The organism is Pseudoalteromonas sp. 1181_04, assembly GCF_052850545.1.
Genome location: NZ_VXCS01000014.1, coordinates 1 through 115,343 on the forward strand (window position 1 = coordinate 1; position 115,343 = coordinate 115,343).

General features: G+C 40.6%; 108 protein-coding genes, 30 tRNA genes and 2 pseudogenes (1 of these 140 running past the window's edge). 66 read left to right on the forward strand and 74 right to left on the reverse strand.

What is annotated here, in order from left to right; genetic code table 11:
* The 3 genes from FW757_RS12650 to FW757_RS12660 all read right to left on the reverse strand — a co-directional run.
* Positions 1-109, reverse strand: a 109-nt coding sequence (locus tag FW757_RS12650; protein WP_446441329.1) for a pentapeptide repeat-containing protein, incomplete at its 3' end; no start/stop codon positions are given.
* 55 nt (positions 110-164) lie between these two features.
* A tRNA-Tyr gene (locus FW757_RS12655) sits at positions 165-249 on the reverse strand.
* Positions 250-298: 49 nt separating this feature from the next.
* Positions 299-383: transfer RNA gene (locus tag FW757_RS12660), tRNA-Tyr, on the reverse strand.
* Between the two features lie 112 nt (positions 384-495).
* Between FW757_RS12660 and FW757_RS12665 the strand changes: the two genes are divergently transcribed.
* The 3 genes from FW757_RS12665 to FW757_RS12675 all read left to right on the forward strand — a co-directional run bounded on the left by FW757_RS12665 (position 496) and on the right by FW757_RS12675 (position 2,630).
* Positions 496-1,017, forward strand: coding sequence for a VC2046/SO_2500 family protein (locus FW757_RS12665; protein WP_404687992.1), 522 nt, complete (start codon positions 496-498; stop codon positions 1,015-1,017).
* Positions 1,018-1,176: 159 nt separating this feature from the next.
* Complete coding sequence (locus FW757_RS12670; protein WP_145241408.1) at positions 1,177-1,479, forward strand: DUF6172 family protein; 303 nt, start codon at positions 1,177-1,179, stop codon at positions 1,477-1,479.
* A 206-nt stretch (positions 1,480-1,685) separates the two neighbouring features.
* Complete coding sequence (locus FW757_RS12675) at positions 1,686-2,630, forward strand: general glycosylation pathway protein (protein WP_145241406.1); 945 nt, start codon at positions 1,686-1,688, stop codon at positions 2,628-2,630.
* A gap of 45 nt (positions 2,631-2,675) precedes the next feature.
* Here the strand turns inward: FW757_RS12675 and FW757_RS12680 are convergent, their stop codons facing one another.
* On the reverse strand, positions 2,676-4,295 hold the full coding sequence (locus FW757_RS12680) for a M28 family metallopeptidase (protein ID WP_182718132.1): 1,620 nt from the start codon (positions 4,293-4,295) through the stop codon (positions 2,676-2,678).
* A 233-nt stretch (positions 4,296-4,528) separates the two neighbouring features.
* A complete protein-coding gene (locus FW757_RS12685) occupies positions 4,529-4,768 on the reverse strand; it encodes an RNA recognition motif domain-containing protein (protein WP_145241401.1) in 240 nt (79 codons plus the stop codon).
* Between the two features lie 200 nt (positions 4,769-4,968).
* Here FW757_RS12685 and FW757_RS12690 point away from each other — a divergent pair, with 200 nt between their 5' ends.
* Positions 4,969-5,679, forward strand: coding sequence for a hypothetical protein (locus FW757_RS12690; RefSeq protein WP_182761447.1), 711 nt, complete (start codon positions 4,969-4,971; stop codon positions 5,677-5,679).
* 162 nt (positions 5,680-5,841) lie between these two features.
* Here the strand turns inward: FW757_RS12690 and lipA are convergent, their stop codons facing one another.
* From lipA to leuS, 13 genes are all read right to left on the reverse strand, one after another.
* Positions 5,842-6,807 carry a lipoyl synthase gene (lipA, locus tag FW757_RS12695; protein ID WP_145240533.1) on the reverse strand — a complete coding sequence of 322 codons (966 nt, stop codon included), beginning with the start codon at positions 6,805-6,807 and terminating at the stop codon, positions 5,842-5,844.
* Positions 6,804-7,457 (reverse strand): lipoyl(octanoyl) transferase LipB, encoded by a 654-nt coding sequence (lipB, locus tag FW757_RS12700; RefSeq protein WP_145240535.1) that lies wholly within the window; start codon positions 7,455-7,457, stop codon positions 6,804-6,806. Before lipB ends, lipA begins: the two co-directional genes overlap by 4 nt.
* A 19-nt stretch (positions 7,458-7,476) precedes the next feature.
* The gene (ybeD, locus tag FW757_RS12705; RefSeq protein WP_145240537.1) at positions 7,477-7,755 is read right to left on the reverse strand and encodes a DUF493 family protein YbeD; all 279 of its coding nucleotides are present in this window, start codon (positions 7,753-7,755) and stop codon (positions 7,477-7,479) included.
* Positions 7,756-7,977: 222 nt separating this feature from the next.
* Positions 7,978-9,138, reverse strand: a complete 1,161-nt coding sequence (locus tag FW757_RS12710) for a serine hydrolase (protein WP_149980736.1) — start codon at positions 9,136-9,138, stop codon at positions 7,978-7,980.
* A gap of 54 nt (positions 9,139-9,192) precedes the next feature.
* On the reverse strand, positions 9,193-9,966 hold the full coding sequence (locus FW757_RS12715; protein ID WP_182718130.1) for a septal ring lytic transglycosylase RlpA family protein: 774 nt from the start codon (positions 9,964-9,966) through the stop codon (positions 9,193-9,195).
* Positions 9,966-11,072: a rod shape-determining protein RodA gene (gene rodA, locus FW757_RS12720; RefSeq protein ID WP_446441278.1), complete on the reverse strand. Its 1,107-nt coding sequence runs from the start codon at positions 11,070-11,072 to the stop codon at positions 9,966-9,968. The genes FW757_RS12715 and rodA overlap by 1 nt, the downstream gene beginning before the upstream one ends.
* Positions 11,069-12,937, reverse strand: coding sequence for a penicillin-binding protein 2 (gene mrdA, locus FW757_RS12725; RefSeq protein WP_149980733.1), 1,869 nt, complete (start codon positions 12,935-12,937; stop codon positions 11,069-11,071). Before mrdA ends, rodA begins: the two co-directional genes overlap by 4 nt.
* 9 nt (positions 12,938-12,946) lie before the next feature.
* The gene (gene rlmH / locus FW757_RS12730) at positions 12,947-13,417 is read right to left on the reverse strand and encodes a 23S rRNA (pseudouridine(1915)-N(3))-methyltransferase RlmH (RefSeq protein WP_145240546.1); all 471 of its coding nucleotides are present in this window, start codon (positions 13,415-13,417) and stop codon (positions 12,947-12,949) included.
* A gap of 47 nt (positions 13,418-13,464) precedes the next feature.
* Entirely contained in the window at positions 13,465-13,782 is a 318-nt protein-coding gene (gene rsfS, locus FW757_RS12735) for a ribosome silencing factor (protein ID WP_169019778.1), read from the reverse strand.
* Positions 13,783-13,835: 53 nt separating this feature from the next.
* Positions 13,836-14,471, reverse strand: a complete 636-nt coding sequence (nadD, locus tag FW757_RS12740; protein ID WP_182740492.1) for a nicotinate-nucleotide adenylyltransferase — start codon at positions 14,469-14,471, stop codon at positions 13,836-13,838.
* 16 nt (positions 14,472-14,487) lie between these two features.
* On the reverse strand, positions 14,488-15,525 hold the full coding sequence (holA, locus tag FW757_RS12745) for a DNA polymerase III subunit delta (protein WP_182740488.1): 1,038 nt from the start codon (positions 15,523-15,525) through the stop codon (positions 14,488-14,490).
* On the reverse strand, positions 15,525-16,019 hold the full coding sequence (locus FW757_RS12750; protein WP_145240554.1) for an LPS-assembly lipoprotein LptE: 495 nt from the start codon (positions 16,017-16,019) through the stop codon (positions 15,525-15,527). Before FW757_RS12750 ends, holA begins: the two co-directional genes overlap by 1 nt.
* 2 nt (positions 16,020-16,021) lie before the next feature.
* On the reverse strand, positions 16,022-18,610 hold the full coding sequence (gene leuS, locus FW757_RS12755; RefSeq protein ID WP_145240556.1) for a leucine--tRNA ligase: 2,589 nt from the start codon (positions 18,608-18,610) through the stop codon (positions 16,022-16,024).
* Positions 18,611-18,785: 175 nt separating this feature from the next.
* Between leuS and FW757_RS12760 the strand changes: the two genes are divergently transcribed.
* The 3 genes from FW757_RS12760 to FW757_RS12770 all read left to right on the forward strand — a co-directional run bounded on the left by FW757_RS12760 (position 18,786) and on the right by FW757_RS12770 (position 22,213).
* On the forward strand, positions 18,786-19,244 hold the full coding sequence (locus tag FW757_RS12760; protein WP_145240558.1) for a zinc ribbon-containing protein: 459 nt from the start codon (positions 18,786-18,788) through the stop codon (positions 19,242-19,244).
* An 81-nt stretch (positions 19,245-19,325) separates the two neighbouring features.
* A complete protein-coding gene (locus FW757_RS12765; RefSeq protein ID WP_145240561.1) occupies positions 19,326-21,734 on the forward strand; it encodes a Lon protease family protein in 2,409 nt (802 codons plus the stop codon).
* A 2-nt stretch (positions 21,735-21,736) separates the two neighbouring features.
* On the forward strand, positions 21,737-22,213 hold the full coding sequence (locus FW757_RS12770; protein ID WP_149980730.1) for an FKBP-type peptidyl-prolyl cis-trans isomerase: 477 nt from the start codon (positions 21,737-21,739) through the stop codon (positions 22,211-22,213).
* Positions 22,214-22,258: 45 nt separating this feature from the next.
* Here the strand turns inward: FW757_RS12770 and FW757_RS12775 are convergent, their stop codons facing one another.
* The gene (locus FW757_RS12775) at positions 22,259-23,698 is read right to left on the reverse strand and encodes a sugar porter family MFS transporter (RefSeq protein WP_220491345.1); all 1,440 of its coding nucleotides are present in this window, start codon (positions 23,696-23,698) and stop codon (positions 22,259-22,261) included.
* 382 nt (positions 23,699-24,080) lie between these two features.
* On the opposite strand from FW757_RS12775, the gene FW757_RS12780 reads away from it, so the two are divergent.
* Positions 24,081-24,608 carry a hypothetical protein gene (locus FW757_RS12780; RefSeq protein ID WP_145240584.1) on the forward strand — a complete coding sequence of 176 codons (528 nt, stop codon included), beginning with the start codon at positions 24,081-24,083 and terminating at the stop codon, positions 24,606-24,608.
* Between the two features lie 34 nt (positions 24,609-24,642).
* Here the strand turns inward: FW757_RS12780 and FW757_RS12785 are convergent, their stop codons facing one another.
* Complete coding sequence (locus FW757_RS12785; RefSeq protein WP_145240586.1) at positions 24,643-25,155, reverse strand: CIA30 family protein; 513 nt, start codon at positions 25,153-25,155, stop codon at positions 24,643-24,645.
* Between the two features lie 87 nt (positions 25,156-25,242).
* Here FW757_RS12785 and FW757_RS12790 point away from each other — a divergent pair, with 87 nt between their 5' ends.
* Entirely contained in the window at positions 25,243-25,980 is a 738-nt protein-coding gene (locus FW757_RS12790; protein WP_446441279.1) for a hypothetical protein, read from the forward strand.
* Positions 25,981-26,145: 165 nt separating this feature from the next.
* Positions 26,146-29,391, forward strand: coding sequence for a S41 family peptidase (locus tag FW757_RS12795; protein WP_446441280.1), 3,246 nt, complete (start codon positions 26,146-26,148; stop codon positions 29,389-29,391).
* A gap of 132 nt (positions 29,392-29,523) precedes the next feature.
* Here FW757_RS12795 and FW757_RS12800 read toward each other — a convergent pair whose 3' ends face one another.
* The 4 genes from FW757_RS12800 to FW757_RS12815 all read right to left on the reverse strand — a co-directional run bounded on the left by FW757_RS12800 (position 29,524) and on the right by FW757_RS12815 (position 32,311).
* The gene (locus FW757_RS12800; protein WP_404699167.1) at positions 29,524-30,177 is read right to left on the reverse strand and encodes an NAD-dependent epimerase/dehydratase family protein; all 654 of its coding nucleotides are present in this window, start codon (positions 30,175-30,177) and stop codon (positions 29,524-29,526) included.
* A gap of 111 nt (positions 30,178-30,288) precedes the next feature.
* Positions 30,289-30,975 (reverse strand): hypothetical protein, encoded by a 687-nt coding sequence (locus FW757_RS12805; RefSeq protein WP_446441281.1) that lies wholly within the window; start codon positions 30,973-30,975, stop codon positions 30,289-30,291.
* Complete coding sequence (locus FW757_RS12810) at positions 30,957-31,700, reverse strand: hypothetical protein (RefSeq protein ID WP_259398484.1); 744 nt, start codon at positions 31,698-31,700, stop codon at positions 30,957-30,959. Before FW757_RS12810 ends, FW757_RS12805 begins: the two co-directional genes overlap by 19 nt.
* Positions 31,701-31,726: 26 nt before the next feature.
* Positions 31,727-32,311 (reverse strand): hypothetical protein, encoded by a 585-nt coding sequence (locus FW757_RS12815; RefSeq protein ID WP_182718113.1) that lies wholly within the window; start codon positions 32,309-32,311, stop codon positions 31,727-31,729.
* Between the two features lie 227 nt (positions 32,312-32,538).
* On the opposite strand from FW757_RS12815, the gene FW757_RS12820 reads away from it, so the two are divergent.
* Complete coding sequence (locus tag FW757_RS12820; protein WP_182732192.1) at positions 32,539-33,255, forward strand: enoyl-CoA hydratase/isomerase family protein; 717 nt, start codon at positions 32,539-32,541, stop codon at positions 33,253-33,255.
* A gap of 67 nt (positions 33,256-33,322) precedes the next feature.
* Positions 33,323-34,309 carry an RDD family protein gene (locus tag FW757_RS12825; RefSeq protein ID WP_149980720.1) on the forward strand — a complete coding sequence of 329 codons (987 nt, stop codon included), beginning with the start codon at positions 33,323-33,325 and terminating at the stop codon, positions 34,307-34,309.
* Between the two features lie 85 nt (positions 34,310-34,394).
* Here the strand turns inward: FW757_RS12825 and FW757_RS12830 are convergent, their stop codons facing one another.
* The 6 genes from FW757_RS12830 to miaB form a co-directional block, all read right to left on the reverse strand.
* Positions 34,395-35,621 carry a hypothetical protein gene (locus FW757_RS12830; protein WP_446441282.1) on the reverse strand — a complete coding sequence of 409 codons (1,227 nt, stop codon included), beginning with the start codon at positions 35,619-35,621 and terminating at the stop codon, positions 34,395-34,397.
* A gap of 80 nt (positions 35,622-35,701) precedes the next feature.
* Entirely contained in the window at positions 35,702-37,282 is a 1,581-nt protein-coding gene (gene lnt / locus FW757_RS12835; RefSeq protein ID WP_182761456.1) for an apolipoprotein N-acyltransferase, read from the reverse strand.
* Positions 37,263-38,144 carry a CNNM family magnesium/cobalt transport protein CorC gene (corC, locus tag FW757_RS12840; RefSeq protein WP_149980717.1) on the reverse strand — a complete coding sequence of 294 codons (882 nt, stop codon included), beginning with the start codon at positions 38,142-38,144 and terminating at the stop codon, positions 37,263-37,265. Before corC ends, lnt begins: the two co-directional genes overlap by 20 nt.
* Before the next feature lie 22 nt (positions 38,145-38,166).
* Positions 38,167-38,625 carry an rRNA maturation RNase YbeY gene (gene ybeY / locus FW757_RS12845; protein ID WP_145240621.1) on the reverse strand — a complete coding sequence of 153 codons (459 nt, stop codon included), beginning with the start codon at positions 38,623-38,625 and terminating at the stop codon, positions 38,167-38,169.
* Between the two features lie 4 nt (positions 38,626-38,629).
* Positions 38,630-39,691 carry a PhoH family protein gene (locus tag FW757_RS12850; RefSeq protein WP_145240623.1) on the reverse strand — a complete coding sequence of 354 codons (1,062 nt, stop codon included), beginning with the start codon at positions 39,689-39,691 and terminating at the stop codon, positions 38,630-38,632.
* 50 nt (positions 39,692-39,741) lie between these two features.
* Positions 39,742-41,187 (reverse strand): tRNA (N6-isopentenyl adenosine(37)-C2)-methylthiotransferase MiaB, encoded by a 1,446-nt coding sequence (gene miaB, locus FW757_RS12855; protein ID WP_145240625.1) that lies wholly within the window; start codon positions 41,185-41,187, stop codon positions 39,742-39,744.
* A 253-nt stretch (positions 41,188-41,440) separates the two neighbouring features.
* Between miaB and FW757_RS12860 the strand changes: the two genes are divergently transcribed.
* Positions 41,441-42,610: an FAD-dependent oxidoreductase gene (locus FW757_RS12860; protein WP_145240627.1), complete on the forward strand. Its 1,170-nt coding sequence runs from the start codon at positions 41,441-41,443 to the stop codon at positions 42,608-42,610.
* Between the two features lie 368 nt (positions 42,611-42,978).
* On the opposite strand, the gene FW757_RS12865 is transcribed toward FW757_RS12860, so the two are convergent.
* The 16 genes from FW757_RS12865 to lolB form a co-directional block, all read right to left on the reverse strand.
* Positions 42,979-43,053: transfer RNA gene (locus FW757_RS12865), tRNA-Gln, on the reverse strand.
* A 38-nt stretch (positions 43,054-43,091) separates the two neighbouring features.
* A tRNA-Leu gene (locus FW757_RS12870) sits at positions 43,092-43,176 on the reverse strand.
* Between the two features lie 166 nt (positions 43,177-43,342).
* Positions 43,343-43,417 (reverse strand) — tRNA-Gln (locus tag FW757_RS12875).
* Positions 43,418-43,457: 40 nt separating this feature from the next.
* Positions 43,458-43,542 (reverse strand) — tRNA-Leu (locus FW757_RS12880).
* Positions 43,543-43,707: 165 nt separating this feature from the next.
* A tRNA-Gln gene (locus FW757_RS12885) sits at positions 43,708-43,782 on the reverse strand.
* Between the two features lie 40 nt (positions 43,783-43,822).
* Positions 43,823-43,907, reverse strand: a tRNA-Leu gene (locus FW757_RS12890).
* A 95-nt stretch (positions 43,908-44,002) separates the two neighbouring features.
* A tRNA-Met gene (locus FW757_RS12895) sits at positions 44,003-44,079 on the reverse strand.
* A gap of 5 nt (positions 44,080-44,084) precedes the next feature.
* Positions 44,085-44,159 (reverse strand) — tRNA-Gln (locus FW757_RS12900).
* A gap of 38 nt (positions 44,160-44,197) precedes the next feature.
* Positions 44,198-44,282, reverse strand: a tRNA-Leu gene (locus FW757_RS12905).
* Between the two features lie 63 nt (positions 44,283-44,345).
* A tRNA-Met gene (locus FW757_RS12910) sits at positions 44,346-44,422 on the reverse strand.
* A 278-nt stretch (positions 44,423-44,700) separates the two neighbouring features.
* Positions 44,701-45,792 (reverse strand): redox-regulated ATPase YchF, encoded by a 1,092-nt coding sequence (ychF, locus tag FW757_RS12915; protein ID WP_145240629.1) that lies wholly within the window; start codon positions 45,790-45,792, stop codon positions 44,701-44,703.
* 34 nt (positions 45,793-45,826) lie between these two features.
* Positions 45,827-46,411, reverse strand: a complete 585-nt coding sequence (gene pth, locus FW757_RS12920) for an aminoacyl-tRNA hydrolase (protein WP_145240631.1) — start codon at positions 46,409-46,411, stop codon at positions 45,827-45,829.
* Between the two features lie 17 nt (positions 46,412-46,428).
* Positions 46,429-47,034: a 50S ribosomal protein L25/general stress protein Ctc gene (locus tag FW757_RS12925; protein WP_145240633.1), complete on the reverse strand. Its 606-nt coding sequence runs from the start codon at positions 47,032-47,034 to the stop codon at positions 46,429-46,431.
* 160 nt (positions 47,035-47,194) lie between these two features.
* Positions 47,195-48,142 carry a ribose-phosphate pyrophosphokinase gene (locus tag FW757_RS12930; protein WP_145240635.1) on the reverse strand — a complete coding sequence of 316 codons (948 nt, stop codon included), beginning with the start codon at positions 48,140-48,142 and terminating at the stop codon, positions 47,195-47,197.
* 100 nt (positions 48,143-48,242) lie between these two features.
* The gene (gene ispE, locus FW757_RS12935; RefSeq protein WP_257325560.1) at positions 48,243-49,100 is read right to left on the reverse strand and encodes a 4-(cytidine 5'-diphospho)-2-C-methyl-D-erythritol kinase; all 858 of its coding nucleotides are present in this window, start codon (positions 49,098-49,100) and stop codon (positions 48,243-48,245) included.
* A 1-nt stretch (position 49,101) separates the two neighbouring features.
* Complete coding sequence (lolB, locus tag FW757_RS12940) at positions 49,102-49,689, reverse strand: lipoprotein insertase outer membrane protein LolB (RefSeq protein WP_149980714.1); 588 nt, start codon at positions 49,687-49,689, stop codon at positions 49,102-49,104.
* Positions 49,690-49,772: 83 nt separating this feature from the next.
* On the opposite strand from lolB, the gene hemA reads away from it, so the two are divergent.
* The 13 genes from hemA to FW757_RS13005 all read left to right on the forward strand — a co-directional run bounded on the left by hemA (position 49,773) and on the right by FW757_RS13005 (position 61,706).
* A complete protein-coding gene (gene hemA, locus FW757_RS12945; protein WP_182719176.1) occupies positions 49,773-51,029 on the forward strand; it encodes a glutamyl-tRNA reductase in 1,257 nt (418 codons plus the stop codon).
* A 7-nt stretch (positions 51,030-51,036) separates the two neighbouring features.
* The gene (prfA, locus tag FW757_RS12950; protein WP_446441283.1) at positions 51,037-52,122 is read left to right on the forward strand and encodes a peptide chain release factor 1; all 1,086 of its coding nucleotides are present in this window, start codon (positions 51,037-51,039) and stop codon (positions 52,120-52,122) included.
* Positions 52,123-52,124: 2 nt separating this feature from the next.
* Positions 52,125-52,967, forward strand: a complete 843-nt coding sequence (gene prmC, locus FW757_RS12955; protein WP_182719177.1) for a peptide chain release factor N(5)-glutamine methyltransferase — start codon at positions 52,125-52,127, stop codon at positions 52,965-52,967.
* Positions 52,968-53,017: 50 nt separating this feature from the next.
* Positions 53,018-54,559 (forward strand): DUF3369 domain-containing protein, encoded by a 1,542-nt coding sequence (locus tag FW757_RS12960; RefSeq protein ID WP_446441284.1) that lies wholly within the window; start codon positions 53,018-53,020, stop codon positions 54,557-54,559.
* Between the two features lie 111 nt (positions 54,560-54,670).
* The gene (locus FW757_RS12965) at positions 54,671-55,045 is read left to right on the forward strand and encodes a SirB2 family protein (RefSeq protein WP_182740343.1); all 375 of its coding nucleotides are present in this window, start codon (positions 54,671-54,673) and stop codon (positions 55,043-55,045) included.
* A gap of 124 nt (positions 55,046-55,169) precedes the next feature.
* Complete coding sequence (locus FW757_RS12970; RefSeq protein WP_145240647.1) at positions 55,170-55,997, forward strand: tetratricopeptide repeat protein; 828 nt, start codon at positions 55,170-55,172, stop codon at positions 55,995-55,997.
* A gap of 16 nt (positions 55,998-56,013) precedes the next feature.
* A complete protein-coding gene (locus tag FW757_RS12975; RefSeq protein WP_182794762.1) occupies positions 56,014-57,267 on the forward strand; it encodes a DUF819 family protein in 1,254 nt (417 codons plus the stop codon).
* 9 nt (positions 57,268-57,276) lie between these two features.
* Complete coding sequence (gene kdsA / locus FW757_RS12980; protein WP_145240651.1) at positions 57,277-58,131, forward strand: 3-deoxy-8-phosphooctulonate synthase; 855 nt, start codon at positions 57,277-57,279, stop codon at positions 58,129-58,131.
* 119 nt (positions 58,132-58,250) lie between these two features.
* Complete coding sequence (locus tag FW757_RS12985; RefSeq protein ID WP_145240653.1) at positions 58,251-59,147, forward strand: transcriptional regulator GcvA; 897 nt, start codon at positions 58,251-58,253, stop codon at positions 59,145-59,147.
* Between the two features lies 1 nt (position 59,148).
* A complete protein-coding gene (locus FW757_RS12990) occupies positions 59,149-59,787 on the forward strand; it encodes an alpha/beta family hydrolase (RefSeq protein ID WP_182784626.1) in 639 nt (212 codons plus the stop codon).
* A gap of 25 nt (positions 59,788-59,812) precedes the next feature.
* Positions 59,813-60,181, forward strand: coding sequence for a DUF423 domain-containing protein (locus FW757_RS12995; protein WP_182768075.1), 369 nt, complete (start codon positions 59,813-59,815; stop codon positions 60,179-60,181).
* A 38-nt stretch (positions 60,182-60,219) separates the two neighbouring features.
* Entirely contained in the window at positions 60,220-61,305 is a 1,086-nt protein-coding gene (gene rlmM / locus FW757_RS13000) for a 23S rRNA (cytidine(2498)-2'-O)-methyltransferase RlmM (protein WP_182740340.1), read from the forward strand.
* A 47-nt stretch (positions 61,306-61,352) separates the two neighbouring features.
* A complete protein-coding gene (locus FW757_RS13005) occupies positions 61,353-61,706 on the forward strand; it encodes a YkgJ family cysteine cluster protein (protein WP_145240659.1) in 354 nt (117 codons plus the stop codon).
* 58 nt (positions 61,707-61,764) lie between these two features.
* On the opposite strand, the gene cysZ is transcribed toward FW757_RS13005, so the two are convergent.
* Complete coding sequence (cysZ, locus tag FW757_RS13010; RefSeq protein ID WP_220493291.1) at positions 61,765-62,475, reverse strand: sulfate transporter CysZ; 711 nt, start codon at positions 62,473-62,475, stop codon at positions 61,765-61,767.
* 275 nt (positions 62,476-62,750) lie between these two features.
* On the opposite strand from cysZ, the gene FW757_RS13015 reads away from it, so the two are divergent.
* Together FW757_RS13015 and FW757_RS13020 are read left to right on the forward strand one after the other, a co-directional pair.
* A complete protein-coding gene (locus FW757_RS13015; protein ID WP_259398179.1) occupies positions 62,751-63,224 on the forward strand; it encodes a nuclear transport factor 2 family protein in 474 nt (157 codons plus the stop codon).
* 102 nt (positions 63,225-63,326) lie between these two features.
* Positions 63,327-63,947: a sulfotransferase gene (locus FW757_RS13020; protein WP_182761978.1), complete on the forward strand. Its 621-nt coding sequence runs from the start codon at positions 63,327-63,329 to the stop codon at positions 63,945-63,947.
* Here the strand turns inward: FW757_RS13020 and FW757_RS13025 are convergent.
* Positions 63,938-65,329 carry a hypothetical protein gene (locus FW757_RS13025; RefSeq protein ID WP_446441285.1) on the reverse strand — a complete coding sequence of 464 codons (1,392 nt, stop codon included), beginning with the start codon at positions 65,327-65,329 and terminating at the stop codon, positions 63,938-63,940. The genes FW757_RS13020 and FW757_RS13025 overlap by 10 nt on opposite strands.
* A gap of 252 nt (positions 65,330-65,581) precedes the next feature.
* Here FW757_RS13025 and FW757_RS13030 point away from each other — a divergent pair, with 252 nt between their 5' ends.
* From FW757_RS13030 to msrB, 14 genes are all read left to right on the forward strand, one after another.
* Positions 65,582-66,043 carry a GNAT family N-acetyltransferase gene (locus FW757_RS13030; RefSeq protein ID WP_182719186.1) on the forward strand — a complete coding sequence of 154 codons (462 nt, stop codon included), beginning with the start codon at positions 65,582-65,584 and terminating at the stop codon, positions 66,041-66,043.
* A gap of 357 nt (positions 66,044-66,400) precedes the next feature.
* A complete protein-coding gene (gene speA / locus FW757_RS13035) occupies positions 66,401-68,314 on the forward strand; it encodes a biosynthetic arginine decarboxylase (RefSeq protein WP_145240667.1) in 1,914 nt (637 codons plus the stop codon).
* 1 nt (position 68,315) lies between these two features.
* Complete coding sequence (gene speB / locus FW757_RS13040; RefSeq protein WP_182740335.1) at positions 68,316-69,239, forward strand: agmatinase; 924 nt, start codon at positions 68,316-68,318, stop codon at positions 69,237-69,239.
* A 277-nt stretch (positions 69,240-69,516) separates the two neighbouring features.
* Complete coding sequence (locus FW757_RS13045; RefSeq protein ID WP_149980705.1) at positions 69,517-69,720, forward strand: DUF1656 domain-containing protein; 204 nt, start codon at positions 69,517-69,519, stop codon at positions 69,718-69,720.
* 5 nt (positions 69,721-69,725) lie between these two features.
* The gene (locus FW757_RS13050; protein WP_182798019.1) at positions 69,726-70,586 is read left to right on the forward strand and encodes an efflux RND transporter periplasmic adaptor subunit; all 861 of its coding nucleotides are present in this window, start codon (positions 69,726-69,728) and stop codon (positions 70,584-70,586) included.
* A 9-nt stretch (positions 70,587-70,595) separates the two neighbouring features.
* Positions 70,596-72,632 carry an FUSC family protein gene (locus FW757_RS13055; protein WP_182784628.1) on the forward strand — a complete coding sequence of 679 codons (2,037 nt, stop codon included), beginning with the start codon at positions 70,596-70,598 and terminating at the stop codon, positions 72,630-72,632.
* Positions 72,633-72,707: 75 nt separating this feature from the next.
* The gene (locus FW757_RS13060) at positions 72,708-73,439 is read left to right on the forward strand and encodes an RNA methyltransferase (RefSeq protein ID WP_149980702.1); all 732 of its coding nucleotides are present in this window, start codon (positions 72,708-72,710) and stop codon (positions 73,437-73,439) included.
* Between the two features lie 80 nt (positions 73,440-73,519).
* Positions 73,520-76,915, forward strand: coding sequence for a chromosome segregation SMC family protein (locus FW757_RS13065; RefSeq protein ID WP_446441286.1), 3,396 nt, complete (start codon positions 73,520-73,522; stop codon positions 76,913-76,915).
* Positions 76,916-76,955: 40 nt separating this feature from the next.
* Positions 76,956-77,708, forward strand: coding sequence for a cell division protein ZipA (gene zipA / locus FW757_RS13070; protein ID WP_149980700.1), 753 nt, complete (start codon positions 76,956-76,958; stop codon positions 77,706-77,708).
* A gap of 93 nt (positions 77,709-77,801) precedes the next feature.
* Positions 77,802-79,823: an NAD-dependent DNA ligase LigA gene (gene ligA / locus FW757_RS13075; protein ID WP_182719190.1), complete on the forward strand. Its 2,022-nt coding sequence runs from the start codon at positions 77,802-77,804 to the stop codon at positions 79,821-79,823.
* Positions 79,816-80,160, forward strand: coding sequence for a DUF3392 family protein (locus tag FW757_RS13080; RefSeq protein WP_145240691.1), 345 nt, complete (start codon positions 79,816-79,818; stop codon positions 80,158-80,160). Before ligA ends, FW757_RS13080 begins: the two co-directional genes overlap by 8 nt.
* Entirely contained in the window at positions 80,157-80,660 is a 504-nt protein-coding gene (locus FW757_RS13085; RefSeq protein ID WP_149980698.1) for a DUF2919 domain-containing protein, read from the forward strand. Before FW757_RS13080 ends, FW757_RS13085 begins: the two co-directional genes overlap by 4 nt.
* Positions 80,661-80,688: 28 nt before the next feature.
* Positions 80,689-81,129: a hypothetical protein gene (locus tag FW757_RS13090; RefSeq protein WP_149980697.1), complete on the forward strand. Its 441-nt coding sequence runs from the start codon at positions 80,689-80,691 to the stop codon at positions 81,127-81,129.
* A 313-nt stretch (positions 81,130-81,442) separates the two neighbouring features.
* Entirely contained in the window at positions 81,443-81,883 is a 441-nt protein-coding gene (gene msrB / locus FW757_RS13095) for a peptide-methionine (R)-S-oxide reductase MsrB (RefSeq protein WP_145240697.1), read from the forward strand.
* A gap of 156 nt (positions 81,884-82,039) precedes the next feature.
* Here msrB and FW757_RS13100 read toward each other — a convergent pair whose 3' ends face one another.
* From FW757_RS13100 to FW757_RS13135, 8 genes are all read right to left on the reverse strand, one after another.
* Complete coding sequence (locus tag FW757_RS13100) at positions 82,040-83,701, reverse strand: tetratricopeptide repeat-containing response regulator (RefSeq protein ID WP_182719191.1); 1,662 nt, start codon at positions 83,699-83,701, stop codon at positions 82,040-82,042.
* A 698-nt stretch (positions 83,702-84,399) separates the two neighbouring features.
* Positions 84,400-84,475 (reverse strand) — tRNA-Val (locus FW757_RS13105).
* Between the two features lie 19 nt (positions 84,476-84,494).
* Positions 84,495-84,570, reverse strand: a tRNA-Val gene (locus FW757_RS13110).
* A 42-nt stretch (positions 84,571-84,612) separates the two neighbouring features.
* Positions 84,613-84,688 (reverse strand) — tRNA-Val (locus FW757_RS13115).
* Positions 84,689-84,707: 19 nt separating this feature from the next.
* Positions 84,708-84,783, reverse strand: a tRNA-Val gene (locus FW757_RS13120).
* A gap of 35 nt (positions 84,784-84,818) precedes the next feature.
* Positions 84,819-84,894: transfer RNA gene (locus FW757_RS13125), tRNA-Val, on the reverse strand.
* Between the two features lie 172 nt (positions 84,895-85,066).
* A tRNA-Val gene (locus FW757_RS13130) sits at positions 85,067-85,142 on the reverse strand.
* Positions 85,143-85,311: 169 nt separating this feature from the next.
* Positions 85,312-85,387, reverse strand: a tRNA-Val gene (locus tag FW757_RS13135).
* A gap of 882 nt (positions 85,388-86,269) precedes the next feature.
* Here FW757_RS13135 and FW757_RS13140 point away from each other — a divergent pair.
* The 8 genes from FW757_RS13140 to FW757_RS13175 all read left to right on the forward strand — a co-directional run bounded on the left by FW757_RS13140 (position 86,270) and on the right by FW757_RS13175 (position 88,023).
* Positions 86,270-86,345, forward strand: a tRNA-Ala gene (locus FW757_RS13140).
* Between the two features lie 39 nt (positions 86,346-86,384).
* Positions 86,385-86,460 (forward strand) — tRNA-Glu (locus FW757_RS13145).
* A gap of 146 nt (positions 86,461-86,606) precedes the next feature.
* Positions 86,607-86,682: transfer RNA gene (locus FW757_RS13150), tRNA-Glu, on the forward strand.
* A gap of 90 nt (positions 86,683-86,772) precedes the next feature.
* Positions 86,773-86,848: transfer RNA gene (locus FW757_RS13155), tRNA-Glu, on the forward strand.
* Between the two features lie 90 nt (positions 86,849-86,938).
* Positions 86,939-87,014 (forward strand) — tRNA-Glu (locus tag FW757_RS13160).
* A 90-nt stretch (positions 87,015-87,104) separates the two neighbouring features.
* Positions 87,105-87,180, forward strand: a tRNA-Glu gene (locus FW757_RS13165).
* Between the two features lie 183 nt (positions 87,181-87,363).
* Positions 87,364-87,439, forward strand: a tRNA-Glu gene (locus FW757_RS13170).
* 317 nt (positions 87,440-87,756) lie between these two features.
* Positions 87,757-88,023, forward strand: coding sequence for a DksA/TraR family C4-type zinc finger protein (locus tag FW757_RS13175; RefSeq protein ID WP_145240701.1), 267 nt, complete (start codon positions 87,757-87,759; stop codon positions 88,021-88,023).
* A gap of 90 nt (positions 88,024-88,113) precedes the next feature.
* Here FW757_RS13175 and gloA read toward each other — a convergent pair whose 3' ends face one another.
* The 4 genes and pseudogenes from gloA to FW757_RS13195 all read right to left on the reverse strand — a co-directional run.
* Complete coding sequence (gloA, locus tag FW757_RS13180; protein WP_145240703.1) at positions 88,114-88,515, reverse strand: lactoylglutathione lyase; 402 nt, start codon at positions 88,513-88,515, stop codon at positions 88,114-88,116.
* A gap of 53 nt (positions 88,516-88,568) precedes the next feature.
* Complete coding sequence (locus FW757_RS13185; protein WP_446441287.1) at positions 88,569-89,600, reverse strand: serine hydrolase domain-containing protein; 1,032 nt, start codon at positions 89,598-89,600, stop codon at positions 88,569-88,571.
* 119 nt (positions 89,601-89,719) lie between these two features.
* The gene (locus tag FW757_RS13190) at positions 89,720-91,630 is read right to left on the reverse strand and encodes an aminotransferase class V-fold PLP-dependent enzyme (protein ID WP_446441288.1); all 1,911 of its coding nucleotides are present in this window, start codon (positions 91,628-91,630) and stop codon (positions 89,720-89,722) included.
* A 296-nt stretch (positions 91,631-91,926) separates the two neighbouring features.
* Positions 91,927-92,166: pseudogene (locus FW757_RS13195) on the reverse strand (endonuclease III); the annotation flags it as partial.
* A 183-nt stretch (positions 92,167-92,349) separates the two neighbouring features.
* Between FW757_RS13195 and FW757_RS13200 the strand changes: the two are divergent.
* Both FW757_RS13200 and FW757_RS13205 read left to right on the forward strand, forming a co-directional pair.
* Positions 92,350-92,523, forward strand: coding sequence for a hypothetical protein (locus FW757_RS13200; protein ID WP_182735430.1), 174 nt, complete (start codon positions 92,350-92,352; stop codon positions 92,521-92,523).
* Positions 92,520-93,074 carry a GNAT family N-acetyltransferase gene (locus FW757_RS13205; protein ID WP_138623005.1) on the forward strand — a complete coding sequence of 185 codons (555 nt, stop codon included), beginning with the start codon at positions 92,520-92,522 and terminating at the stop codon, positions 93,072-93,074. The genes FW757_RS13200 and FW757_RS13205 overlap by 4 nt, the downstream gene beginning before the upstream one ends.
* Before the next feature lie 113 nt (positions 93,075-93,187).
* Here the strand turns inward: FW757_RS13205 and FW757_RS13210 are convergent.
* Positions 93,188-93,436: pseudogene (locus tag FW757_RS13210) on the reverse strand (endonuclease III); the annotation flags it as partial.
* Positions 93,437-93,551: 115 nt separating this feature from the next.
* On the opposite strand from FW757_RS13210, the gene FW757_RS13215 reads away from it, so the two are divergent.
* On the forward strand, positions 93,552-94,943 hold the full coding sequence (locus FW757_RS13215; RefSeq protein ID WP_145240713.1) for an alpha-amylase family glycosyl hydrolase: 1,392 nt from the start codon (positions 93,552-93,554) through the stop codon (positions 94,941-94,943).
* 99 nt (positions 94,944-95,042) lie between these two features.
* On the opposite strand, the gene nth is transcribed toward FW757_RS13215, so the two are convergent.
* From nth to FW757_RS13280, 13 genes are all read right to left on the reverse strand, one after another.
* Positions 95,043-95,675 (reverse strand): endonuclease III, encoded by a 633-nt coding sequence (gene nth, locus FW757_RS13220; protein WP_145240715.1) that lies wholly within the window; start codon positions 95,673-95,675, stop codon positions 95,043-95,045.
* A gap of 37 nt (positions 95,676-95,712) precedes the next feature.
* Positions 95,713-96,411: an electron transport complex subunit E gene (locus FW757_RS13225; protein WP_145240717.1), complete on the reverse strand. Its 699-nt coding sequence runs from the start codon at positions 96,409-96,411 to the stop codon at positions 95,713-95,715.
* A complete protein-coding gene (gene rsxG / locus FW757_RS13230) occupies positions 96,408-97,043 on the reverse strand; it encodes an electron transport complex subunit RsxG (protein ID WP_145240719.1) in 636 nt (211 codons plus the stop codon). Before rsxG ends, FW757_RS13225 begins: the two co-directional genes overlap by 4 nt.
* Positions 97,040-98,098, reverse strand: a complete 1,059-nt coding sequence (gene rsxD, locus FW757_RS13235; protein ID WP_182760209.1) for an electron transport complex subunit RsxD — start codon at positions 98,096-98,098, stop codon at positions 97,040-97,042. The genes rsxG and rsxD overlap by 4 nt, the downstream gene beginning before the upstream one ends.
* On the reverse strand, positions 98,098-100,638 hold the full coding sequence (rsxC, locus tag FW757_RS13240; RefSeq protein ID WP_446441289.1) for an electron transport complex subunit RsxC: 2,541 nt from the start codon (positions 100,636-100,638) through the stop codon (positions 98,098-98,100). Before rsxC ends, rsxD begins: the two co-directional genes overlap by 1 nt.
* 9 nt (positions 100,639-100,647) lie before the next feature.
* A complete protein-coding gene (gene rsxB, locus FW757_RS13245) occupies positions 100,648-101,202 on the reverse strand; it encodes an electron transport complex subunit RsxB (protein ID WP_145240725.1) in 555 nt (184 codons plus the stop codon).
* A gap of 1 nt (position 101,203) precedes the next feature.
* A complete protein-coding gene (gene rsxA / locus FW757_RS13250; RefSeq protein ID WP_145240727.1) occupies positions 101,204-101,785 on the reverse strand; it encodes an electron transport complex subunit RsxA in 582 nt (193 codons plus the stop codon).
* A 249-nt stretch (positions 101,786-102,034) separates the two neighbouring features.
* Positions 102,035-103,978 carry an EAL domain-containing protein gene (locus tag FW757_RS13255; RefSeq protein ID WP_446441290.1) on the reverse strand — a complete coding sequence of 648 codons (1,944 nt, stop codon included), beginning with the start codon at positions 103,976-103,978 and terminating at the stop codon, positions 102,035-102,037.
* A 150-nt stretch (positions 103,979-104,128) separates the two neighbouring features.
* Positions 104,129-104,205 (reverse strand) — tRNA-Asn (locus FW757_RS13260).
* Between the two features lie 27 nt (positions 104,206-104,232).
* A tRNA-Asn gene (locus tag FW757_RS13265) sits at positions 104,233-104,309 on the reverse strand.
* A 23-nt stretch (positions 104,310-104,332) separates the two neighbouring features.
* Positions 104,333-104,409: transfer RNA gene (locus FW757_RS13270), tRNA-Asn, on the reverse strand.
* A 21-nt stretch (positions 104,410-104,430) separates the two neighbouring features.
* Positions 104,431-104,507 (reverse strand) — tRNA-Asn (locus FW757_RS13275).
* Between the two features lie 717 nt (positions 104,508-105,224).
* Positions 105,225-105,833, reverse strand: coding sequence for a helix-turn-helix domain-containing protein (locus tag FW757_RS13280; RefSeq protein ID WP_182740180.1), 609 nt, complete (start codon positions 105,831-105,833; stop codon positions 105,225-105,227).
* A gap of 288 nt (positions 105,834-106,121) precedes the next feature.
* Here FW757_RS13280 and FW757_RS13285 point away from each other — a divergent pair, with 288 nt between their 5' ends.
* The 13 genes from FW757_RS13285 to FW757_RS13345 form a co-directional block, all read left to right on the forward strand.
* Positions 106,122-106,391 carry a helix-turn-helix domain-containing protein gene (locus FW757_RS13285; RefSeq protein WP_016707852.1) on the forward strand — a complete coding sequence of 90 codons (270 nt, stop codon included), beginning with the start codon at positions 106,122-106,124 and terminating at the stop codon, positions 106,389-106,391.
* On the forward strand, positions 106,391-108,601 hold the full coding sequence (locus FW757_RS13290; RefSeq protein ID WP_446441291.1) for a Mu transposase C-terminal domain-containing protein: 2,211 nt from the start codon (positions 106,391-106,393) through the stop codon (positions 108,599-108,601). Before FW757_RS13285 ends, FW757_RS13290 begins: the two co-directional genes overlap by 1 nt.
* Positions 108,602-108,612: 11 nt before the next feature.
* The gene (locus FW757_RS13295) at positions 108,613-109,320 is read left to right on the forward strand and encodes an AAA family ATPase (protein WP_016707850.1); all 708 of its coding nucleotides are present in this window, start codon (positions 108,613-108,615) and stop codon (positions 109,318-109,320) included.
* A 10-nt stretch (positions 109,321-109,330) separates the two neighbouring features.
* Entirely contained in the window at positions 109,331-109,933 is a 603-nt protein-coding gene (locus tag FW757_RS13300) for a hypothetical protein (RefSeq protein ID WP_064668451.1), read from the forward strand.
* The gene (locus FW757_RS13305) at positions 109,920-110,249 is read left to right on the forward strand and encodes a helix-turn-helix domain-containing protein (RefSeq protein ID WP_016707848.1); all 330 of its coding nucleotides are present in this window, start codon (positions 109,920-109,922) and stop codon (positions 110,247-110,249) included. The genes FW757_RS13300 and FW757_RS13305 overlap by 14 nt, the downstream gene beginning before the upstream one ends.
* 2 nt (positions 110,250-110,251) lie before the next feature.
* On the forward strand, positions 110,252-110,458 hold the full coding sequence (locus tag FW757_RS13310) for a hypothetical protein (protein ID WP_446441292.1): 207 nt from the start codon (positions 110,252-110,254) through the stop codon (positions 110,456-110,458).
* A 6-nt stretch (positions 110,459-110,464) separates the two neighbouring features.
* Positions 110,465-111,067, forward strand: a complete 603-nt coding sequence (locus tag FW757_RS13315) for a DUF3164 family protein (RefSeq protein WP_446441293.1) — start codon at positions 110,465-110,467, stop codon at positions 111,065-111,067.
* 13 nt (positions 111,068-111,080) lie between these two features.
* A complete protein-coding gene (locus FW757_RS13320) occupies positions 111,081-111,266 on the forward strand; it encodes a hypothetical protein (RefSeq protein WP_446441294.1) in 186 nt (61 codons plus the stop codon).
* An 89-nt stretch (positions 111,267-111,355) separates the two neighbouring features.
* Positions 111,356-111,547: a hypothetical protein gene (locus tag FW757_RS13325; RefSeq protein WP_064668447.1), complete on the forward strand. Its 192-nt coding sequence runs from the start codon at positions 111,356-111,358 to the stop codon at positions 111,545-111,547.
* Complete coding sequence (locus tag FW757_RS13330; protein ID WP_446441295.1) at positions 111,540-112,007, forward strand: gp16 family protein; 468 nt, start codon at positions 111,540-111,542, stop codon at positions 112,005-112,007. The genes FW757_RS13325 and FW757_RS13330 overlap by 8 nt, the downstream gene beginning before the upstream one ends.
* Positions 112,000-112,425, forward strand: a complete 426-nt coding sequence (locus tag FW757_RS13335) for a Mor transcription activator family protein (protein ID WP_446441296.1) — start codon at positions 112,000-112,002, stop codon at positions 112,423-112,425. Before FW757_RS13330 ends, FW757_RS13335 begins: the two co-directional genes overlap by 8 nt.
* Positions 112,426-112,468: 43 nt before the next feature.
* Positions 112,469-114,988 carry a hypothetical protein gene (locus tag FW757_RS13340; RefSeq protein ID WP_446441297.1) on the forward strand — a complete coding sequence of 840 codons (2,520 nt, stop codon included), beginning with the start codon at positions 112,469-112,471 and terminating at the stop codon, positions 114,986-114,988.
* 73 nt (positions 114,989-115,061) lie between these two features.
* Positions 115,062-115,343, forward strand: partial view of a glycoside hydrolase family 108 protein gene (locus FW757_RS13345; protein WP_446441298.1) — the 5' end (the start) only. The gene runs 306 nt beyond the window's last position; the window shows 282 of its 588 coding nt (coding positions 1-282); the start codon lies at positions 115,062-115,064; the stop codon falls past the right edge of the window.

Sequence of the window (115,343 nt, forward strand, 5' to 3'; positions counted from 1 at the left end):
GGGTAAAGTTAGCGAGGGTAAAGTTAGCGAGGGTAAAGTTAGCGAGGGTAAAGTTAGCGAGGATAAAGTTAGCGAGAATAAAGTTAGCGAGAATAAAGTTAGCGAGAATAAAGTTAGAAAGATTAGAGTTAGAAGAATGAAGTTTTGCTGATAGATAAGAAAAGTGGTGGAGGGAGCTGGATTCGAACCAGCGAAGGCTGAGCCGTCAGATTTACAGTCTGATCCCTTTGGCCGCTCGGGAACCCCTCCACACTAATTTTGTCGCATTTGGCCCCACTTAACTTAGCGGTAAGAAAAGTGGTGGAGGGAGCTGGATTCGAACCAGCGAAGGCTGAGCCGTCAGATTTACAGTCTGATCCCTTTGGCCGCTCGGGAACCCCTCCAATGCAACGGCGCTGATAATAGCAAAGTGAGCATTTAAGTAAAGAAAAAAGCTAAAGAAATATTAAATAAAGCCGATAAATATCTATTACTAACTGCAATCGGCTAAAGTCTATGCAAATCGATGATTTGTTAATCACAGAGAGTCAACTTAACAATCGTCTTGCCAAAAGTGTCTCAGAACACCGTCGTGGCGAGTTTGCATTATTATTGGCAATGCTTTCTCATGACGTGTTAGATTTTAGTCAATTTCATCTCCCTAAAACCCCATTTGATGCACATGCTTCAACACCAACTGAAGCGCAATTACGTGAACAATTAGGGGCTGGGCCTGAGCAAGCATTGGCTCCAGATGAATTTGATATGCTCATTGGCCAACATAATGCACAGCTATTACAACAAGGCAGCATGGCAGATATTCGTTTACGCTCGTGCCTTGCGCCGGAACCATTAGCGATCAGAGATGATAAAAACCATATTCCACTAATGGTGATTGATAATTGCGAACTTGTCGTGCGAAAGCGTCATTTAGATAAAGAAACACAGCTGGATCATCCGCAAATGGATGCGGCTGCATTTTACGATAGCCTTAATAATGCAGATCTTCATCAACCCTTACACCTTGCCCAAGCGTGATATTAAGCTGTAATAATTATCGGTAAAAATATTTTATTTATTTTAGTGTAAAAAAAGCATCCACAAACTAAATGCAATTGCTATAATGACCCCAAATGGCATTTCCAATTTACTTGGTATTATTGCCATCATCATTAAATCAAGGTAATTAGGAACGTAATGAAGAAAACATTCACGCTGAATCACGAGAAAATCAAATACCCTCGCATGGTAGATGCTGCAAAGCATGAAGTAAAAAAGTATTTGAAAAGAGAGCGTAACAAAACGTTGCCAATTGATGCTGATTACTGGGCATTTGATTGTAAATTTGGTAACACAGCTGAAGATGCCCAAGTGGTGCACGTTGCTGAAATTAGCAACTCAATCAGCGAAATTGAAAAACAAGGCTTAGAGTCGTTTTATGTTGAAATCATTGCTAGAGCTGCACAACGTCAAGTGCAAGACTCTGATGATGAAATTTAAAAGTAATTGATTTAATGAAAGAATGGGCTAAGTAGCCCATTTTTTGTGCTTGCAAAAAAGTAAGTCCAGCAGTTTATTTTGCACCTGGTTGGTGCGAAATAGATTTTTTATTTTATTTAAATAATGCAACTAATTGATTTATAAGTTTTTGTAAAGTTGGTTCTGTAATTGCTATTACTTTTAATTATGCAGTTAGGAGCAAACACATGGCAAGAATGAGTTATATCAGTAGCGTCGAACGTTACCAAGAATATCAAACCGTGATCCACGACTTACTTGACTCAGTGCTAGCAAGCTTAGAAGACGGTGTTAAAAAACAACAAGATAATCGTTATTTAATCGCTCAATACCCATTTTTAGAATTACAATACTGTTTAGATAAAAATGGCGTGCAGCTAGGTAACAATGTCTGCTTTAAACGTCAGTATATGAAGACCTTAAATAATCGTGGTGATTCACAGGATTTGAGTGAACGGCCGTATTTTCAAGGTATCCAACAACAGCAACATACTCGTTTTACGCCGCCCTATATTTCGATCGCGACCAATCACTTATGTATTTCAGCAATAAAATCGTTACATGCTTCATATGGCGAAAATCGCTATTTAGTGATTGATGTATGTCTAACGCAATTAATCGAATTTATTATGGGGGATCGTACTCGCGCCACGATGACGCCATTTTTTAAAGCGGGTTATGGCATTATTGTCAGTTGCTTATTTATCTTAGTGTTATTTTTACTTGGTAGGGTGTTTGGTGATATTTATAGCTTACTGTTTGTCCGCTCTATAGAAAATGATCCGCTCGAACCGTTTACGATCATCATTTTTATCACCCTCGCGTTAGCAATATTTGATTTAGGTAAAACGATTCTCGAAGAAGAAATTTTAATGCATAAAGATATCTTTAGGCACAGTTCAACGCGGCGCACTATCACACGGTTTATTTCAACTATTTTAATTGCAGTGTCTATTGAAGCGTTATTAACGATGTTTAAGGCAGCGCTGGGGCAGTCGCAGTATTTATTACCGGCAATTTATATGATGTTGGCGGTTGTAGGGCTATTGATTGCGTTGGCTATTTATGTGTATTTAGGGGCAAAAGCCGAAACCTTATTATTGAGCGCACAACGCAATAAGAAAGGGCATTAATAAAAATGGGGTAGGCGATGAATGCCTACCCCAACTCAAGTTAATTTATTCTGCGCGGTCTTGGGCGCGACGAGTTTTAAAATCTGAATCGGCTTGCCATTTTGGCCAATCACCGTTGTTTGCCAATTGTGATGCGATATCAACAATTAACTCGATGTCTTGTTTTACACCACCTAATGACCACTGAGCAGAGTAATCATCAGCTTCTTTATGGTATTTATGAGCAATATAATCTGGATCTGTATCACCTAAACTCATAAACAGTAAACCAGGTACGCCTTGTTTAGCTAGTGAGAAGTGATCTGATCGGAAGAATAGGCCGTTTTGTGGCACGGGATCCATTTTTACATGACGGCCTTGTTTGCTTGCGGCTTTGCTAAGGTAGTCTTCCATTTGTGATAAGCCTTTGCCGTATTGCAGTATGTAATCGGTGCCATCTAGCACATTCATACCATCAATATTTAACAGAGCGACCATCTGCTTGGTAGGGATAAGTTCGCCACTGGCAAATTGCTCTGAGCCAATTAACCCTGTTTCTTCGGCGGTAAAGTTCGCAAAAATAATCGAGCGCTTAAACGGTTTTTGTTTATGCATGTTACTTAATATACGAGCGATTTCAATTGTGGCAGCACTGCCTGAGGCATTATCAACTGCACCATTATAAATTTTTGGCCCGCTATCAGTTTGCTTAGTGCCAAAATGATCCCAATGTGCGCTGACCACAATATATTCATCAGGCGCTTCACTGCCCGTTAATTTTGCAACAACATTGTGTGATTTAGCGTGTGACACTTCGTTTTTAAATGCAAGGTTTGCTGTTAAATTAAGCGCAGTAGCTTTAAAGTCGTCGTTAAGTGCTTGTTGCTTTAATTGTTGATAGCTCAAGTTTGCTGATTTAAATAGCTGCTCGGTTGCATCGAGTGTTAGCCAACCCATAACCGGTAGTTCTGATGCGTTTAGGTTGTTATCCATCAAGGTATATTTTGTGCCTGTATTTGAGCTTTCAACTACGCCCCAAGGATATGCAGCTGGCGCTGTTTCGTGCACAATAAATACTGCGGCTGCGCCTTGGCGAGCGGCTTCTTCGTATTTGTAAGTCCAGCGACCGTAGTAGGTCATAGCGTTGCCGGTAAATAGCGCATCGTTTTGCGTAGCAAACCCAGGATCATTTACTAACACAACAACCGTTTTACCCGTTACATCAATATTCTTATAATCATTCCAATTATACTCGGGCGCATTAATGCCATAACCAACAAATACTACCTCTGAATCACGAACATCAATAAGTGGCTGTAATTGCTTCGTTCGCGCCGTAAAATCTTTACCAGCGGTAAAGCTCAAGTCGCCAATTTTTAATTGCATGTTTTGATCAGCGGTTACCATCGCCATTTTTACCGGCTGTAAAAACTTATCATTATATGCACCAGTTAATCCAAGCGCTTGGTATTGGTCACTTAAGTAACCCACAGTTTTTACTTCACCGCGCGTTAATGGACCGCGTCCTTCAAATTCGTCTGAGGCAAGGGTTTTAATATGTTGTTTAATATTGCTTAAATTTACACTGGTTGTATTGTCAAGCGTCGTTTGTTCTTGAGCAGGCTCTGAACAGCCAGTTAAGCCCAATAATAAAGTTACACTGAGCGATTTAAAAAGAGGAGTCATAATTGCAGGTTTTTAAGGATACATACTGTGACTATATGGGGTGTCGGTTTTGCTGTCTAGTTTTTTGCCATGAAGCGCAGATATTTTTATAAAATACAATTAGTTGATTTTGGGTACTATGATTTAGGGGCTGAATTAAATTTCGTTGGGTGAAAGGGACTGGCGCAGAAGTTGTGTGAAAAAAAGCTAAAAGCCAGCGAAGAGTGCTGGCCTTTTGCAACAAAATAACACGTTTAAGCGTCAGCTTTCTTTACGCGGATCTTGCTTTTATCAACAGTACTTTGATTCAATGCTTTTATTGCTACAGCAGCTTCTGCATCGTTTGGCATTTCTACAAAGGCAAAGCCTTTCGATTGGCCGGTTTCTTTATCTAGTACTAAATTACAATCGGCTACTTTACCGTGTTCAGTAAAAAGTACGCGGATTTCATGTTCAGTGATAGTGCGTGATAAGTTTCTAACTAATAGTTTCATAAAGAACCATGTTTTAAAAATAACAGGGGTGATTGTCTCAAGGAAAAGCCGTTTGACCTAATGATTAATTACAAACCGCAAAAATAGTTTTTGGCTGATAGCCAAAGAATAAAGTAGGTTCCTTTTTTGGGGGGGAATAGTTAAAGCATAAGAATAGTTAGCCGATAACAACTTAGCTATAAAAAAAACAAGGACGTAATATGCAAGTTAACTCGCAAGATACATATCCACTATTGCAACCTACTTCAAACAGTTCGGTGGTCGAAATCAACACGCCAGTGAATAGTAAAGAGCAATTAAAAAGTGAAATGGAGCGCCTAGCGAAGGACATCTATCATAAAGGGCAGTTTAAAGAGCCTGATGCAACATACTATAAGCCTGTAAATAAAGATGCCAATATATTAAGACCTATTGAAGAGGTTATGTATGATATTGGCGTTGCTACAGTTCATTTGTATATGCCTGGTGGTGATGTCCCTAAAGCAGTTGAGAAGATGCTTTCACCCTATGATAGCGTTATGGCTGAATTAAGGAGTGAACAGCCTTCTTTAGCAAATAAAAGTTGGGGTATTTCTATCAATGAGTCAGGTGAGCTTACAGTAACGGGTTCTCTTAATGATGATGAAAAGGCAATCATTGCAGAAAAACTAAATAGTAATGAAGAGCTAGTCACTGCCGTTAATGATTTTAAGTCTAATTATTTAAAGTATATTAAGATGGAGCCTAGAGGCTGGGGTAATTATGACGTAAATGAAAGTAATTTTGCGGACGTCTTTGATTTTAGAGAAATGTTAGAAAGCTCAAGGAGTAGCGAAGAGTTTAAAGCAACGTGGGATTATGAAACAAATTGGCTTAAGTTGAACGATAATGTTTCAGCACAATTGAGAAGCAATGCTTCGAAACGAAAATAAACGTTGAAAAATATATGCTAAAAATTTTTACAACAACTAAGAAGAAATGCTCTTAAAATTAACTTTAAGGGTTTAGCATGAAAGGTAAGACCATTAATATAACAAAAAAGCCGTTAGTGATTTAATCCATTACTAACGGCTTTTTCAATTCTGTAAAAATGATTACTTCACTTCTTTACCCGCAGCTTGTTGATCAGCATGGTAGCTTGAACGAACAAATGGGCCTGATGCGGCATGAGTAAAGCCAATTTCATCAGCGTACTCTTTAAGCGCGTCAAACTCTGCTGGTGGCACGTAGCGTTTTACAGGTAAGTGATGCTTTGATGGCTGTAGGTATTGGCCAACCGTTAGCATATCGACATTATGCGCGCGTAAATCACGCAGTACTTCTTCGATTTCGCTAATTTCTTCGCCAAGACCAACCATTAGACCTGATTTAGTTTTCACTTCAGGGTGTGCTTCTTTAAAGCGACGCAGTAATTCTAATGACCATTTGTAGTCAGCACCTGGGCGCGCAAGTTTATATAAACGCGGTGCAGTTTCAAGGTTATGATTGAATACATCTGGTGGCGTTTCTATTAAGATTTCAAGCGCTCGGTCCATGCGACCACGAAAATCAGGCACTAAAATTTCGATGGTGATTTTTGGGTTATACTTACGAATTTCACGAATACAATCAGCAAAATGTTGTGCGCCGCCATCACGTAAATCATCACGATCCACAGAGGTGATCACCACATAGCTTAACTTCATATCGCGAATAGTAAGAGCCAACTTCTCTGGCTCTGCGGCGTCTGGTGTTAACGGACGGCCATGGGCAACATCACAAAATGGGCAACGACGAGTACAAATTGCGCCTAAAATCATAAAAGTTGCTGTACCGTGATTAAAGCATTCTGATAAGTTAGGGCAAGAGGCTTCTTCACACACTGAATGCAGTCCGTGCTTACGCATGGCTTGTTTAATGCCGTCGATCCGCTCAGTTGATTTAGGTAAGCGAATTTTTAGCCACTCTGGCTTGCGTAACATTTCGTTTTTTTCAGTGGGTAATACTTTTACTGGGATCAACGCCATTTTTTCAGCGTCGCGTAGTTTTACCCCTGGTTCCATCTTGACTGGTTTATTCATTCGTTTTCAAACCCTTCAGTATACTTAACCTGTGTCGCATTAAGTTTTTTAATCATATGTTTTACGAGCCCAGCACCTGCTTGCGCAAGGTTTTCTGGGCCGTTCAAGTCGGTTGTTTGCACCATGTTCATACCGGCGTAACCACATGGGTTGATACGTAAAAACGGGCTCATGTCCATGTTTACATTCAATGCTAGACCATGAAAAGAGCAGCCACGGCGAACACGAAGTCCTAATGATGCTATTTTGCTATCGTTAACATAAACCCCCGGGGCATCTGCTTTTGCGTAGGCTTTAATACCGTAATCATTGAGTGTATCGATAATGCACTCTTCAAGCCATGTGACCAATTCTCGTACGCCAATTTTCAAGCGACGTAAGTTAAATAATACGTACATCATTTGCTGGCCCGGTCCGTGATAGGTTACTTGACCACCTCGGTCAACCTTGATCACTTCTATATCTCCAGGTGCAAGTAGGTGTTCATCTTTACCTGCTTGGCCTTGCGTAAATACTGGCTCATGTTCAACGAGCCATATTTCATCCGCATCATGCTCAGTTCGAACATCAGTATAGTTTTGCATTTGTTGCCAAATTGGCATGTAACGCTGTTTACCAAGTTGACGGACGATTAAGGTATTTTCGCTCACAGCTTACTCCGCTTAGCGTTTAAAGCATGTGTCGTACGTCATCAATCGCACTGATCACGTTATAAATTTCTTCAATATGAGTGCCGCTGGTCACGGTAACGACTAAGCTAACTGACTCATAATTACCTTTGCTGCTAGGTTTAACTTTTGGAGCGTAGTCGCCAGGGGCAATAGGTTGTAACTTAGTTAGAATTTGGTCAGTTAAGTTGACGTTTGCCAACCCCATTACTCTAAATGTAAAAGGGCAAGGGTATTCTAAATATTCATCAAATTTAGTATTTTTTACCGGTGTAGCCACGACGTTGACTCCTCATACTTATATGTGTGTTTAGTATTTATTACCAAACAATAAACCGATTAGATAACCTGTTCTCGACCTTTATAACAATTGAATTAATCGCTTACATAAGACAATTGGTATTCTGGTTATTTGCGGGTTAGATATGGGGCGCATTCTACCATCTTTAAAGCAAAAAAAAACGCCTTGCTTTGCAAGGCGCTTATATTATTTGGTAGCGTTTTACATTATTTGTAAACGTAGGTAATCATAAATTTTACTAAAGAAGCTACCTTCTTCAACTTCTTCAAGCGTTACCAGAGGATACTGAGCAATTACTTCGCCTTCAAGTTGTAAAGATAAAGTACCTACGGTAGAGCCTTTCGCTAATGGTGCCTCTAAAACTTTATCAAGTTTAAAGTCGGCTTTTAAATTTTTACGTTGGCCGCGTGGAATAGTGATCGGCGTATCAACTAAAATGCCTAACGATACATTTTCTTTGTTACCCATCCAAATACGTTGCTCGGCAAAACTGTCGCCGGCTTTGTAAGGTGTGATTGTTTCAAAAAAACGAAAACCATAGTTAAGTAATTTTTTACTTTCTACTTTACGTGCACGTTCACTCGAAGTACCCATAACCACGGCGATTAAACGCATATCATCTTTAGTCGCTGAACTTACTAAGCTGTAACCTGCTTCCGATGTATGACCGGTTTTTATACCATCAACGTTTAAGCTTTCATCCCATAACAGTGAGTTACGGTTGTATTGCTTAATGCCGTTAAAAGTAAATGATTTTTGTGAGTAAACCGCATACTCGTCAGGTACATCACGAATAAGTGCTGCACCTAAGGTGGCCATATCTCGAGGAGTTGTGAAGTGTTCGTTGGTATCTAAGCCATGGCTATTAATGAAGTGGCTGTTACTCATACCTAATTTCTCAGCATGGGCATTCATTAAGTCTGCAAATGCGCTTTCGCTACCGGCAATATGTTCTGCCATCGCTACGCAAGCATCATTACCTGACTGGATAATAATACCGTGGTTTAAATCGTTAACACTAATTTGCTTACCCACTTCGATGAACATTTTCGAAGATTCAGGAAAGTTTTTAGCCCACGCTTTTTCGCTTACCGTAACCATATCTGTTGGCGCTATATTGCCTGCTTTGATTTCGGTACCAATGACGTAGCTGGTCATCATTTTAGTTAAACTGGCAGGTGCTAGGCGAGTATCAGCTTCACCCTCGGCAATAACTTTACCAGTGGTGAAATCAACAAGAAAATAACCTTTTGCATTAACTTGAGGCGGTGCAGGGATGATTTGGGCGGTCGCAGAAAAAACGGCAGCAGAGCAAACTACGCCACATACACCGCTAATAATTTTGGATTTAATAGATTTCATCATACTCATTAATGGTTAAAGTTAAAGATTCGCGTTTACCTCATTCTAAAGGTGTTATTCACTATAAAGCAAGAACGCGTTTTGAAATTGATCCTGTTTTAGTTTTTCAAGTACTTGCTGAGCTTGCTCAGCATTTTTAATTGGCCCTAAACGCAGCCTATAAATAGCATCTTTTTCCACAATATTAGTGGGTAATTGATATTGCTGGCGTAAAGTGTACGCTAATGCTTCAATATTTTTTAAGGTACTGCCTGCAGCGACTTGAATATAACTCAAACGCGCAGTCGAATCGGCCATTGTAATAGCTTCAAGCTTAACCTTGGCTGTACCATGATGATAGTAACCAAGTTTATACGCTGCTGCATAGGATAAATCGATTAAGCGATCATCATGAAATGGGCCACGATCATTTACACGGACAATCACAGATTTGCCATTACTGGTGTTGGTTACTTTTACAAAGCTAGGCAAGGGTAACGTTTTATGAGCGGCAGTCATCGCAAACATATCGTAGACTTCGCCATTTGAGGTGTGATAACCATGAAATTTACGGCCATACCATGAAGCGATACCTTCTTCGCTATAACCAGTTTCATCTAGCATCGGAGTATAGTTTTTGCCGTTAACTGTGTAAGCGCGCCCAGCACTGGCACTTTTGCTAACCTCTGTGACTATGGCATCTTGCATTTCTAATTCAGTGGGTACTCTCAGTGGTGCAGAATCATGGCGCATACTATACCGGTCACTGTGATTTATACCTGAAGAGCTACAGGCACTTAAAAAAACCACTAACCACAAACAGCTGAATAATTTTAAACAGTAGCGCATTATTTTAACAGCATCCTTTTATCAGTTGCGATAGACATAATAATGCCAAACCCGGCCATTAAAGTGACCATCGACGTACCGCCATAACTTATCAATGGCAATGGTACACCCACCACAGGTAGTAACCCTGATACCATGCCAATATTTACAAATACATAAACAAAAAAAGTCAGCGTGAGTGCCCCTGCCAGTAATTTACCAAATGCATCTTGAGCATTAACTGCGATATACAAACCGCGACCAATAATAAATAAATACATGGACAATAAAACACATACACCAAAAAGGCCAAATTCCTCACTAAGTACTGAAAAGATAAAATCAGTATGGCGTTCAGGTAAAAACTCTAATTGTGATTGCGTGCCTTGCAGCCAACCTTTACCTTCAATACCACCAGAGCCGATAGCTATTTTTGATTGGATAATATGATAACCAGAGCCAAGAGGATCGCTTTCTGGATTGAACAAAGTTAGTACCCGCTGTTTTTGATAGTCATGCATACCGTAATGCCAAAAAGGCCACGCAGCTAAAGCAACCAAAGCGCTAAAAAAGCCGATTAATCGCCAGCTTAAACCAGACAAAAACAATACAAAGACCCCTGAACTGGCAATTAAGATGGAGGTACCTAAGTCGGGCTGTTCTTTGATCAGGAGTGTGGGAACCATAACAATGGTAAAACCAACAACTAAGTGCAGTGCTCTTGGCGGCAAATGATTACGGCCAATATACCAAGCCACCATCATAGGCACGGCTATTTTCATTAATTCAGCAGGTTGAAAGCGGGTAATGCCTAAATCTAACCAGCGCTGAGCGCCTTTGGAGCTGACGCCAAATAACAGCACCCCAACCAGCATCATTAACCCAACACAATATAAAGGAATAACTAAACGCTTTAAGGTCGCGGGTGAAAATTGCGCTAAAATAATCATACCTAAAACAGCGCCGCCCATCCTAGTAATATGACGGATCATCATTGCAGGGTCTTGACCACTGGCGCTATAAACAACGGTTACACTGCCTGCCATCATTAATAGCAATGCCAGCAGTAGCGGCAAGTCAAGATGCATACGCATCCAGATTGAACGGCCATCATGCAAACTGGTCATGGTGTGTTATTCCTAGCAAGATTAACGGGATTTGCGGCAAAGTAGTAATCCATTAGTTGGCGAGCAATTTGCACACCGCCATGATTGTTTTCTAGAACAACAGAAACAACGATTCTGGGATCCTCATAAGGTGCAAAGCCTACATAGATAGTGTTATCACGTTGACGCTCTTTGAGGGATTTTGCATCGTATCGCTCACCTTGAGCAATACTGACTATTTGTGCGGTGCCTGTTTTACCTGCTGAATCGTAATTTGTTCCTTTAAATGCTCTGTGTGCAGTACCTGAGGTTTTTTGAACAGTGTTATGCATAGCATCTAATGCGACCTGCCAATGGCGAGGATCTTTTAAAATAACGGGTGGCTTTTCTTCATTATTGATCTGTGTGACGTCATTGTCTTTTTTTACAACTTGTACTAAGTGTGGAGGGTGATTAACGCCACGATTTACTAATATATTCATCGCGTTTGCGATTTGTAGGGGAGTTGCGGTCCAATAACCTTGGCCAATGCCAACAGAGATAGTATCGCCGCGCCACCATGATTCTTTAAAACGGCCTTCTTTCCATTCTTTTGATGGCAAAATAGCCGTGGTTTCTTCATGAATATCAATACCGGTTAAATCACCGTAGCCAAACTGTGCCATAAAATCACTGATTTTGGTGATCCCTAATCGATAAGAAACATCATAAAAATAGGTATCACAAGACTCTTCAATGGCTTTGTAAACATCAACATGGCCATGGCCCCAACGTTTCCAATCTCGCCACTTATGATCAACATTCGGAATTTGGAAGAAACCAGGATCCCACATTGACGTTTGCTCGGTAACGAGACCTTCTTCAAGGGCCAGAACAGCCATGTGAGGTTTTACCGTCGATGCTGGCGCATAACGCCCTTGTGTGGTTCGATTGATTAGAGGTCGGTCAGGATTTAATAAGGCTTTGTAGTTTTTACTGCTAATGCCGTGAACAAATAAGTTCGGATCATAACTGGGATTGGAATAAAGCGCCAACACGCCTCCGTCTTTGGCGTCCATGACGATCACAGCGCCACGCATATCTTTAAGTGCATGTTGGGCAATTTGCTGCAAGCCAACATCAAGAGTAAGAACAAGATCATTACCCGGCTGCGGAGGAGTCATACTTAAGGTACGAATGACGCGACCACGATTATTGACTTCAACCCGCTGCGAACCTACTTGGCCATGCAGCAGTTGTTCATAATATTTCTCAATACCGAGTTTACCAATATCATGGGTTGCACGGTAATTAGTACCTTGCTCTTGTGCTTCGAGCTGAGCCAGTTCTTTTTTATTGAGTTTAGCAACATACCCTAACGCATGAGTTAGGGTGTCTGCAAACGGGTAGTAGCGTGCCAAACGTGCTTCGATACTAAACCCTGGGAATTTATGCTGATTGACCGAAAAACGGGCCACTTCTTGTTCGTTTAAACGTGCTTTTAATACTTGACTCTTAAAGCGACGGTTATGTTTTATATCATCAAGAAAATCGTTTTTTTGTTGCTCTGAAATATCAATAAATTGTGTCAGTGCTGACAGTGATGCATCAAGATCGTCAACTTCTTCAGGAATAACTTCTAAATTGTAAACAGGCTTATTTTCAGCGAGCAACACACCATTGCGGTCATAAATAAGGCCTCGGTTAGGAGCAATAGGAATAACTTTAATGCGATTGTCGTTAGAACGTGTTTGATAATCTTGGTGATCATCAACTTGAATGGTATATAAATTGGAAAGTAAAACCGCGACTAAAATAGTAACAAATACAAACCCCACAAAGGCGCGACGAGCAAATAGGTTAGCTTCTGCTGAGTGGTCTCTAATTGTGGGTCTGTGTTTGCGCATGAGTAAATGTTACTCGCGGTGATACGGGTGGTTATTGTTTAAGCTCCAGCCTCTATATAGACTTTCAGCAACAATAATACGCACCAATGGATGTGGTAGGGTCAAATTTGATAATGACCATTTTTGCTCTGAGGCAGCAATACATTCTGGTGCTAAGCCTTCAGGGCCGCCAATTAGCAAACTTACATCGCGGCCATCCAGTTGCCACTTCTCCATGTCTTTTGCTAATTGGTGAGTATCAAGCGCTTTGCCTGTTACCTCAAGCGTCACAATACGATTGCCTTTAGGGATAGCGGCTAAGGTTTTTTCGCCTTCAATATGCAAGATTCGTTTGATATCTGCATTTTTACCACGTTTACCTGCGGGAATTTCAATTAACTCCAGCGCCATATCTTTTGGAAAGCGGCGCTGATATTGTGCAAAACCCGTTTCTACCCACGCTGGCATTTTGGTGCCAACGGCAATCATCTGTATTTTCACGTGTTACATCCAAACTCGATTAAAATTAGTGAGCGGTTAGCTTGATATTAGCTCCATAGTTTTTCGAGGTCGTAATAGCTACGTGCTTGATCTTGCATTACGTGTACGATTACATCGCCTAAATCAACCAGTGCCCATTCACCATCGCTTTGGCCTTCATACCCTAGAGGCTCTTGACCTGCGTGACGAGCTTCTTTTGCTAAATGATCAGCAATTGACAATACATGACGTTTCGAAGTACCAGAGCACACGACCATAAAATCGGTGATGTCTGAGCTTGCAGTTACATCAATATTAACCACATCACGTGCTTTCATATCGTCAATTTTGTCTATTGCAAAGGCGAGTAGTTGTTTCGTATCCAAGGTGTTATCTCATTTAAAAGTGAATAGCTGTTATTTTATCACGCAACTGGTATTTATTCATCACTTAGATAAAGTTGCTGTGATTGAATATACTGACTCACGCCAGTAGGAAGAAGTTCATTGTAATCTATGCCATTTTTAATCGCCTTGCGAATATCGCTTGAGGCAATAGCCATTTCTTCGCCAGCTAAAAAATATAATTTTCCACCAGCTTGCGTTGTAAGCTCTGCGCTATTGCTACATTCTGCGGCTTGTTGGTATGCGAGTAACTCGCCATGGGCAGTGAATTTTAGGCCCGGGCGTTGAAATACCACAATATGACAAAGCTGAGTAATTGTTTGCCACTCAAACCATTTATCTAAGTTATTAAACGAATCCATGCCAATTAAAAATAATAATGGTTGATCTGGAAATTGTATGCGGATCTCTTGCAGGCTTAATAATGAATATGACGGGCCACTGCGATTGAGTTCGCGTAAATCGAGTTGAAAATATGGGTAAGGTGCAATCGCAGCATTGAGCATTGTGATGCGATGCTGCGTACTTATCCCAGGTGCAGTCTTATGAGCTGGAATAGCACATGGCATAAAGTATAAAGTTGTTAAATTGAAATGCTCGACACAATGCTTAGCCATATTGATATGGCCTAAATGAACGGGGTCAAAAGTCCCACCAAACAGTGCAATCATCATAAACGCCTAATAATTAGTTGAGCGGATGCGCAGGCAAAGGAAACGTCAATGGTTGGCAAAATACTAAACAAATATGTGCTAATGCTTGATACGGTTTGACTAAATTACCTTGCTTATAACTGGCATCAAATTGTGCGAGCAACTGGGTGATTTGCTCTAAAGTATGTATCGACAAACGATTAAGTGCTTGTTGAATCGGCCCTTGCTGATTTTTCCAGATGGCTTTTTGTTTAAATAGCGTTGCCAGTTGTTCACCTTGTTGTAAGCCTAATTGTAGGCTTAGTAAGGTATTTGCTTCTTTAGTAATGGTCCATAAGATACTCACAGCTTCAGTGTTATCGCCAGCGAGTTTATTTAATACTTTAATTGCTTGGTGACTATTACCTTGTAGCAGTGCATCACTTAAATCAAAAATATCAAACTTGGCTTGATTAAGTAGGCCTTGTAAAACCTGCTGTTGATCGATCATAGCAGTGCCATGCAATAACGACAGCTTTTCGAGCTCTTGAAAACACGCTAACAAATTACCTTCAGTAGCATCAATAAGGGTGCGTTTGGCATCTGCTTGCATATTGATTTTTAAGCGCTGGCACTGCTCATCAAGCCAACGGCTTAAATGATTGCCGGTCAGGGGGTAGCAGGGTACAAATACGCCCAGTTTATCTAACGACTTAAACCAAGCACTGCGCTGAATATCTTGACTGGCCTTGGCCCCTTTTACAATAAGTACGGTGTCGGGGTTGTTTAGTGCTACGAGCTGTTTAAACGTTTGGCTACCAACAATACCTGGCTTTTGAAAATTAAGGTCTAGCTCGATTAAAGTACGAGCACTAAATAACGACATACTTTGATATTGCGCTATTAGCTCTTGCCAATCAAAACCGGGCATTAAGGTAAATTTAACAACCTCATCAAAACCTTGCTGTTTCGCAATCTGACGAATTTGTTGAGCGCATTGTGCTACTTGAAAGGGTTCTTCACCAAATACTAAATAAAAAGGCTGTAAGCCTTTTTTTAATTCATTGGGTAATTGATTCGCATAACAGCGCATTATAGTTGCGACAGCTCTCTAACAATACGACGACTAGCTTGCATGCGAATTTCATTCAATAGCAACTCTAACTCTTTTGCTTTTGCTAAAGCGTTATCAGGGTCGTCTTGATAATTACGATAAAGCTCAAAACGTTGTTCAATTGCTTCTTTGCCAGGGCGCTTGAGTAAGTAGCGAACACTATAAGCTAACTCGTACTCGGCAACCTGACCATTTTTAAATAATGATAAGGTTTGACGTTCAAGACGATCTTTATATAAATACAGCTGAGCGACGTTTTTCTTAGGCGTGTCGAGTAACTCAACTTTGCTCAATGTGAGTTCTTTGCCAAGCATCGCAAATAACGCTGATTTTTCATCATCACCGTTTAAAGTTAAGGTGGCCAAGTCATCAGGCAGACTTGAGGCTTTTTTAAGGTGAAAGCCGCAGCTAGATAACAAAAAACAGACTAGCGCTAAGGCTAGTCCGTTTTTAATGGCATGAATAGCAGCCATAATTAGTTAGCAACCACGTTAAGTAGTTTACCTGGTACGTAAATAACCTTACGGATTGTTACGCCATCAGTGAACTTAGATACGTTAGGTTCAGCAAATGCTAGTGCTTCTACTTGCTCTTTAGTAGCATCAGCTGGCACCGTTAATTTTGCGCGTAGTTTACCGTTAACTTGCACGATGATCAGTTTTTCATCTTCAACAAGGGCAGACTCATCAACTACGGGCCAAGACGCATCTAAAATATCGCCTTCTTTACCCAATTCTTGCCACAATTGATGTGACAAATGCGGCGTAATTGGTGCAAGCATAATTAGCAGCGCTTCAAGCGCTTCGTTGGCAATCGCTACATCTTGTTTGTCAGCTAAAGGTGCTTTTAACAATTTGTTTGAGATTTCCATGATTGCCGCAATGGCAGTGTTGAATGTTTGACGACGTTCAACATCATCAGTCACTTTTGCAATTGCTTTGTGCAGCTCACGACGAAGCACTTTTTGCTCGTTGTTTAATGCTGATTTGTCTAATGCTTGGAAACCAACAGTGTTTACATCAACCGCATATTTCCATACACGTTTAATGAAACGATGTGCCCCTTCAACACCTGAATCAGACCATTCAAGCGTTTGCTCTGGTGGTGCGGTAAACATCATAAATAAACGTACCGTATCAGCGCCGTATTGAGCGATAACTTGTTGCGGGTCGATACCGTTATTTTTTGATTTAGACATTTTGCTCATGCCTGATGAGAATACTGGCTCGCCGTCAACTTTATGCCATGCTTTAGTCACGCGGCCTTTGTCGTCGGTTTCAGTATTTACATCACTAGGGGAAATCCAAATGTCGCCACCTTTTTCATCTTTACGATAAAATGTTTCGGCAAGTACCATGCCTTGGCATAATAAGCGGTCAAATGGCTCATCTGAATTAACTAAGCCAAAATCACGTAATAATTTATGGAAAAAGCGCGAATACAATAAATGTAAAATAGCGTGCTCAATACCACCAATGTATTGATTTACCGGTAACCAATAGTTTGCCGCTGCTGGATCTAGCATACCTTTGTCATGGCGTGGACTACAGTAACGTGCGTAGTACCAAGATGATTCCATAAACGTATCAAAAGTGTCAGTTTCATGAAACGCAGGTGCGCCATTAACCGTTGTTTTAGCCCATTGTGGATCTGCTTTGATTGGCGATGTTACACCGTTCATTACCACGTCTTCTGGTAAGCGCACCGGCAGCATATCTTCAGTCGCAGCAAGTTCGTTACCGTTTTCATCGCTTAACATTGGGATTGGTGAACCCCAATAACGCTGACGGCTAACACCCCAATCACGTAAACGGAAGTTTACTTTACGCTCACCAACACCCAGTGCTTCAAGTTTGTCGGCAATAGCCTTAAATGCGCCATCAAAATCAAGGCCATCAAATTCAGCTGAATTTACCAGCACACCTTTTTCAGTGAATGCCGCTTCATTTAGGTTTACTTCAAGATCTGAACCTGCGACAGGTGCAATGACTTGTTTGATGTCTAAACCGTAAGCGGTAGCAAATTCAAAGTCCCGTTGGTCGTGCGCGGGTACGGCCATTACAGCACCTGAGCCATAATGCATTAATACAAAGTTGGCAACCCAAATTGGTACTTGCTCACCGGTAAGTGGGTGAGTAGCAAAAAAGCCCGTTGCGATGCCTTTTTTCTCCATCGTCGCCATATCAGCTTCAGCTACTTTGGTGTTTTTGCATTCATCAACAAAGCGTGCCACAGCGTCGCTATTTTTAGCTGCTTCTTGTGCGATAGGGTGTCCGCCTGCAACAGCAACATAAGTCACACCCATAAAGGTATCAGGGCGAGTGGTATAAACGCTGAATGTTTCGTTGTTATCGGTGCGTTTAAACTCAATATCTAACCCTTCAGAGCGACCAATCCAGTTGCGCTGCATGGTTTTAACTTGCTCTGGCCAATCTTCTAACTTGTCTAAGTCGTCAAGTAGCTCTTGCGCGTAGTCAGTGATTTTAATAAACCACTGTGGAATTTCTTTTTGTTCAACTACAGCACCTGAACGCCAACCGCGACCATCAATAACTTGCTCGTTAGCAAGTACTGTTTGGTCTACTGGATCCCAGTTTACCGTTGACATTTTTTTGTACACTAGGCCTTTTTCGTAAAGCTTAGTGAAGAACCACTGTTCCCATTTGTAATATTCTGGATGGCAAGTTGCGATCTCACGATCCCAGTCATAACCAAAACCTAATTGCTTAAGTTGGGTACGCATGTAATCGATGTTCTCGTAGGTCCATTTTGCTGGCGCAGTTTTATTTTTAATTGCCGCATTTTCAGCCGGTAGACCAAACGCGTCCCAACCCATAGGTTGCATTACGTTTTTGCCTTGCAAGCGTTGGAAACGAGAAACAACATCACCAATCGTGTAGTTACGCACATGACCCATGTGGAGTCGGCCGCTTGGGTAAGGGAACATAGAAAGGCAATAATACTTTTCTTTGCTCTCGTCTTCAGTGGCTTTAAATACTTGGTTTTCTTCCCAGTAGGCTTGGACTTTTGACTCTATGTCTTGCGGGTTATATTGCTCTTGCATCTACGGTTCCAGACTTCTTGCAAACTAATAAAAAATTGCCGTTAGGATACCCCAAAAAAAGCACTAATCACAGCGTCAAATCAGTGGATTTTATATGAAATTAGTTTTCAGGGCAGGTTAACCTATACTTGTGTAAGGTATAGGTTCGCTAAACACAGTTCTGAAGGAGTAAACAATGGCTGATTATAAGACGTGGTTAACAGATTTGAGCACATGGTTGAAAGACGTAAAAGATCATGAGCTAAAAGATGCGATGGATAAGTTTATTGAATCTGAACAAGCGCTAAAAGATTTAGGACAAGAAAAATTAACTTTATACAGTGAATATTTAAAGCGCGATATTGAACACATCCAAGAGCACGATCAACACTATGGTTCCCTTGCATGGCAAGAGCTTAAAGAGTCTTTGTGGTTTGAACTTTCACATATCGAAGACAAAACTCAACTTGAGTGGCAAGCATTAAATCAAGATTTTAAGCACAATGGGGTATATCACCAAGGCGAATGGATAGCCATGGGCACATTAGTATGTAAGAATTGCCAATATAGTTATGATATTTACCACGCTACGCAAATTACAGCGTGTTCGCAATGTGATGGTATCTACTTTAGCCGCAAGGCACTACAACCTTAAATAGTTAGTGAACAGTGCCTTTTAGTGCACTGATGCCACCTTACAAAATCAACGAATATGTTGGTATAAAAAGAAGTTAGAATGACGAAGAAACTGCTGCCTTTATCTGTGTCGGCCCTTGCGCCGACAATTTCACTTAATCATGTACAAACGTGCATGAACAATCCATATCCTGAAACCTTGACTTTCATCGGTCAACAGCGGGCGCAAAGTGCGCTTGATTTCTCGTTAGGGATGGAATTACCTGGTTACAATGTGTATGTAATGGGGGAGGCCGCGCATGGTCGGTTTACCTTAGTCAAAGATAAACTTCAAGCACACAGCAAAGGCCGGCCAACACCAAATGAGTGGTTATACGTTAATAATTATGACGACCACCGCGAGCCTATCGCAATGTTTTTACAAGCAGGTCAAAGTAAACAGTTAGCTGATGATATTGACTCATTTATTGATGAAGTACTCGACACCTTTCCTGCAGCGTTTGATAACCCAGCGTACCAGCGTAAAAAGAAAAAAATCGACCGTGAATTTAACGACGCTTACGATAGCGCAATTACTGCTGTGGAAATTGCCGCGCTTGAGCAAAGTGTTGCCTTAATTGAAGAAAAAAGTGTGGTTGGATTTGCCCCGCTGATTGATGGCAAACAACTAAGCGATGCTGAATTTGCTGAGCTTGATGATGAATTGCGTGAACAATTTTATGAAGTAATTGAAAAACTCGAAGATGCACTCATTGAGGCACTGATTGAGTTGCCTCGTTGGAAACGTGAATCATCTGAAAAACTCCGTAATTTAAAAAAATCCACCGCAGAGCTGGCTACTAAGCCATTACTAAAAGATCTTGAACATAAATATGCTGCGCACATTGGAGTATTACGCTATCTAAAAGACATCCGCGTGGAAATTATTGATGCGGTACTTGAGTGGCTCGATGATGAAGATGTTAGCGACGAAAACAAAGAAGATTTTGACCGTAAAGGGATGCTTACCGACTTTTTTGCACCTAATATTTTAGTTGAATTTAAAGAAGGTGATGCTGCCCCTGTGGTGTATGAGCCAAATCCTACCTTTGGTAATATTTTTGGCAAAATTGAATATGCTACTTCACAAGGCTCATTGATCACCAGTTATCGATCGATTCAGCCGGGGGCACTGCATCGCGCTAACGGTGGTTATTTGATTATGGACGCTGAAAAAGTGATGGCTAATCCACAAGTGTGGGATGGTTTAAAGCTGTCATTAAAAACTCATCAAATCAAAAATGATTTACCGTATCAAGATAGTGCTGTTGGCAGTAGCTTTACCTTGCGTCCACAGTTGATCCCGCTTGATGTAAAAATTATTTTACTCGGCTCGCGTGAGTTGTATTACACCATCGGTGAATATGACGAAGAGTTTGCTGAGCTGTTTAGAGTGTTAGCCGATTTTGATTATTACCTGCCAAGCAGTGATAAATTACAGTATCAATTTATCACTAAAGTGATTGAGTACTGTGAGCAGACGCTAAAGTGTAGTCTAACTGAGTCAGCGATGGCACGATTACTGAAATTTAGCTACCGCCAAGCAGAACATCACAATAAGCTTTCAGCTCGTTTTGCTGATGTGTTAGAGCTAGTGGCAGAAGCCAGCTTTTATACCAAGCAAGATAACTTAACTTTAATTGATGCCCATCATATTGATGAAGCGATTGAAGGCAAGCAATATCGTACTGGGCAAATTAGCGAAAATATGCTCAGCGATATCAAAGAAGGGCATACCTTAATTGCCACCGACGGTCATGCTGTAGGTAAAGTAAACGGTTTAACAGTATTACACATTGGCGATACTTCTTTTGGTACTCCGGCACGGATCACCGCCACGGTTTACGCTGGTGCGGATGGGGTAATTGACGTTGAGCGCGAAGCTGAGCTGGGTAAAGCCATTCACTCCAAAGGTGTCATGCTACTGACGGGCTATTTAGGTAATAAATATGCGCAGCAATTTAGTTTAACGCTCAGTGCTAATATCGCCATTGAACAAAGTTATGGCTACATTGATGGCGACAGTGCGTCATTAGCTGAGTTGTGTGCGCTTATTTCTGCAATTACTAGCTTACCTATTAGCCAGTCAATTGCACTGACTGGTTCAATTAACCAGCACGGTGACGTGCAAGCCATTGGCGGTGTAAACGAAAAAATTGAAGGGTTTTTTAAGCTTTGCAAAATGCGTGGTTTAACGTCTGCGCAAGGAGTAATAATTCCTAAATCAAATCAAGTAAACTTAGTGCTTGATGACGAGATCCTCAATGCAGTAGAGCTTGGCAAGTTTCATATTTATGCAGTTGAAACGGTTGACCAAGCGCTTAATTTACTGATGGATATTGCAGCAGGCGAGTTGAGCGACGGGCAATATCCTGAAAACTCAGTTAACGGCATTGCCTTAGCCCGTTTAAGTGAAATTGCAGATATCGTTAATGGCGATAACGACGAAAAAGAACACGAGAAAGAATAATCATGATCAACATTATTTTGGCGATTATCATCGCCATTTTATGCTTTTTGATTTTTCAAAATAGCAAAAAAGTAAAGCAACAAGCGGTCGCTAATGCGCAAATCGAAGCCGACTTTTTAGTGGCAAACAGCAAGGTTGAAGGGGTTATTGAGACCGCATCTGGTCTGCAATATAAAGTTGTTAGCAGCAGTGGTAGTGAGGCAAGACCAAGCCCAACTAGCATGGTGAATGTGCATTATCACGGTACTTTGCTAGATGGCAGTGTATTTGACAGTTCTGTTGAGCGTAATAGCCCAATCAGTTTTGGTTTAAATCAGGTAATAAAAGGCTGGACTGAAGGCTTGCAACTGATGAGTGAAGGCGATAAATACACCTTTTATATCCCTCATCAATTAGCTTACGGTGAAAAACGTGTTGGCAGTATTCCTCCAGCCTCTTTACTTATATTTGAAGTTGAATTACTTAAAGTAGAGTCTTAGTTGAAAAAATGGCGAAATAAATACATTCGCCATTTTAAACAACTTTTACATGGCTTCTAGCTTGATACCACGTGTTTCTTTTATATATTTAACAATAAAAAATACGCTAATAAAGGCCGAAATAGCATAAAACCCATAGGCACCAGCTAAACCAATACTACCGAGCATAATCGGGAAGGTCATGGTAATTGTAAAGTTGGCAAGCCATTGCGCACTTGCTGCAACAGCTAAAGCAGCCCCTCGAATACGATTATTGAACATTTCGCCTAATAGTACCCATACAACAGGTCCCCAGCTTAAGCCAAAAAATACCACAAAGAGATTAGCCATGATAAGTGCAAACGTGCCCATACTGTCAGTTAATGCAAGTTTACCTGCCGCATCGAGGCCTGCGCTACCAAAGGTATAAGTTAATGCACTTAAACTAATAAACATACCAATACTACCTACTAGTAATAATGGTTTTCTGCCTACTTTATCGATAAGCGCAATTGCTATAAAAGTAGATAAAATATTGGTAGTACCCGCTAATACATTGATGAATAAAGATTGTGATTCATCAAAACCCGCTGCTTGCCAAAGCTCAGAGCCGTAATAAAAGACCACATTAATGCCTACAAATTGCTGAAAAACAGACAAAGCGATACCAACCCATACGATTGGGTGTATTTTCTTTTTACCGTCAATAAATAAGTCACGAATACTTGGTTTTTTATCGCCATGAAGTGACTGCTTAACATCGTTTATTTGTGATTGGGCATCATCATTGGATATTTTTTTAAATACAGCTTTGGCTTTTTCTAATTGGCCTTGGGCAACTAAATAACGCGGCGACTCTGGTATAAATAATACTCCCAACAGAAATAATCCTGCAGGTACAAGTTCTGCCCAAAACATCCAGCGCCAAGCCGCCAGCTCAAGAATAAAAATACCTTCAGCGCCGTTTGCCGCCGAAGCGATCAGGTAATTACTTAAAAAAGCAGCAAATAAGCCAAGTACAATCGCTAATTGTTGCAGTGTTGCTAATCGTCCACGCAAAGCCGCAGGTGCGACTTCAGCAATGTAAGCGGGTGCCAATACAGATGCAGCGCCAATACCGAGACCACCAAATAGACGATAAAAAATAAATTCAGCGGAGCTGTCTGCAATGCCTGAACCAAACGCGCTAATGGCAAATATTACTGCAGTGATGATCATAATTGAGCGGCGACCAAATTTATCAGCAAGCGGGCCCGCAATCAGCGCACCAAGAGCACAACCCAGTAAAACCGACGCAACATTAAACCCTGTTGCGACGCTGCTTGAGTTAAATGTTTTGCCAAGCGCCGACACAGTTCCGTTGATAACCCCGGAGTCAAAGCCAAATAAAAAGCCACCAATTGCTGCAACGCCAGATATAAATATAACGTAAAGTAGAGAATCGGTGTTTGTTGATAAAGAGTGATTCGGGCTATTAATCTTGCCCGACGATAAAGGTGTTGTCATGGTGATATACCTGGTTATTGTTGTAACGAATTATATAGTAGTGTGAGGCGACGCATATTTTAACATGATTTTATCGGGGCTGACTCTTTCATAACTAATATTAAAGTTATTATTAAGCACTTCGAGTAGACCTTTAACGTCGCCAGTTTTGAACATGCCTGCAACGTGTACTTGCTTCAAACGTTCGTCATCAGTATGTATAGCTATAGTGGCTCAAAGTTATGTTGCAGTCTTTGATGCTAAAATATTTGCTTTTAGAGTTTAACCATTAGTAGCTTCCTAGCATTTGGGTAATAACAAAGGGTAATATTTTTGGAGAAGAAAGCTAAAGTCTTATTATTTTGTGCCGATATTATTACCAGGATAATTTTAAGGATGAAATATGAAGATCTTACCTGTTATTACTATTCCTGAAGCTCATGGGTTTCAAAGTAAATACGAAAAACGACTTGAAGAACAAGCAGCGCAAACAGAACAGCCTGAATATATTTTGTCTGAGTTTTTAGATGCTAAAGCGCAAGAGTATAGCGAAGATGATGTGAATTTTGCTGAACAGTATAACAATTTACAAAAAGTGTATGAAGATTTCGCTCAAAAGATCATCGTGCTACAAGAACAAATTAATAAATTAAAACAAGATCCAATTCAGCGAAATCTCAAGCTTGAAAGCCACAATAGCAACTTTATACAGCTGGAAAAAAATACCGAAGCGCAAAATTTAAAAATAGATCCTGAGCATACTGGTGCGAAAAAATACCGAGATTCTCAACAGCAAGAGCAAATTGATATATTAGTTCAGCAACTTAATGAGCTAAAGTCCAACCACGCAGAAATAAAGAAACAGATGATAGAAATGGTTATCACAGAACTTAAAAAGCGAGGTAACGAAGAATATGATTTTAAAAAATAATTTTAATATTTCCAATATAGCAGCTTAATTTACGCTATTTAAGCTCAAAGTTAATATGCGCTAATTTAAGTTTAAAATTACCTTGCTGCTTTTTGGCGATCATAAGGCCCAATTGTTGTACATCTTTGAACGTTAACTCTGGTTGCTGCTCTAAGGTTTTACCACGGTAAGTGAGAATAAAGTCAGTTGGTGAGAATGTAACGACTTGCCATTGATCTTTTAATGTTGCAAACGAAGCAGTAAACGCTGGCCCATCTAGGTACTGACTCGTTCTTAAGCGAAGTTGATACGTTTTACCATCTCCTTTGAACCGTAAATATATGAGATTGGCGTTTTCTTTATTAGTGTTTATTGTTGTGCGTATTGAAGCAAAGCCTCCATTATTTTCAAGAGAAACGTTGCCTGTAAAAATTAAGCTATTGTCCTTCTCATAAGCTTGGCTGGTCGATAAACCGCCCATTACTGAGTCATTAACTATTTGCCAGTGCAGAATTAAATCGCCGGAACCTGATAGTAATGGCAAACTAGTTGTAGGGTTTGTTTTCATTTTTTATCGCAAAGCTTTGTGTTATAGATAAGTTCAATAATACGTATGTTCAGATAAATTGATCACTTTTTTAAAAATAGGGAAAGCATGAATTCAGATAAATTTTTTAAATGGGTATGGAACTTAAATGGAATTATTTTATTAGTCGGGGTTTTAATTGCTACTGCGTTAATTTCAGTCCAACTTGTTACAACAGTATTTAATGATAACGACGTTGAGCCACCGGCATTAAATTTAGCAGATGACAAAAACGAAGAAGAAAAGTGGCGTTTGGGCTACCCGCGAAGAGTAGGAGAAACGGACTTTTATTATATAGAGCTTGAGTCTGAAAAGTTAACGGTTGAAGCCGATACCGAACGTGGGTTAGGGCAAGTTGTAGAAAATTTTAGTGGTTCCTCTTATTATAAACATAGGCCAACACGGTCAAAAAATGTGATGTTTATCAATGGTAAAACAAACTATGCAAATTGGCTTTTTGATACGACAGATCAGTTGATCACTGATATTTCTCCATTGTATTTATCTGAATTTGATTCGCAGTCAAAAGCGGCGGGTATTGCCTATCATGTTATTAAAAACGACACAAATAACGACGGCCTTTTAAGCAACGAAGATAAAAGCACTTTTGCGTTAAGTAAAATTGATGGCAGTGGTTATAGCGAGGTTCTCACAGGCTACGACCGCATTCTTGAGCATGCTGTTAATGAGCAAGGCAATTTGTTTATGTTGTTTATAGACAATGCTGAAGTGTTTTCAATGCTTGTTGATTTAACTACTTTTAAAGTGATTGATAAAAGGCAGCTACCTAAAGTCGGAGGACTATAACTATTACTCATGAGTATTATTTAACCTGACCTCTGATTAAGAGAATTACTAAGACACTGATTATAAATATTGTTCAGGTTATTTACACTCTGTTACAGTTATTTGCCGAACAAAGCTGCAATCCATTTTTATGTTGTTATGATGATATAAAATAACAACATAAGGATGGTTAAGTTGAAATTACGTACTTTTTTAACCGCAATAGCGATTGCGCCTACATTCTCACCCATAGCCGCGGCTTATGATACTCAAGATACGCGATTATTACGTTTTCCTGATATTCATAAAGAGTCGGTTACTTTTGTTTATGCCGGTGATATTTATATAGCAAATATCAAAACGGGTAACAGCACGCGCTTAACAGATCACATTGGTTTTGAAACATTCCCTAAGTTTTCTCCAGATGGGAAAAGAATCGCTTTTTCAGCACAGTACAATGGTAGCCGCCAAATATATGTAATGAATCGCGATGGCAGTGATCTAAAGCAACTGACTTACTATAACGATGTTGGTGTGATGCCGCCTCGTGGTGGCTATGATTATCGCGTCCTTGATTGGACGCCTGATGGTAAACATATAGTGTTTCGAGCAAACCGTACACCTTATGGTAAGCGTGTGGGACGTCCTTACATGGTGCCTGCCGATGGTGGCTTAGAGCAGCCATTGGCCATACCTGAAACGGGTGGCGGCATGTTATCGCCTGATGGTAAGCAATACGTATATACACCAATTGATCGCGAGTTTCGTACCTGGAAGCGCACGCGAGGGGGCCGCGCACAAGATGTATGGATCTATGATTTAGAGCACAACAAGTCTACGCAGTTAACTACTGATAGAGCCACAGATCAGCAGCCTACTTGGGTGCATGATAATATTTATTATGTCTCAGACAGAGCATACACCTTAAACTTATACAAGCATCAAGACGGTAAAGCACCAGTAAAAGTGACCAATCACACGGATTTTGATGTGCTTTGGCCATCGGCAGGCCCAGATGCCATAGTGTATGAGAATGGTGGTTATTTATACCGTTTTGACGATGCAACGCAGCGTGAAGAAAAGCTGACTATTAACGTACAGGGAAATCGTGAATATACCATGCCTTATAGCAAAAATGTGGCTGGCTTTATTGATTCGATGGATGTATCCCATGATGGTAAGCGTGTGGTTTTTAGTGCCCGCGGAGAGCTGTTCTCAGTACCCGTTAAAAATGGCCCAACACGCAATTTAAGCCATACGCCTAAAGGGCGTGAAATTGCCGCTTCGTGGTCACCAAATGGCCGTTATATTGCGTATATGAGTGATGAAAGTGGTGAGTACGAAATTTATATCCAAGACCGAGCTAATAACAACAAGGTTAAACAACTGACAACTAATGGCACTATTTGGCGTTTTGACCCTGTTTGGTCACCGGACAACAAAAAGCTATTGTTTGCAGATCTAAATCACACCTTATGGTGGCTTGATATAAAAACCGGCAAGCAGCATAAAATTGATACCGCCAAGTATGAAGAAGATGGCTTAACTACGTATATTTGGTCACCTAATAGTGAAGATGTTGTATTTGTTAAAAATAACGAAAATCGTTATGCCTCATTATGGCATTACAATTTAAAAGACAAACAAGTTACACGTCTGACCGACGATATGAGCAGTGAACGAAATCCTGCGTTTTCTCCTGATGGTCAGCAATTGTATTTTACTTCAGAGCGCGACTTTAACTTAACTTTTAGTAGTTATGAATTTGACTACATGTTTAATAATGCCACGCGAATTTATGCTGTTGCTGTCAATAGCAAAATTAAACCGCTGAATGCGCCACTGACTGATGAAATAAGTATTGTTGACTCGAAAGCGAATAAAGACGATGACAAGTCAGCTAAACCGCTAAGCACTTATATTGAAAGTGATGGTTTTATGGACCGCGTTGTCGCTCTAAATGCTCCGGCCGGAAATTACAGTGCTTTAACTGCTGTAAAAGATGGCGTATTAACACTCTCTGCGGGTGAGCTAAAATTAATACCTATTGCCGTCGATGGCGAAATTGCCACCGTAGCGAAGGGGGTTAATAGCTATAAAATATCAGCGAATGCGCAGCATATCATTGCTCGCTCAGGTGATAATTACAGTGTAATTAAGCCAGCCGCTGAGCAAGATTTAAAAGCCACCCAGTTAGACTTGCAAAATATGATACTAAAAATTGACCCGCAAACAGAGTGGGCGCAAATGTATCGTGAAGGCTGGCGGACATTACGTGATTGGTTCTACGATGAGAATCACCACGGCCAAGATTGGGATGCTATTTTAAAACGCTACCAACCAATGGCTGATGCAATCGCACATCGCGCCGACCTTGATTACGTGCTAAGCGAAATTGCCGGCGAGATTAACTCCGGGCATATTTATGTCAACTCTGGCGATATGCCAACTGCAACACGTTTACAGCATGGTTTATTAGGCGTAGAAATTAGCGCGCATAAATCCGGTTTTGTAAAAATCGAAAATATCTTTAAAGGCGAAAACTGGCACGAGAACTTCCGCTCACCACTCAACGAGCCGGGCGTTAACGCAAGCGTTGGTGATTATATTGTTGAGGTAAATGGTCGTTCAGTAAAAGATGTGGTTAACTTTTATGAATTACTTGAAAACACCCAAGGTAAATCGATTGAGTTATTGCTTAGTAAATCCCCGAGCCTGAAAAAAAGTTGGAAGGTAACAGTTAAACCAATCGCAAGTGAAACCGGCTTACGTTATTTACAATGGACGCATAGCCGTGCTGAATACGTCGATAAACTATCCGACGGTCGTATTGGTTATGTACATTTGCCAAACACACATTACGAAGGTAATCGTTCGTTATTTAAAAACTTTTTACCGCAAACTAGCAAAGAAGCAATGATCATAGATGATCGCTACAATGGCGGTGGTTTTATCCCAGAGCATATGATCACTTGGCTGGCACGCAAACCGCTTAACTACTGGAAGCGTCGTGGCGTTGAGCCAACTAAAACGCCACAGTTTGCCCATGATGGACCAAAAGCCATGCTGATCAACGGCTACTCAAGTTCAGGCGGTGACGCACTACCGTATTACTTCCGCCAAGCAGGTTTAGGTAAACTAATTGGCACTCGCACTTGGGGTGGGTTAATAGGTATCTCTGGTAACCCAGGGCTTGTGGATGGTGGCTCTGTGATCGCTGCTACCTTTAGAATACTCGATAATGACGGTAACTGGATCATCGAAAATGAAGGCGTAAGCCCAGATATCGAAGTGATTGACCGTCCAGAGCTTATTCAAGCTGGGCAAGATCCGTCGGTTGAGCGTGCCGTACAAGAGCTGTTAAAAGAGCTTAAGGCGAACCCGAAAAAACTCTTGATTGTGCCGCCAGCTCCAACAGAGTTTGGTAAGTAGTAAGGTTAATAGGTATTAATAACTGAGCCAGCATTTGCTGGCTTTTTTATAGCTTTTTGCACTGAAGTTCGTATTTAAATTTGCCGGTCGCCATTTATGGCGAAAAGGAACGTATAAAATACGTACTGAAGTTTAACTGTTAAATAGTTCATCTAATCTAAAATATTCAACACCATCACCTGATTGTTTACTGATATTACACATTTTTAAGGCAACTTGTTTGCCCGTGATAGGGCGATACTTTCTTAAACCAGGTAGCATACATAAAATTGGTAACAATACACTGCCAAGCTTTTCACCAATACGAAATTCGTTATTACGCTCGCCAAGTAATAACGATGGCTGAATAATACTAATGCGTTTAAATGGCAGTTCTTTGACAGTATTGTCAAGTTCACCTTTCATTTGTAAATATGCGTTACCACTATTGGCATTTGCACCACTGGAGGATATTAGCAAGTAATGGTGTACTTCGTGTTTTGCAGCAAGTTCAGCGACTTTTAACTGATAATAAAAATCAACCTTACGCTGAGCGGCAATAGAGCCAGCGGCTTTTTTGGTGGTGCCTAAACATGAAAATAATATATCCGCTTTAAAAAGCGCAGCGTGTTGAGCTAAATGGTTAAAGTCCACTACATGATTAACGACTTTGTCACTGTTATAACTAATAGGGCGACGCGTTAGGGTTATAACTTTACTGATATGAGTTGCCATAATTAATTCTTCAACTAAGTGACTGCCCACTAAGCCAGTTGCACCGACAACAATAGCGACTTTATTAAGCATAAGTATCCTCAAGTATTAATTTTATTTGTGAGAACTGGGGGTGATTATAATATCACTCATCAAAAGTCTAATAGTGGCTAAAGCTATAGCTTACTATTAGACTGAGAGCTATTAGATTTCTTTTTTTAACAAGACGATAGGGGATAAAATATGTTTTATCACTTGTTCATATTTACTGTCATCGGTTAAATCTGGAGCATGAAGATCTAGACCAATCTCAAAGTCATAATTTTTGCCATCAGGAATGTAGTACTGTACTGCAAGGCTTATTACCGGCCTAAATTCGACTGACTTTTGAGGTATTGTTACGATATGTTGCTCAACACCATTCCAATTAGCAGTGCCATCAATAACTTTTATTGAGGTTTCTTGCGGCTGAATAACTAACAGAGTATTAATATTTGGATATGCGCTTTTAACGTTATTAAACGTGTATTGCATTGCTGTTTGTATTAGTTCTAAGTTAAGTTTACCTGTTTTTGTGTTGAAAGCACCGCCTTGATTCATAATAAAACTGTTAAAAAATCTTTGTGCCTGCGGATTTAGGTTAGTCAAATTATATTTTTTTGAGAAGTTGACCACGTTATTGTCAAATGCTTCTCGGTATAATACTTTGCTACCGGTATTTGAGGTTGGCAACCATATATAGGCAAGATCGCTATGGGTAGGTGCGTTGACTAATGTGATTGCACTAATCGTCACTTCAGGATCGCTATTATATTGAATCAGTTTACACCCGACTAAATTTAGTAAAGTCATGATGATTAAAAAAAGCTTCATCATTTTTTTGTTTTCCAAGTGTCAATTGTCTTTAGTGCAAATTGTAACGCGTTGTCTAATTTTGTAGGATCTTTAAATAATTTATCAGCATCTTTAACAATAATTTCTTCATCGCTGTTAAATTGTGCAACTAATTCAATACCCCCAGAACCTGTTGTTAACAGTGTATCGTGTTCATCTCTAATACGGATATATAGTCGGCTCCCAGGAACATAACCTTCTTCGTTTTGAAATAACGATACAAATATATCTCCACCATCAGCGCCGCCTTCAAGGTAAGACTCTTCCTGACCATACCATTTTGCCACATGTCCTAATAGAATACTGTTAGTAAATTCTGCTCTAACAGTATCTACGCCCGCAAATACAAACGCACTTATACCTAATTTAGCTTTTGTTTTAGCAAGGGCTTTTTTCCAGATTTCATTACGTAGGTTTTCATTTTCCTGACCTGTAAGAGGGTCGTACAAATTATCAGCATTGTCTAATAACTGATAATAAACATCATAAACCTCGCTGGCATCAACTACTTGAAATCCGCGATCTTCAAGTGCTTTTTTTATAGGTTTTTTATAATGATCTGCCAACTGTTGTTCAAAATAACTGAGCTCTTCTTCAACATAAAAACCACCAATCCCAAGTATCTGATGGTTTGATTTTAGTTGTGCTGTATTCATGTAATTGGGTGAAGAGTTACACCCACTTAATGTTATAAGGATAAAAATAGTATAAATATATCTCATAATAATTCCTGAAAATGAGTGTTAAGTTAAAGTAATTTGATTCCGATTTTAGCGAACGAGGTGAGGGTCAGGTATCTATATTCGCTACCTCCAACTTGCGAACGCCAGTTGATCGTAGTTTTTTTATTATTCAAACCGCTATCAGTATAAAAAATTAGGTATTTTGCCTCGCTTGGCAGAGTAAACTGTGTTTTGTAGTACAGGTTACCATCCAAACCTAAGGTTGTTGGTAAACCATTTTGCCATGCTTCATAGGGTTTTAGGTGTTTAATAATCTGTTTTGACTTATCCAAAAGCAATAACTGAGGATAGACAAGCGTTGCATTTTGAATAAATACGCCATTAGCGTAGCTAAAAACTTGAGCAAAACGACTGTCGCTAGGTTTTTCAATTGCAATAAATGGGCTTTTCGCATCGTTAAAAAGTCTTACAGGCTGCTTTTTCAAATCAAAATGAATAAACTGCTTTGTTTGTTGCGCTACGAATGTAATATCGTTTAAGTTAATACAACATACCGTGCGATTCTTTAATATTGCGAGATCATTTTTAGCCGAATTCGCGCAGCCTGATAACAATAGAAGTAAGAGCAATACAATTGTTAACTTTTTCATAAGTATTTTAATTATTATTAGTATATAGATAGTATCTAATATGCAATAAGACTGAAATATATAAATTGCTAATATGTGACACAATGTAAATGAAATGAAAGGTGATGAATTTGAACTGTTTTATTACAGGCTCAATGGTTTGTAATTAAACAGATAAACTAAACATCGGTCTGCGTTCAAACGAGCAATAATCTTTTTAAAAAACTATAAAATTGAAGAGGGACTTTATGAGTATCATCTCCTTAACCACTCAACATAACGTTGCGGTGTTAACCTTAACAAACGGCGAAAATCGCCAAAATCCACAGTTTGCACATCAACTAAAACAAGCGTTAGCAGAGGTTGTTGAAAACCAAAACCACAAAGCGCTAGTGATCACCTCAAATGATGATAAGTGTTGGAGTTTAGGCATCGATACTGATTGGTTGTTACCTGCTATGCAAGCAAAAAAGGCCGATGAAATACGTGGTTTTATGTACGACATGGACGATGTATTTAAAACCTTACTGCTTTTTCCTATGCCAGTGATCGCTGCCATTAATGGTCATGCTTTTGGTAACGGTGCAATTTTAGCGTGCGCGTGTGACTTTAGATTTATGCGCGGCGATCGCGGCTTTTTTTGCTTCCCTGAAGTGGATTTATCAATCCCATTTTTACCTGGCATGATCGCCTTTGTGAAAAAAGCGATCCCTTACTATCGCTTTAACGAAATGAAACTGACAGGGCGTCGCGTTTCTGGATCAGAGCTTGCAATTGATCACGTTATAGAAAAAGCCTCAACAGACCAAGATAGCCTATTAGCGGACGCAATGGCGTTTGCCGCTGCATTTGATAAAAAGCGCGCCATTTTTGCTGAGCACAAAAAACGTTTACACAAAGAAATAATTCGTGTGATAGATGAAGAAAATAAACCATTTATAGATAATCTAGCCTTGATGGTTTGAGCTATAAGCTGCTCTCAATAACAATCTAAATAAAGATGCTTATTTAATTTTAAGGATAAAGGCGTAAATGAAAGCGAAACAAATAGAACAATTAGCATTAACAGCTGCTGAAACTAAGGAAGTTATTACGCCCTATGCATTTAAAATAGATCAAGCGTTATTGGGACTACCACTTGCTTCACCGACTCGCCGCGCGCTCGCGATGGTAATCGATGTAGCGCTAATTTTTCTCGCGGCTAAGATCAGTGCTGCTGTAATCGCATTTGTAGCTGCAATGGCTTTTTATAAAGGCACAGCGCAAAAATACTTACCAACAATGTCGACTGTTTGGCGAAGAGTATTAAAAATAACTGCTGCCAGTATATTATTTATAAGTTCACTCTCAGTGCTTGCAATCGCAATCGATTTTTTTGAGGATGATACTGCGATTCAAGGGATAAGAATTAAACGCGAAACACCATTAAATGCAGAGGAAAAACAACAGATAAATACTTATTTAATGCAAACAGCACCAAGTCAAAATTGCGATCAGGCTTGTCAAAGCAATGCGCTTGCTAATTTAGTTACTCAAGTGCCACAATTGGCTGAAATAGATGAATCTGATAACGATCAGGTTGCCCGATTATTATTGAAAGTAATGGTTGAAGCTGATGAGCAGACTTCTGCACCTGAAGACGCACCGGTTAAAGCTGCACCTGTGAATAGTATTTTACAGTGGGGCAAAGGAATCATTCAAGATTTAGGTCTTGGCTTTGGTTGGGCTGCTGTATATTTTACATTATTTTCGCTGCTTTGGCGTGGCCAAACACCGGGTAAAAAAGTATGCAATATCCGAGTTGTCGCACTTAGTGGCGAAGATTTAAGTTTATGGGATGCGTTTGGCCGATACGGTGGCTACGGCGCAGGGTTTGCAACTGGGTTACTAGGTTTTTTACAAGTTTATTGGGATCCGAACCGCCAAGCCATTCAAGATAAAATATCAGCAACTGTGGTTATTAAAGGCAGTATAAATCAGCTAATAAATGAAGAGACAGTTAAAGCGATTGTTAAATAGATAGTTAGACTCTAAGTAAGTTTTATAGAAAGGATTAATATACAGAGCATGCCCTATTTATGAAAAATAGGGCATTTAGTGAGGTTCACAGTCCTAAAAACTCTAAATAAGGCATAATAACATCGATATTTGATTTTATGAGTGCGCTAATGCCGGCAAAAAACAGCGCGAATAGTGTACACGCTGAAACATAGCTAACATGTTTATAAATCAGACGATAAAACTTGTCCAGAAAGTTCCACATCAAAAATAATGCGCCTATCCAAAACATGGTATCAAGTTTATATAACAGCGCAATTGTGACCACTGCTATTTCACTAATTAAACCGATAAGCTCAGCGCTAAAGCGTAGCCAAGGTTTTTCTTTTAATAAGAAAAAGCTAAGTTGGGAGATCCCTGAAAAATAAGCAAGTGGCAGTAACGTGAGCATACCAAGTTCAAAAGATTGTAGAGGCTGCCTTAGTTCGAGTAAAGGCGCGAACCAATCGGTATAAAATACTAACCAAGCTAATAGAGTTAACGTAAAACTAAGCGCAGTTAAATAAACAGATTGTGCAACGCGTTCATCTTGGCTGCCGACGGTTACTCTACCTGGAGCAACTAATATCATAAAACCAAAAGTTGATAACAAGGCTAATACACTGCAAAACCCAAAGATGCTGTTATCAAATATTAAGGCCAGCGCTGCGAATGTAATAGCTAATGGCCAACCTACCCATTTAGCTTCTTCTTTATCGTCACTAATGCGACTTAGCACCGAATAGCTAACAATGCTGCCTAAAGAGAATCCTGCAACCAGTAGCCAATATTCGTAGTGGAAAAAAATGAGCGAAATGATGGACGCGCCGTAAATCAAAAGTTCGTTGAGTAATGGTGGGAAATACGACATGATTTTGCCAATTAAGGCCAATAATAACAAAGCTGAAATAGCATATAGCGCGGTGGTGAAACTATCAATACGCTGCTCGGTGTCAGATATTGGTGAAGGTTGTTTGCTAATTTGATGGGCATTACCAATCGGTATGTCGGAGGTGTATGTTCCACTGTCTAAGTCAAAATGAAAGTTCGTTTGTGCTTGTTGATGTAAAAAAGTAGATTTTTCAGTAAACACATTCTCTGAAACAGCATTTTCAGCTTTTAACTCTAGTAATAACTGATATTGAGCTTGTAACTCATCCTTGGAACTGACTTCATATTGAGCGGCTAAACCCAAGGAGGGGATAGTAAGCATCAATACGAACAGAATAAAATGCCTGACTCTGGCCATGTGCTGTGTAATTGATTGTTTGCATAGGGTGTTAATCCATAACATACGACTTCCTTGTTATTATATTTACGACAATTGATGTAGATGAAATATATCAATTATGTGATTAATTTTAGTGAATATATTTAACGATGATTATCTTTATATTTAAATTTTACGATTAATGCTGCGATTGTAATGCTAAAAATAAATAACCACACAGGCAAGTTACCGTATTGACTATAGATGCTGTCGCCTTGGATTAGCTTGATATTAACTTTAAGGGTGTCGGCTTCAAATTGTGGCATGCTGACTTGAATTTGACTGATTGGGTCGTATACGCCGCTGATGCCATTGTTGGTCACACGAATAAGCGGGCGTTGCAATTCAAGGGCGCGCATACGGGCTATTTGCATGTGCTGGTGGGGGCCGTGGGAGGCACCAAACCAGGCATCATTACTTACAGTAAATAAAATATCCGAATCATTGTGGTAATTACCACGCACTAAATCAGCAAAAGCGATTTCGTAGCAAATGGCCGGTAATATATTTAAGCCATTAGCACGTAAGTTATTTTGAACTTGGTCGCCGCGAGAAAATGATGACATAGGTAAATCAAATAAAGGGGCGATAGGGCGCAATATATCTTCAAATGGCACAAATTCACCAATGGGAAGTAATTGGTGTTTTTGGTAACGGTTTTTACCTAAGTATTGATAATGACCATGTTCGTCACCCTGCTCTTTATTACCAAGTACAATTAATGTGTTGAAGATTGCTTTAGTGTCGCGCTGATAGTCAACAATACCCGTAATGAGTGCGGTATTGTTAAATGAGGCTGCGCTATCTAAGCCTGCTAAATAGCTATCTGCAAGTGCTTCTATTTCAGGCACTGCAGCTTCTGGCCAAACGATTAAGTCGGCATCCCAGTGCGGTCGAGTCATATCTTGGTACTTACTCATTGTGGTCCAAAATTCACTCGGGTCAAAGCGCAGATGCTGTTTGATATTACCTTGTACCAGTAAGGCGCTAATCGTTTTATCACTGTAACTGTTATTGCGCGTGTAGTGAGTAATAGCGAATAGTACAGCGATGCTAATTACAGTGGCTGCTGTGGCTTTAAAGTCTCTAATAAACAGCAGGCGATAGAGCGCAAAACCAATCGCGATACATACAAGGGTTAAGCCAAACTCACCAATTACTGGAGCGAGTAGATTAAGTGGGCTATCGGTTTGAGTATAACCAAAGCTTAGCCAAGGGAAGCCGGTGAGTACCACACCGCGTAAGTATTCGGTGACAGCAAAGCCTGAGAGTAATAATAAACCGTAGCTACTAGGGCCGCTGGCAAAGCGTGTGGCAAACATAAAGGCTAAAGCCGGGTAGATAGCTAAATAAGCACATAACAGCACCATCAGTAACACTGAGGCTACCAGTGGCATACCGCCGAAGGTGGCAATGGAGACATGCACCCAACTGATACCTGCGCCAAACCAACCGAGGCCAAATATAAAACCATATTTGGCGGCGCGTTTACTGGCTAGTTTGCCATATTGCTGCCCAGAATTATGTGTGTGGGTACTGTATATCGCTAATGCTAAACAGGCGAACGTGAGGGGCCAAATCTCAAAAGGGGCATAACACAAGGTTAAAAAGAGGCCCGCAACCAGTGCGAGCCATGCTTTTTTATCTTTTGCTAAATGCAGGCAGTTAGTCAGAAGTGTCTTCACTGTCGTTATCATCAGCCTTTGGCACTGTAACCTGTAATTGCAATAATCGACGATTATCGGCATTGGTTACTTTAAATTGTAAGCCATCTATATCAATTATTTCACCACGGCCAGGCATATGCCCAAAGGCGTGTAAAACAGTACCACCGATGGTATCAGCGTCTTGCGTGCTGTAGCCAGTTTTAAAATATTCGTTAAAATCATCAACAGGAGTAAGTGCTTGAACAACAAACACATGCTTTGCAAGTTGACGAATATCTAGTTGCTCTTCTTCGTCGTGTTCATCTTCAATTTCACCGACGATGAGCTCAAGAATATCTTCTATGGTTACTAAACCAGATACACCGCCGTATTCATCAATTACTAACGCCATATGGTAACGCTGTTGGCGAAACTCATTAAGTAGCGTATCAACACGCTTACTTTCAGGCACAACAACGGCTGGGCGTAAATAATCACGTAATGATGGCAGTAGATCATCTTTATTGAGGATCAGTGGTAATAGATCTTTTGCTAGTAAAATGCCTTCAATGTGGTCTTTATCTTCACACACCACTGGAAAACGTGAATGCGTTGAATCGACCATCATTGGAATGAGTTCTTCTAGTGGCGCTTCCACTTCGAGCGTGATCATTTGTGAGCGCGGGATCATAATATCTCGCACTTTTAACTCTGACACACCGAGCACACCTTCGATCATCTCTTTGGTTTCAGGATCAATGACATCCCGAACTTGCGCATCGGCAATTACTTCAGCCAGCTCTTCTCTATTCTGGGGTTCCCCTTGCAACATTTGGGTAATTCTACCCAACCAGGTCTTGCCAGAAGAACCCTGGCTAGTCTGCGAGTTATCGTCGCTCATTGCGTCTACTTGCTCCGTAAATTTAAATATCGTCCCGATATGGGTCTGCTATGCCTAATTCGGCAAGCAATTGCTTTTCAATGCTTTCCATTTCTGTCGCATCTTCATCCTTTATATGGTCAAATCCAAGTAAATGCAAGCATCCGTGGATCACCATATGGGCAAAATGGTCATGAAATGACTTTTCTTGCTCTATTGATTCAGCTAACACTATGGCTGGGCAAATAACTAAATCACCCACCAAAGGTAGCTCTATACCTGCTGGCGCTTCAAATTCAAACGACAACACATTGGTTGGTTTATCTTTACCACGGTAGTCATTATTGAGTTGTTGGCTTTGTTCTTCATCAGCAATAACAATACTCAGCTCTGATTCATCACGGTATTGACTAAGCACTTTATTAGCCCACAGCGCAAACTGCTCAAGACTAGGCAAGTTATCAAACTCGCAGGCTATTTGTAAATCAAGTTCAGTGTTCACGGCATCACTCTTTAGTCGAAGGTTGCGCTTGCTCTTGGTTTGCGAGCAAGTCTTTAGCACGTTGTTTTTCGGCGCGTTTGAGTCGTTCTGCTTCATCGTTACGTTCGTAGGCTTCAACAATGCGTGCCACGACAGGGTGGCGTACCACGTCCTGTGATTGGAAGAAGTTAAAGCTTATTTCGTCTACATCGCTAAGTACTTCAATGGCGTGACGAAGCCCTGAGCGCGCACCACGGGGTAAATCTACTTGGGTAATGTCGCCAGTGATCACTGCTTTTGAATTAAAACCAATTCGGGTTAAGAACATTTTCATTTGTTCAACCGTGGTATTTTGGCTTTCATCTAAAATAATAAAGGCATCGTTAAGTGTGCGACCACGCATAAAGGCAAGTGGAGCGACTTCAATGACATTTTGTTCCATCAGCTTTTCGACTTTTTCAAAGCCGAGCATTTCAAATAAGGCATCGTACAATGGGCGCAGGTATGGGTCGATTTTCTGACTTAAATCACCTGGTAAAAACCCCAGTTTTTCACCGGCTTCAACAGCAGGGCGGGTCAATAAAATACGCCGTATTTCTTGACGCTCTAAAGCATCAACTGCTGCGGCGACAGCTAGGTAGGTTTTACCTGTGCCAGCAGGCCCGATACCAAAGGTGATATCGTGACGAAATATATTCGATACATAATGACCTTGATTGTCGTTACGTGGTTTTATTACGCCACGACGAGTTTTGATCATCACCTCTTTGCCATATTCGTTTAGCTCATCTTGCTCTAATGCATTTGACTCACTAATGGCTAAATGTACGGTATTTGCTTCAATTTCAGTAATAACACCGCGTACTGGCTGAGTTTCGACATATAAGTCTTTGAGGATTTCCATCGCTGCAAACGCGCTGGTGGTTTTACCGGTGATTTTAAAATAGTTATCGCGATGAGTAATTTCAACACCTAAGCGGCGTTCAATGTGTTTGATGTTTTCGTCAAACGGGCCACATAAAGATGAAAGACGTTTGTTGTCGGAGGGTTCTAAATAAATCTCTAATTTTTTTAATTGATTACTCAAAATTGCTTCCTGTTTTGATGTGCCAGCGAGGCTGGCACAGTAAGTTTCGCCTAAGGAACGAAAGTTGCAACACCTAATTCATCAGGGGTGGCTTGCGGCTCTGGTTGTGCTGCTTTACTTAAAATATCAGCAGGAGCAACCGCACGGCGTAAGTTCATTTGGGATTCTGTACGAATTAAGTCACCGCGTAAAGAGTTTGGCAGTGCCTCAGTTATACGTACATCAACAAACTGACCGATCACTGTGTGTGGGCCAATAAAGTTTACTACGCGGTTGTTTTCAGTACGGCCACGTAGCTCCATCGGATTTTTCTTGGATGGACCTTCAACTAGGATGCGTTGTTCAGTATCAAACATTTGACGACTGATCTGTTGCGCCATTTGAGTAATACGGTTTTGTAGTAGGTATAAACGCTCTTTCTTTTCTTGCTCGCTGACATCATCAGGCAAATCAGCCGCTGGCGTACCCGGGCGTGCGCTGTAGATAAAGCTAAAGCTCATATCAAAACCAATATCATTGATAAGGTTCATCGTCGCTTCAAAGTCAGCGGCGCTTTCACCTGGGAAACCAATAATAAAATCTGACGACATACTTAAATTAGGGCGAATTTTACGTAATTTACGAATCGTTGATTTGTACTCAATAGCAGTGTGACCACGTTTCATTAAATTAAGAATACGATCCGAACCGCTTTGTACAGGTAAATGTAAGTGATCGACTAATTCAGGTACGTCGGCATAAGCGTCAATGATGTCTGGTGTAAACTCTACCGGGTGCGACGTGGTGTAGCGAATACGGTCAATCCCGTCGATAGCTGCAACATAACGAATTAAATCTGAGAAGTAACAAATTTCACCATCGTGAGTTTCGCCGCGATAAGCATTTACGTTTTGACCTAGTAGGTTTACTTCACGAACATTTTGCTCTGCAAGTTGAGCAATTTCTAATAATACATCATCAAGCGGGCGGCTGACTTCTTCACCGCGCGTGTAAGGTACTACGCAGAAGGTACAGTATTTAGAGCACCCTTCCATAATAGATACAAATGCAGAAGGACCGTCTGCTTTTGGCTCTGGTAAACGGTCAAACTTTTCAATCTCTGGGAATGAAATATCAACCACAGAGCTGCCTTTGTTACCTTGCACTTGTTTGATCATTTCAGGTAAACGGTGCAATGTTTGAGGGCCAAAAATAACGTCAACAAATGGTGCGCGTTGGCGAATTGAATCGCCCTCTTGTGACGCAACACAGCCACCAACACCGATGATCAGATCGGGTTTGTCATCTTTGAGTAATTTCCAACGGCCTAGTTGATGGAATACTTTTTCCTGCGCTTTTTCGCGAATTGAACAGGTATTGAGTAGGATAACATCTGCATCCCCAGCTTCATCAGTTAACTGGTAGCCGTTGGTTGCATCGAGAAGATCAGCCATTTTCTGAGAGTCGTATTCATTCATCTGACAACCCCAGGTTTTAATATGCAGCTTTTTACTCATTGAAATATAGCCTCGTTTTCAATTCGGTAGTGGCACGGTTGTGCGCTAAACAGGATAAGCGGCACTTTCGCTTACTTAAAGGACGCGTATTTTAGCTGGATACCCGTCTAGATCCAAGTATAGTTTTTATGTTTGTGAATTGAAGTCAAACAAAGTGCGTTTTATGGTTGATTAAGATGAAACTCACTCGCACTTGCAAACAGAAGTACGATACAATCAAGCGCACTGAAAATAACCAAATTAGTGACTAAAAATGATGAAAAACAAGGTTGTTGTTGTTGGCGGCGGCATGGTTGGTGCAGCCACAGCAGTTAAACTCGCTAAACAAGGATGCCAAGTAACAGTGATTGAGCAGCAGATAATTGATGCTGATGCTGTATTGGCAAGTGAAAAAGTTGATATTCGTGTATCTGCTATCAATCGTTTTTCAGAAAACTTATTAGATGACTTAGGCGCTATGCCTATTTTACGAGTGCATCGACATGCCCCATACCAACAGCTCGAAGCGTTTGAACGAACGGGCGATAACCTTTTGTTTGATTGTCACGATATTAATACCACTCATTTAGGCCACTTAATTGAAAATAATTTAATTCAAGCGAGTATCTGGCAACAGTTTGCACAGCACAATATCGAAGTGATTGAAACACCTCAATCATTGTCCGCAATTGAGCAAAGCGAACAGCAAGTGACATTGCATTATGGTGAGCAGCAATATACAGCTGATTTAGTTGTTGCTGCAGATGGTGGGCAATCGTTATTACGTCAACAGGCCGGTATTGGTGTTACGGGTTGGCAATATGGTCAGCATTGTATGGGAGTATTAATAAAACTAGACGCTGCGCAACAAGTAAAAACATGGCAGCAGTTTAAGCCCACAGGTCCGGTAGCTTTTTTACCTATGCAGGCGCCATACGCCAATTTAATTTGTTACCACGATGCAAAGCAGTTAAAGCAATGGCAGCAGCTCTCAGCAGGCGAATTAAAACAGCAACTGCTTGCACATTTCCCGCCCTTAGCTGGGGACTTTGATATCATAGAGCATGCTGTATTTCCGTTAGCCCGCCAACATGCCAACAGCTATTCAGATGGCCGTATCGTGCTGGTTGGTGATGCAGCGCATACGATTAATCCGCTCGCTGGGCAAGGGGTTAACTTAGGTTTTCAAGATGTCGTAGCACTTGCTGATATATTAAAAAATGCAGACGATATAGGTGCTGCACAATATCTTAAACAATATGAGCAAACTAGACGCAAAGCAAATTTGTTAATGATGAGTATGATGGACGCTTGTTATTTTGGTTTTTCTAATCAACTAACTCCATTGCAGTGGGCACGCAGTCAGTTTTTGAAAATGGCAAATAAAACCGGACCGGTAAAGCATTGGGTATTAAAATATGCGATTAGCGGTGAAATCAGTTAAGAATTCTCATTTTATTAAAAATATGATTATCATAGCGAATTATACCAATCGTGTTAAGTTACTGACCATTTATAGCGACAGATAAATACAGTGATAACAAGGCGTAAATTTTGACATGTAGTTGTTCTACTTGAAAAAATTATAACGCAGTTAGCGCTTTATTTAGCTCGCTAGAATAGTTAAATATTTAAGTCGATTGGTATCAAATAGCTAACTAATTTAATGTAATTGGTATTAATAGAATGGCTAGGGTGGGCGAAAGCTCACTCATATAATTTTTTGATAAAAGATAAAAGATAAAAGATAAAAGATAAAAGATAAAAGATAAAAGATAAAAGATAAAAGATAGAGAAGGGAGTTGATAAAATTGGCTGGGATACCAGGATTTGAACCTGGGAATGCCAGGATCAAAACCTGGTGCCTTACCGCTTGGCGATATCCCAACTTTAAATTTTATTAGTTTTAGTTCTAGGTAAGAACATGGTGCGGAAGGAGAGACTTGAACTCTCACATCCTAAGATACTGGAACCTAAATCCAGCGCGTCTACCAATTCCGCCACTCCCGCATCGATCATATACAGTATTAATGTATTGGAACCTAAATCCAGCGTCTAATTCAAGACAACTGCCAATTCCGCCACTCTCGCATAGTCTGTATAATTATATACGTTTTTGCTGTTTATACTCGTAGCTAGAGTTATTCTTTAACAACATTCTTTGGTAGAAGAATGTTGGCTGGGATACCAGGATTTGAACCTGGGAATGCCAGGATCAAAACCTGGTGCCTTACCGCTTGGCGATATCCCAACAAAGAAACAGTTGATAGTTTTAATTCTTATCAAGAAAATGGTGCGGAAGGAGAGACTTGAACTCTCACATCCTAAGATACTGGAACCTAAATCCAGCGCGTCTACCAATTCCGCCACTCCCGCATCGAGCATATACAGTATTAATGTATTGGAACCTAAATCCAGCGTCTAATTAAAGACAACTGTCAATTCCGCCACTCCCGCATAGTCCGTATAATTATATACGTTTTTGCTGTTTATACTCGTAGCTAGAGTTATTCTTTAACAACACTCTTTGGTAGAAGAAGTTGGCTGGGATACCAGGATTTGAACCTGGGAATGCCAGGATCAAAACCTGGTGCCTTACCGCTTGGCGATATCCCAACAAAGAATCAATTGATAGTTTTAGTTCTTATCAAGAACATGGTGCGGAAGGAGAGACTTGAACTCTCACATCCTAAGATACTGGAACCTAAATCCAGCGCGTCTACCAATTCCGCCACTCCCGCATTATCACTTTGAATTAATCAAAGAAATGGTAGTTATTTTAAACTCTTCATTGAGTTGCAATTTAACTCTTGCAGAGCCACTTCTAAAAAAGAAATGGTGGCTAAGACGGGATTTGAACCTGTGACCCCATCATTATGAGTGATGTGCTCTAACCAGCTGAGCTACTTAGCCATTGTTGGCTGGGATACCAGGATTTGAACCTGGGAATGCCAGGATCAAAACCTGGTGCCTTACCGCTTGGCGATATCCCAACAATAACAATTGATAATTTTAATTCTTATCAAGAACATGGTGCGGAAGGAGAGACTTGAACTCTCACATCCTAAGATACTGGAACCTAAATCCAGCGCGTCTACCAATTCCGCCACTCCCGCATACGTTGTGTAATAAAACACTAGGTAGTTATTTTAAACTCTTCATTGAGCAACAAAAAATAATGGTGGCTAAGACGGGATTTGAACCTGTGACCCCATCATTATGAGTGATGTGCTCTAACCAGCTGAGCTACTTAGCCATCTTTTTTGTTAGCACTTCATCGCTGAGTGCGGGGCGTATTATGCTGATATGACCCAAATCCGTCAACACCTTTTTTGCAAAAAAACACGTATCTTGGTTTGTTTGCGGGAAAAATAGGCTAACAGGCTAAATTTTAATAAAAATGGTGTTTTTTTAACTGCTTTATTGTGACTTATTCACAACAGCTGATATTTAATGATAGTGCAAAAATAAAAAAGGCTCGTAAAAACGAGCCTTTAAAAATCACTAAAGGTGATAGGTCACACTGGGATGGTGTTAAACATTGAACAAGAAGTTCATTACATCGCCATCTTTAACTATGTATTCTTTGCCTTCTTGGCGCATCTTACCTGCTTCTTTTGCACCACTTTCACCTTTATAGGCGATGTAGTCATCAAAAGCGATGGTCTGTGCACGGATAAAGCCACGCTCAAAGTCAGTGTGGATTTTACCTGCAGCTTGTGGCGCAGTTGCACCTACTGGGATTGTCCATGCACGTACTTCTTTTACACCTGCAGTAAAGTAGGTTTGTAAATGAAGTAACTCATAACCACCACGGATCACTAGATTCAAACCTGGCTCATCCAGACCAAGATCGGCCATAAACTCAAGTTTATCTTCTTCATCTAATTCCGAAAGCTCAGATTCAATCGCGGCGCATACAGGCACAACAACAGCATCTTCAGCAGCAGCAATTTCGCGTACACGGTCAAGATATGGGTTATTTTCAAAACCATCTTCAGCTACGTTAGCAATATACATAGTTGGTTTGATTGTTAAGAAGTTAACAGAGCTAATAGCCGCTTTTTCTTCTTTAGTTAATGCTAAAGAACGTAAAGTTAAGCCTTCATCAAGGTGTACTTTTACTTTTTCAAGTACGGCATTTTGTTCTTTTGCGTCTTTATCGCCACCTTTGGCTTTTTTCGCGTTACGGAAAAGGGCTTTTTCAGCGCTATCCATATCAGCAAGTACTAACTCGGTGTTGATCACATCAATATCATCAGCAGGATCAATGGTACCTGCAACGTGAATGATGTTGTCATCTTCAAAGCAGCGTACTACGTGGCCAATTGCATCGGTTTCACGAATGTTAGCTAAAAACTGGTTACCAAGACCTTCCCCTTTCGATGCGCCTTTTACAAGACCTGCAATATCCACAAATTCCATACTCGTTGTAAGAATACGTTGTGGTTTTACAATCTTTGCAAGTTCGTCTAGACGAGGATCTGGCACCGGTACCACGCCCGTATTTGGCTCGATGGTACAAAAAGGAAAGTTAGCGGCTTCAATACCCGCTTTGGTTAATGCATTGAAAAGTGTTGATTTACCAACATTAGGCAAACCGACGATGCCACATTTGAAACCCATAGTTAAGATACCTTGTTTAGATCCGCTTAACCAATTATGGCTTAAACGAATGTAGTCTGTTTTGTGCTTTTAACACACCGTCTTTTGCAAGTATTTCCATACAACGAACTGCTTCATCTACTGCGGCATCCATTTTCTCTTGGTCTTCTTTGGCTGCTTTTCCAAGCACCCATCCGGTCACCATTTCACGGTGTCCTGGATGACCTATGCCAACGCGCAAACGCATGAAATCTTTTTGATTTGCCATCTTTGCAATAATGTCTTTTAAACCATTATGGCCACCGTGTCCGCCACCTTTTTTTAATTTGGCAACACCGGGTTCTAAATCCATTTCGTCATGGGCAACTAGGATGCTCTCAACAGGAATTTTGAAAAAGTTGGCTAAACTACCGACAGCTTTACCACTTAAATTCATATAAGTAGTAGGGATCAGTAATTTGAATTCTTGACCTTGGATGATCACTTTGCCGGTAAGGCCGTGATACTTAGGATCGTGTTTTAGCGTACAGTTGTAGCGTGCAGCGAGTTGCTCGATGAACCAAGCACCTGCATTGTGGCGTGTGTTTGCGTATTCGGGGCCTGGATTAGCCAGGCCCACAAGCATTTGAATAGAATTCAAGGTGCAAACCTTAAAATTTATTCTGCAGCTTCGTCTTCAACTGGCGCAGCTTTGTTAGCTTTGATAGTTACGATAGACTGGTCGTGATCAGCACCTTTCGCTAAATCAACAGATGAAACACCTGCTGGAAGTTTAACGTCAGAGATGTGTATTGAGTCACCAGCAACTAGGCCAGCTACGTCAACTTCTACGAATTCAGGAAGTGACTTAGGAAGACACGTGATTTCGATTTCTGTTAATTGGTGAACTACAGTGTTACCCGCTTTAGTTACCGCTTCTTCACCGATGAAGTGAACTGGTACTTTAGTGTTAAGTTTGTGAGTAGCATCTACACGTTGGAAATCAAGGTGAGTGATTTTAGGCTTGAACGGGTGACGTTGGATATCTTTAAGGATAGCTTCAACTTTTTCACCAGCGATATCAAGAGTAAGGATGTGAGTGTAAAAACCTTCACTTTCTTGTGCTTTGATAATATCTTTGTGTTCAAAAGTAAGTGATGCAGCTTCTTTGTCAGCACCGTAAAGGATCGCAGGGATTTTATCTTCACGACGTAGGCGGCGGCTCGCACCTGTACCCGTAGCTGTGCGTAATTCTGCATTAAATGTATATGTTTCGTTAGACATGATGTCTCCAATAATTAAATAGTGTAGGGCCTTTGCGACCAAGGTCCCTAGCCAAAAGGCGCGCTATCATACCACCGCGACTAATTAAAAGAAACACGATACATAAAAAAAGCGCCAACGAGGCGCTTTATTACATCAGGATATTTTAACTAAACCAAGTTTAGTGTTCGAACATCGCTGAAATAGATTCTTCATTGCTGATACGGCGAATTGTTTCAGCTAGCATGTCTGCAAGTGTTAACACTTTAATTTTATCAATTGCTTTTAATTCAGCAGACAGTGGAATTGAGTCAGTTACAATCACTTCATCAATTACTGAGTTACGAATGTTTTCTAATGCTTGGCCAGAAAGTACAGGGTGAGTAGCGTAAGCGAATACTCGCTTAGCACCGTGTTCTTTAAGTGCTTCAGCTGCTTTACATAAGGTACCGCCAGTATCGATCATATCATCAACGATGATACAGTCACGGCCTTCAACGTCACCAATAATGTGCATTACTTGAGAAACATTCGCTTGTGGGCGACGCTTATCAATAATGGCAAGATCGGTATCGTTTAATAACTTAGCAATAGCACGGGCACGAACTACACCGCCGATATCAGGTGATACAACAACAACATCATCAAATTGACGCTCTTTCATATCTTCAAGTAGCACTGGGCTACCGAACACATTATCAACTGGTACATCAAAGAAGCCTTGGATTTGCTCAGCGTGTAAATCAACCGTTAGAACTCGGTCAACACCTACACTTGATAAGAAATCAGCAACAACTTTTGCTGTGATTGGTACGCGAGCAGAGCGCACGCGGCGATCTTGACGTGCATAACCAAAATAAGGAATGACGGCTGTTATACGACCTGCAGATGCACGACGTAAGGCATCAACCATTACAATAAGCTCCATCAAGTTATCGTTAGTAGGGGCACAGGTTGATTGCACAATAAAAACATCCGAGCCACGAACATTTTCATTAATTTGAACACTGATCTCACCGTCGCTAAAACGGCCAACAACAGCATCGCCAACTTCAATATATAAACGTTTTGCAACTTTTTGAGCTAACTCAGGTGTTGCGTTACCAGCGAAGAGCTTCATGTCAGGCACGGTAGGGTTCCTCAGGCACTGAATTTTTGGACTAATAAGCGATAAAAAAAGTATAGCTTATTAACTTAAACTTTATTTACTTGTACATTACTTCATTGCTTCAATGTATAGCGTCCAACTGCGTATGAGCAGGAGAGATATTAACGCTGCTGGCAATAAAACCGTCCCAGTTATGGGGGAGATTTTCAAGAACATGTTGCGCTTCTTTTTGCGTGGCAAATTCAACAAAACAGCATGAACCTGTGCCAGTCATCTTCGACGGAGCGTATTTTAGCAACCACTGGAGGGTCTTTTCAACCTCAGGGCAGAGCTTTTTAACTAAAGGCTCGCAATCGTTGGCTAATGTTTGTTGTTGCCAGTGGCCTTTTAGCTTCGGTGTATTGCGTTTTAAATCTGGGTGAGTAAAAATTTTCGCGGTGCTGACATGTTCACTTGGATGCACTACACAATACCATTTTGACGGCAGCTCTACATTCACTAACTTCTCGCCAATGCCTTGAGCTAGGGCGCTTTTGCCGTTAATGAACACCGGCACATCTGCGCCTAACTGCACGCCAAGCGCTGCTAATTCAGATAGTGATAACTGGCATTGCCATAATTTATTAAGCGCTAAAAGTGTGCTGGCCGCATCTGAAGAACCACCACCAACGCCGCCTCCCATTGGTAATATTTTAGTTAAATTTATTTTTGCGCCAAAAAGGGAATTTGTGTGTTTTTGTAATAAAACGGCCGCTTTATAGATCAAATTATCTTTTAGGGGGATATCGGTGGTGTCACCAGTGACTTCAATTTCAGTTGTTTCAGTCAAAGTAAATGTGAGTTGATCGCCATAATTTAAAAAAGTAAATAAGGTTTCCAGTTCATGATAGCCATCTTCACGACGGCCATTAATGTGTAAAAATAAATTGAGCTTGGCAGGAGCCAATAACGAAAATGAAGTCATAGTGTGCGTAGTCATGTTAGTTAAAGTGCCACTCGTAAAGTTGAATTTTTATTTTAATATCTTGGTGTTTTAACGTGAGCTTTTTAGGTAACCAAAATCCGGCGTATTGTTGGTAATCAGCGTAGCTTATTTGCCATTGATCGCCATCGGGTGCGTGCCAAGTTACATTTTTTGCTCGGCCTAGTTCATCAACTTGCAAACTTGGATCGTCAACAGTGCCTTTTAACCAATTATCGGCGCTGTCCATCGGTATATTAAAACCAGTGAGCCTAGCAAGCAGGCGCGATGCATTAATGTCATGGTAAATGTGATCATCGTATTCAAGTTCAGCGCCGTTAGTATTTTGTGTTAATGCTAAAACACGGGTACCGATAAAACTCGTTAGAATAAGTTGGTTTAACTGTTCTTGTTGTTGCCAATTTAAGTTTGCTGATTGGCGTTCATCTGGACTAATAAAAGCCAGTTTTCCTTCAACTTGCCAATTGGTTTGTTGTGATAATTGCGACTTCCAATCGTCATAAAGAGCTGTTTGAGGGCTAATTTGCTGCGCACAACCACTTAAAAATAAAAAAAATATGAGTAAAATCAAATATAGTCGAATCAAATGTCGTTCCTTACTTTCCATATTCCGCTGATTTTTGGTAAAATTATCGTCTTTCGAGCACGGCTTAGCAATATTTGGCACATATGACCATAGTAGCACTTGGTATTAATCATAAAACCGCATCTGTAGAATTACGCGAAAAGGTTGCCTTTTCGCCTGAGCAATTGTCAGAAGCATTACAGCAACTGAGCGATCACGATCAGTTTAATGAAGCGGTTATTGTGTCCACATGTAACCGAACAGAAATCTATTGTAGCCTCGCTCAGCAAAATTCCCAAATACTGTTGCAATGGTTAGCTAGTTTCCACGGTTTGGATGAATACGAACTGAGCAGTAATGTATATTGTCATCAAGATAATGATGCTATCAATCATTTAATGCGTGTGTCATGTGGCCTAGATTCTTTGGTGCTAGGTGAACCGCAAATTCTTGGTCAAATAAAGCAAGCTTATAATAGCGCCAAAAATCACAATTCGGTGAGTGTGGTATTTGACCGGTTATTTCAAAAAACCTTTTCGGTAGCAAAACAAGTAAGAACGGAAACCGATATAGGCGCCAGTGCGGTGTCTGTTGCTTATGCTGCGGTTAATTTAGCTAAACATATATATGGCAAGTTAGATAAAACCAAAGTGCTATTAATTGGTGCCGGGGAAACAATTGAGCTGGTAGCGAAACATTTATATCAAAATGAACCACAACAGATCACCGTGGCGAATCGCACCATAGAGCGTGCACGCCTTCTGGCAGAAGATGTTAATGCCGACGTTATTGCGTTAGCGCAGTTACCTGAACGCTTACATCAGGCGGATATAGTGATCAGTTCGACAGCAAGTACTTTGCCAATTATTGGTAAAGGGGTAGTTGAACAAGCGCTAAAACAACGCCGTAATAAGCCAATGTTATTTATTGATATTGCAGTACCGCGCGATATTGAAAGCCAAGTTGGTGAATTAGATGCGGCCTATTTGTATTCGGTTGATGACTTACAGGCAATAGTAAGCGAAAATATCGCTTCAAGAGAACAAGCCGCCGATGAAGCGCAAGTGATTATTACCCAGCGCTGTGCGGAATTTGTGATGTGGATGCGTTCACTCGACTCTGTCGATCTGATCCGCTCTTATCGCCAAGATGTACACGATATTAAGTCTGAGCTGGTTGATAAGGCAATAAGCCAATTAAACACTGGTAAAGACGCAGAAAAAATTATTTTAGAGCTGGCCAACAAGTTAACCAACCGCCTAATGCACGCGCCTACCCGTGCAATTCAAGATGCGGCTAAAAAAGGTGAAGTTGCTCAGTTAAGCCAATTAAAGAAAATGTTAGGTATTGATCAGGAATAGCAGTTACATGAAAGAGTCCGTTTATCGTAAGTTAGAAACCTTAGTAGAGCGTTATGAAGAAGTACAAGCGCTGCTAAGTGATCCGTCAGTTATTAGCGACCAAAATCGTTTTCGTGCGCTTTCAAAAGAATATTCTGAGTTGGAAGAAATTGTTAAAGCATTTTTAGGCTATCAGCAAACACAAGATGATGTTGCTACAGCAGAAGAAATGCTAAAGGATTCGGATCCTGATATGCGTGAGATGGCGCAAGAAGAATACAAAGAAGCCAAAGCGCAAATCCTTGCTATCGAAGATCAAATACAAGTGTTGATGCTACCAAAAGATCCGCGCGACAATAATAATGTGTTTTTAGAAGTACGTGCCGGCACGGGAGGCGATGAAGCAGCCATTTTTGCTGGTGATTTATTCCGTATGTATACCCGTTATGCTGAAACTAAAAAGTGGAAAGTAGAGATTGTGAGCACCAATGAAGGTGAGCACGGTGGTTACAAAGAAGTCATTGCTAACATTAGTGGTGAAGGCGTGTACGGGCAATTGAAGTTTGAATCTGGTGCTCACCGGGTACAACGTGTGCCAGAAACTGAATCGCAAGGACGAGTACATACCTCTGCGTGTACTGTTGCGGTAATGGCTGAAGTGCCAGATGCTGAAGCGATTCAAATTAATACCGCTGATATTAAAGTTGATACGTTCCGTGCCTCAGGTGCCGGTGGTCAGCACGTTAATAAAACTGACTCGGCAATTCGTATTACCCACTTACCAACAGGTGTAGTAGTTGAGTGTCAAGATGAACGTTCACAGCATAAAAATCGCGCGAAAGCGATGTCAGTGCTTGCTGCACGTTTACAACAAGCGGAAGATGAAAAACGCCACGCGGCTGAAGCATCAGAGCGTCGTAACTTAGTCGGTAGCGGTGACCGTTCGGAACGTATTCGTACTTATAACTATCCGCAAGGACGTATTACAGATCACCGTATCAATCTCACTTTATACCGTTTAAATGAGGTAGTTGCCGGCGACTTAGGTTGTGTGATTGAGCCGCTAATGCAAGAGCATCAGGCTGATTTACTAGCCGCTATGGGTGATGAGTAATCGTGACCGACACGATTGAAAGTGCTGTTTCGCGTGCTACTTTGCTGCTGCAAAGTAGCAGCGATAGTGCTAAATTAGACGCTCAAGTATTATTGCTCGACGTATTACAAAAACCACGTAGCTACTTATTTAGCTGGCCAGAACAAAAGTTAACACCGCAACAACAACAGCTATTTGAAAGTTATTGTCAACGTCGCTTAACAGGTGAGCCAGTGGCTCATATAACGGGCACGCGTGAATTTTGGAGTTTGCCACTGCAGGTTAATCCCACTACGCTGATCCCTCGCCCAGATACCGAAACACTGGTTGAATATACGCTCAGTTTGCCTTTACCTGTGGCCGCTAAAGTGCTTGATTTAGGCACTGGGACTGGTGCAATTGCGCTTGCACTTGCCAGCGAAATGCCACTTTGGCAAATCACAGGGGTTGATAGGGTTACTGATGCTGTAGCGCTTGCGAATACAAATAAGCAGCGGTTAGGCTTTATTAATGTAGACTTTGTGCAAAGTGATTGGTTTAGCCAAGTTACAGCACAACAGTTTGATCTAATAGTTAGTAATCCGCCGTATATCGAATATGATGATATTCACTTAAATCAAGGTGACGTACGTTTTGAACCACTTTCTGCGTTAGTTGCCGATGATGACGGTATGGCTGATATAAAGTATATTATTACTCAAGCACGCAATTTTTTAACGTCAAATGGTTACCTTGTCATTGAGCATGGATATCAACAAAGTACTAAAGTGCATAGTTTTTTTGCACAAATGGCGTATACAAATATACTTACAGTTAAAGATTTAGCAAATAACGATCGTGTAACGCTCGCACAGTGGCCGGGATAATTATAACAATTACAGTGCGAGAGCAAAATAAACGCCTTTGAGGACTCAGTATGATGGATGATTTTTTGTTTTCGGATGAACCACAAGATGTAGAAAGTGAAGTAGTTAAGGGGACATGGAAAGTCATCATTGTTGATGATGAGCCTGAGGTTCATGCTGTCACGAAATTGGCATTGAGTGATTTTGAGTTTCAAGACAAGCGTTTAGAGTTTATTAGTGCATACTCAGGGGCTGAGGCTAAAGTACAAATAGATAATAATCCCGATGCTGCAATTGTACTGCTTGATGTGGTGATGGAAACCGACGATGCAGGTTTGAAAGTCGCGCAATATATTCGTGAAGTCGCTAAAAATAATCATATCCGTATTATCCTTCGTACTGGTCAACCCGGCCAAGCGCCAGAGCGCCAAGTCATTGTTAGTTATGATATCAATGACTACAAATCAAAAACTGAACTTACCGCACAAAAACTATTTACTGTAGTGATGTCGAGCTTACGTTCTTATCGCGATATTTTATCGATTGAACAATCTCGTCAAGGGCTTGAAAAAATCATTAAAGCATCTCGAGATATTTTTTCAGCGCACTCACTTGATCATTTTATTGAAGGGGTGATGCAACAATTAACATCGTTGCTCGGCACTGTTGATCAAGCAATGTACGCCACCAGTTTAGTGGCAGGTAACCCACAAGATAATCAGCATAAATTAGTGGTGTTTTCTGGGCGAGGCGATTTTGAACGCAGCGAAGGTAAAGCAATTGAAGAGGTATTGAATACCGAGCAGCTATCAGCATGTAAACAAGCATTTAGAGATAAAAACATTGTTTATAAAGACAATTATTTGTTTGCATACTGTTGCAGCGAACACAATCATAATTCAATGCTTTTTATATCCGGTATTCCACACGACTTATCGGATACACAGCGCCATTTAATTGAAATATTTTCGCAAAATGTACAGTTAGCGTATGAGAACGTGCAATTACAATCCGAGGTCGAAGCAACTCAGCAAGAATTAGTGCTTCGTTTAAGCGAAGCTCTGGAGCAGCGTTCAACCGAAACGGGCAATCATGTTAAGCGGGTTTCGCATATATGTCATACTTTAGCACTGGCGTATGGTTTATCGAAACGTGAGGCTGACTTAGTTCGTTTAGCGTCGCCACTTCATGATGTTGGAAAAGTGGGTATTCCTGATGCTATTTTAAATAAGCCGGGTAAATTGACCTGCGAAGAGTGGGAAATCATGAAAACGCACACTCAAAAAGGTTACCTCATCTTACAAGATTCTCGTCGTGAAATCGTTAATGCAGGTGCTCAAATTGCACGTGATCACCATGAAAAATGGGATGGTTCAGGTTACCCACAAGGGATCCAAGGAGAAGACATTCATATTTTTGGCCGTATAGTGGCGATTGCCGATGTGTATGATGCGCTGCGCCATAAACGCTGTTACAAAGAAGCGTGGACGCTTGATGATGTCGTTAATGAAATCAATCAGCAAAAAGGCAAACACTTTGAGCCTAAACTGGTCGATGCATTTAACGACAACCTAGCGGAGCTTGAAGAAATTTTAATGCGTTTTCCAGATTAAAAAATAATACCCAGTGCATTGAACTGGTGAGTTATTTAACGCATTAGAATAGGCATGTTTAACAACATTGGTACAATTTCTTTTTTAACATTAATGAGTAGTTAGGGGCATATGGATTATTTAGCAGTCAAACACACACACATGGCAATTGCAGTTTTAAGCATTGTTCTATTTTATCTACGTTCATTTTCTCGCCTCGGCAGTGGTGCAATCGCTAAAAATAAATTGGTATTTATTGGTAGTCACGCAACCGATACGTTTTTACTTATTTCAGCCTTCGCGCTGATGGCTATTGCAAAAATTAATCCACTAGAACAAACCTGGCTGCTTGAAAAGATTATTCTTGTAGTGGCGTATATTGCACTGGGTATTATTGCCAGTAAACAGCAAAAAACCAGTATAAAAATTGTGTTTTTAGTTGTTACGACTGTGGTCATTGCCTTCATTGGTAAGCTAGCGGTTGCCAAAACAGCGTTTATTTTGTAACTAAAGGTGTTCAAAGGCTGCACTAAACAGTCTTTGAACGTTAATCTAACGTGCTACGTTGGTATCTGTGTAAAAAAATAGGTAAACTAGTCATTCATTTTCTATTAAAGATGTTGCCGTATTAATGACCACCCCTTGGTTTGAAGATCAAAATGAATCCTATCAAGATGAGGCTTTTGACACATTCGTTCCCCAAGCGTTGTATCGTTGTATAAGCGCTGAAGCGAAGTGGGATCCTCAAGCTGATTTAAGTGATAGCTTTGCCACACTGAGCGACTTTGAAAATCAAGTCACCGAACTATGCCAACAATACCCTGATATTCACGAACGGTTTGATGCGCTAGTTGATATGTTTTTTACTCAGTGGTTATTTAGCGTATCCAGTTTAAAAGTCCCAGAATACACCTTAAATAGCTTTAGCTATATGCTGAGTATGCGCAGTGGTTCTGAAACAACACTGGGTATTTTATTATGCCATTTGCTGAACCATGCAGGTTTTGATGCAAATGTAACGATTAATAATAGTGAAATAAATGTCCATGTTGCTATTAGCGATGAGGAAGGTTATTTACTTGAGCCGAGTTCAGGTCAACAAAGTTGGTATATTATTCCTGAAAACGCCAGTGAAGAAAATGGTGATGAGCAAGAGCCGCTTGAGCTCATTTTTGACGAAGAAGTGTATAAGCTTTATCTAGCACAACAAAAGTGGGCCTTTATTAGCAGTAATAAATTTGGTCATGCTTTGAGCTGTGTTGAGATGCTGATGGAGCTAATAGGCGATGACCCGTACGAAAGACGCGACAGAGGCTATTTACTTAACCAGCTTGATTGTCCGAAAATGGCACGTGACGACTTACAATTTTTTATCGATGAGTGTCCAGATGATCCTGCAATTGATATTATTCAGCATCAACTTGAAGAACTTGAAGATAATCACAAAACTCACCATTAACTTTTAAGGAATTTACATGGCTGACGCCCATACTGCCCTGATCACCAATGACGCGGTTGTCTTTGGTTTATTAGCAGTAATATTAGGCTTTATTTTTAAAACATCGAACAGTCAAAATAGCGCACTGAAAAAGTTTTACAAATATGTCCCAGCATTATTACTGTGCTATTTTTTACCTTCACTATTGAATACTTTTGGCATTGTTGATGGTCATTCATCTAATGTGTACTTTGTAGCATCACGTTACTTGCTTCCGGCGTGCTTAATTTTACTGACCATTAGTATTGATTTACGTGCCATTATTAATCTTGGTCCGAAAGCATTAATTATGTTTTTAACCGGTACTGCGGGTATTGTGATCGGCGGCCCGTTGGCCATTTTGATCATGAGCGCAGTGTATCCAGAAGCAGTCGGTGGTCATGGCCCTGATGCAGTATGGCGTGGCATGACCACGATTGCTGGAAGCTGGATTGGTGGTGGTGCAAACCAAGCATCGATGAAAGAAATGTTTGAAGTTGGCGGAGATATATTCTCAGCAATGGTTACGGTAGATGTGATTGTCGCTAATTTATGGATGGCAGTATTACTGTTAATGGCTGCCAACCATAAAGCCATTGATGCGAAAACAGGCGCGGATACTAGCGCGATTGAAGAGTTAAAAAATCGCGTTGAAAAATACCAAGCCGAGCACGCACGTCTGCCAACACTCAATGATTATATGCTGATCATTGCAATTGCATTTGGTATTACCGGTCTGGCGCATTTTTGTGCAGACTTTTTAGGACCTTACTTTGACGCTAACTTTCCATGGGCACAAGAATATAGCTTAAACAGTAAGTTCTTTTGGTTAATTGTTATTTCGACGACCATAGGTATTGCATTGTCGTTTACTAAAGTACGTCATATTGAAGCCTTTGGCGCATCTAAAGTAGCCTCCAGCTTTTTATATATTTTAGTGGCATCAATTGGCCTTCATATGAATATTACGGCTATATTTGAATCACCTATGTATTTCGTTATTGGCTTAATTTGGATGCTTACCCATGCCAGTTTAATGTTAATTGTGGCAAAAATAATTAAAGCGCCGCTATTTTATATGGCCGTTGGCTCGCAAGCGAATGTGGGCGGTGCGGCATCGGCACCAGTGGTTGCTTCGGCATTTCACCCATCGCTTGCGCCAGTTGGGGTATTATTAGCCGTTCTGGGCTATGGCGTAGGCACGTATATGGCATATATTTGTGGTTTAATGATGCAAGCAGTTGCACCTTAAGGAATAAAAATGAACAACCATTTAATTAAAATTAATGATATTGAACTGGCAAACGAAAAACCGTTTGTATTGTTCGGTGGCATGAATGTACTTGAGTCTCGTGATTTAGCAATGCGTATCGCTGAGCATTATGTAGAAGTGACCACTAAGCTTAATATTCCTTATGTGTTTAAAGCGTCATTCGATAAAGCAAACCGTTCATCAATTAATTCATACCGTGGTCCAGGCATGGAAGAAGGCTTAAGGATTTTTGAAGAAATCAAAAAAACGTTTAATGTTCCTTTGATCACTGACGTCCATGAGCCGCATCAAGCAGCGCCTGTGGCAGAAGTGGTTGATGTTATCCAATTACCAGCATTTTTGGCGCGCCAAACAGATTTAGTGGTCGCAATGGCGAAAACGGGCGCAATTATTAATGTTAAAAAGCCACAATTTTTAGCCCCGCACGAAATGCGCCACATCATTACTAAATTTAATGAAGCGGGTAATAACAATGTTGTATTGTGCGAGCGTGGCTCAAGCTTTGGTTATAACAACTTAGTCGTTGATATGCTGGGTATGGATGACATGAAACCAATGGCTCCGGTTATTTTTGATGCCACTCATGCTTTACAACGTCCAGGTGGGCGCAGTGATTCTGCCGATGGTCGTCGTGCACAAGCGGCAGAACTTGCTCGCAGCGGCATGGCATTAGGGTTAGCGGGTTTATTTATTGAAGCGCATCCTAATCCTAATGAAGCTAAATGTGATGGCCCATGTGCACTTGCATTAAGTAAGTTGGAAGGCTATTTAAGTCAAATGAAAGCCGTGGATGATTTAGTTAAAAGCTTTGGCCCATTGGATACCAGCGCCAGCGACTTGTAATCGCAAAGCGTGATAAGAAAAGCGACGAAAGTCGCTTTTTTTATGTCTTGAATATACACTTCCTTGGCATGTGTATATAATCTTATCCATAAGAAAAACTAATTCTAAGTTTGATCACTATGTCTCGACGTGTTCCGCCACTAAACGCATTAAAAGCATTTGAAGCTGCTGCTCGCCATTTGAGTTTTACTAAAGCGGCTGAAGAGTTATACGTCACACAGGCGGCGGTAAGTCATCAAATAAAAACTTTAGAAGAGCATCTTGGCTTAAAACTATTTTTGCGAAAAAACCGTTCTTTATTACTCACCGAAGAAGGCCAAGGTTACTTTTTAGATATTAAAGAAATATTTACTCAGCTAATTGATGCTACCGAAAAGCTATTAGCCCGTGGTGCAAAAGGCTCATTAACCGTGAGTTTAACGCCCAGCTTTGCTATTCAATGGTTAGTGCCACGCTTGAGCTTATTTAACGAACTGCACCCTGAGATAGATGTACGAATAAAAGCCCAAGATCAAGACGAAAACTCACTCACCGATGATGTTGATGTGGCTATTTATTATGGCCGTGGTCATTGGAGTGGCGTGCAAACGCATAAACTGCATACAGAATACCTAGTGCCTTTGTGTAGCCCTATGCTATTAACAGGGCCAAAGCCGCTGGATCAGCCAAGTGATTTGGCAAACCATACTTTATTACATGATACCACCCGTAAGAACTGGAAAACGTGGATGAAAACCGCCGGTGTACGTAATGTGCAAGTAAACCAAGGACCAATATTCAGTCACTCATCAATGGTGCTGCAAGCAGCTGTGCATGGTCAAGGCGTTGCTATTGGTAACAGTGTGCTTGCTAAACCTGATATTGATGCAGGACGTTTAGTTATTCCGTTTAACCACAGTTTAGAAAGTAAAAATGCGTACTATTTAGTAAGTCGTGAAACGCAATCTGAATTAGGCAAAATAGTATCGTTTAAGCAGTGGATGCTGAGTTTAGTTGAACAAGAGCAAGAGTATTAATATGACTATCGAGTGGATTAAAAGTGACCAACAACCCGCTTTGGCACAATTTATTTTTGCCCATGGTGCTGGAGCCGCTAGTGATTCAGAATTTATGCAGAAAATGGCAAGCTTGCTGGCAGAAAAAGGTATTGATGTAGGCTTATTTGACTTTGAATATATGCAAATAGCCAAGCAAAACAATAAGCGTCGCCCGCCAGATCGTGCGCCTAAATTACTGCAATACTTTGCACATATATTAACCTTTGTACAGCCAAGCTTACCGTTATTTATTGGTGGCAAGTCAATGGGCGGGCGGATGGCATCAATGCTTGTCAGTGAAGAGCGAGTAACAATGCCACCAATTTCAGGCGTATTGGCATTTGGCTATCCATTTCATCCACCAGGCAAGCCTGATAAATTACGCATTGATCATTTTGGTAAAATACCATGCCCGTTTATGGTGCTCCAAGGCGAGCGCGATACATTTGGTACCCGTGACGAATTAACACAGCTACAACTGGATAAACGCCCAGAGTTTGTGTGGCTAGCTGATGGCGATCATTCCTTAAAACCACGCAAACGCAGTGGCTTTACAGAGTTAGGTAATGTGCAAACTGCCGCTGAGCACGCTGCTAGTTTTATCAAACAGCATATTTAAAGGCATCTTTAGCAGGAAAAAAATCATGATTAAACTATTTTTAATGACTGGCAGTTTATTTTGCATGCTATCAGTGGTGTTGGGCGCCTTTGCGGCTCATGGTTTAAAAAGCCGTGTTTCTGAATATGCTATTGGCATATTTAAAACTGCGGCAGAGTATCAGATGGTGCATGGCCTTGCGTTAATTGCGATTGCCATTTTAATAAAATGGGGAATTAACCTCACATCGGCTGGTTGGTTTATTATTGCTGGTATTTTGTTGTTTAGTGGCAGTTTATATTTATTAGCAATCACCGGTTATAAGTGGCTTGGCCCCATCACACCCGTTGGTGGTTTATGTTTTATTATTGGTTGGACTATTTTATTAGTGCAAGTAGCACGGTTTAAATTTTAATAGAGAATATCGCTCAAAAGAGCAATTAAAGGGTTTTTATGTCAAGTGTAGTGATTTACTGCCGTAGTGGTTTTGAAAATGATGCCGCTGCAGAAATAACATTTCATGCCGCAGAGCAAGGTTTTGCTGGGTATGTAAAAGCAAAGCCAAATACCGGCTATGTTATTTACGAATGTTTTGAAGCGCAGCATAGTGATGAAATCATCAAAAAGGTTGATTTCAAAAATATGGTATTTGCCCGTCAGTGGTTTGCCGGCACTTTACTTGAAAACATGCCCGTCGAAGACCGTGTTGGCGAAATAGTAAAAGCAGCGGTCGATTTTCCACTTTGCTCAGAGCTACGGGTAGAAACCCCCGATACCAATGAAGGCAAAGAGTTGTTAACTTTCTGCAAAAAAATCTCTACCCCACTTAAAAAGGCTTTAGAGAAACAAAACACCGTGTTACGCGAACCTAAAGCCAATCGCCCCGTAATGCACATCATGTTTTTAACTAATAACACCGCGTTTGTCGGTCATTCATATAGTTATAATAATTCCCCATTTTTTATGGGAATATTACGACTAAGAATGCCAAGTGATGCACCGAGTCGCTCGACCTTAAAACTGGATGAAGCGTTTAATGTGTTTATTGCGGAAAAAGATCGTGAAGCGCGGGTTCAAGCCGGTATGCGCAGTGTTGACTTAGGTGCCTGCCCAGGTGGTTGGACGTATCAACTAGTGCGTCGCGGTATGTTTGTTAGCGCCATTGATAACGGCCCAATGAATGATGATTTAATGCAAACAGGTCAAGTTAAGCACTTCCGTGTTGATGGTTTTAAATACCGCCCTGAGAAAAGAAATATTACTTGGTTAGTATGCGATATGGTAGAAAAACCAACCAAAGTAACCAGTCTTATGATTGATTGGGCGGTCAACGCATACGCGAAAGAACTTATCTTTAACTTAAAGCTGCCAATGAAAAAGCGCTTTGACAGTGTGTATGAGTGCTTAACGATGATCAAAGAAGAGCTTAATAAATACGGTATAAGCTATGAATTACAAGCTAAGCATTTATATCATGACAGAGAAGAGATCACAGTACATCTGAACGTGACAAAAGTGCCGCAAAGCCTATATAGCTAATTAATTTTAGTGCGGCATGAATACTGGCTAAATAAAGGTAAAAATTGATGTATAAAAACCAAAAAGTAATCTTGCGATTACGCGCTAACATTCCATCGTTTGAATGTGTTGAAGGTTGTCATGATTGTTGCGGTCCAGTGACAACATCATCTGAAGAAATGTCTCGATTACCGGTAAAAAGCGATGCAGAGCACGAAGCGGCATTAAATGAATTTAATTGTGTACACTTAGGTCCAAAGGGATGCACTGTATATGATGAACGGCCATTAATTTGTCGTTTGTTTGGCACAACTCCAAGGATGCCATGCCCAAATGATCGCGCTCCAGAGCAGCCAGTTGATCCTAAAATTGAGCGCGAAGTGCATCATTTCATCGCTAATACACGGCAAGTTTTAGTGTAAATAGTGCTGCAAATAGGGGACTTAATAATGGCTTATATTGTCGTCCCCTCTGAGCGTTTTATTCGCGATACTTAGGGCGGTATTGATCAACCCACAAGCGAGTTGCGCCGCACACAGCGACTGGCATAACAATTAAATTCACGATAGGAATGGCTGTAAGCAACAATACGGCTAAGCCGAATCCATACGAGAGAGTTTGTTTTTGTTTTAAGTCTTCTTTCATTTCTTTAAAGCAAATTTTGTGATTATCAAACGGATAATCTTTGTATTGCACGGCATACATCCAACAGGTAAACATCACCCATAACACTTGGCCGATAACAGGTAATATCCACAGTAAGATAAAAAAGCCAATGGCACGTGGTAGGTAATAGCACAACTTAGTCCACTCACGGCCAAGCATTCGTGGCACATCTTTCACTATCTCCGCTAAGCCATCATCATTAATTTTTTGACCTGTTAAATACAGCTCTACTTTTTCACTGAGTAAGCCGTTAAAGGGCGCGGCGATGAAATTAGTGATCACCGAAAACAGCATACTGTAGCTAAATAAAATCACTAATACTGCAATAGGCCACATCAGCCACTCCAGCCAACTTAACCACGTTGGTAATAGATCATTTAAATAAGCAAACCCATCGGTAAGCCAGCCATATAAAAAGAATAATGAGCTACCAAAAAGCACGATATTGATTAATAAAGGAATAAATACAAATCGCTTCAAGCCTTTTTGGGTAATTAATTTGAAGCCCGAAAAAAAATATTCCATACCTTGTGTAAACTGCACGCTAAAACCTCTGATCATATCGACATTGCCCTCAGTATAAATTGCTCAGATATTTTGAACAGTATTTTTGCGTAACAAAGTGTTTAATATCTAATGAGCAATAGAGTGTATGGTCTAAAAAGCATTATCTTTATATTGATAGAAAAATCGGAGTTACTGATTGAATCGCAACAAACACTGGGATATGGTTTATATATCAACAATAATAAATTAAACGAGAGATGTTATCGGCTCGTTTATTACGCAGGAAGCTTTAAATGACTATGAAAAAGTTATATCTGTTTGCATTGTTACTAATGCCGCTGGTAAGTCAGGCTGATGTTACTGATTTGCAAAGTAAAATGATGCGTTTAGATACAGCACTTTTTGATTCTTTTAATCATTGTAATAACCCAGTACAACTTGCTAAGCACGCGAGCTACTTCGCGGAAGGTGTTGAGTTTTATCATGATAACGGTGGAGTTACCTGGGATCGCAATTCCATGATAGCTAATACTAAACAATATGCATGTGGCAAGTATACGCGGGAGTTGGTCAGCGGCACGTTTGAAGTGTTTACCATTAAAGATTTTGGTGTGATGACCAAAGGAACTCACATATTTTGTCAAAATGGCGGCAATAAATGTGACGGTAAAGCTGATTTTGTGATGCTTTGGCATGACTTAGGCGACAAATTAGAAATTACTCGAGTATTGAGTTATGGGCACCGTAGTAATATGGATAATAAATAAGGGAGCTTGCGGTTAAACTACCGCTTAACTATGTTGTTGCTCTGTGGGTGATGCTGTCATTTAGGTATATACTAGCAGCCTTTTAAAAATGAGTGACGTTAGATGTCTAAGATATTTATTATCGGTCTGCCTCGAACCGGCACCACGAGCATCAGTGTTGCGTTGTTAGAAATGGGCTTGTTGGTTGCGCATACCGCGTTTACTAAAAAAGCGTTTGAAATAGCTGATGCTATATCTGACGCACCGTGTTTTAGTGACTATATGCATTTAGACGGGTTATTTCCTGGTGCTAAGTTTATTTATTTAAACCGAGACCTAAAAGCATGGTTGCCATCCATCACGATGCTGCTTGAAAAAATGGCGCCACATCTTGATCTTAAAACAGGGCACTTTAGCCCGGTTCTAAAGCGCAGCTTTCATCAAACGTTTCCCTCTATTTACCCGTTGAGTGAGCGCGATTTGGCTGCTTGTTATACTAAACATCAGCAGGCGGTATTTAAGTATTTTAAAGATCGTGATGATTTTTTATCGCTTGATGTGAGCGAACCTGGCGGCCTGTTGAAGCTAAAACAGTTTTTGGGAATGTCGCCAGATGGCGATACTGACTTTGCGAAATTAAATGTTGGCCGTAATGTGGCAAACTGGCGTGAGTATAAACACCCTAATAAGGTGAATGCCAACTTAGCCGGAGCAGAGCACCGTAAGTTCTTTAATTACGGTTGATTTTCAGCTGATTGTGGCTCTTCACTATCTACTGAACTACGAATGTTGCCACTGCTGTAAAAGGTAAGATCACCGATTAATTCAGGAACTAGTCGCTCGCTATTATAATCATAAATTTTATTCATTTGTGTTACGTGGAATGCGCCTTCTATCCGAGCAATATTATTTATTGCCCATGCCTCAACTGAATCTGAGCGAGTAAACTGCTCGGGCATTTTTTCTTTATCATCAAGTAGTGTTTGCCATAATTCGTTTTGGATCTGTGCGGGACTCCCTGTGAATTGCTCTAGCGCATCGTTTATCCAGCCCATGCCAATGTCGTTATAGGCGTTTAGGATATTGTTATAAAGCTCACGTCTATTAGAGTCAGAGCTAATATTATCTTGCTGTGCAACAAACTTACCATTATCCATTTGGTAATACTGCTTATTGGCTTGATAATTAGTTTGCTGTGCAAGGTAACTAAATAAGTTAGGTTCTTGGTCTTTATCAACTTCATTGAGCATTGCCAATACATCATCCGTTTGGTGGTTTTTAACTAAGCTCATCATGTCGATGATACCACTGCTTTGTGTAAGCGTACTGTCAGATAAGTGGTCATTTAACTGCATAAGTTGATCTTCGCTGAGGTTTTTTTCTATTAATAAATTGGTGTAATCATTTGCCAATTCATATTTTGCACTGTTAGCCTTAAAGTTTGATTTAAACCAGTTTATGGCTTCAGGCATACTGATCATTTCGACTCTTTCATTACCATGCTCATTTTCACCTAATGGTGACATCGGCTTCTTATAATCATTCCCTTGTTGTAATAATTTATCCATTGTTGCAAGAGTACTGCTCAAGGCATCATCTGACAGTTTGCTTAAAGATGAAATTAACTGTGCACTGCTGTTGTTGTTTTCTGTGCCAAAGTGATAACTAGATGTTGTAACAACAAATTGACTAAATACAGCAAGCTCTTCATCACTCATTTTTTGCACCAAATCAAGTAGTTCTTGTGTTGGTTTTAGGTGTTGGAACATAAATTTATGTTCGCCTTCAAGCCGGTCTACTTGATCTAAAAAAGCATTTATATCATCGGGATCTGTAAAGTCACCATAGCGATAGGTCGGCTCTTTAATCGGTTCACCTATGTTAATGGTGGTGCTGGAGGTGACTCTATAACGGTTCATACCAATGTAAGAAGAGGGGGTGTAATCTTGATTAAGTTGGCGGCCTTTAAATGGATTATCAAGGGGTGTACTTGCTGCGTCTTCGAGTGTTGAAAGGTGATCGTGTGGTTCGACAAGAGATGCGGCGGCTTTAAACTCCGTGGCGCGATTAGCCGACACCGTTTGCAAAGCTATTTGCTGCGCTTGACCAAGATTGGGGAGTTTCATTGTTATTCCTTTAACGTTAACTTAGTTATTTATCGACGCAGGGCGTTAAAACTTTAGTCGTTAATCTATTTTTTAACCCGTACTTTATAAAAGGCGCTAACGTTTAACACCACAGCAAACTATTATTTTGACATACGACAAAGTTGTGACTAATAAGATAGCAAATAAATGAAAAATCCAAAGTTCTGGGTTGTTCATTTGCAACAATTCGGTATAGTTTGTTATCAAACAATAAATATAATTAGAGCTTTTATGCAGTTAGTCGACTTAACCCCTGATGATCCGGATGTGATTAATGTTTTTTCTGATATCGATAGGCTTATAAATTCTCTGTACCCAGTAGCCACGGCACAATCGCTGTCGGTGAGTGAGCTTGGTCAAGCTAATGTTTACGCCATTGGCTTAAAAAGCGAGGAGGGTATTGTTGCATGTGGTGCGATTGTCAGACAGTTTGACACAGTACCTTATGGTGAAATTCGCCGTCTGTATGTCAAACCAAGTCATCGTGGTAAAGGCTTGTCTCGGCGTATAATGCAAATTTTATTGCATCATGCTGGCGAAGAAGAGATCCCTTTGATCCGGTTAGAAACAGGCCCGAAACAGGCTGAATCGATTAGTCTGTATGAAAATTTAGGTTTTCAACGCTGTGCAAGTTTTGGTAATTATACCGATAATCCACATAGCTTGTTTATGGAGTTAGGGCTCAGTCAATAAGGCTAATTAGTGACTAGAAACTGCCTACGCTTTGTGTTTTAGTTTTTGAGTACTTCATCGATTTTATCTCCTACACAACTACGGCTTATACACGGATATAAGTCGTAAATGGACTTGGTCAGCGCCACTTTTATCATTGAGAGTCACGTTTTCGGCTAACTTTTTTATATATATTCCCTTTTAAGCCTTCTATTTTTTATACTAAATACGCCAGTGCCCAACAACTAAAAGGGCCGTTGTTATCGACACTAAAACTCACTCGTTACGAGCAAAAATACTTGTTGGACTTGATAAGCTATTTTTCCTTTAATGCGCGCAACAGCCGCAAGGCATTCATCAAATAAAAGAGAAAGATAAATGAAAGAGACAACATCACTAGAACAAGCTCGCACGAGTTACAATGTTCGTCATTGGAGCCAAGGTTTTTTTGGTATTAATGATCAAGGTGATGTGTATGTTGCGCCCAAGGCTGATGCCCCAGAGCAAACCATCGCACTTATTGATATTGCAAAACAACTTGAAGATAAAGGCTTGAGTTTACCTGCGTTGGTTCGTTTTCCACAAATTTTGCATCATCGCGTGCACAGCTTATGTGCTGCATTTAATACTGCGATTGAAAGCTATGGTTATCCAAAAGATTACTTGCTTGTTTATCCAATTAAAGTAAACCAACAGCGCGAAGTGGTCGAAGAAATTGTGGCAAGCCAAGCGAACGTAGAAAAGAAACAACTTGGTTTAGAGGCGGGCAGCAAGCCTGAGCTATTAACAGTATTGGCATTAGCTGAAAAAACCAGTGCAGTGATTGTCTGTAATGGCTACAAAGACAAAGAATATGTTCGCTTAGCATTAATTGGCGAAAAGTTAGGCCATAAAGTGTACATCGTACTTGAGAAACTCTCTGAGCTGGACATGGTACTTAGCCAAGCTAAAGAGCTGAACGTAAAACCGCGTATTGGTATTCGCGTGCGCTTAGCGTCGCAGGGTAAAGGAAAATGGCAAGCTAGCGGTGGTGAAAAATCAAAATTTGGTTTATCCGCTTCACAAGTATTACATGTTGTTAATCGTTTAAAAGAGACTGATCAACTTGATTTAGTTCAGTTGGTGCATTTTCACTTAGGCTCGCAAATGGCGAACATTCGCGATGTGCGTTTAGGTGTTAGCGAAGCGGCGCGTTTTTATTGTGAACTACGCAAACTCGGTGCACAAATTGAATGTTTAGATGTCGGTGGTGGTTTAGCGGTTGATTACGACGGCACTCGGAGCCAGTCTCACAACTCGATGAACTATAGCTTAGCTGAGTATGCAAATAATATTGTCTACACCATTGGTGATATTTGTAAGCAGTACGAGCAACCATTCCCGACTATTATTTCTGAGTCTGGACGTGCATTAACAGCGCATCATGCTGTGCTTATCTCTAATGTAATTGGCACTGAAAGCTATGAGCCGGAAGAAATTCAAGCGCCAGCAGATGACGCGCCATTATTGCTTAATAACATGTGGCTGTCGTGGCAGCAACTTCATGTGCTGACAGACGACCGTGCATTAATTGAGATATATCATGATAGCCAAGGTGATTTAGCTGAAGCACATAACCAGTTTGCGATGGGATTATTAGATTTAACTCAACGCGCCTGGGCTGAGCAAATAAATTTACGTGTGTGTTATGAGCTTAATAAACACATGGATAACAAAAACCGTTTTCATCGCCCGATAATAGATGAACTTAATGCCCGTTTGGCGGATAAGTTTTTTGTTAATTTCTCATTGTTTCAGTCATTGCCTGATGCGTGGGGGATCGACCAAGTGTTTCCTGTATTGCCATTAAGTGGCTTAACTGAGGCACCACAAAGACGCGCAGTATTGTTAGATATTACCTGTGACTCTGACGGTGCACTAGATCACTATGTAGATGGGCAAGGCATTGAGAGCACCTTACCAGTGCCGGCATTTAGTGCTGAAAAACCCTATTTAATGGGCTTTTTCCTAGTGGGTGCATACCAAGAAATTTTAGGTGACATGCATAACCTATTTGGCGACACCCACAGTGCAATGGTACACATGGATGAGCAAGGCGATGCAAGTATTGTAGAAATAAACCAAGGTGACACTGTAGCTGACATGATGCGCTATGTTCACCTTGATGTAGAAGGTTTTCAATCATCGTACGCACAGCTGGTGGCTGCAAAATTACCAGCAGACGAGCAGCAAAGTGTACTTGATGAATTGCAAGCAGGTTTAGACGGTTATACTTATTTAGAAGAGCTTTAATATGACCACTTTGTTTGATCATCCAGATCACTCATTGTATTCCAATGGCATGACGTTCTTACGTCAGCCAATGGTACAAAATATTACTGACATCAATGCTGATGTTGTGGTGTTAGGTTTGCCATTTGATATGGCAACCTCAGGACGTCCAGGTGCTCGTTTAGGCCCTGATGCGATTCGTCGTGCATCAGTGCATTTAGCATGGGAAGAAACAAAATACCCATGGACGTTCAAATTGTTCGAACGCCTAAAACTGGCTGATGCTGGAGACTTTACTTACCCTGTCGGTGACGCTGAATACTTTACCGCTAAGCTTGAACAAGCTGCTGCGGGTATTTTAAGCCAAGGTAAAGCAATTTTAGGTTTAGGGGGCGATCACTTTGTAACTTTACCGTTGTTACGTGCGCACGCTAAGCGCTTTGGTAAAATGGCGTTGGTGCATTTTGATGCCCATACTGATACTTATAGCAATGGCTCACGCTACGACCACGGCACCATGTTTTACCATGCGCCGATGGAAGGGCTGATTGATGTTGATCATAGTATCCAAATTGGTATTCGTACTGATTTTGATCAAAGCAAACACGAGTTTGCAGTGATTGATGCGATGGCGGCCAATGATTTATCGGCGCAAACGATTGCTGAGCAGATTAAAGCGAGAGTAGGTGATTTACCTGTGTATATCACTTTTGACATTGATTGCTTAGATCCGGCGTTTGCCCCAGGTACTGGAACACCGGTATGTGGTGGATTAACATCAGATAAAGTACTTAAGATATTACGTGCCCTTAAAGGCATTAATATGATTGGTATGGATGTTGTTGAAGTATCACCTTCGTACGACCAAAGTGAACTTACTGCGATTGCCGCAGCCACCATTGCCAGTGAGCTACTGCATTTGTGGACCTATAAAAATAAATACTGAGCAATAGCTCCAGTAGTAATCCCTCAAAACGTGCTCTAGGCACGTTTTTTATTTACCAGATCCTTATTATCCTCAATATTTTGCTTAAAGCTTAATTTATAATATAACGCGACTGATTAATTTGCTGAGTATGGTGTAACGATTACCGCTATTAACAGCATGTTAAGTAAGATAATGTGATAATTAGCTGCTACTATATTGATAGACACTGTCGCAAAAATTTTACTTGTGATGCTTTTTAGTTTGTTGTCAAAGTACATATAACAGGGGATTGATTATGCACCACGCTGTAGTTATTGGCGGCTTAGAATTTAGCCCGTTAGTGATTTATTTCCCAATGGCATTTATTTTAACCGCTTTGACTCGCTTTATTTTACATCGTTTGGATTGGCATGATCGCATCTGGAAAGTGGCCTGGTTTGAAGTGTCTTTATTTATGTGTTTTCTCGCCTTGAGTGTCTTTTTATTAAGTGGAAGATAAATAGAATGGTTAGATATTTACGTATTATGCTTACTATCGTCGTTATTATCGCGGCTATTTTTGCAGGCCGTTGGGTATGGACTGATTATATGCACACACCTTGGACACGCGATGGTCGCATTCGAGCTGATATTGTTACTATTGTGCCAGATGTATCAGGCTGGGTAACAAAATTAAATGTCAAAGATGGGCAGCAAGTTGCAAAAGGTGAACTGCTTTTTAGTGTTGACCAACAACGTTATCAGGCGGCTTATGATAAAAGTAAAGCAAATACTAACAATAGTTTATATAGCTGGGAACTGGCTAAACATAAGTATGAACGACGTAAAGCATTAAATACTCAACAAGCTATCAGTGAGGAAAGCTTAGAAGCGACCCGCATTAGTACTGAAATTGCCAAAGCAAATTACGACTTAGCGAAAGCGGATCAAACGGTGGCGCAATTAAATTTATCTCGCACGCAAGTTACGGCTCCAGTTGCCGGGCAAATTATTAATTTAAATCTACGCCAAGGCAATTATGTTGCACAGGGCATGCCTGTGTTCGCTATTGTTCAATCAGATTCATTTTATGTAACAGGCTATTTTGAGGAAACCAAAATCCCACTGATCCACACCAATCAAAAAGCGACAATAGAATTACTGAGCGATACAAAGCCATTAACCGGTCAGGTAGTGAGTATTGGTAAAGCAATCGCGAATATCAATACGCAAAGTAATAACCAACTTTTACCTCAAGTGCAGCAGACATTTAATTGGGTACGTTTATCGCAGCGTATTCCGGTTGATATTAAGCTAGATGCTTTGCCAGAAGGGATCCAGCTAAGCGCAGGTATGACAGCGACTATTCACCTTGCTACGGAATAGGTATTAGTTTTGCATCTTGTTTTAAATAATCTTCTATGCCCCAAAGAACAGGCTATCAAGTTTGCATTAAAAGGGGTGATTGCCATGGCAATGTCGTTGACAATTGCCATTTATTTAAATCTAGATCGACCTTATTGGGCACTTGTTTCTGCGGTGTTTTTACAGATCCGCCCTGAAAGTGGTCTCGTTATTGAAAAAGCGCTTTGTCAGATTGTAGGCACTTTGGTGGGTGGCCTATTTGGTATTTTAGTACTCACTCAGCTCAGTGCTTACCCTTATTTAGCGCTGGGTGGATTGGCTTTTTGGCTCGGTTTAAACTCTGCATTGTCAGCTATGGTGCGCCAAGCAAATTTTGTTTACGCATTTGCTATGGCCGGCGTAACGGCTGCTATCATTATTTTGTTAGTGATGGTAAACCCAGCAACGGTCAGTAGTGAAAGTATCTTCGCGGTGGCGCAATCACGAGTAAGTGAAATTATAGTCGGTTCGGTATGCGCAGGGTTAGTGAGCCATCTATTATGGCCTGTTAAGGTCAAGCAGCTCTTACAAACGCAGGCAAAGTCTGTCATTAATCAAACGTTACATTATTTGGTAACTGAGCTTGATAAAGCGGGCTCTTCTGAAAACCGTCATCAGCAAATAGATCGCATAATGGCAACGCTTGGCAGTATTAGTGAAGACTCAAGTGCAGTTCGCTACGAAGGGCCAAAAGGTCCAGGGCGTTCACGGGCTGCCAATCAAATCGCACAAAAAGTTTTATCTCTTCTTGCCTTAGTACAAATAATGGGGCGCTTACAGCGTAATCATCCTGAACAAATCACACCAAAGATTACTGAGTTAATCAAGCAATTAAAAGATATGTTTACGCTAATAGAAAAATCAGACTGCTTTGAATACTGTGCTAAAGAAGTCAAACAGTTGCGGCGCGCATTAACTGATCACCGGGCGCAACAAACCTGTGAGCTGCCATTTGAATCACACATTTTAAATGTCAGTTTAGATATCGCGAATGAATTAACAATTTTATTGCGGGCATATAAAGCATTAGAGCAACGAGATAAAACACTGCTTAATGCTCCGAGCATGTTGACATACCGAGATCCATTAGCAGGTATTATTGTTGGGTTTCGAACCAGCTTGGTATTTTCAATCGGGGCATTTATTTGGGTTAATACTGGATCATCCGCTGCATTATTGATCATGATTTTACCCGTTATTTTTTCGATTATGTTGGCCCGTATCCCGCTGGCAATTTTACAAATAGTTATGAAGCGATTGTTAGTTGGTGTTGTGGTAGCCTCGTTTGTGGCTATTTTTTATGCTTTAAACTTATTATCACAAAGTGGTGGGCAACTTGAAATATTATTGTTGGTGTTAGCTGGGCCATATTTTATTGGCTTATTGCTACTAGGCGATCAGCAAACGTTACCTTACGGGCTAGGGTTCTGTATTCCATTTACGATTTTAGTTAAGCCCAGTACTGACATGAGCCTTGCGTTTTCAATCAATTATACGCTCAGCTCAGCTTTGGCTATTTTTCTTGGAGTATGTATTTTATTTTGGATTTTCCAACTATTTACAGGTCCGAGTGTGCAGTTGTTAGTGCATCGCGTGTTTAAAGCAACCTATAAAGATTTATCAGAAATTCATCAACATAGCTCACCCGCTCTTTGGTATAACCGACGTATGGCTGATCGGTTACTGCGTTTAACCAATTATGATCAAGGCTCAGAATCACGTGCTATTACCGATCTTGCTTTAACTGGGCTTAATCTAGGTCATGCGTCGGTGCGTTTACACTCAATTTGCCAACAGGCAGTGGGTGATAATCAGCTTAAATATTTACAACGGTGGCAAAGCTCACTGGCTAGAGCCTTTTTGCTGGCTACAAAAGGCCAGTGCGATGATACGTTTACAATGGCTTGTGATGAGCTTTACAACGAACTGATGATACATGTGAGTGATACATATCAGCTTGAAGCCATTAAAGGTATGTTTATCCGTATTAATATGACTTTTGAACGCAGCGCAAACAGCATTAATTGATCCTGTGAGGTTTTTTCAAGTTCAGAACTCGATGTTAAATCTGCTATACTGTGCCCATCATTTTATGGGGCTGTTATGATTTCAAAAAACCAACTCAAGTTAATTCGTGCATTAGGTCAAAAAAAGTACCGAAAGCAACATAATCAATACCTTGTGCAAGGTGAAAAAAACGTACTTGAGTTATTGGCAAGTGGTTTAACAATTATTGATATATTTGCGACAGCAGCCTTTATTGCGCAGTTCCAGCAGCAGTTTACTCACGTAAACATGATTGAAGCCGATGAAGATGTGTTAACTAAAGCAAGTACTTTAGTGAGTAATAATGCAGCTATTGCGATAGTTGACATGCCAACAGCGAGTGCACCGCAGGCAAGCGGTTTAATCTTAGCCCTTGATGGCGTATCTGATCCAGGCAATTTAGGTACCATTATCAGAGTAGCTGATTGGTATGGGATCAAGCATATTGTCACCAGCACAGATAGTGCCGATGCTTATAACCCTAAAACTATTAGCGCCACTATGGGCTCGTTTGTTAGAGTCTCAGTGAGTCAAGTTGAGTTGCCTGCGTACTTAAGTGGTTTAAACTTACCTATTTATGGCGCTTTTTTAGATGGAAAAAGCGTGCATAAAACTCAATTTACAGGCCAAGGTGTTTTGTTAATGGGTAGTGAGTCTCATGGAATACGTCAAGCTTGCGCAGCATTGGTAACAGATAAAATAACCATCCCCGCTTTTGGTGGTGCAGAATCTCTCAATGTAGCCATGGCAACGGGTATTATTTTAGATAATTTTAAACGCCAAGCTTAATCCCTGTACTTACTTTTATCGTCAAGAACGGTTAAATTAAATACTCAAGCTATAACAATAACAATCGGTAAACCAATTAGATGCGTTTGAGCACCATAAAATTAGCGGGTTTTAAATCTTTTGTAGAGCCCACTAAAATTCCATTCCCAGATCAAATGACCTGTGTCGTTGGCCCAAACGGCTGCGGCAAGTCTAATGTCATCGATGCTGTGCGTTGGGTGCTTGGCGAAAGCTCTGCTAAAAATCTGCGTGGCGATGCCATGACCGATGTTATTTTTAATGGCTCAACCAATCGCAAACCTATTTCTCAAGCGTCGGTTGAGTTGATTTTTGATAATACCCAAGGGCACTTACCGAATACTTTTGCCGATCGAAATCAAGTGGCGATTAAACGTTTGGTAACACGCGACGGGCAATCGCTGTATTTTCTCAATGGCAGTAAATGCCGCAAACGAGATATTACCGATATATTTTTAGGCACAGGTCTTGGTCCGCGTAGTTATGCGATTATCGAGCAGGGCATGATCTCGCGTTTAATTGAGAGTAAACCGGCAGATTTACGGGTGTTTTTAGAAGAAGCAGCAGGCGTTTCAAAATACAAAGAGCGCCGTCGTGAAACGCAAACCCGGATCAAAAGTACCCGCGAAAACCTTGAACGCTTACTCGATGTTCGCCAAGAGCTGCAAGCACAAGTTGATAAACTGGCAGTACAGTCAGTTGAAGCAAAAAAATACCGCGAGTTAAAAACCCAAGAGCGCACTTTAAAAGGGCAACTAGCGGTCTTAAAATGGCAAAAGCTACATCAGCAACAAGTGACTAAAGCCGACACAATGGCCAAGCTGAATGAGCAAATTAGCTTTTTTAAAACTGCTCATTCAGGTCATGACGATGTACTAGCAAGCCTTGAAAACCAAGTGCAATTGCAACTTGAAAAACTCAATGATGCGCAGCAAGCCCAGCACCAAACGCACACTGAATTGACTCGTGCTGAGCAACAGCAAATAAACTTAAAACAACAACAACAAGCGTTTAGTCACAATCTGATCAAACAGCAACAGTTGCAGTTACAAAATCAGCAGCTGCAACAACAACAAAAAGACCATACTGATGAGCTACAAAATGCGTTACAAGAGGCAATTGAACATACTTTAATATGTACAGAACAAGTCACTGAGATGGCCGACGCGGTGGCACAGTTGCACAGTGCCAAGCAGCGCAGTGCTACTGATTGGCAACGAGTTAATGAACAGTTTCAGGCTATTAATACGCAATATAGCAAGCAACAAAATATAGCAGATCAACAGCTGCAAAATTTGCACTATATTAAAAACCAGCAAACGGCATTAGAAAGCGAATTAATAGAGCTGGCAGAAAACCCAATTGCTGAACAAGTAGCGCAGCAGCAGCAGTTAATGCAGTCACTAACGCAAGAGTTAGCAGCAAAACAAACTGCCTTAAACAAAGTAAATAGTAATCATCAACAAGCTCAAACCGTGTTACGCACCTGCCAAGATGCACATCAAACACTAGCACAACAACAAAACGAGAATAAAGCCAAAATAGCAGGCTTGAATACAATACTCGCAGATACTCCAGCGCAAGGTAGTGGCGATGTTTTGGCACAGTTAGTTGTACGTACTGGATTTGAGCATGTGGTTGAACAAGCATTACAAGGGCTTGAACAATTAAATGTGTCATCTATAGCAACACCTAACGGAGTATGGCCAACTACCGACACCGCACCGCAAAGCTCATTAGCGGTGTTTATAGAGCAAGGGGTTTACCCTGATTTATTACATCGTATTAAGTATAAAAATGATTTTGAATATAATGATTTAGCGGATGAGTATTGGCTTGCAGTGATAGATCGCCAAGGTAATATTCAGGGTCGCAATTGGTATCAACACGCCAGTAAAAGTGCAGAAAATTCGTTGCTGATCAAACATAAACAGTTGGCCGAAGCAACGCAGTTAGCATCTCAACTCAGTGACGAACTAGCTATACAAAGCAATAAGCTTACAGAACAACAGCGAGTCTGTGAGCAATTGAAGGCACAAAGCGAAGAGTTAAAAGCAGCGGTACATCAGCTTGCTCAACAAGTGGCCTCAGGAAGCACTCGTCGCGATATGCTCAAAGAGCAATTACAGCAGTTTCAGAATCAACAACATAAATTACAAGCAAAGCTACAGCAGTTAAACGTTGAACACACGAGCATAGAGAATAAAGTGGCTGAACAACAGCAACATATAGCAAGTGTGGCAAAACAGCGTGATGAAATAAGTGTTGCGCTTAATGATGCTCAAGTGCAGCAGCAACACACTGATGAGCAATATAAACAGGCAAACGCTCAGCTTGAACACTATAAAACGCTTGCCCATCAGGCGACACTAAGTGAGCAAAAAGCGCGCAGTGAATGCCAACTCAGTGACACTAAATTACAGCATGCAACGACCGCCAGCGAAACCGCCAGTGAAGCTGTCAGTGAGTTAACCGCGCAAATTGAAGAGTTGGTGATCCCATTAGAAGAGGTCGCAGAGCAAATAATATTATTGTTGGAGCAACATCAACAAAGTGACATTGAACTCAAAAATTTGCAAAGTGCATTGACGGAAGCTAAAACAGCTCTTGTAGATAAACAAACAACGCTTAAAGCGTCGCAGGGGGAGCTGGTACTTTTACAAGAACAATTACAACAACTTGCCCTCGAAGAGCAGAGCTTATTAATTAAAGCACAGGCAGCTCTTGAACCTCTGGGTGAGTTACAGCAAAACTTGAAAGAAGTATTGGCACAGCTCCCTGAAAACGCCAATATAAACACTTATCAAGGACAGCTTAATAAAGTAGGACAAAGTTTAAGTGACTTGGGCGCGGTGAACTTAGCGGCGATTGATGAGTTTGAACAAGCGCAGCAGCGTAGCCAGTATTTAGATCGTCAAGTCGAGGATTTAAGCAAAGCATTGACGACACTTGAAGGTGCAATTGGAAAAATTGATCGCGAAACCAAAACGCGTTTTAAAATGACTTTTGATCAAGTAAATCACGATTTTGGTCAGTTATTTCCTAAAGTATTTGGCGGCGGCAGTGCATATCTTGAATTAACCAGTGATGACTTACTGGAAAGTGGTGTTAGTATAATGGCACGCCCACCGGGCAAGAAAAATTCAACAATTCACCTTTTAAGTGGTGGAGAAAAAGCGCTGACCGCATTATCATTGGTATTTTCAATATTCAGGCTCAATCCAGCTCCGTTCTGTATGCTGGATGAAGTTGATGCACCATTGGATGATGCGAATGTTAGGCGATTTTGCCGATTAGTGGAAGAAATGTCACAATCGGTGCAATTTATTTATATCAGTCATAATAAAATTGCCATGGAAATGGCTGGCAGGTTGACGGGTGTAACAATGGCTGAACCGGGCGTTTCGCGTGTGGTCGCTGTAGATATTGAACAAGCGGTGCAAATGGCACATGCATAAATATTAATATTTGAGTAGATAAATAATAAAAGGTGAGGGGATGGCCGAACAATTAAGATGGGTTTTAATCATTATCAGTGTAATTGTCATTGGTGGATTATTAATACATGGCCTATGGTCAGTTCGTAAAAAAGATGCACCCGTTGCGACTAATGATGAGCGGGTTGAGCCTGCAGATCAAGCGCCTACTGAGCGTCAAAGCGTAGCTGAGCCAGCATCTCATACTGAGCGTGATGAACCGCAGTTTGGGGATTTAAGCTTCAGTGCTGATGAAAAGCAACCACACTCTTTTGCAGCGTCAGATGACGAACCTGCCGCTGAGGTTGATGATGTGACTACTGCAACAGATGCAAGCGTAGAGGATGAAGCTGAGCAACCGGCTGCAAGTGATTTTATCATTGTGCATATTCAAATGCCTGAAGGCTTGAGTATGGAAGGCAGCAAATTATTGCCAGCAGTAAACACACTTGGCTTTAAGTACTCTGAAGAAGGCTTTTTTAATCGCCATTTAGATCCTGCTGGTCATGGTCCAGTGCTGTTTCGGTTAGTGAACATGTACAACCCTGGTACTTTTGATATAGATAATATGGAACAATTTAGCACCGCTGGAATTAGCTTGTTTATGACCTTGCCGTGTGATGGTGACGGGCTTGCTGCATTTAATATGTTGCACAGTGCGGCTAAAAAGTTAGCAGATGAATTTGGCGCCGTTATTTTAGACTCACAACGAGAAGAAATGACCGTTGATAGTGTGCGCAATTATGTTGAAAAAGTGAGACGCTTTTCAGCTTAATCACCTGCAATATACAGTTAATTAATTAAGAATTTTATAAGCCACTTGGCGATAACTCGTTTAAGTGGCTTTTTTATGTTTTTTGAGGTCAGTATGTCCACTTTAGTGTTAGCGCAAATAACGCAACTTCGTCAGCAGTTAGAAGATCACAATCATAATTATTATGTACTTGATAACCCAAGCATTCCTGATGCAGAGTATGATCGTTTATTACAACAATTAAGTGCGCTTGAGGTAGCAAATCCTGAGTACTTGAGTACTGATTCACCGACCCAGAAAGTAGGCGGTGCGGCGCTTGCTAAGTTTGAGCAAGTCACTCATCAAGTGCCGATGTTGTCACTTGATAACGCCTTTAGTGAAGAAGAGTTCAGCGCTTTTAATCGCCGCATTAAAGAACGTTTGATGGATAACAATGAGCTGACCTTTTGCTGTGAACCAAAACTTGACGGTTTAGCGGTATCGATTTTATACCGTAATGGTGTGTTAGTGCAGGCGGCAACGCGTGGCGACGGGCACACCGGCGAAAATATTACCACTAACGTTAAAACGATTCGTAATGTACCGCTAAAATTACGTGGCGATGACTTTCCCGAGGAAATTGAAATTCGTGGTGAAGTGTTCATGGATAGCGCCGGATTTGACAAACTTAATGCTGAAGCCGAAAAGCGTGGCGACAAAGTATTTGTTAATCCACGTAATGCAGCCGCAGGCAGCTTGCGTCAACTCGATTCAAAAATCACCGCCAAGCGACCTTTGATGTTTTATGCCTACAGTATTGGCGTAGTAACAAATGGTGAATTACCAAGTGATCATTACCAGCAATTGGCTAAGCTAACTGACTGGGGGTTACCACTTTGCCCGGAAACAAAATTAGTCGAAGGCCAGCAAGCTGCTTTGGATTACTATCAAGATATACTTGAGCGCCGCAGCAGCTTAAAGTATGAAATTGATGGTGTGGTGATCAAAATAAATAACAAAGCACTACAAGAGCGGTTAGGTTTTGTAGCGCGAGCTCCGCGTTGGGCGATTGCGTATAAGTTTCCTGCGCAAGAAGAAATCACTCAGCTACTGGATGTTGAATTTCAGGTAGGGCGCACTGGCGCAATTACCCCTGTGGCTCGTTTAGAGCCGGTATTTGTTGGTGGTGTCACGGTTTCAAATGCAACGTTACACAATCGTGATGAAATAGAGCGTTTGGGGGTAAAAATTGGCGATACTGTGATCATTCGCCGTGCTGGTGATGTGATCCCACAAATTACTCAAGTGGTATTAGAGCGCCGTCCAACAGATGCCAAAGAGATTGAGTTTCCGGCTACTTGTCCAATTTGTGACTCCCATATTGAACGCATTGAAGGCGAAGCCGTAGCGCGCTGTACAGGAGGCCTGGTGTGCCAAGCACAGCGTAAAGAAGCGATCAAACACTTTGCTTCACGCAAAGCACTCGATATCGATGGCCTTGGCGATAAAATTGTTGAACAGCTGGTGGACAGAGAGCTCATTAAAACGCCAGCAGACTTATTCATACTTAAACAAGGACATTTTGAATCGCTTGAGCGCATGGGGCCAAAATCGGCGAAAAACCTAGTAGCAGCACTTGATGATGCAAAACAAACGACGTTGGCTAAGTTTTTATACTCATTAGGTATTCGTGAAGTCGGTGAAGCGACGGCGCAAAATTTAGCTAATCACTTTTTAACGCTAGATAAAGTAACTGCGGCAACAACTGAAGCGTTAGTCGAAGTTAGTGATGTTGGGGAAATTGTAGCCAAGCATGTGCGTGGTTTTTTTGCTGAGCAACATAATTTAGATGTCGTAACTGCCTTGCTGGAACAGGGTATTCATTGGCCAGAACTCACGCCGCCAAGTGAAGACTCACAACCGTTAGCAGGCTTAACCTATGTGTTAACGGGTACTTTGAACGAGCTTAATCGAAATGATGCAAAAGCACGCTTGCAGCAGTTAGGGGCGAAAGTTTCAGGTAGTGTATCAGCTAAAACCGATGCGTTAATAGCGGGTGAAAAAGCCGGTTCTAAGCTCACGAAAGCACAAGATTTAGGCATTGAAATACTGACCGAAGATGATTTAATTGCATTACTGGCGCAACATAATGGATAGCATTATTACGCTTTTTCAGGATTTAGCACTGACCTTTGGTCAGTGGCTAAAGCCTTACTTATATAATATCGCATTGTTACTGGTGGTGTGTTTGGTGTCTTTGTATGCAAATGAGATTATCAAAACCACGAAACGCTTTGTAGCAAGGCGCCACTTTATACTCAGAGTATGTGCATTTGTACTGGTAACCGGGTTTGGTTTTGGCTTGTTAGTAGTATTTGTCACTCCATTACTAAGCCAGTTACTGATGTTCTTTGGTGTGCGCTGGTTAGGTGTTACAGCCGTGGCAGCATTCATATTACTTGGCGTAGTAGCCGAGAGGAAAAACCAGTTATGAAGCGTTATGGACCAGAGTATTGGGACAAATATGGCACCTATCGCACTCCAATCGCGTTTCATTTGAGTTTACTGGTATTACTTCGTGCCTACTTTATTTGGATCATTGCGGCACTGAGCAGGCGTCCTGAGCTTGATTTAATGTCATTAGTGTTTAGATCTAAAGCTGACTTTTTCAGTGCATTGGCTATTGGTGCAATAGCCATTATTCCTGCCGTAATTTTTTGTTTGCGCAGGCCACAAAAAAGCGCAGACAGTGCAGCATGGTTAGCGCGAGTGTGGCGTTTTATGCGGTGGCCATTGTTAGCATGTGCAGCGATAGATTTAAGCTGGCTGATTATTCAAGCCGCTCATAGTTATTATCAGTTTTCGATGTTTTTAGCGCTGCAAATGGTGACGGTATTGTGGGTATTATTATATTTAGCAAAAAGTCGTTATTTAACGGTGTTTTTTAATGATTGGCCCGATCCTGAAACCGATGAAAAAAGTGCAAGTAAGTAATTTAGGTTAACGTTGCAAGGAGTCTTTGATGCGTAAAATTAATCAATTACTGGCGCTGATCGTCGGCTGTTTCGGTATCGTGTTATTATTGTTGAGTGTATTTACCATGTTATTTCAGCAAGCGTGGTTTGTATTGTTAATAGCTGTATGGCTATTTGTATTTAGCTCATGCTGTTATCGGCTAACACCACTATTTAAAGCACGTAATAGCCTAGATAAGTTTATTCGACGCGAACAACAGCACCTTTTGGTCTTTACCCTTTCAGGTTTTTTTGACCGTACTCACGGCCCACAATGGCTGCTTATTGATAGTATCAAGGAAATACAGTGCCATGATGACCAATTCTTAATTCTCTCCAGCGAACAGCGTCAATGCTCAATAGGCTTACCGGCAACTAAAGCAGAGCTAACACAATACTTTAATACACTATTGACTGAAAATGAAAAAAAATTAATTACCATTGTATGAAACTAAATAGTGATCAACAGGGTATATATAGTATGTAACAGCAAATAGGCTTAGTAAGAATCTGTCATTGGTGTACTGAAGCTATTTAGCTCACTAATAGGCGTTGAGTCTGTTGAGATGGCTGGTTTAACAGTGCAGATAAACGTAGCTAGTGAGTTTAAACATTCCCGTAGCCAGTACCAAAATTATTTTTCACCCCCTACAAAACCATTTTGTGCAGTGCGGATAAATCCAAGCTGACAATGTTATTAGCGCGATACCATGATAATGTGGATAGCAATAAATTAACCCATCTTACTCAATGAGGTCAGTTATGTTGAATTGGAATGATATTCTAAACTTTGCCAATAAAGGCAATCCAGAGCCGAGCCGTAAAGTAGTAAAAACCGAGCAGCAATGGCGTGAACAATTAACCGAAGAAGCCTTTTATGTGACTCGTAATAAAGGCACAGAGCGCCCACACAGCTCAGATAGCTGCACCTTGTTTGAACCTGGTAAGTACGCCTGTGTATGTTGTGATAACTTATTATTTGATGGTGATGAAAAATTTGATAGCGGCACTGGCTGGCCATCATTTACTCAACCCGCGCAACTAAACTCGATTGCTTACAATGGTGACAAGACCCACGGTATGCAAAGAATAGAAACTGTATGTAATGTATGTGATGCGCACTTAGGTCATGTATTCCCAGATGGACCAATGCCAAGTGGTCTGCGTTATTGTATAAACGCGGTCTCATTGAAGAAGGTGTAATTTATTAGCTCGTAATTGACAATAACCAATGCCTTACTGAATTTACATGATCCGATTCCAGTAAGGCTGGATTTTAAAAGTCATATCACCGCTTGTCAGCGATATTTTGAATTCCTCATTCTTATAAACAACACCTTATCTAAACTATTTATTATTCTATTTGGTTTTGCCTGGCTCTTCTAGATTAGCAAGTGTTAGCCCCATACTCGTTGCTTGTTGTACTATTTTATTAAAGCGTTGTTGCTGCTCGTTGTCTAATGTTGTCGTATTGAGTAACGCATAGCATTTTTTTGCCATCATTAGGTTTAACGTTTGGCCATTTTGCTTGGAACTATCAAATAGACACTGCAATAAATTTAAAGCAATACTTGGATTACGAGGCATTACTCTAAATGCTTGTGTGAATGCTTCAAGAGCGGTATTTAATTGACCACGGTTAAACTGTGTAACTGCATGGTTATTCAGCTCTTTAGGGCCCATTTTTATATCACGGCGTTCACTTTGTTGTTGTTGAATATAACGTAAATAAACAGCATCACTCACTGTTGGATGACGTTCACAATGACTAATAATTTGGTTAAATAATGACTGTGCTTTGTGGTGAAACCCCAGTTCATGAAATGCCTTTGCTTTATCAAGTGCGCCGTCTACAGAGCGAATGTGGCTATCGTCATCGTCGAGCTGCTCAATCAACATTTTCGCTTTTTGATGCTCATCTTTCAAATAGTGTAAACGGGCATTTAAAACATCTATTTGCGCCTGATTGTGACTATTTGGAAATTGGCTTTTTAAATCAGCTAAGTATTTATTGGTTTGTCTTGAAATACGTTGAATTTGATCGCTTTGATCTGTTGTTAATGCAAAATCAATACCCGCCCGTGCTGCATTTAAATATACGTCAGGGTGATCGTGAATCGAATGTTTGGCAAAGTTGGCGATGTCTTTTTGTGTAAGGTAATTTTTTTCATAATCATGATTTACCAGCGATACATGGCTAAGTGATTTTTGGCGCTCGATATTGCGTGGAGCTATATCAACGGCTTGGCTTAAAAAATCTTGCGCTAATTCAAATTGGTTTAATTTAATCTCCAGCTTACCAAGTAAATCGAGTGCGACTAATCGTGTTTCATGACGTAGCAGCATCGTTTTTAGCATTCTTTGCGCAAGAATATGCTCGTTATTCGCAATTAATGCTTCAACTAAACCTACCTTTGCCCATGTAAATTTTTGAATATCAAGAACTGATTTAAAGAAAGCTTTTGCGGTATCTGCTCGTTTTAAGCGAAGTAGGGCGTCACCTTTTAAACGCAATAATATTGCACTATAAGCATTGCCTTTTTCATCAAGCGCAGTATTGATTGCTTTTAGCGCTTTAGAGTCATTCCCATCGTCAATGAAATTATATATTGCTTGTAAATGATTTTTACGCAGCAAAATTCGTTCTATACGTGTTTTAAGATCATATATGGTGAATGGCTTGACTAAAAAGTCATCGGGTTGCAGTTCAAGCACGCTGTGTACCAAAGAACCACTGGTTTCAGCTGAAATAAAAATGAACCCAGTAGAGTTTTTTATTAAACGCTTAACGCGTAACTCTTCATATAGCTGATAGCCGTCTTGCTGCTTACTTAAATTAAAAGAGCAAACAATCAGATCAAACTGTTCACTGGTGCACTGCTCTTTAGCCGAATTTGCATGTTCAGCAAAGCGCAGCTGTCGAAAGCCAAGTTTTTCGAGCGACTGTTTCATATAGCTTTGAGCAAGAGGTTGCTCTTCAACTATAAGTATTTTTGCATTAGAAAAAATCTTTGCTGGCATTAGACTTGTGACCACATGAACGTATCAGAGACTATAATAAACAGTCTAGTCGCTGACAAGGGAATTTAAAATTTAATACCGCAGACTTCGTTTATTTGATCAGTTATGAATTTTCAAGCAGCTTGATTATCCAAATTTAGGTAGCGCTAGTTATTGCTTGAGGATTTTTATAGAGATAGGAGACCCTAGCTTTGTAAAGCGCCTAGGTTGATGCTTTTCAAACTTAATTATCCATCAAGGAACACATTAAAAGAGTTTCAGGTTTGGAAAAGAATTAGCGTATTTAGAGGCTTTTTGAATTTTATTTTTAACAGAATTACTAAGAGGTTTTATATGTGGTGGGTGATACTGGACTTGTACCAGTGACCCTCGCCATTATTTGTAAAGGGTGGCGATGCTTTTTTTTAAACTGAGCTAATTATCGATTAAAGAATATAACGTAAGGTTTGATTGATGATATTAAAAGGTTGTATATGTGGTGGGTGATACTGGACTTGAACCAGTGATCCTCGCCATTATTTGTGAAGGGTGGCGATGCTTCTTTTTTCAACTGAGATAATTATCGATTTAACGTGAGGTTTTATATGTGGTGGGTGATACTGGACTTGAACCAGTGATCCTCGCCATTATTTGTGAAGGGTGGCGATGCTCTTTTTTTCAACTGAGCTAATTATTAATTAAACGTGAGGTTTTATATGTGGTGGGTGATACTGGACTTGAACCAGTGACCCTCGCCTTGTAAGGGCGATGCTCTCCCAACTGAGCTAATCACCCACATATAATTTTGATTAAATGGTGGGTCGTACTGGACTTGAACCAGTGACCCTCGCCTTGTAAGGGCGATGCTCTCCCAACTGAGCTAACGACCCCAAATAATCAATTACTAAACTTTACGATAACCATTTTATAAATGGTGGGTCGTACTGGACTTGAACCAGTGACCCTCGCCTTGTAAGGGCGATGCTCTCCCAACTGAGCTAACGACCCGTAAAGTTTTATATCTAAATGGTGGGTGATACTGGACTTGAACCAGTGACCCTCGCCTTGTAAGGGCGATGCTCTCCCAACTGAGCTAATCACCCATTTAGATATCATGTAATATGCACCATTCTAAGAATGGTGGGTCGTACTGGACTTGAACCAGTGACCCTCGCCTTGTAAGGGCGATGCTCTCCCAACTGAGCTAACGACCCATATTACAAATTTAAAACGCTACTATTAAAATAAATAGTACTGGATTTTAACCAGTGAACCTCGCCGTTAGTTGTAAATAGCGGTGATGCTCTCTTTTCTTGTAACTGAGCTTGTGACCCATATTACAAATTTAAAACATGCAACTACTAATATAATAACAGGTTTTATATGTGGTGGGTGATACTGGACTTGAACCAGTGACCCTCGCCTTGTAAGGGCGATGCTCTCCCAACTGAGCTAATCACCCACATATAAATTAAAACGCTACTATTAAAATAAATAGTACTGGACTTTAACCAGTGAACTTCGCCGTTACTTGTAAATAGCGGTGATGCTCTCTTTTTTCCAACTGAGCTTGTGACTCATATTACAAATTTAAAACATGCAACTACTAATATAATAACAGGTTCTATATGTGGTGGGTGATACTGGACTTGAACCAGTGACCCTCGCCTTGTAAGGGCGATGCTCTCCCAACTGAGCTAATCACCCACATATAAATTAAAACGCTACTATTAAAATAAATAGTACTGGACTTTAACCAGTGAACCTCGCCGTTACTTGTAAATAGCGGTGATGCTCTCTTTTCTTAGAACTGAGCTAATCACTCACATCTAAACAACAACTCATTGCTGCGTTGTTGTGGGGCGCTATTATAGATAGAGTTGTAAATGTGTCAACACTTGAATGAGGAAAAATGTTTTAGATGCAGGTTTTATAATCAATGCAGTAAGATTGAGATTGTTTTATAGCCAATTTACTTACATTCAATCTATATGTGCAATCAATTTACTCATTATTTAATGCAACACTTCAATAGCTAGTGGTGCCTGTTAGTCAAAAGCGGATTTGTTTTTTAATCATGAAGGAGGAGGTTACAGTCAATCGCATTGCAAAATCCAAATACCGCTAGTTAAATACGATTGATATAAAACACCGACTGTAACTAATGGAGCCTCTGTGATCATATAAATAACTGACAATAGAGTGGGGGCGTTACAGTTAATTGCTCGTATGTTCATCTTAAATTCGTTTTACTTGGTGATGAAAACGTTGTTATGAAAAACAAGAAAACACTCCGACTTTATTTTGCATATAAATGTATACCTTATTGTTTTGATGTTTTAGAGTATATTTCACCTTAGTTAATCTAGATTGTGCGCCTTTCAATCCTAATTTTTGTTTTGAAACAGCTCCCTTGCATGTATTTTGAGCGTCACGGTTTATTCATTATTCAGTTTGTTGAAAATTAAACCGTTTAAAGAAAGTTACTGAAAAAAATGTTGACATTATTTTGGTGGCTGCATAGAATGCGCCCCGCACTCAGCGATACACAGCACGGTTTAACTGCGCAAGTGTTTAGCAAAATAAATTGGGGCTATAGCTCAGCTGGGAGAGCGCTTCGCTGGCAGTGAAGAGGTCTGCGGTTCGATCCCGCATAGCTCCACCAATTTATTAAAGTGTTTGTCCTAGGGTAGCAGTTTTCTGTGTCCCCATCGTCTAGAGGCCTAGGACACCGCCCTTTCACGGCGGTAACAGGGGTTCGAATCCCCTTGGGGACGCCACTTAACTTTTATAAGTTAAAGGCGGGTAAACCGAGAAAATAGCGAACAAGTTAAGCTCGAGTCTTAATTTGTACTTAATCGCAATTACCTTAATCAGCTCAGGATGTGAGCATAACTAATCAATTGTCCTAGTGATACATTTATGTGTCCCCATCGTCTAGAGGCCTAGGACACCGCCCTTTCACGGCGGTAACAGGGGTTCGAATCCCCTTGGGGACGCCACTTACTATTTCTATAGTAGGTGTAGTGTTATTAAGATAGCTCGCCTGAAACGAGTTAAACCATTCAGTTGTCCTAGTGACACATTTATGTGTCCCCATCGTCTAGAGGCCTAGGACACCGCCCTTTCACGGCGGTAACAGGGGTTCGAATCCCCTTGGGGACGCCACTTACTATTTTCATAGTCAGTGCAGTGTTATTAAGCAGCTCGCCTGAAACGAGTTAAACCATTCAGTTGTCCTAGTGACACATATTCTGTGTCCCCATCGTCTAGAGGCCTAGGACACCGCCCTTTCACGGCGGTAACAGGGGTTCGAATCCCCTTGGGGACGCCACTTACTATTTTCATAGTCAGTGCAGTGTTATGAAGCAGCTCGCCTGAAACGAGTTAAACTATTCAGTCGTCCTAGTGACACATATTCTGTGTCCCCATCGTCTAGAGGCCTAGGACACCGCCCTTTCACGGCGGTAACAGGGGTTCGAATCCCCTTGGGGACGCCACTTACTTATTTTAAGTAATGTATAAAGCAGTGTGACACCGCACTCTCTATGCACGACGTTAACAAGAGTACTAATCTCTTGGGGACGCCACTTACTTATTTTAAATAGGGAAGTGCAGTGTTATTAAGCAGCTCGCCTGAAACGAGTTAAACCATTCAGTTGTCCTAGTGACACATATTCTGTGTCCCCATCGTCTAGAGGCCTAGGACACCGCCCTTTCACGGCGGTAACAGGGGTTCGAATCCCCTTGGGGACGCCATTTACTTTTTTTAAGTAATGTGCAAGAAAGTGTGACACCGCACTTTCTATACACAACGTTAACAAGAGTACTAATCTCTTGGGACGAAACTTACTATTTATTAGTAAGATAGCTTTTATTAAAAAGCCTGTAACATCAGTTTAACTGCATTTCTATAGTTACTTCAGAATTATTCATCCAAGTTAAAATCTAAAAATTAAATCTTTTATATAATAATTCCTAAATTTTATTAGTATCTTTCCCTTTCTTATATTCAGCTTAAATAAACTTCATCTATGTTAGCGTACATATAAACGTCCAAATAAATAGGAGGTTATATGGCAAGTGGATGGGCACGAGAGGGTGCAATTCAAGATCAAATTGATGCCAGCGTTAATGATGCTGTGCAATATGCTAGAAGTAATTTAGTTTCTGGAGCTAGTGCCGAGCTATGTGAAGAATGTGATGAACCAATACTACAAGCACGAAGGCTCGCGTTACCTGGTGTGAAGTATTGTGTAAGTTGCCAAGCTGAACTAGAAGGTAAAGGCACGCTTTCTAAAGGGTTTAACCGACGTGGCAGTAAAGACAGTCAATTACGATAAAAAGGTGCATACAGCACCTTTTTTAATATCGTATCAGAGTTGAGCTTAAATAAATAAAAAGCGGATTAGCAAACCTATTACATATATTTGCTAAAATTTACTCATATTTTCTTTCTTCTGAATTAATTCAATTGAGTAGCCATCTGGATCTTTTACAAAAGCAATTTCTGTTGTGCCGCCTTTAACAGGTCCTGGCTCACGGCTAACATTGCCGCCAGCGGCCTTGATATCAGCACAGGCTTTATAGATATCATCAAACTCAATCGCGATATGACCATAGGCATTGCCTAAATCATAGCTGTCGGTATCCCAGTTATAGGTCAGCTCAAGTACTGCTGTGTCTTTTTCATCGCCATAGCCTACGAAGGCTAGGGTATAGCGATACTCTTCGTTATCAGCACGGCGTAACTCTTTCATGCCGAGTACTTGAGTATAAAACGCAATTGATTTATCTAGATCAGCAACCCGTAACATGGTGTGTAATAAACGCATTTAAACCCTCTTTAAAATTCACATAAATTTTTGATAACGCAGCTACTCTGTAACTACTGCTGCGCTGTTAAAATATCAATAATCCGATTATAAATTATTTCTGTGAGCAACACAGTATCATTGCCATTAGTATTTATAAACTGCACAACGACTGTATCGATATCTTTATAATAACGAGCAATGCTTGAATACCCTAATACCCAACCTGTGTGTTCATACTTATAAAGTGATGCATACAAAGCTTGCTCTTGTTCGTCGAAAAAAGTGCCTTTGTTTAAAGCAAAAACAAAGTCGCCCACATCTTGTGCGGTTGCCACATAGCCTTGATCGAGCGCTTTAAAGTCATTCTCATAACCTACGTAATAGCCACTCATCAAATCTACTAAATTGATTTCATGTACAGATGAAAACGTATGCGTTAGGCCCAGTGGCGTTAAAATTTCATCTTTAATATATTGGTTATGATCATAACCCAGCACGTTAGACATAATTTTTCGCAGCAACAAATAATTGGTATTAGAATAGCCATAGTCAGCATCAGGGCTAAAATCAGCGGGTTTATCGAGTACTAATGCAAGTGGGTCAGGGTAGGTGATTGACCAATCGAAATTATCAGTGTCTGTGTAATTGGGTATGCCACTTTTGTGTTTTACCATCATTCGTAGTGTTATTTTATCTGCGTTTTCAATGCGTCCAATTAATGATGGAAGATAATCAGCCAGTGTTTTATCTACATCAATACGTCCAGCGGCTGAAAGTTTAGTTAAAGCTGCTGCATCATATAACTTTCGAATGCTGCCAATTTTAAAAAGTGCACTAGGGTAAGCGGGTATTTTGTGCTCTCTATTATGCCAACCATTTGCAAAATATTCAGGTTGCTGTCCTTGTTTATGAATATACACAATAATGCCATCGACTCCTTGTTCAATAGCCTCTTGTGTTTGTGCTTGAACGTTAGCGGGCAGTGGGTGAAAGTAATATAAAGCAAACTGCCAAGGGGCAAAAATGTATATGCTAGTAAGAGTAACAATGAGAGCTGCAATCCGCAGAAGTGTAAGCGCTTTTTTGTTCTTCAATTGTATCATTGCATTCTGGCTTCATTTATTTTTGGAGTGTGAGGATCAGCTTTTTACTCTACTAAACAGCAATATCATGTGATATTGCTGTTTAGTTATGAGGAGTTCGACTGTATTAAAGTATATCTTTACTTATTAACTTTGCCCTTAAGAACATAGATTTCACCATCAAAACTCCCTTGAATCGTCAAACCTTGTCCTGCTAGCTCTTTAAGGTACTCTATGTGTTCCTCTGTAATATGCTGGCCAGGCACCAAAAGCGGAATACCTGGCGGATAGGGGGTAACTAAACCGGCACAAATACGGTTGTTACTTTTACCGATAGGCACAGATTCGCGCTCGCCATAAAAAGCATCACTTGGAATACACGCAAGGTCTATGGCTGGTAGATTCTCAGGCAAGCGAGATCGTCGCGTCGATTTTGACAACTTCACTTTACCGCTGTCGAGTTTTTTGAGCGCATTGTAAAGACGAATTATTTTTGAGCGCGTGCCACCAAGGGTGAGTAATACCAAAATGGTACTGTGGGTGTATTTTTCTATTTCTAGGCCAATTTCATCCAGCAGGTATTTATGAATATCCTTTAACGAATAAGGTAATTCGCTAATATCGATGAGAATTTTTAGCGGATCGTGACCCATGTTATCACCACTAAAGTGCGGAAATATTTCCATAAAGTCTTGCTTACCTAGCACTTTAATTTGCTTAAGTGAAGCCATCTGTTGTTTAAATTCTTCCACATGGTTCAACAAAGCATTGAGTAACTTATAGCCTTCCATCTCTAATTGCTTTTGGCACACATCAAGCGACGCGATAAGCTGATATTTTGGCGATGTACTGGCGTAAATACTGTAAATCTCACGAAAGAAATCAGCATCGAAATCAGGGTCGTTAACATGAATATAAGACGCTTGAGAAAACGCCGATACCACTTTATGCGCCGAATGAGTGACGTAGTCAGCGCCAGCATGAATGGCGGAATAGTATCGTAGGCTTGGATGAAACAGCGAGTAAGCAAACCATGCCTCGTCAATAAATACTTTAATACCATGTTGATGGGCAAAATCGACCACCTGTTTCAGATCGCTCAGTAGGCCATCGTAAGTACAACCGGTGAGAACCAGCAATTTTGCATCGGTATTTTGTTCTATCGCTTGTTTTATATCGGCCAACGACGGCGGCGCAAAAATGCCATATTTAGGATTTAAAATACTCGACAAATAAACAGGTAAACTCGCTGATTGCAAAATGCCATAGTGCACAGATTTATGACAATTGCGGTCGATGATCACTTTATCGCCCTTACGCAGCAATGTCTGCAAGATGATTTTATTTGAGGTAGACGACCCATTGGTAACGAAATAGGTATGCTTGACTTCAAACGTCGCCGCTGCTGACTCTTGCGCACGGCCAATGGTATTGGTGCTATCTGATAATGATCCTAACGAATCAACAGAAACCGACAGATCGCCCACGAACACATTACGACCATAAAACTGATAAAAATCTTTAATATAAGGAGAATTTCTAAAGCTCGAGCCGCCACTGTGACCTGGTGTATGCCAAGAATCGTTTGCTTCGCTAACATAACGGCGATACGCAGTCCAAAATGGGGTTTCTGAGCGGTCATCGAAATCGTTGATCATATAGCCTAAAATTGCTTCAGGATCAGAAATTACCTCATCTTTAAAAAAGAAAGACTCAATCTCCTCCGACTCATTAACGATTTCTAGCCCCTTCGTATCATCGCCAATAACATAAACAGGCAGCTCAAGGCGGATCCCTTTTAACTGCTCGATAAAGCGACTATAAGTGCGTTCGCCAACCTTATTTTGCAAATCCCAGCTAAGCACTACAGCCTGAATATCACCATCTTCCTCTACAATGTCCAACGCTTGTTTTAGCTCAAGACGCTCAATAATATCGATATGAATATCATCTCGCTCAAAATTGACAATGGTCTTCGATAGATTCGTTGAAAGCTCTTGTAAGGTGACTGGATCTTGCTCAATTAACAAGATACGAAGTATTGGTAGCATAGGAATTCTCGTTATAAAATTTCATAATGCTCAACAGCATAACTAAAGGATTGACGCTTGTGAAATTAATACTTTGAAAATGTTCTAAAAATTACGCCAAATCACGAATAAACAGATTTTATTTAAATTGATTTATAAGGTATGGAAAATGAAAGGTGCCAAAGTTAGGCACCTACTTTAATAAACAGAAAAAAAGACTGGAATGCGAATTAATCACTGAGCTTATTCTTATAAGCCTGATAATTGAGGTTTAAAATTAATAATCGTTTAAAATGAAGGTGTTTTATCTACAGGATCTAATCTGTTTTATCTTTAAACTCACACAAGTCTTCAATAATACAACTGCCACATTTTGGTTTACGTGCTACGCAAGTATAACGCCCGTGAAGAATGAGCCAATGGTGTATATCAAGTTTAAATTCTGCTGGTACAACTTTTAAAAGTTTTTGTTCAACCGCAACAACACCTTTACCCATGGCAAGCTTAGTACGGTTTGATACACGGTCTATGTGGGTATCTACAGCAATGGTTGGCCAACTTAAATATAAGGAAGGAATATGTAACTAGCTTTCAAAATGTTGGTAGTTGAAATCCTAAAGAGCAAAGATCATGTGTTTGCATTAGGCTTCATCGGAACTTTTAGTTACAAAGTTAATTTGGTAACTCATATTAACTGTGTTGTAGTTAATATAATTACAGCACGAGATAGGGAATTATGTATGAAAGAGGATATTGATGAGCTAAAAAGTGAATTTCAAGCAAAACTTCTATCTTGGAATAATATAAAAAGTAAAAAAATTAAAGTTACATTTATATTCATATTTTTCGGTTTGATTGGATTAAAGGTTTTTACTACTATCTTAACTGTTGATTGGCTTGCAGGGTTAATATGATGATCACTTTTCGCCCACTTAACAAACATGATTTTAACTATTCAAAAGTTATAGACCTTTTTTTCGAAGCTTTTCCAAAAGTTCACAGACTACCAGAATGGCTTGTTAAATACAGAATGAGGAATGGAAAAAATGGCTTTGATGTTATTTATGATCATAATAAATGGGTTGGTTTTCTCTACACTAAAGAATATAAACAAATTATCTGTGTAAAGTTTTTTGCTATATCTGAATTGCTCCGCTCAAGTGGTTACGGAAGCAAAGTAATGGATTCTATGAATGAAAAGCATTCAAATAAAAGAATAGTACTCACTATTGAGGAGCTTGATGAAAAGACAGAAAACTATCAACAAAGAGTTAAGCGCAAAGCGTTTTATGAAAAAAATGGGTTCAGTTCTACCGGGTTTATCATAAAAGAGCCAGCTGAGCGGCAAGAAGTCCTTATACGTGGTGGAACTATATCTCAAGAAGAAATAGAAGCTATGTACAAGCATTTTTTAGGAAATTTATTGTTTTCTTTACTTAAAATCGAAGTACTAAAAATTGAATAAGAATACCGTCATTTTAATGTAATTAGTTAGTCGTTAGCAGTTAAATAATGCATGCAAACAGCAGCAAAGATAAAAACTTAAAGTTTACTTATTGGCTCAAAAAAGAATAAACATTATTCAGTTTTATCCTTGAACTCACACAAGTCTTCAATAATACAGCTGCCACATTTTGGTTTGCGGGCTGTACAAACATAACGACCATGTAAAATAAGCCAGTGATGTACATCTACTTTAAACTCTGCTGGTACAACTTTTAATAGCTTTTTTTCTACTTCAACAACGTTCTTACCCATAGCAAATTTAGTGCGGTTTGATACGCGGTCTATGTGGGTATCTACCGCGATTGTCGGCCAACCGAATGATAATTATCGTAGATAGGCATTAAGACTTACATACGTATTCATGTTAATAGTTTGTTGAAAATAATTTCACTACATCGCATATTGTTAAAACTTAATCGTTTAAGGGGCTTTATAAATGAAAAACCTTTCAATAATATTACTATTTTTAGGGCTGTGTGCCTGCACTAATATAAGTAAAAAAACTAAGACAACAAATATTTCCTCTAATTATGTTCCACAAGAATATGTGAAGTTAACGCATCCTCAGTGGAGTAAGAACGCAAGTTTTTATCAAATTAATACGCGACAGTTCACACCTGAAGGAACATTTGCAGCCGCTGAGCATCAACTACCACGATTAAAAGAACTTGGCGTCGATATTCTTTGGTTAATGCCGATTCATCCGATTGGCGAAGAAAACAGAAAAGGGTCGCTGGGTAGCCCTTATTCAGTAAAAGATTACTACGGTGTTAATCCTGAGTTTGGTACCTTAGATGACTTAAAAAGCTTTGTTAACGCTGCTCACGAATTAGGTATGTACGTTATTCTAGATTGGGTAGCAAATCATAGTGCTTGGGATAATGAATTAAGACATAAGCATCCAAATTGGTATACAAAAAATTCGCAAGGTAATTTTCAACCTACGCCGTGGTGGGATTGGTCAGACATAATCGACTTTGATTATAACGTACCAGAAATGCGTGAATACATGACTGATGCAATGAAGTATTGGGTCAAAGAAGTAAATATTGATGGTTATCGATGTGATGTAGCTGGTTTTGTTCCTCTCGATTTTTGGGAAAACGTTAGGGCGGAGCTAGACGCGATCAAGCCCGTTTTTATGTTAGCTGAATGGGAAATGCGTGATTTACATGCTAAAGCTTTTGATGCTACTTATGCATGGTCTTGGCAGGAAGCTATTCATGATATTTTAAGTGGTCACGCTGATTTAAATAGATTGTTTGTATACTATTCATGGAATGAGGGAGCGTATCCGAAAAATAGCTATCGGATGACGTATGTTTCAAATCACGATGCTAATTCATGGGAAGGAACCGTGTTTGAGCGTTATGGTAGCGAAGAAAAAGTAGCGACAGCAATCGTATTGTCTATTGTCGGTGAAGGTATGCCATTAATTTATAATGGACTTGAAGCTGGGAATATTAAGCGGCTTGAGTTTTTTGAAAAAGATCCTATCGAATGGAAAGAACATAAATTTAAGCCATTGATTCAGAAGCTCTTAGCTTTGCAGAAACAAAATAGTGCGTTGTGGCATGGTAAATATGGCGCGACAATGGAGCGTATTTATAATACTAATCCGACAGAGGTGTTTAGTTTTATCCGCGAAAATACCAAAGATAAAGTGTTTGTTGTGATTAATTTTTCTGATAAAGAGCAAGATATTCAATTTATGGGTCCACAAACAGCTGGAGTATATACAGAGCTATTTAGCAAACAAAAGGCAACGCTTACTGAAGACGCAAGCCTTAAGTTGGCGCCTTGGGAGTATAGAGTTTATGTCCGGTAATGTTTAAAGGTTAAGCGTTTATTTGAGGTTTTCAAATTAAGATAATCATACGTAGGGCACATATCGTATGATTATCTTAATATTTCAATTAAAAATTAGTTACTCAGTCTTTTCTTTAAACTCACATAAATCTTCAATTATACAGCTGCCACACTTTGGCTTACGCGCCACACAGGTATAACGTCCATGTAAAATGAGCCAGTGATGTACATCTACTTTAAACTCTGCTGGTACAACTTTTAATAGCTTTTTTTCTACTTCAACAACGTTCTTACCCATAGCAAATTTAGTGCGGTTTGATACGCGGTCTATGTGGGTATCTACCGCGATTGTCGGCCAGCCGAAGGCGGTGTTGAGTACCACATTGGCAGTTTTACGGCCAACGCCGGGTAGGGCTTCTAGGGCTTCACGATTCTCAGGCACTTCGCTGTTGTGCTTATCAACTAAAATTTGGCACATTTTGTACACATTGGCAGCTTTAGAATTAAACAAACCGATGGTTTTAATGTAATCGCGAAGTTTATCGTGGCCTAAATCTAAAATTGCTTGCGGCGTATTGGCGACGGGAAAGAGCTTACGGGTGGCTTTATTTACCCCAACGTCAGTTGCTTGTGCTGATAGCGTTACCGCAACTAACAGTTCAAACGGGCTTGAATATTCAAGCTCGGTTTCTGGATGTGGGTTTTGCTCGCGCAAGCGAGAGAGTATTTCGTATCGTTTTTCTTTATTCATGCAACTTAAACGCACAGTAAATACTGTGCGCTTCCCCTTAAGTTAAACTGGTGACCCTTGCTCGTGGGCCTTTTTCGGCCACTGGTGGTGCTACTTGTTTTGCTTTTATTTGCGCATCAATGACATTTTTAGCAGCAATCAGTAAGCCCAAACCTAAAAATGCACCGGGTGGTAAAATAGCGAGCAAAAATTGATTATCAAAACTAAATACTTCAATGCGTAAAACCGATGCCCATGGGCCCAGTAGTAAATCGGCGCCATCAAATAAGGTACCTTGGCCGATCAACTCACGCATTGCGCCAAGCACAACCAGTACTACCATAAAGCCAGAGCCCATCATTAAACCGTCAAACGCTGATAAATGAATCGGATTCTTAGAGGCATACGCTTCAGCGCGGCCGATAATAGCGCAGTTAGTAACTATCAGTGGAATAAATATTCCTAGCGATTGATATAAGCCAAACGTATAGGCATTCATTAATAGCTGCACTATGGTTACAAAGCCTGCGATAAACATCACAAATACAGGAATGCGGATATCTTTTGGCACGAAATTACGCACCGCAGAAATTGTGACGTTCGAGCCAACTAATACCAGCAGAGTGGCTAAACCGAGGCCCATCGCATTGGTTATCGTTGATGTGACGGCCAGTAGTGGGCACAAACCGAGTAATTGCACGAGGGCAGGGTTGTTTTTCCACATTCCTTCGTTAAACAGTTCTTTTAATTGGCTCATGGCTCACCTACTTGGCATGCGTTATCAGCACTAAATACCGCATCGAAATTGTTTTTTGAGAATAACACAGCGTGTTTTACTGAGCCAACCACGGCACGTGGTGTAATGGTAGCGCCAGTGAATTGATCAAAGTCTCCGCCATCTTTTTTTACTGCCCAGCGAGTATCGTCGTCATCAAGTACAGTTTTATCTTTAAATGAAGTGATCCAAAGAGATTTTTTCATTTCTACTTTATCACCAAGACCAGGCGTTTCTTCGTGTTTAGTAACACGTACTCCGGCAACGTCCCCGTTTGCAAATACGGCAGTTAATAAACTTATATCGCCGCTATAACCTTTTGGCGTCACGTGGCGCATTACTAAAGCAACAGGTTGGCCACCCTTGCGAGCACGATAAACGGTTTGTGGTTTATTACCAAGTAGTGGATCATCAATGATGGCACAATCTTGATAAAGAGTATTATCGTAAAAATTAGGGGCGAGTACATCTTGCAGCTGTAATGAAAGTTGTTTGCGCTCTTGCTCTGCAATACTGTCAGCCGTGAGGTTATGGATAATACCAACAGCGCCGGTAGTGAGCAGGGCAAACAGGGCTAAAATAGCGCCATTTTTTGTCATTGATGAAATAATCATTTATTCACCCCATGGCCATAAGTACGTGGTTGAGTGTAATAGTCTATCAGTGGCACGGCCATATTGAGTAGTAACACAGCAAACGCCATGGCATCTGGGTAACCGCCAAAAGTACGGATCAAATAAACTAATAAACCAATCAATGCGCCGTAAATTAACCGGCCGCGATTAGTGGTAGCTGCCGAAACCGGATCCGTGGCTATGAAAAAGGCCCCTAACATGGTTGCGCCACTAAATAAATGAAATACCATACCAGGCTCAGTACCAGGTGCTGCGATATAACCAATTGCGCTGCACACAGCAATTGATGCAAGTACACCAACTGGGATATGCCAATTTATAACTTTGGCTTTAATAAGGTATAAGCCACCGATTAAAAAGCCAAGATTTACCCAGCCCCAACCTTGTCCTAACCAACTATTAAAAATAGCGGCTTGCATGCTTTCAGATACGGTTAAACCATGAGCGATATCAGTCTTGATGGTATCCAAAGGTGTGGCCATTGTTACGCCATCAACCCCAACTCTAAGTTGATCAACACTAAAACCTGCACTGGTAAAGCCATTAAAAATAACGCTAAGCTGTTGAGTAAGACTAATTGGGTTTGCCAGTAAGTCACTAACTGGCATCCAAGTGGTCATTTGCACAGGGAACGAAATAAGCAATAACACGTATGCAGCCATGGCAGGGTTAAATAAATTGAAACCAAGGCCACCATAGAGCTGTTTAACAATGACGATGGCAAAAAAGCTACCGATCACAATAACCCACCATGGGGCGAGTGGCGGAATACTTAATGCTAATAAGACCGCAGTAAGCCATGCACTGCCATCTCCAAGCGCAGGCCATACAGGGCGCTTGCGAATAAGCATAATAATGGCTTCACTGATACTAACCGTGACTAACGCTAAAATTAGCTGGATCAATACACCCGTACCAAAAAAATACAGTTGTGCGATAAGTCCAGGAATACAGGCTAAGATCACTGTTTGCATCAACCTGCTAAGTGATTTATGACTGTGGCTATGCGGCGAACTGGCCATCGTTAGCTTCATTACTTATCACTTCCTTCTTGTTGTAATTTTTTAGCCTTTGCACGGGCAATCGCAGCGGCAACAGCGGCCTTTTTCTTATCTTGTGCGGTCTGTTCTGGTTTATCTTCAGCGATTTCAGCTTCGTTTATCGCTGTAGCCGAAGTTTCATTTTCAGCATCGTCGTTTTCTTCGCTAGCCGCTTGTTCAGCTTTTGCAGCCTTTTTCGCTTTCGCGCGGGCAATGGCGGCAGCGACAGCGGCTTTTTTATCATCGGCAGGTGAGGCTGTAGCGACTTCACTTTCAGAATTGTCGTTTTCTACGCTTGCTGCTTGTGCTGCCTTTTTCGCTTTTGCACGAGCAATAGCAGCAGCGACAGAGGCTTTTTTATCATCGGCAGGTGAGGCTGTAGCGACTTCACTTTCAGAGTTGTCGTTTTCTACGCTTGCTGTTTGTGCTGCCTTTTTCGCTTTTGCACGAGCAATAGCAGCAGCGACAGCGGCTTTTTTATCATCGGCAGGTGAGGTTGAAGTAACTTCACTTTCAGAACTGTCGTTTTCTACGCTTGCTGCTTGTGCTGCCTTTTTCGCTTTTGCACGGGCAATTGCAGCAGCGACAGCGGTTTTTTTATCATCGGCAGGTGAGGCTGTAGCGACTTCACTTTCAGAGTTGTCGTTTTCTACGCTTGCTGCTGGTTCAGCCTGTGCTGCCTTTTTTGCTTTAGCACGAGCAATTGCAGCGGCTACAGCGGCTTTTTTATCATCAGTAGGTGCAGCAGTCGTGTTATCGCTTTCATCTTCTGATGCCGCCGCTTTTTTCGCTTTAGCGCGGGCAATCGCAGCGGCCACGGCTGACTTTTTATCATCCGGATCAGCAGCTGTACTGCTTGCGGCTTTTTGCTCTTTGTATTTGCGAGCTTGCTCTTTGCGCGCTGCGCGCTCTAATGCTACGTCACTGTTATCTGGTTCAAGCGTTGCTTCTTGATTTTGTTTTTTAGCTTTGGCGCGAGCAATTGCAGCGGCCACAGCTGATTTGTCGTCATCTTTTGCTGGTTTGTTTTTAACGCGTGCTAGAGCATCGGCAATTTTTTGTTTTTCGTCAGCCGATTTTTCAGCAGCTGGTTTGCGTTTATGGCGATTTTGTCGTGCTTCTTGCTCCCGCTCTAGGCGTTGTTTTCGAAGTTCAAAGCGCTCTTTCGCACGTTCAGCTTTAACTTGCTCAGCTTGCTGTTCTTTTATTTCAACTTTAGCCACACGGTAATACTGCACCAGCGGAATTTCACTTGGGCACACATACGCGCAAGCACCGCATTCAATACAATCAAACAGGTTATGCTCTTTCAGTTTGTCGTATTCTTTTGATTTAGCAAACCATTGTAATTGCTGAGGCAACAGTGAAGCAGGGCAGGCATCAGCACAAGCACTACAACGAATACAGGCTTTTTCAGGGCCGGGCTCTGCCAGCTCATCATGATCTGGGGCTAAAATACAGTTAGTGGTTTTTACCACGCCGATACGCACCGTTGGCAAAGTAAAGCCCATCATAGGGCCGCCCATTACAACGCGTTGCTGTGGCACTGGTGAAAAGCCTTGGCAATCAAGTAGATGTTTTATTTCAGTGCCTAATAAAGCCCATACATTACCCGGATTATGAATTGTATTACCTGTTACCGTAATAACACGTTCAATTAGTGGCTTACCTTCATAGACAGCTTGATGAACAGCAAATAAAGTGCCGACGTTTTGTACTAACACACCGATATCTGCTGGAATTCCCCCACTAGGGACTTCTTTATTGGTAAGTAGCTTAATTAATTGCTTTTCACCACCAGAAGGATAAACAGTAGGAACTGTTTGAATGATTATTTTGTCATTATACTCAGCCGCTGCCTGCATGGCTGCGATGGCCTCTGGTTTGTTATCTTCTATACCAACGATAGTAAGTGTTGGTGTAAGCAATTGCTGCATGATCTCTATGCCAGCAATAATGCCTGCAGCATGCTCACGCATTAGTACATCATCAGCAGTAATATAGGGCTCACATTCCACTGCATTAACAATAAAATACTCAATTGCTTTGCGACTATCTGCTTTAATATAAGTTGGGAATCCTGCACCGCCCATACCGGCAATACCACGGTCATGAATAATATCGATAAGTTGCTCGTGAGAAAGCTGGCTTGGTGTTGTCACCGGTGCTAACGCACACCAGCTATCTTGGCCATCGGGCTCAATAATTACACACAATTCAGGCAATGCCGATGGATGCGCAGACGGCATTTGGCAAATATCAGTAATAGTACCAGAAGTCGGGGCGTGTATTGGCACCGACCAATTCGCAACAGGCTTTGTAAGTGCTTGCCCTTTAAGTACCTGTTGGCCTTTTTCGACGATCAGTTGACCGTTAGCACCAATATGTTGTTTTAATGGCACAACGAGTTTGTCAGGCAAAGGTAAACGGGCGATTGCTTGACTGTTGGAAATTGTTTTTTGTCCCGGTGGATGAATGCCACCTGGAAACGGCCACACTTTACCTTGTTTTATCTGTGAGATTAGCTTTTCCATAGGGAGCCCTTAATCAATCTGTGTTACTGGAATTGCATCTAGTTGCCATTTCCACGTTTGCTTAGTGGTTTCTACAGGCAGCATATCAATACAGTCAACAGGACAAGGTTCAACACATAAGTCACAACCCGTACATTCATCAATTAAAACAGTATGCATTTGGCGCGTGGCACCAACAATGGCATCGACAGGACAAGCTTGAATACATTTGGTACAACCAATACATTCATCTTCACGTATATAGGCAACGGTTTTTATCGGTTCAGCTTGTTCGCCACCGGCAAGGGGTTTAGCTTCAACACCCATTAAGTCAGCTAATTTTTTTACTGTCGCATCGCCACCTGGTGGGCATTTATTAATTTCATCGCCATTGGCGATGGCTTCTGCATAAGGGCGACAACCCGGATAGCCACACTGGCCGCACTGTGTTTGCGGTAATATAGTATCGATCTGTTCAACAATCGGATTACTTTGCACTCGATAGCGCACAGCAGCAAATCCTAAGATCAAACCAAAAATGAGTGCTAGGGTTCCCAGCGCAATCAAGGCATAAAACAAGGTCATGTTAAAACTTCACTAATCCTGTAAAGCCCATAAAGGCCATCGACATTAAGCCTGCGGTGATCATCGCAATCGATGCGCCTTTAAAGGGGGTAGGTACGTCAGCAGCGGTTAAGCGTTCACGAAGAGCTGCAAATAAAACCAGTACCATAGAAAAACCAACAGCAGCGCCAAAGCCATATACTGCAGATTGTAAAAACGTATGATCCTCTTTGACATTTAGTAACGCAACACCTAAGACCGCACAGTTTGTGGTGATCAAAGGTAAAAATATACCGAGTAAGCGATACAGCGTTGGGCTGGTTTTTCTGACTACCATTTCGGTAAACTGAACCACCACCGCAATCACAAGAATAAAGCTTAGAGTACGTAAATACGTGATATCAAGTGGGATCAAAATATATTGATTAACTAGATAGCTTGTTACAGAGGCAAGTGTTAACACAAAAGTGGTCGCAAGTGACATGCCTATAGCTGTATCCAGTTTGCCAGATACCCCCATAAACGGGCATAGACCTAAAAATTGTACTAACACAAAGTTATTAACCAGTACTGTGCCGATCAACAGCAATACATATTCTGTCATGTTCGCCTCAAGCTATAATAAACGCCGACATTATCCTTTTTTATTGGCTGTTTAACAACACGTAGAAGGTAAATAAACGGCTCATTTAATAATGATAGTGAATTGCATTTAGAAATTTATAGCATGATAAATAAAGATTAACTGTTCATTAACCTAGTTACTGACATTTGGAATGATAAAGCAGATCAGGGGAGGGGGAAATAAACTACTAGAAAACTAAAAAGGTGCTCAAAGCACCCTTTAGATTGATTAAATATCTTTTGGCTTTTCGATGTAATAACCTTGCACACCATCAAGACATAAAGTTTCAATAATGTGTTTTTCTTCTTGGCTTTCAACACCCTCAGCAAAAACACTAACACCAATTCGATGCGCGAGGTCGACCATTAAACGCATAAAGTATTGGTTATTTTTATCTTCTTCAAGGCCGCGAGTATAGCTTGCATCCATCTTGATAAAGTCAGGTTTTAAATCGCGGAAAAACTTAAACGAGGTTAAACCAACACCAAATCGTTCTACCGTGATCCGAGCACCAACACGGTGGATCATATCTATAAAGCGTTTACTGGCTTTAATATTTTGCTGTAAGCCAAATTCACTCACTTCGAATACCAGTTTTGAGGCAATATTTGTGTCTTTTAATAAACGTCGCTCTAGCCAAATTACAAACTGATCATTGTGTGCGCTTGAGGCGGTAACATTCAAACCAAAGAATTTTTCAGAGAAATTACGGCTCTTAATTTTTTCCAGTGATGAATTAATGATTAACTGATCAATTTCCATCGCCATATCAAGCTTTTCAGCCATAGCTAAAAATGAAGCGGTAGGCAATACTTGGTTTTCTGTTGTTTTAAAGCGCACTTGAATTTCAGCGTAGGCCTTCATGCTTTTACCAATTGGCATAATGTTTTGCATTACCAGATGTACACGCTCAGCTTCAATGACTTCATTAATCACTTTACGCCAGTTTTGATTGCCAAATCCTGCACTTACATTATTAACTAAATCAGTTTCGCGTTGTATATGCCAGGCGTTAGCTTGTTTTGATTGGGCCATGCTCATAGCATTGTCTACTATCGAAAGTAGCTCACCTAAGGGTTTGCCTTTTTCATAAGCGACGATCCCAGTATTTGCTACTGAGCTTAATTCTTGGTTTTGCTGATATTGAGTAAATCGAGATTGTAAGTTATCACCAAAACGTTCAGATTCCTTTAGAGGAGTGTTAGGCAGCACAATCGCGAAATCTGAGCTATTCAAACGAAAAACTTTACTGCCTGTATATGTGCCGCTGATATGTTTAATAATATCAGCCACAGCTTTGACATACTCGTCACCTTTTTGGTAACCACGAGTTTGGTTGATTGCTTGTAATTCACTACAACGAACCATCGCCAAAGAGCCAAAGGTGCTTTTTTCACTGCTTTCAATGTACTTCTCATAATATTCAACAAACATATTACGGTTGCCAAGTTCAGTAACTACATCTTTATAAGCTTCTTGCTTGATAGAATGTGCGGCATTTTGAATATCATCATGCTTACTTTGTAAAAAGTGCGACAGGCGATTAAAGCTCGGCACTAGGTCAACGCCCAGTTGTTTTATTTTGCTGCTATTAATTGCTGTTTCAAGACCGTTGTTGACTTGATTTTGATTGATATAAACATCAATTATCTCAGCCACTGTCATGCTTATATTTCTATTTAGCTTACTAAACATGGTTTTCATAAACACAATGGGAATAATTGCCATTAAACCTGACACTAAAATAACAACAAATAACGCTTGTTGTAGTATCAACCCAAGGTTATTGGCATTAATAGTAAATTCAACTTTGATATCAGACGCTTGATTAACAGCAAACTGCGGGCGAATAGAGTTAAAGCTAGAATCTACTAATTGTGCAATGGCTGGTAATGAAGTAGGGGATTGAATATTTATTAGTTCTTTACCTTGCTGATCACGCAAAATAAATGAAGAAAAAGTATTACCATCAGCAAGCACTTGCTGAAGTTTATCTGGTGCTATTTCAGCAATAGAATGCTTGCTAATATAATTATTCACCACTGATTGCGTTTTGTACTGCGCATCGCTTACTGCGTTATCAAACGCTGACGCAACAAAATAGCCACCAATACTTGCAAACAACAGCCAAGATATTAATTGAATAAATATGAGTTTTTTGAAACCAGCCATGTCTTATTCTTTTTAGTAGATCAAAGGGAAGGAATCAGATCCTTGATTAATCAAATTATTTTACACTTATTAAATGTGTATTAAAAAGAAATATTTTGATTGTAGTAGAGTAGTGGAATTGTTTAGGAAAGTCTAATTGATTCTTTAAGTTGGCTCCCCCTCCCCGACTCGAACGGGGGACCTGCGGATTAACAGTCCGTCGCTCTAACCAACTGAGCTAAGGGGGAACTACAATACTTAAATTTTATATGATTTGGCTCCCCCTCCCCGACTCGAACGGGGGACCTGCGGATTAACAGTCCGTCGCTCTAACCAACTGAGCTAAGGGGGAACAATAATCATATTACATAAACTTGGCTCCCCCTCCCCGACTCGAACGGGGGACCTGCGGATTAACAGTCCGTCGCTCTAACCAACTGAGCTAAGGGGGAATCGTTTATGGCTGAAAAGACTGGCTCCCCCTCCCCGACTCGAACGGGGGACCTGCGGATTAACAGTCCGTCGCTCTAACCAACTGAGCTAAGGGGGAAGCGTATGTGCCTTTCAACGGGGCGAAATATTAATGACCGCGCTGCAAAGTGTCAACACATAAAACCGGATAAACAAAAAAAAGCAGTCTGTTCGATGTTTTTATGTTCGATCTGGCTGTTTTGTGGCTTTTTTTCTCCCTATTTGAGTCGTGTAGATCGAGATGCGGGATAAAATCTCGGTTTTCAACGACTAAAAAACAAACAAGTTAACCGCCAGACAAATTATAAAAGTGATCATTTATCTAGTTTTGTACGAATAAATTTATGAAATGTACTTTTTTAACGTTAGCTAATAAAAGCGCAAATTCGCAATAATTAAATTTACTTATGCATTTAATTAGTCGTTAACGAAAAATGCCGAGAAAAAAATGACATACAGATCTGAACCCTTAGTTTAGCGACTTAATACCCATGAGAATAGCAAGGAAATATATATATATTGTTCTATTTCAATTGGTTATATTTATTCTTTCATATTGAATGGGCGTTTAAATAAATGTGACAGGTCATTGGTACAGGGGTTAAGTATGTTTTATGAGCTATTGTAACTAACAGATCTAAATGATAACTAGGGAATAGATAAGAATAGATGGGAAAACGCGGGATAAATAAGGGTTTAAGCGCTGTTTTATAAAAATAAAGCGCGAAAAGACAAACCGCGAATTAATGATAAATAAAAGTACGAAACCGTGATAAAAACGGTGTTCATTGATAAATTAAAAGCTAAGCTCAGCTTTCACAACTTTTCCTAATAAACCGAGTGTTTTTAGAATGTAATGAGATTCGGTTTCACCACCTTCAATTGCAAAGCTCAAGTCTTTACGAGTAGGGTGATCAAACAACAAATGAAGCTTAGAATTTGTAAGCTTTAACTTGGCAGCAAAATAACCACCATTCATTGGGTTTAAAAACCCATAAATCGAATCAGCATCAATAGTTTTATTGCTAGTATCTATAGAAACTAATGCACCTGCTGGAATAAGCGTGTGTGACTCTTCACTTAGTTGAACTTGTAACTTATCAGTATGATTTTCGTCACTCAGTTGGCTCTGAGTATGGGCCACAGGCGTTGGTGTTAAAGAGTCTAACGCACGATCAATTGCATTTGGTGAAGCTTTAGAATCATCCAGGCGTTTTAATAAAACATTGATAAATGGCTCACCAACTAAAGCTGAAAACTCCACTAAATAATCGAAAGGGGGATCGCGACTATCCTCATATTTTGATTGAGTGTTTCTATGCACGCCAGTTCGTTCGGCTACTGTTCCGATATCTAAGAACTTACGTTCTCTTAACGTTTTTAAGTACTCATTGAATGCAGGCATTAACTTTATCAATAGTTATGATCGTGGACATGACAGTATTTAATCACACAAGCGAGTGCATACAAAATAAAAATTGAAAATCTGCTTTTCTTCGAAGTGCGATCTCTTCGCACTTCAAAGCGCGAAGCGCGATCCAGCCAAGCAAAAAACTAAAAAATTAATTTCACATATAAATCAATGCCTTAATTGTAATGCACTCAATCGTGTGCAAATAATGCTTGTATGCACAACTTTGTGTGTATATATTTGTGTGCATGAATACAAAATACACACGAAAGGGTGCATAAAATGGAACATGCAAATCGTCCAGGTTGGACGGTAACAGAAATAAAGGCAGCCTTAGAAGTTGAGGGTTGGTCTTGTCGTCAACTTTCATTTAGTCGTGGCTATACATCAAACGCTGTGCAAACCGCTTTACATCGGCCTTACCCCGTAGTTGAAAAAATAATTGCCGAAGTAATTGGCGTCAGCGCCTTTGAAATATGGCCTGAGCGCTATGGGGTAGATGGTAAACCAAATCGTAAAGCAGGCCGCCGTAAATTAATGAGGGTTGAATAATGGAACTATTAACAGCTCACCAGATAGCTGCATTCTTGTTAGTAAGTAAGCGCAGTATTCAATTAAAAGCTAAGGCTGAGGCATGGCCCTATACAGAAGTAAAAGGCCGAGGCGGAAAAGTTCGCAAGTATGCACTTGTTGAACTTCCTGCACACATTTGTGTGCAAGTGCAACAAGCAATGATTCAAGATAATCAATCGCCAGCAGCTCAAAGTGGCAAAGGATACCTTGCTGTGAACGAGCAAAGTGATCGTTTAAACCAACAACTAGCAACAGAACTTAAGCATCAAAACTTAAAGCAACTCGCAGGGCTTGAGAATATTCCACCCAAAGCAAGTGCGAAAATCTATTTATTAAACGCAGCCAAAGAGTTTGTAAGTGCGAACAGTCTACCTAAAGTTTTAGGGTTTGATCTATTTAGTGAGCGCTATAACCAAGGCTTGTTAGATATACCAGCAGAGCACAAAAGCTTAATCCCATCCGTTTCGCGTATTACCTTATTGCGCTGGCAAAAAACGGTAGATCAAAAAGGCATTGCAGGACTTGCTGTAAAAATTAAGCGCTCAGGCAAATCAATCATCGACTCTGATCCAGAGCTTAGTGATTTTTGCATCGCTATGATTTACCAATACCCACACGTAAAAGCCACGCAAGTAAAAGAAGGTTTAATAGCCCGTTTTTACAGCCAGGGCAAAGCAATCCCAGCAGAGACCACAATCCGTGAATGGCTAACACGTTGGAAGCGCGACAACAGCGCACTTTATACCAAAATGGCAAACCCTGATGCTTGGAAAAATAAGTATATGAGCGCCATGGGTAAAATGGACGAAAACATTAAACGTATTAATCAGTTATGGGAGTTCGATTCAACCCCGTCTGACGTAATGCTCGTTGATGGCCGTCATTCGCTGATTGGTATTATCGACGTATTTACACGCCGTTCTAAAGTTGTGATCCACCCAACCAGCGACAGCACCGGTATTTGTTTAGTTATCCGTAAAGCCATACTTGATTGGGGTATCCCTGAAATTGCTCGTACTGATAACGGCAAAGACTACACATCAATTCAAATTACTAGTGTGTTTGATGCACTCGATATAAAGCACGAAACGACACGCCCATTTAGCGGTGAAGAAAAGCCATATATCGAGCGTTTTTTCAAAACGTTCTCACATGATTTAGCCGAGCTACTAACAGGCTATATCGGCCATAACGTATCAGAACGTCAAGCAATCGAAGCGCGCAAAACATTTGCACAACGCTTATTAGCAAAGCAGGGCGGCGATAAATCAGCAATCGAAATCAACATGACAGCCCAGCAGCTGCAAGAGTTCGTAGATAACTGGATCGACAACCGTTACCACCACAAACCACACAGCAACATAGGCAACAAAACACCATTTGAATTATTCGCAGCAAGTCGCGACCAAATCAAAGTGATCAAAGACGAGCGCCTACTCGACGTAATGCTGCAACCTGTGCCATCAAACAGAGGCTTACGCATTATTGGTAAAGAAGGTATCAAGCTAAGTGGCGGTTTCTATATTGCGCCTGAGCTTGGTGCAATAGTAGGCGATGAAGTGCTGTGCAAATGGGACCCTAAAAACGTAGGCCGTATTTACGTATTTAATCGCATGAATAACGAGTTTATTTGTGTCGCGGTAGATCACGAAATTCAATCAGCAGGTATGACACGTCAAGACGTAGCAAACCACGCTAAACGCAGCCAAGCAGCAGAAACATCACGCAAGCTAAAAGAGCTTAAAAAGACCGCTAAATCAGTGAATGTATCAGATATAGCAAACGAAGTACTCAGCCATTACAGCGAGCAAAATAAAGCCCTTGCAACGTTACCTAAACAAAGTGTTGAACACACTAACGTAATTACTCAATCAGCAATTAAAGCACTTGATAGCAAGCCTGTTACAACCTACAGCGACGAACAGCTAAGCGAGTTTGAGAGACGCCGTAAGCAGTTAAGTGATGAAACAGCGGCGGCAAATATCAACCCAGTACCGTTATTTAATAACCCACAAGACAAAGCCATGTACCACAAAAAGCAGCGCTTAAATAACCAATTAAGTGATGTAGATGCGCTTTGGCTGAATACGTGGGAGCAGCAAAACCGTGCCTTATCAGCACGACTAGATGACCTATTAACAGAAATGAACGCAGCACCAGCTGCACTAACTCAATTGCATAAACAGTAAAGGAATAAACCATGAAAACTAAAATAGCGATCGTAAGTAACGTAGTAGCCACTCAAATGATGGTTGAAGCACTAACTCAGCGTGCGCATGGCGTGCCAGGCATCGGCTTAATTTACGGTGATCCAGGCTTAGGTAAAACTACCGCAACTGCATGGTTAGTAAACCGCTGCGACGGTATCTATATCCGTGCTACATCAGGTATGAGTTTAACCCAGTTACTGCGCCAAATAGTTAAAGAGTTAAGCGGTCCTGATATTTATACCCGTGAAGCCATGCTTAATTACATCATTGAGCACATGGCTATCTCTAATCGCACTTTATTTATTGATGAAGCCGACTACCTATTAAACGACAAAAACACCCTAGAAATCGTGCGAGACATTCACGACCTAACCTACTGCCCAGTAGTATTAATTGGCATGGAATCAGTACGCCGTAAATTACAGCGTCATCGTCAATTCTATAACCGTATTTCAGAATGGTTAGAGTTCAAGCCAACCCAGTTTGAAGACTTACAAATCATCGTTAACGCAGTAATCGAGCCTGTTTTAACTATTCAAGATGATTTACTCAAACAGCTACTTAGTGATACTGACGGCGAAGTACGCCGCATCATCACTGGCCTATCAAAAATAGAGGCATTCGCACTTGCTAACGGCTTAACAAGTATCGACCTGCAACAGTGGGGCTCAAAAGAATTTTTCCTTAAAAAAGCGTAGGGGAAAACCAGTGAGCCGCCAAAAATTACAAGACGCATGGCAAGCAATGAAAATCCTAAAACGGTTTTCATTGCAACAAGTGCGCGACGCAATCGAACACACCACATTAGATAGCTTAAAAGCCTTTGCAAAGCGCCTAGTCGCAGCAAACGCGATTGCTGAACATGCTGATCATGACGACATTTACTACAGCATTTTAAATGCCAGTTATAACCCGTTTGAACAGCCTGTAAACAGTGGTGTAACTAATAGAAATTCAGGGAGACAACGCATGTGGCAATCAATGCGCATCCTAAACGAGTTTGATGCAGGCCAAGTGGCAAGTACCGCTAATGTGTCGCTGTCATCAGCTCGCTCATATATCTCAATACTTAAAAAAGTGGGGTACATATTTGTTGTAAAAAATGCCCCGCGTTCAGGCTCATTAATAGAGCGAGCAGGGGAGACAACTATTTACCGCATGCTTAAAAATACCGGGCCAAAACGGCCGATCCCCAAAACTAAAGGCGTGTTTGATGCCAATACTAACAAGCTCGTTAAGTTCAAAGAAGTAAAGCGCAAAACAGTGCAAATAGCTCCCGTTACCTTAGGAGAGGCGCATGACTACAACTAACTGGTTGCAAGTACTTGCTGATGAAACAAAAGCGCAAGGGATGCGCCTTGTAGCCCAAAAATTAGGGGTTAGTAAAGCAACTGTAAGCCAAGTAATAAACGGTAAATACAAGGCAAACACCAAAGTCATTCAGCAACGTGTCGAAGGCGTTTTTATGGCAAGCACTGTTGATTGCCCAATCCTTGATGTGATCCCAATTAACGTATGCCTAGAGCATCAAGCTAAAAAATTTGCAGCAACCAATCATGTACGCGTTGCCCTTTATCGGGCGTGTCGTAATGGCTGCCCTCACTCAAAAATTTGCGAGAGTAAATAACCATGGAACTACGCGACACATTAATAGAACTGCAAAAAAGAGGGCTGCGAGTTATCAGCTCACATAAAGGCTTTAGCCGCCACATCATCGAAGTGGCAGGCAAAGCCCCAGCACATTTACCAGTAATAACCGAAACCAAAAACGGGCAAACGCGCCAAATTCGCCCAGCAAAATTACACGGCCAAATCATCATGTTTATAGAAGGATAAACCACCATGCCACAAGATTTTTTAGTTAATCATAAAGGCCATCAAGTGCCACTTAAAGGCATTCGCCCAGCCGATATTATTCGCCATGAGTTTGTGCAGTCAGCGATTGAACTAGCCAAGGCGCAAAGTAGCGCCCTTGCTGAATTTAAAAAGCAGCAAATGAGCGAGTTTGACGCATTCATGGGCTTACTTGCCCAAGAGTACGCAGTAGAAATGGGCGGCAAAAAAGGCAACGTCACACTACGCAGTTTTGATCACAAGCAAAAAATCACCCTGCAAGTACAAGAGAGCATCGAGCTTGGCCCCGAGCTACTAATAGCAAAAGAGTTAATAGACGAATGCCTAAACGAATGGAGCGAGGGCGCAAACGAAAACCTAAAGCTCATTATTGAGCAAACCTTTGCCACCGATAAAAAAGGCAAAGTCAGCGTGCAAAAAGTACTGGGGTTGCGCCGCCTGAAAATCACCGACGAAAGCGGCAAGTGGCAGCGTGCAATGGACATCATAGCCGATGCAATCCAAGTCATAGACTCAACCCGCTTTATTCGTTTTTACGAAACCGTAGGCGAGCAAGAGCGCGCAATCTCACTTGATATAGCAAAGCTATAAAGGAGCACTAATCATGGAAGTTAAATCAACAATTCAAGTAAACGAATACAGCGATTTACAAAGCGTTGTAACGCTTGTAGCTAAGAGCAAAGAGCCCGTGAATATCAACTTTGTATTTCAAAACATCACCTTTGTAGTGCAAAGCCAGCTGGTCGGCATCAACCCACCAGTGCAAAAAGGCATAACACAACCCATTTAAGTAACCCAAAAGCGCGCAAGGATGCGGCTTTTTATCAAAGCTTTTTCAATTAGCAAGAGCTTTGATAAACAGCAAACATAGGAGGTTTTATGACTACCCCAAATACACAAGTAACGCCAAGCCTACAACTCAAAGAGCTGGCCGCATTGGTTAAGTTTTTAGAGCTATCACACACTTTTGCAATTGATAGCAGCGTGTTTACACAGCAAGAAGGCGCAGACATTTGCCAAAGCTATTTAAGCCTACGCGAGCAGTTAGAAGAGTTTAAACGCCATGACTAAGCAAAAACTTATACAGCTAATTCACATAGCTAAAAGCCAGCTATGGTTAGACGACGACACCTACCGCGCTGCACTTTTTGGCTCAGCGGGCAAAACATCGTGTAGTCAAATGAGCTTGTCAGAGTTAAACCAAGTGTTAGAGCACTTTAAAAAAGCAGGGTTTAAAACTAAAGCTAAACGCCGTTTAAGCCCAAAGTCATCACCAAAGCAACATGGCGAAATAAACAAAATCCGCGCTATCTGGATCACCATGCACAAACAGGGTTTTGTACGCGATGGTTCAGAAACCGCCTTAGATGCTTACGTAAACCGTATGCTAAACCGTGCAAAAGTTGGGGCAAACGTCAGTTACCACACGCACTTTTTAACTCAACAGCAAGCTATACAAGTGCTTGAACCATTAAAGAAATGGTATCGGCGCGAATTACTAAAAGAGCAACAAGGTGATAATAATGGCTAATCATACAGAGCAGCAAACAGAGCTATTTGGTAGTAGTGTTGAAGAGCTGCAACATTGTCTAACTAAGCTATCACCAGATGATGCCGCAGCCGTTCGCAAGCGCTGGCCTAGCAACTTACAATCTTTAGCCTTACTCATAGAGGCCGAACTTACTAAAGCTAAAATTAATGATCCGCGCATAGTAGGTGAGGCAATAACCTTGGCAATAGGCCATTACTTTGGTGGTCGCGATGTATATATACCAACAGATCAACGCTTAAAAGCAGCACTGCGTGACATCCAAATATGGCAAGAGTTTAACGGCTATAACATGGAAAACTTAGCAATTAAGTTTGGGCTAACTCAGAGGCGTGTTGCTGAGGTAATTCAGCAACAGCGAAATGTTGAAGTTCAGAGGAGGCAAAGGAGTTTGTTTTAGTTAAGTAACAAATGTACTATATAAAGAAAAATAGGGAAATATAATGAGTTTTTTATATAGTGATCAACACTTTGAACAAAAAATGCTTGAGCTTAAGGAAAACGATCTTACTAAAAGAATTTTGATACCGCTTTTTAAGAATCTCCATAACGGAAAAATTGAATTTGTTGGAGGTGGCCCTGAAAAAGGAAAGGATATCCTATTTACTGTTGAAAATGCTTATGGTGATCTTGAATTAACTGCCGTCCAAGTAAAAAAAGTTAAGCCTAATGCAGATGCGTCCTCAACAAATAGTATGCAGAATATTATAACCCAGTTACATCAGTGCAAAAGTGAAGATGCTATTTTGGATGATGGTTCAGAACAAACTGTCGATCACTTAATTTTTATCACTCCCTATATTATTACTCAACGAGTTTTAGATATTCATAAAGGTGCGATAAGCGAAGCTGTTGAGAGAAATGTACGAATAATTGATGGTGATAGAATAATCAGGTTAGCTAATAAAAAGTGCCCTAATCTTTTTGACTGTCTTTTTGAACAAGCACCAGCCGTAGTTAAAAATCTGGAACCTTTGCTTAGTAGCGATGAAGTTTATAGGGCTCTTAATCTAAGTTCAAAAAAAGATCTTTGTGATATTTATTGTTCTGTAGATACCGTTATAGGAAATACAAGTAAAGCTTCACTTTTAAATACCGTTATCACCCCAATTGAGAAACAAGTAAAAGTTAAGGTAGGAATAACTGAGTATGCTTTCTTTTACAAAGAGCGTGAAGAAAAGTATAGCTCACTTTTTAAATCTAGTTTTTTAGTTAACAAAAATGTTATAGAAGAACACGATGCTGCTAAAAGAACTTTAGAGAATGAAATATTTATATCTCTAGCGCGTGCAAAAAACGCAAGATACGAAATTGAAAAAAGGGTGTATGAGTCTGTATTCAGAGATAAACTAAAAAATATTAATCATCCAGCTACCTATAAAAAAATTTTTGATGATGAAAGCAAAAAGCTGGAAGAGTTAGAAAATAATGGGGAGCTTAAGCTTGAACACACAAAATATAAAGCATTTTTGGATTCAATCATAAATGATGTTAATCAATGGAATGTAAACTCAATTACCATAGAAGATGCTAAGAAGCAATTAAACAGAACGGATCTTGAACTACAACTCTCTATTGAAACGGTATGCTATGACCACGCTAAATTAATCAGTGAAATTAGAGAAGCATATTTAAAAAAAGAGGTCTCAGCATGTTTGCTACTTTTAGAAAAAATGAAATTAGTTTCAGAATTATTACAGAAGTTTGAGTCCTATATTAATTTACAAAATTCTCAGCCAAGTTGTTCAACAATTATTGATCTTAAATTTAATATCGAAGACTTAATCATGTCTGGAAAAAATATTATTTTATTGGGTGAGGCTGGTTCAGGAAAAACAACGAATCTTAAAAATTTTACAAAAAGAAAACTAGACAATGTAAACGAAAAATTGGTTCTTTTTACATCGTTAGCGAAGTTATATAAAGACTTTAAGGATGATGATTCACTTAGTGAGAAACTAGTGTCATTTATTCTCTCATTAGGTTCAAATGCAGAAAGAAGGAAAATTGAAGATAAACTTAATGTTGAAGGAACAACTATTTTTCTAGACAGTATTGATGAAGCAATACCAAATTATCCAACAGTAATAAATGACATAAAAAACTTTTCTATAAAATTTCCTTTTGTTCAAATTATTACCTCTTCAAGGTTTACTATTGAAGATGTGAGTAGCTTAGGCTTTAGCCAAATTTCTTTACTTAAATTTAATAGAGCACAAAAAAATAGCTTTTTTAATAACTGGTTTGTAAATGAGCCTGAAAAAGCTACACGAATTATGGAGCACTTAGACGCTAACTTAAAATTGGCTCAGGTAGTATCGAATCCATTAGCTGCAACTATCTTAGCTAGTTTATGCGAAAAAAATGTTCCTCTACCTTCTAACGAAGCTCAGCTTTATAGAAAACGTTTCGAATTATTATGTGGTTCATTCGATGATGTGAAGGGTATAAAGAGAACGCAAACTGACCCAGATGATTTAATGAATGCCTCACAACTAATAGCATTTCATTTACATCAAAAAAAGGAAAGGGCTATTTCTAAGGCTTCGTCAATAGATTTACTCGAAGAATCTAGCTTTCAGCCCAAAGGGGTCACTATACCTAAAGTTGTAGAAGAGCTAATATTTCCAGCAGAAATATTAACTGTTGATCTAGACGGGAATTATGACTTTGGGCACCTGAGGTATCAAGAATATTTAGCTTCTAGGGAATTACAGCACAGAACAGATTTGGTTCTTCATAAAATTGTATGTGATAAATGGTGGTTTGATTCTTTACTATTGCTATCTCAGGATACAAGAGATATCAAGAGGTTTGTATATGACGCCCAAAAGCACGGTTACGTCAGAAATGCACCTGTAATAAAGGAAATGTTAAAAAACAGGAATGGTAAAGAGTATACTCATCTTAAGCAAATCATTGAAATCGCTATTAGTGATGAGCATGATGAAGAAATATTTTAATTCCCGAAACCCCGCACGGCCATTAATACGGGTTAACTAACCACAATACCGAAAAACAACAAGGTTTTTCGGTATGATCCCAACTCTAAATTTCTTTAAACAATCGCCAGAAATACAAGCGGCGCTTGCCCCGTACTCGCTTAAATTTGCCCAGTGCATATTAACTATTTTGTATTTAGAGGGCGGTTTACGCCGTGACGGCGGGTTAAACGATATAGCCTCAGACCGTGGCGGCCTTACAAAGTACGGCATTAGTCAGCGTGCATACCCAAACCTAGACATTAAAAATCTAACTCTTGCCCACGCAGTTCGCCTTTATCATCGTGATTATTGGCGTGCAATGTACTGCGAGCAA

Bases quoted from the DNA above. Each gene is read 5' to 3' on its own strand.
- FW757_RS12665 (WP_404687992.1), top strand. From the start codon at position 496: ATGCAAATCGATGATTTGTTAATCACAGAGAGTCAACTTAACAATCGT.
- FW757_RS12670 (WP_145241408.1), top strand. From the start codon at position 1,177: ATGAAGAAAACATTCACGCTGAATCACGAGAAAATCAAATACCCTCGC.
- FW757_RS12675 (WP_145241406.1), top strand. From the start codon at position 1,686: ATGGCAAGAATGAGTTATATCAGTAGCGTCGAACGTTACCAAGAATAT.
- FW757_RS12680 (WP_182718132.1), bottom strand. From the start codon at position 4,295: ATGACTCCTCTTTTTAAATCGCTCAGTGTAACTTTATTATTGGGCTTA.
- FW757_RS12685 (WP_145241401.1), bottom strand. From the start codon at position 4,768: ATGAAACTATTAGTTAGAAACTTATCACGCACTATCACTGAACATGAA.
- FW757_RS12690 (WP_182761447.1), top strand. From the start codon at position 4,969: ATGCAAGTTAACTCGCAAGATACATATCCACTATTGCAACCTACTTCA.
- lipA (WP_145240533.1), bottom strand. From the start codon at position 6,807: ATGAATAAACCAGTCAAGATGGAACCAGGGGTAAAACTACGCGACGCT.
- FW757_RS12710 (WP_149980736.1), bottom strand. From the start codon at position 9,138: ATGAAATCTATTAAATCCAAAATTATTAGCGGTGTATGTGGCGTAGTT.
- FW757_RS12715 (WP_182718130.1), bottom strand. From the start codon at position 9,966: ATGCGCTACTGTTTAAAATTATTCAGCTGTTTGTGGTTAGTGGTTTTT.
- rodA (WP_446441278.1), bottom strand. From the start codon at position 11,072: ATGACCAGTTTGCATGATGGCCGTTCAATCTGGATGCGTATGCATCTT.
- mrdA (WP_149980733.1), bottom strand. From the start codon at position 12,937: ATGCGCAAACACAGACCCACAATTAGAGACCACTCAGCAGAAGCTAAC.
- nadD (WP_182740492.1), bottom strand. From the start codon at position 14,471: ATGATTGCACTGTTTGGTGGGACTTTTGACCCCGTTCATTTAGGCCAT.
- holA (WP_182740488.1), bottom strand. From the start codon at position 15,525: ATGCGCTGTTATGCGAATCAATTACCCAATGAATTAAAAAAAGGCTTA.
- FW757_RS12750 (WP_145240554.1), bottom strand. From the start codon at position 16,019: ATGGCTGCTATTCATGCCATTAAAAACGGACTAGCCTTAGCGCTAGTC.
- leuS (WP_145240556.1), bottom strand. From the start codon at position 18,610: ATGCAAGAGCAATATAACCCGCAAGACATAGAGTCAAAAGTCCAAGCC.
- FW757_RS12760 (WP_145240558.1), top strand. From the start codon at position 18,786: ATGGCTGATTATAAGACGTGGTTAACAGATTTGAGCACATGGTTGAAA.
- FW757_RS12765 (WP_145240561.1), top strand. From the start codon at position 19,326: ATGACGAAGAAACTGCTGCCTTTATCTGTGTCGGCCCTTGCGCCGACA.
- FW757_RS12770 (WP_149980730.1), top strand. From the start codon at position 21,737: ATGATCAACATTATTTTGGCGATTATCATCGCCATTTTATGCTTTTTG.
- FW757_RS12775 (WP_220491345.1), bottom strand. From the start codon at position 23,698: ATGACAACACCTTTATCGTCGGGCAAGATTAATAGCCCGAATCACTCT.
- FW757_RS12780 (WP_145240584.1), top strand. From the start codon at position 24,081: ATGAAGATCTTACCTGTTATTACTATTCCTGAAGCTCATGGGTTTCAA.
- FW757_RS12785 (WP_145240586.1), bottom strand. From the start codon at position 25,155: ATGAAAACAAACCCTACAACTAGTTTGCCATTACTATCAGGTTCCGGC.
- FW757_RS12790 (WP_446441279.1), top strand. From the start codon at position 25,243: ATGAATTCAGATAAATTTTTTAAATGGGTATGGAACTTAAATGGAATT.
- FW757_RS12795 (WP_446441280.1), top strand. From the start codon at position 26,146: ATGGTTAAGTTGAAATTACGTACTTTTTTAACCGCAATAGCGATTGCG.
- FW757_RS12800 (WP_404699167.1), bottom strand. From the start codon at position 30,177: ATGCTTAATAAAGTCGCTATTGTTGTCGGTGCAACTGGCTTAGTGGGC.
- FW757_RS12810 (WP_259398484.1), bottom strand. From the start codon at position 31,700: ATGAGATATATTTATACTATTTTTATCCTTATAACATTAAGTGGGTGT.
- FW757_RS12815 (WP_182718113.1), bottom strand. From the start codon at position 32,311: ATGAAAAAGTTAACAATTGTATTGCTCTTACTTCTATTGTTATCAGGC.
- FW757_RS12820 (WP_182732192.1), top strand. From the start codon at position 32,539: ATGAGTATCATCTCCTTAACCACTCAACATAACGTTGCGGTGTTAACC.
- FW757_RS12825 (WP_149980720.1), top strand. From the start codon at position 33,323: ATGAAAGCGAAACAAATAGAACAATTAGCATTAACAGCTGCTGAAACT.
- FW757_RS12830 (WP_446441282.1), bottom strand. From the start codon at position 35,621: ATGTTATGGATTAACACCCTATGCAAACAATCAATTACACAGCACATG.
- corC (WP_149980717.1), bottom strand. From the start codon at position 38,144: ATGAGCGACGATAACTCGCAGACTAGCCAGGGTTCTTCTGGCAAGACC.
- miaB (WP_145240625.1), bottom strand. From the start codon at position 41,187: ATGAGTAAAAAGCTGCATATTAAAACCTGGGGTTGTCAGATGAATGAA.
- FW757_RS12860 (WP_145240627.1), top strand. From the start codon at position 41,441: ATGATGAAAAACAAGGTTGTTGTTGTTGGCGGCGGCATGGTTGGTGCA.
- ychF (WP_145240629.1), bottom strand. From the start codon at position 45,792: ATGGGTTTCAAATGTGGCATCGTCGGTTTGCCTAATGTTGGTAAATCA.
- FW757_RS12925 (WP_145240633.1), bottom strand. From the start codon at position 47,034: ATGTCTAACGAAACATATACATTTAATGCAGAATTACGCACAGCTACG.
- ispE (WP_257325560.1), bottom strand. From the start codon at position 49,100: ATGACTACGCACACTATGACTTCATTTTCGTTATTGGCTCCTGCCAAG.
- hemA (WP_182719176.1), top strand. From the start codon at position 49,773: ATGACCATAGTAGCACTTGGTATTAATCATAAAACCGCATCTGTAGAA.
- prfA (WP_446441283.1), top strand. From the start codon at position 51,037: ATGAAAGAGTCCGTTTATCGTAAGTTAGAAACCTTAGTAGAGCGTTAT.
- FW757_RS12960 (WP_446441284.1), top strand. From the start codon at position 53,018: ATGATGGATGATTTTTTGTTTTCGGATGAACCACAAGATGTAGAAAGT.
- FW757_RS12965 (WP_182740343.1), top strand. From the start codon at position 54,671: ATGGATTATTTAGCAGTCAAACACACACACATGGCAATTGCAGTTTTA.
- FW757_RS12970 (WP_145240647.1), top strand. From the start codon at position 55,170: ATGACCACCCCTTGGTTTGAAGATCAAAATGAATCCTATCAAGATGAG.
- FW757_RS12975 (WP_182794762.1), top strand. From the start codon at position 56,014: ATGGCTGACGCCCATACTGCCCTGATCACCAATGACGCGGTTGTCTTT.
- kdsA (WP_145240651.1), top strand. From the start codon at position 57,277: ATGAACAACCATTTAATTAAAATTAATGATATTGAACTGGCAAACGAA.
- FW757_RS12985 (WP_145240653.1), top strand. From the start codon at position 58,251: ATGTCTCGACGTGTTCCGCCACTAAACGCATTAAAAGCATTTGAAGCT.
- FW757_RS12990 (WP_182784626.1), top strand. From the start codon at position 59,149: ATGACTATCGAGTGGATTAAAAGTGACCAACAACCCGCTTTGGCACAA.
- FW757_RS12995 (WP_182768075.1), top strand. From the start codon at position 59,813: ATGATTAAACTATTTTTAATGACTGGCAGTTTATTTTGCATGCTATCA.
- rlmM (WP_182740340.1), top strand. From the start codon at position 60,220: ATGTCAAGTGTAGTGATTTACTGCCGTAGTGGTTTTGAAAATGATGCC.
- FW757_RS13005 (WP_145240659.1), top strand. From the start codon at position 61,353: ATGTATAAAAACCAAAAAGTAATCTTGCGATTACGCGCTAACATTCCA.
- cysZ (WP_220493291.1), bottom strand. From the start codon at position 62,475: ATGGAATATTTTTTTTCGGGCTTCAAATTAATTACCCAAAAAGGCTTG.
- FW757_RS13015 (WP_259398179.1), top strand. From the start codon at position 62,751: ATGACTATGAAAAAGTTATATCTGTTTGCATTGTTACTAATGCCGCTG.
- FW757_RS13020 (WP_182761978.1), top strand. From the start codon at position 63,327: ATGTCTAAGATATTTATTATCGGTCTGCCTCGAACCGGCACCACGAGC.
- FW757_RS13025 (WP_446441285.1), bottom strand. From the start codon at position 65,329: ATGAAACTCCCCAATCTTGGTCAAGCGCAGCAAATAGCTTTGCAAACG.
- FW757_RS13030 (WP_182719186.1), top strand. From the start codon at position 65,582: ATGCAGTTAGTCGACTTAACCCCTGATGATCCGGATGTGATTAATGTT.
- speA (WP_145240667.1), top strand. From the start codon at position 66,401: ATGAAAGAGACAACATCACTAGAACAAGCTCGCACGAGTTACAATGTT.
- speB (WP_182740335.1), top strand. From the start codon at position 68,316: ATGACCACTTTGTTTGATCATCCAGATCACTCATTGTATTCCAATGGC.
- FW757_RS13045 (WP_149980705.1), top strand. From the start codon at position 69,517: ATGCACCACGCTGTAGTTATTGGCGGCTTAGAATTTAGCCCGTTAGTG.
- FW757_RS13050 (WP_182798019.1), top strand. From the start codon at position 69,726: ATGGTTAGATATTTACGTATTATGCTTACTATCGTCGTTATTATCGCG.
- FW757_RS13060 (WP_149980702.1), top strand. From the start codon at position 72,708: ATGATTTCAAAAAACCAACTCAAGTTAATTCGTGCATTAGGTCAAAAA.
- FW757_RS13065 (WP_446441286.1), top strand. From the start codon at position 73,520: ATGCGTTTGAGCACCATAAAATTAGCGGGTTTTAAATCTTTTGTAGAG.
- zipA (WP_149980700.1), top strand. From the start codon at position 76,956: ATGGCCGAACAATTAAGATGGGTTTTAATCATTATCAGTGTAATTGTC.
- ligA (WP_182719190.1), top strand. From the start codon at position 77,802: ATGTCCACTTTAGTGTTAGCGCAAATAACGCAACTTCGTCAGCAGTTA.
- FW757_RS13080 (WP_145240691.1), top strand. From the start codon at position 79,816: ATGGATAGCATTATTACGCTTTTTCAGGATTTAGCACTGACCTTTGGT.
- FW757_RS13085 (WP_149980698.1), top strand. From the start codon at position 80,157: ATGAAGCGTTATGGACCAGAGTATTGGGACAAATATGGCACCTATCGC.
- FW757_RS13090 (WP_149980697.1), top strand. From the start codon at position 80,689: ATGCGTAAAATTAATCAATTACTGGCGCTGATCGTCGGCTGTTTCGGT.
- msrB (WP_145240697.1), top strand. From the start codon at position 81,443: ATGTTGAATTGGAATGATATTCTAAACTTTGCCAATAAAGGCAATCCA.
- FW757_RS13100 (WP_182719191.1), bottom strand. From the start codon at position 83,701: ATGCCAGCAAAGATTTTTTCTAATGCAAAAATACTTATAGTTGAAGAG.
- FW757_RS13175 (WP_145240701.1), top strand. From the start codon at position 87,757: ATGGCAAGTGGATGGGCACGAGAGGGTGCAATTCAAGATCAAATTGAT.
- gloA (WP_145240703.1), bottom strand. From the start codon at position 88,515: ATGCGTTTATTACACACCATGTTACGGGTTGCTGATCTAGATAAATCA.
- FW757_RS13185 (WP_446441287.1), bottom strand. From the start codon at position 89,600: ATGATACAATTGAAGAACAAAAAAGCGCTTACACTTCTGCGGATTGCA.
- FW757_RS13190 (WP_446441288.1), bottom strand. From the start codon at position 91,630: ATGCTACCAATACTTCGTATCTTGTTAATTGAGCAAGATCCAGTCACC.
- FW757_RS13200 (WP_182735430.1), top strand. From the start codon at position 92,350: ATGAAAGAGGATATTGATGAGCTAAAAAGTGAATTTCAAGCAAAACTT.
- FW757_RS13205 (WP_138623005.1), top strand. From the start codon at position 92,520: ATGATGATCACTTTTCGCCCACTTAACAAACATGATTTTAACTATTCA.
- FW757_RS13215 (WP_145240713.1), top strand. From the start codon at position 93,552: ATGAAAAACCTTTCAATAATATTACTATTTTTAGGGCTGTGTGCCTGC.
- nth (WP_145240715.1), bottom strand. From the start codon at position 95,675: ATGAATAAAGAAAAACGATACGAAATACTCTCTCGCTTGCGCGAGCAA.
- FW757_RS13225 (WP_145240717.1), bottom strand. From the start codon at position 96,411: ATGAGCCAATTAAAAGAACTGTTTAACGAAGGAATGTGGAAAAACAAC.
- rsxG (WP_145240719.1), bottom strand. From the start codon at position 97,043: ATGATTATTTCATCAATGACAAAAAATGGCGCTATTTTAGCCCTGTTT.
- rsxD (WP_182760209.1), bottom strand. From the start codon at position 98,098: ATGAAGCTAACGATGGCCAGTTCGCCGCATAGCCACAGTCATAAATCA.
- rsxC (WP_446441289.1), bottom strand. From the start codon at position 100,638: ATGGAAAAGCTAATCTCACAGATAAAACAAGGTAAAGTGTGGCCGTTT.
- rsxB (WP_145240725.1), bottom strand. From the start codon at position 101,202: ATGACCTTGTTTTATGCCTTGATTGCGCTGGGAACCCTAGCACTCATT.
- rsxA (WP_145240727.1), bottom strand. From the start codon at position 101,785: ATGACAGAATATGTATTGCTGTTGATCGGCACAGTACTGGTTAATAAC.
- FW757_RS13255 (WP_446441290.1), bottom strand. From the start codon at position 103,978: ATGGCTGGTTTCAAAAAACTCATATTTATTCAATTAATATCTTGGCTG.
- FW757_RS13280 (WP_182740180.1), bottom strand. From the start codon at position 105,833: ATGCCTGCATTCAATGAGTACTTAAAAACGTTAAGAGAACGTAAGTTC.
- FW757_RS13285 (WP_016707852.1), top strand. From the start codon at position 106,122: ATGGAACATGCAAATCGTCCAGGTTGGACGGTAACAGAAATAAAGGCA.
- FW757_RS13290 (WP_446441291.1), top strand. From the start codon at position 106,391: ATGGAACTATTAACAGCTCACCAGATAGCTGCATTCTTGTTAGTAAGT.
- FW757_RS13295 (WP_016707850.1), top strand. From the start codon at position 108,613: ATGAAAACTAAAATAGCGATCGTAAGTAACGTAGTAGCCACTCAAATG.
- FW757_RS13305 (WP_016707848.1), top strand. From the start codon at position 109,920: ATGACTACAACTAACTGGTTGCAAGTACTTGCTGATGAAACAAAAGCG.
- FW757_RS13310 (WP_446441292.1), top strand. From the start codon at position 110,252: ATGGAACTACGCGACACATTAATAGAACTGCAAAAAAGAGGGCTGCGA.
- FW757_RS13315 (WP_446441293.1), top strand. From the start codon at position 110,465: ATGCCACAAGATTTTTTAGTTAATCATAAAGGCCATCAAGTGCCACTT.
- FW757_RS13320 (WP_446441294.1), top strand. From the start codon at position 111,081: ATGGAAGTTAAATCAACAATTCAAGTAAACGAATACAGCGATTTACAA.
- FW757_RS13325 (WP_064668447.1), top strand. From the start codon at position 111,356: ATGACTACCCCAAATACACAAGTAACGCCAAGCCTACAACTCAAAGAG.
- FW757_RS13330 (WP_446441295.1), top strand. From the start codon at position 111,540: ATGACTAAGCAAAAACTTATACAGCTAATTCACATAGCTAAAAGCCAG.
- FW757_RS13335 (WP_446441296.1), top strand. From the start codon at position 112,000: ATGGCTAATCATACAGAGCAGCAAACAGAGCTATTTGGTAGTAGTGTT.
- FW757_RS13340 (WP_446441297.1), top strand. From the start codon at position 112,469: ATGAGTTTTTTATATAGTGATCAACACTTTGAACAAAAAATGCTTGAG.